Genomic DNA, 115,343 nt, shown 5'->3' with positions numbered 1-115,343 from the left:
ACACGACCACGGCGTTCCCGGCAGGCAAGGGCTTTGGGTGGCTGAGCCAGGATCAGGCTGCCAGCACCGTGGCGACTACCGTGACGAATCCTGCGCCAGAGACCGACACGACCATGGCGTTCCCGGGAGGCAAGGGCTTTGCGTGGCTGAACCAGGACCAGGCTGTCAGCAGCGTGGCGACCACCGAGCCGCAGGCGATCGCTGCGACGATGGGGTCCCTGGCAAACCACGGCTTTGCGCTGCTGCAGCAGCAGCTGGACGGGGTCACCGGCGCCGCGCCTATCTCCGTGCCGCAGACGAGCTTCGTGACGGATTCTGCGCCTGCGACCGGCAAGGCCATGGCGTCCCTGGCAAGCCAAAGCTTTGCGCTGCTGAACCAGTATATGGCCGGTAACACCGGCCGGGTGGATCCCGGTCAGATCGTGGCGGCGGTGTCGCAAGGAGCCGGCTGGGGGCAGGACTCGATCCTGACCAGACCGCAACATTGATACGCCTCCGCACCCAGGTGCTCCATGCCGTCGATCGACGGCATGGAGCGTTCGGCGGCTTCGGCAAGGGTGCGACACCATCACGTTGGGAATGCATGAGAAGGAACTTCGAACGCGGCCGGTAGCCGCGAAGGGTTGATGAGCTAAAAAATGGCGATCCAGAATGGAAATGCCCACGCCGCAGATCTCGGGCTTCGAGCCCTGGCTCTGTTCCTGCGCCTTCATGGCGTGATCGCCGAGCCCGACCAGCTCCGCGATCGCTGCGGGGGCGAAACGATCGGCATCCGCGCGATGCTTCGCTGTGCCCGCGAACTCGGGCTCAAGGTCCGTTCGCGTACAACACATTGGAAGCGACTGGCGAGCATCCAGCTACCCGGAATCGCATCGCTGCGTGATGGCGGATTTCTGCTTCTCGGAAAGGTCGACGATCAGGCGGCGCTTGTGCTTTATCCCACCTCGTCGCATCCGAAGCTGATGACGCGCGCGGAATTCGATGCGGTCTGGGATGGCCGTTTGATCCTGGCCGGATCACGGAGCCCCGTACGGCCGGCGCTTCAGGCACTTGTCGGCATGAGCGGACGGGTGCTTCAGGCACTTTCCGGCATCAGCGGACATGGCCTGGTGCGGCGCGGCTGCGATGTCTTGATGCGTGCCAGGGATACCGTGCGTGCGCGTTTTGCCGATCACCGCGATAGTGCCGCCCCGGCGGCGAGCATCGAATCCGAGGCGAGCCCCGAATCTGGCAGCGGCGATGAATCCGGGCTTCTGGCCCTGGCGATCTTGCTGCGTTGCCACGGCATCGCGGCGGACCCGGACCAGATCAGGCACCGGGTGGGTGCGGCGCGAGTAGGCGTTACCGAAATCCTGCGCTGTGCCAAGGATTTCGCGCTCAAGGCTCGGGTACAGAGGACGAGCTGGAACCGGCTTTCGGTCACTCCGCTGCCGGGGATCGCCGTGCTGCGGGACGGCGGATTTCTGATCCTCGGCAAGGTCATCGACGACAATCTCCTTGTCCAGCGCCCATTGTCTCCCCGACCCGAAGCAATGACGCAGGCCGAACTCGAGGCCATCTGGGACGGCGACATCATCCTGATGACCCGGCGCGCGGCGCTGACGGATCTCTCACGGCGGTTCGACATCGGCTGGTTCCTTGGCGCAGTCCGCAAATACCGCGGTCTTCTGGGCGAGGTGCTGCTGGCGTCGTTCTTCCTTCAGGTCTTTGCCGTCATCTCGCCGCTGTTCTTCCAGGTGGTCATCGACAAGGTGCTCGTGCATCGAAGCATGAGCACGCTCGACGTTCTGGTCACGGGCCTTGTCGCGCTGACCGTCTTCGAGGCCATTCTCGGCACGCTGCGGGTCTATCTGTTCGCGCACACGACGAACCGCATCGACGTTGAGCTCGGTGCCCGGCTGTTTCGTCACCTGATGGCATTGCCGATCGCATATTTCCAGACCCGTCGCGTCGGCGATTCGGTCGCACGTGTCCGCGAGCTGGAAAATATCCGCCAGTTTCTGACGAGCTCGGCGCTTACGCTCGTGATCGATCTCCTGTTCACCGTCGTATTCCTTGTGGTGATGTTCTATTATTCGACGACGTTGACGTTGATCGTTCTGGCGTCATTCCCATTCTATATCGGCATCTCTGCGGGAGCTGCGCCGCTGTTTCGCCGGCGCCTCGACGAGAAGTTCAATCGCGGCTCCGAGAATCAGGCCTTCCTGGTTGAGAGCGTCACCGGCGTCGAGACACTGAAGGCCATGGCGGTCGAGCCGCAAATGCAGATCCGCTGGGAGGAGCAGCTCGCGGGCTATGTGGCGGCAAGTTTCCGTGTGCTCAGCCTGAACAATACGGCGAGCCAAGCGGTCCAGATGATCAACAAGCTGGTCGTCGCCGCGACCCTTTACTTCGGCGCCAGGCTCGTGATCGGCGGCGAACTGAGCGTCGGCGAGCTCGTCGCGTTCAACATGCTGGCCGCGCGCGTGAGCATGCCGGTGCTGCGGCTCGCGCAGATGTGGCAGGATTTCCATCAGGCCCGTCTGTCGATCGATCGTCTTGGCGACATCCTCAACACCATTCCCGAACCAAGCTTCAATCCCGGCCGCGCCGCGCTGCCGCCGATCCGCGGGCAGGTCACATTCGAGCATGCGACTTTCCGCTACCGCATCGATGGTCCGGAGGTGCTGCACGACGTATCGTTCAGCGTCGAGTCGGGTCAGATCATCGGCATCGTGGGCTCCTCGGGTTCGGGCAAGAGTACCATCGCCAAATTGATACAGCGTCTCTACGTGCCGGAGAGCGGACGCGTGCTGGTCGACGGCGTCGACCTGGCGATGGTCGACCTCGCCTGGCTTCGGCGCCAGATCGGCGTCGTCTTGCAGGAAAACGTGCTCTTCAACCGCTCCATTCGTGAGAACATCGCGCTCGCCGATCCGGCGATGCCCATGGAGCGTGTCATCGCGGCGGCATCGCTCGCCGGTGCTCACGATTTCATCCTGGAGCTGCCTGAGGCCTATGACACGATCGTGGGCGAACGCGGCAGCAGTCTTTCCGGCGGGCAGCGCCAGCGAGTCGCGATCGCCCGCGCGCTCATTACCGATCCGCGCATCCTCATCCTCGACGAGGCGACCAGCGCACTGGACTACGAAAGCGAGCGCGCCATCCAGCAAAACATGAAACGAATTTCCGCCGGCCGGACCGTCTTCGTCATCGCACACCGGCTCTCGACCGTGCGCCACGCGAACCGGATCATCACGATCGAGCATGGCCGCATCGTCGAGGACGGTACCCACGATGAGCTGATCCGCTCGAACGGGCGTTACGCAAACCTTCACTATCTGCAGGCTGGCATCCATGACGTCCGCTAGCCGAAACATCGTTCCATTTCCGAGAGCCGAAGTTCGCCGTCGCGAGCAGGAAATTGCGTTCCTGCCGGCGGCGCTCGAAATCACTGAATCGCCGCCGTCGCCGATCGGGCGCGCGATCGGGGCGAGCATCATCGCGGTCTTCTGCGTTGCGCTGCTGTGGGCGTCATTCGGCAGCGTCGACATCGTCGCTACCGCGACGGGCAAGATCGTGCCGGGCGGACGCACCAAGCTGATCCAGCCATTCGAGACAGGCGTTGTCCGCGCCATCCACGTACGCGACGGACAGAGCGTCAAGGCCGGCGACGTCCTGATCGAGCTCGACCCGACGATGACGGATGCCGACCAGGAGCGCCAGAGGAGCGATATGGTTGCGGCCGAACTCGACGTCGCGCGGCTGCGCGCGGCGCTCGCTGAGGATCCGCTTGCCGCCTTCCGGCCGCCGCAGAGCGCGAGCGCTGCCGAAATCGAGATGCATCGTCAGTTCCTTATCAGCCAGCGGGCCGAGCAGAACGCCAAGCTCTCCGAGATCGAGCGCCAGCAAGGCCAGAAGGAGGCGGAACGGGCGACCACGTCGGCGAGCGTCGCGAAGCTGCAGGCGACGATACCGGTGCTGCAGGAGCGGGTCGACATTCGCAAGAGTCTCCTCGAAAAGGCACTGGTTTCGAAGGTCACCTATCTCACCGAGTATCAGGATCTGGTCGGCCTTCAGCAGGATCTCGTCGTGCAGCAGAGCCGGCTGCGCGAAGCCGATGCGGCCATCGCTTTGCTAAAGGAAACGAGGGAAAGGACCGCCGCGGAGTATCGGCGCACGACCTTTGACGCACTCGCGAAAGCCGAGCAGAAGGTTGCGAGTGCTGCACAGGACGTGATCAAGGCGGAGCGCCGCACGAAGCTCCAGCATTTGACCGCGCCGGTCGATGGCGTCGTGCAACAGCTCGCCGTTCATACGGTGGGAGGCGTGGTGACGCCTGCTCAGGCGCTCGCCGTGGTGGTTCCGAGCGACAGCCATCTCGAGATCGAGGCCATGCTCTCCAACCGCGATATCGGATTCGTCCATCCGGGACAGACGACGGAGATCAAGGTCGACACGTTCAACTTCACGCGCTACGGGCTCCTTCATGGAGACGTGCTCAGCGTGTCGACGGACGCCATTACGCGCGATCGGCCACAGGGCGGGTCGAATGACCGGACGCCGGGCGCAGCGCAGAGCAGCAGTGAGCCGAAAGGTCAGGAGCTGGAATATGCGGCGCGCATTTCACTCGACCGCACGCACATGCAGGTGGAGGACAAGCGCGTCAACCTCGGTCCCGGCATGGCGGTGACGGTCGAGATCAAGACCGGCACGCGCAGGATCATCAGCTACCTTCTCTCGCCGCTGGCGAGATACAAGCAGGAGTCGCTGCGAGAGCGATGAAGCCGGCGTTCATCCGGCAAACCCGCGCGCTTCACGTCGTCAACGCGAGAGCGCCGCGATCTTGTACGACTCATGCAAGAGCGGCAGGAGAGCATCGTGCTTGGCGCCTGGATGCCGGAGAATTGGAACCGCTACTCCTATGTCGGTCGCAGTAGAGGTAGTCCCAATGAGGTAGCCGCACGAATACCGGCAATTAAGTAGATCGCGCCCGCATTTGTTGAACGATTCTTGACCCGCATATTCGCGCGTGACTACCTTGTGGCGCAGACTTGAGTCGGAATTCCCTGCACACTCAAGGAAACAACATGAACAGATCATTCGCCGTATTCACCGGCGTGGCCGCTGTTGGGCTCACCTTGATGCTGAGCACTCAAACCAGCGGTTCTGCGCAAACCGGTACTCTCGGCAAAATCAATGCAAACGCCAGGATGACCGCCGGCGCTCACCGAGCGCAGCCGCATCGGCTCGCCATACAGGTTGACGTCAATGACCCCGCGACCATGAATCTCGCTCTCAATAATGTGAGCAATACCGTGCAGCACTACAACGAGATCGGCCAGAAGGTTGAAATCGAAGTGGTCGCCTTTGGCCCCGGACTGCATATGCTGCGCGAAGACACCTCTCCCGTCAAAGCGCGCATCAGGTCCATGAGCGAAACCATGCCCGAGCTCAGCTTCTCGGCATGCGGGAACACCCGCGAGAACATGACAAGAGCCGAGGACAAGGAGATCCCGCTCATCTCGCAGGCAAAGGTCACCAAATCCGGAGTGGTCCGGCTCATGGAGCTGCAGGAGCGAGGCTGGAGTTACCTGCGACCGTGATCCGGTCGGCGCACTTCTGCGATCCGCGCCGTCTCGTTCCAATCTGTCGGATCTAACTTGCGTCGCGTGGACCGCGCGTGAACGCGGCCAGGATGGCGATGACCGTCAAATGACGGTGTGCGCAATCAGCCAGGTTGCATCAATCCCTGTTGCATCTGACGGCCTGGGCCCGTCGGTCGCGTGAATGACATCCCTAATGCTGTGTCAGTCATCGGCTGAAGTAGCGGATTTAAGTCGCGGCGGCGCCCGGCGTTGCCGACGCCCCATAGCCTTGCGTTGCCGGTGTGCCCGGCAAGAGCGCGGGTAGAGCCCACAGCAATCCGGCTATCGTTAACAGCAGCGGCGTGGTCGCCTTCAAATCGCCGCCGCCGGCGCGTCGAAGTCGCCTGCCTGTCGAGCCGTGCTGTTCAGAGGGCTCTTCGGTTGATGCCCTTGCGGGTCAGGCCGTCAATGCGAGGCACCCCAACGTGATTAACCACCTTTAGTGAATCCGGAGCCGCGATTTGCTTGATCTCGGAGATCACCTCGATGGGCTTTGGAAGCCGTGGGCTCATATCGACGGTTGAGGGCAGCGCGCAGCCGTTTTGCGATTTTGCCAGGGTCGCATTGTTCATCCCCCAGATCGCCGCCTGGGTCCGGTTCTGGACCCGGATCTTGCGCAGGATCGCCTTGACGTGAACCTTCACCGTCGCCTCGGCGATATCGATCTTTCGGGCTATGCATTTGTTGGAGTCGCCTTCGATCAGGCATTGCAGAATTGATTGCTCCCGCGGGGAAAGCTGCGGCGCGATCCTGTCCTTTGTCCTGAACAGCATCGCCTGTGCGTTTTCGTCGCGCAGCACCGCCTTGCCGACGCGATCGTTTTCGGGATCGAGAGCGAATGACAAAAATGCCGGCGGAAAGATCGTCTCGCCCATTGCCACCAGTTCAACGGACTTGATGAACAAATCGCACGTCATGACGTCGACGAAATAGCCGTTCGCGCCTGCTCGAAATGCGGAAACCAGGTCGTCCAGCCGATGGTGATCGGCCACGATCGCAATGCGTCCTTTCGGATGGCTGTCCCGCAAGAGTTCGATTTGTTCAAGGACGACGCCGAAATCATCGCCGGTATGGACAATGAGAAACAGCAGTTGGTGCGGTTGGAGTTTATTCGGCGCCAGATCGTCACCGCATGATACCGAGGCGGCGATGCGAAGATTTGCCGCCCGGAGAATTTTCGCAATTCCTTCTCTGATTAAGACGCTTCTTCCAATGAGTATCGTTGCAAATGAATGTTGTCTGTACATTTTACTCTCCCAGCCCTTACGCTACATTTGGTTTTGACCATTTGGTTTCTTCGGTCGGCGCTCCTTCGTTCACAGGATATTTTTCGTTCACAGGATTTTTCGTTGGCAGATTTCGAGGGCTCCGTATCGTTAACCCTTTATGAATGTTAGATTCGAATTCACGATATCCCTATATACCATTCGTTATAGGTGCTCGCGTGTGTCCGGATGAATGTCGTTCATAATAACAAACGGCTGTCGACGTCCGAGAGGCAACAACGTACCGCGGAATCCTAGTCCGGTAGGTGACATTTGTTCAGGTCAACGACATTCTCTGCGCGAGTGAGGAGTGCGACGTTTATCAAACGTTGTGAAAATGTTCTGCTGAGGCACCCAAATTGGGAAGCGCCTAGAACAGATCTGCACAGGCAGCGGCACTCCGTCGCGCCTAAACCAATCCGCAGTTCTACGGATATCCGTTGGGAGTTTTGCCGGTAGCTTTTCTCTGGACGAGCGCAGGCAAGCGGACAGACCCAAATTCCCGTTAACCTCGTTTTTGCGCTGCGGAATTCCACACGTGTCGGATTCTTGAAAATTTGTTATGATCTCGTTTAGGCTAAAGTGGAAACAAGTAGGGCGTGAAGGGTTTAGGTTATTGGGGCGACAGGCTGAGGACCGCGCAATGCGTTGTACCAGCGTCGTGATCGCAGACCGCCATCCCGTGGTTCTGCACGGTTTGAGCCACCTGCTCGACGCGCACCGGGGCTTCAATGTTGTTGCGTGTTGCGGCGATGGTGCGAGCTGCATCGAAGCGCTTCGGAATTTAACACCTGACATCGCCATTCTCGACGCCTCAATGTCCGGCGTGAGCTGGCTGGAAATTCTCGCCATCGTCAATTCCGAAGGTCTTTCCACGCGCCTGGTCTTTTTCACCGCATCTGATGAAGAGAGCGAACTGGTCCTGGCAGCGGCGGCCGACGGCTACAGCATCATTCCGAAGGACGTCACGGCCGAGGTTCTGGTGCAGTCCTTGCACCAGGTTGTCGAAGGCCAGCTGCTGTTGCCGCTGCCTTCATCCGTGCAGGCTGTGTCTCCGGAGCAAAATGCGATCAGGGAGAAGGCGCTCACAACGCTGACGGAGCGCGAGCGCCAGATCATGCGTTTGGTGTCCGAAGGGTTGTCGAACAAGGAAATTGGGCGACGGCTGAATATTACCGACGGCACCATCAAGGTGCATCTGCACCACATCTTTCAGAAGCTCGAAATCAGCAACCGGACAGAGCTCGCGACGTTCGCGATTTCACGCAGCGATCGCGCGGGTCCTCCTGAGGACAGGCCGCCTCTGCCGTCCTGGTCGGACTGAGTGCAAAAGGGGCGGGCGGGCTCCATGGAATGCCGCCGCCTGTTCGACGCGGAAACAGCGGCTGCCGTCGCAAGCGCCGGGCATTGGCCGACCTGGATGCGGAAGCAAGTGATCGCTCATCTCACAAACCGACAGCTGAAGAAAGGATGCAAGCCAGTCGACGCGGTGCGGGCTGCGTTGCCGCCTCTGGAAGGAGCGTTTGCACTCGCGTTCCTGTTTGAAGGTTACGACGACCTGATCATCGGGGCGCGCAAAGGGTCGTCGCTTGCGGTTGGGTATAGCCGAGGCGAGATGTATCTCGGGTCGGACGCGACCGCTCTTGCGGCTTACCGACATGATCAATTACCTGGAAGATGGTGACGTCGCACTGAGCACGCGGCAGGGAATCGTAATTGGACTTTCGCGATATCAATCGCGTGTCGATCACGGCCTGTGGCACCTCGCTTTATGCCGGGCTCAGCGCGGCGCCGCCGTGCTGTCTCGCGTTGTGTCCAGGCCCGGCAGCAACACTTCGACGTATTCACGATGAATTGTGGTCCGTGTTCGATTTCCATCGAACAGGACGCTGACGCTGTTGGCGTACACGCTTCCTCCGACAATCGTGCCCGTCTTGTTGGCGAGGCGCGCACAGCGCGACGCACCGAGTGCGCTCATTCGAACGCGAACGCCAACCGCAAGATTGGACTTCATCGGGCCAGTCCAGGCTGCAATCAATTCAATCAAAAGCTAGCCTAGCACATCATCCTATTCGGCAGGATGCAGCGCACCCGGAGTACCTCTTTTGGGGTATTCGCGCGCGGGCCCGAATCGGGTAGATGCGAACGAACGTTGTTCCGATATTGTCATCCGCGTCGGCTTCGCTCGTTCGAACAGGGGGGCAAATGCGCGTCGCTCTCCCATACACAGCTATCGTCTGGTGCATTGCTCTTGCGGTCTGGATCGCCTTGGGCGTGGCGCTATAGCAGGCGCCTCCGGATCTGGAGGTGATGTCGCTGTCCAAGCCCCCTCGGGGCGCTGGAGAGCGTGCCAGTGAAGCCTCGGCCACATCGCTAAACCGAGACCGGCGGTTTCACGGTATTCTCGGATATGCCCAGTTCAGGACACGACTGGCGCCCGGACATGAATCGCGCGGTTTGATCGAAAAAAGCAAACGCGGATTGAGGGCGCAGCCGCCGATGCCGGAGGCGATTGCTGCTGAGTCCTGTAGAAACAATAGAGATAGCCTTCCCGCGCCAGGCACCACGGATGTTCCTGGGCATGAGCCGTCCGAGGCGAAGACGAGGCGGCAATAACGATCGCCAGCCCCGCCGCTGCATATCGAACAAGGCGTGCGATTCGAAATCCGCCGGCGGACCGGCGAAACGAGTTGACGGTCCGTGAATGAATCCGATCTCGGCGCATAGCGTTCCTCTCAAGTGCTGCGGTGCCGGACACCGGGTTGTCAGAACGCATTTCGGTATGCGGCAATTGCCTCAGGGGTGCCGTAGATCCACATTGGCTCGCCGCACTCGCTTGGGCCGTGGTCGGTCATGCAGGCGGCGCTCCATGGCGGTGCCGCGACCTCGCGGCCCTCGATTGCCTGTGTCTGGGCTCGCAGGCTATGCTTGTGGACTCGCTCCTGGGCCGTCGCCGGCGCCGCGAGCGACGCCACGAGCAACAGCGCGGTCAAAATTTGCGGGATCTTCATTGTCAGGCTCCTTTGCTGGTGGATAGCAACGTCAATCCACGGCGATCAGCAGCCTCGGCAAACGTTGCTGATCTTGCGGTCGACATACGCGTCTTCCTGATCGAGGCTCTGCTGAGATGGCGAAGATGATGCGGGAATATCGGCGACGCGCGGCTGGCGGTGCCCCACGGGCGCTAACCACGGTTTGGTGGTCGTCTCGCGTCCAGCGGCGAGTACCGGCGTTGCGATCGCGGCTGACAGAATTGCGGCGACGCCAACAAGCGTGAATCTGGTCATCTTGCATCTCCGTATCGTTCGCGCCGTGCATCAGCGCTTTCACCAACCAGACTCATGCGCGTGTCCGGATATTCCGATCGCCGGCATTGAGGGCTGTTCAACCCGGCGTGAGATGCAGCGCTAGCGCGCATGCGGCGTGCAATGGCACGATCGGCGCGTTGAGGGTGGGAAGCGTCAGGCACCGGCGGTAGCGATGACGGATCAATCGATTGGGCGGGAATCTGCATCCGATCCGGATTCAATGGGCAATGGTGCCCCCCCGCCGCCTCATGCCATTTTGGTTGCTCGCTTCACGACGCCGTCATCGCGGCGATCGACGGTCGCAACATTCCTTGAAGAGATCGAGAGGATGCGAAGATTGGGGAATACCGGTAACCAGGCGTTGGTCTTGTCATCGGAGGCAACGTGGCCACGATCGCCGGATCAGATCATCCGGCGGAATCTCCAAAGCGTCTCAGCCGCCGCCCCGGCTGAGACGCTTTTTGCGTCCTGGCGGCTTTGCGGCTTTTGAATTATACATATAATATAATGGCCCCGCGGGATATTCCGATGCGGGGTCGAGGGGAGGACACATGACCGAAAAACCTGTTGCGATCGTAACCGGGGTGGGACCGGCGACCGGGTCGGCCATCGTCAGGCGGTTTTCAGCCGGCGGATTTCGCGTCGTGGCGTTGGCCCGTTCAGTGGAACGGATCAATGCGCTTGCGGAGGCGCTTCCCGACGTTCACGCCATCGCATGCGACGTGTCGGGCGAGAGCGCGGTGCGGGCCGCTGTCGCCGAGGTGCGACAACGCTTCGGTCCGCCCGATGTCCTCGTCCACAATGCGGTCGGCGGTGGCTGGGGAAACTTTCAGGAGATCGATCCGCAGATGCTGCGAAGCAATTTCGAGGTCAATGTGATGGGGTTGCTGTATCTGGCGCGGGAAGTGGCGGCGGATATGGTCAAGCGCGGCAAGGGCACCATCCTGGTGACCGGCAACACATCGTCGATCCGCGGCAAGGCCGATTTCGCCGGCTTTGCGCCAACCAAAGCCGCGCAGCGCATTCTCGCCGAATCGATCGCCCGCGAACTCGGGCCGGCCGGCGTGCACGTCGCCTATATCCTGATCGATGCGGTGATCGACACGCCGGGGATGCGCAAACGGATGAGCGGCAAGCCCGACGATTTTTTCATCAAGCCTGCAGCGATCGCCGACGAACTGTTTCATCTCCACGGCCAGGACCGCTCAGCCTGGTCGTTCCTGACCGAGCTCCGTCCGTTCAATGAAAAGTGGTGATCGGATCAAGCGATCATTCTCTCGTGCGTAATTTCGGTCGCGACCGGTCCAAAGACGATTTTCGCGTCGGCTTGGCCGAGGCTTTCGTCGCCTCTATTTCGGGCTCGATCGATCCCAGGCTTTCGTAGATTTCCCGAAGCACGATCCTACGAGACCAATGTGCGGGCAACGGCGGTCGGGATGGAATTGAGTGTCGGGCGCGTCGGTGCTATCCTCGGGCCGTTCGTGGCGGGCGCGCTGCAACAGAACTATCAGAGTTCGCTACCGATGTTCATCTCGATTGGCGTTGCGGCGCTGGCGGCGGGCGGGATCATCCTGCTCGCAGGCCGCACGCGGGTGGCCGTAGCCGCCGAGCGTCTGGCCGAACCGAGCGCGGCCTAGCCGATGCAGGGCTTCACCTACCAGACGGCTCCGATGCGGGTCATATTCGGAGCCGGCACGCTCAGCCAGCTGCCGGGCGAACTGGCGCGTCTCGGCATTTCGCGGGCGCTGGTGCTGGCCACGCCCAATCAGGCAGCGCAGGCCTCGCATATTGCCGCGATGCTCGGCGATCGCGCCGCCGGAATTTTCGCCGAGGCGGCGATGCATACGCCGTTGGACGTAACCGATCGCGCCATGGCGCACGTCCGCGAGCTGAAGGTCGATGGCATCGTTGCCATCGGCGGCGGCTCGACGACCGGGCTCGGCAAGGCGATTGCGCTGCGAACCGATCTGCCGCAGATCGTAGTGCCGACGAGCTATGCCGGCTCCGAGATGACGCCGATCCTCGGCGAGACCCGAGAGGGCCTGAAGACGACGCAGTCGAGCCCAAAGATCCTCCCCGAGACGGTGATCTACGATGTCGATCTGACCATGACGATGCCGCCGCAGCTGGCGGCGACCTCCGGGCTCAATGCCGTCGCGCATGCGGTGGAAGCGCTTTACGCGCGTGACCGCAACCCGATCATCTCGTTGATGGCGCAGGAAGGCATCAGGAATCTCGCCCGGGCACTGCCAAAAATCAAAAGCGACGCGCGCGATATCGAAGCCCGCTCTGAGGCGCTTTATGGCGCCTGGCTGTGCGGAAGCTGCCTCGGCGCGGTCGGGATGGCGCTTCACCACAAGCTCTGCCACACGCTCGGCGGAACCTTCAACCTGCCGCATGCCGAGACCCACGCGGTGATCCTGCCGCATGCGGTCGCCTATAACGCCTCGGCCGAGCCGCAGGCGATGGCCGAGATCGCGCAGGCGCTGGGTGCGGACGATGCGGCCGGCGGGCTGTTCGAACTCGCCGGCAAGCTCGGTATCCAGAGATCGCTCGGCGAAATTGGCATGCGGATGCAGGATATCGACCAGGCCGCCGATCTGGCGGTGAAGAATCCATACTGGAATCCGCGGCCGATCGAGCGCGATGCGATCCGTGAGTTGATCGCGCGGGCCTGGGCCGGCATGGCTCCGGTCGACGACGTCAAGGCGCAAGCTGGCGGCGTTTCCGCCTGAGCTCTGCGCTCACTCGTTGGCTTCGGGCGGCAGAAAATTCACTTCATGCTCGGCGGAGATGCGGACGATCTCGCCGACGTCGGTCAGATTGTGCAGCTGGTTGAACAGCGCCTCCAGCTTCTGCGTTGGCGAGACCCAGAACAAGGCGCGTGCCGGCTTGTCGGATTTGTTGAAATAACCGTGCGGGATGCCGCGCGGCAGCCGCACCAGATCGCCGGCCTTGGCCTGCACCCAGACGCCGTCGAGCTTCAGATCGAGCATGCCGTCCTGCACCAGGATGAATTCGTCCTGGGTCGGGTGAATGTGCACGGGCACGAACTGGCCGGGATCGCTGTTGGTCTCGAACGCGAAGGTCGAATCCGTCACCGCCTTCGGGAAATAGACCTGGCCAAGGATGTTCCAGGTCTTGCCGGAATAGCCCGTTCCGTTCCGCGTAATGCCTTTTTCGAGCGCTGCCATCGACCTCATCCCTGTGCTGGTTGGGGCGACGCTACCTGCGGCGGTCCCGCTGTCAAGCATGCCCGATCGCTTCGCCGGTCCCTTTCTTGCCAAAGCTTGAAGTTTAAAATATATGCGTTACCGGCTTCAGGCCGCACTTTGACGAATTCATTCGGGGAGGCCAATGCATGTCCGGACTGCCGCGTTTCTCGCATGCGCTCGTCACGGGCGGTGGACGGGGCATCGGCCGCGCGATCGCATCGGCGCTGGTGCAGGCGGGCGCGACCGTCACCGTGCTTGGCCGCAACCGCGAAACGCTGGATAACGCCGTAGCCCTGGGCGCCGCGCATTTCGCCGCCGTCGCCGATGTCGCGGATCAGGCCTCCGTCGGCGCGGCGATCGCGCAAGCCGCCGTGCGGCAGCCCATCGACATCCTGATCGCCAACGCGGGCGCGGCCGAATCCGCACCGTTCGGCAAATCCGATGCGGCGCTGTTTGCCCGCATGATGGATATCAATTTCATGGGCGTGGTGCATGCCGCGCAGGCGGTATTGCCTGGCATGGTCGAGCGCCGCCGCGGACGCATTGTCGCGGTCGCCTCCACCGCCGGCCTCAAGGGCTATGCCTATGTCAGCGCCTACGCTGCGGCCAAACATGCGGTGATCGGCCTGGTGCGCTCGCTGGCGCTGGAGACGGCCAAAAGCGGCGTCACCGTCAACGCGGTCTGTCCGGGCTTTACCGAAACCGATCTGCTCGAAGGCAGCATCGACAACATCATGCGCAAGACCGGCCGCAGCCGTGAGCAGGCCACGGCGGAACTGGCAAAGCACAATCCGCAGGGCCGCCTGGTGGCGCCGTCGGAAGTCGCCGACGCCGTGCTCTGGCTGTGCGGCGAGGGCGCAGGCTCAGTGACCGGCCAGGCCATCGCCGTCGCCGGCGGAGAAATATGACCGGGCGAAATGACGCGCCGTCCAGCCATCCAGCAAAGATGTAGTCGCAAGGAGATTCCATGAGCAAGCCGGCCAATCCCGTGACGCTGCCGCTGGCGGACTATACGCCAAAGCACTTCCTGCTGGCGGTGGTCGACAGCGTCGCCACCGTGACGCTGAACCGTCCCGAGCGAAAAAATCCGCTGACCTTCGACAGCTACCGCGAGCTGACGGATTTCTTCCGCGCCTGCGCGATGGACGACCAGGTCAAGACCATCGTCGTGTCAGGGGCCGGCGGAAACTTCTCCTCGGGCGGCGACGTGTTCGAGATCATCGGGCCGTTGGTGCAGATGGACACCAAGGGCCTCACCGCCTTCACCCGCATGACCGGCGATCTGGTCAAGGCGATGCGGGCCTGCCCGCAGCCGATTATCGCGGCCGTCGATGGCATCTGCGCCGGCGCCGGCGCGATCATCGCGATGGCCTCGGATATGCGGCTGGCCGCGGTCGGCGCCAAGGTCGCGTTCCTGTTCAACAAGGTCGGCCTTTCCGGCTGCGATATGGGCGCGTGCGCGATCCTGCCGCGCATCATCGGACAGTCGCGCGCCTCGGAACTGCTGTACACCGGCCGCTTCATGACCGCGGAGGAGGGCGAGCGCTGGGGCTTCTTCAGCCGCATCGTCGCCCCCGATCACGTGCTGGCGCAGGCCCAATTGCTGGCCAGGCAGGTATCCGAAGGCCCGACCTTCGCCAACACCATGACCAAGCGGATGCTGGCGATGGAATGGGCGATGTCGGTCGAAGAGGCGATCGAGGCCGAAGCCGTGGCGCAAGCCCTGTGCATGACCACCGAGGATTTCGCCCGGGCGTTCGAGGCATTTTCGCGCAAGCTGACGCCGGCGTTCCAGGGCAATTGAGCCGATCCCTCCCTCATGGTGAGGAGGCGCTCTTGCGCCGTCTCCGGACGATGCTTCGCATCGCCGGGCGAACCATGTGCCCGCGGCCCATCCTTCGAGACGCGGCCAAAATGGCCGCTCCTCAGGATGAGGACGGAGGCGGTGAAGGGGCTTGCCGGAAAATTGTTTTAGGGTTAAAACAATATCCGGATGGCCCATAACCTGCTTCGGAGCGGCGCATGAAGATCGCGATCATCGGTGGCGGACCGGCCGGTCTCTATGCCGCGATCCTGCTGAAAAAACAGCGGCCGCAGGCCGAGATCACGGTCTACGAGCGCAACCGCGCCGACGACACCTTTGGCTTCGGCGTGGTGTTCTCCGATGCGACGCTGGACAATTTCGAGAAATACGATTCCCCGAGCTACCGCCGCATCACCGAGGAGTTCGCCTATTGGGACGACATCGCCGTGCATTTCCGCGGCACGGTGCACCGCGTCGGCGGCAACGGCTTTTGCGGCTGCTCGCGCCGCATGTTGCTGTTGATCCTGCAGGAACGGGCGCGCGAACTCGGCGTCACGCTGTTGTTCGAAACCGACGTCGACGACGAGCGCCGGTTCGCCGATGCCGATTTGATCGTGCTGGCCGACGGCATCAACAGCCGCTTCCGCGACAAATACACCGATCATTTCAACCCCGAGGTCGACCTGCGCTCCAACAAATTCGCATGGATGGGCTCGACCCGGCCGCTCGATGCCTTCACCTTCATCTTCCAGGAGACCGAGTGGGGCCCGTTCATCGCCCACGCCTATCAATACGAGGCCGGCCGCTCGACCTGGATCTTCGAGACCGATGCCGAGACGTTCCAGCGTGCCGGGCTCGAGGGCCTGAGCGAACGGCAATCCGCCGATCGCATGGCGGAGATTTTTGGCTGGTTCCTCGAAGGCCATCCGCTGCTGACCAACCGCTCGATGTGGCGCAATTTCCCGATGATCCGCAGCGAGCGCTGGGTCAAGGACAACATGGTGCTGCTCGGCGACGCCAAGGCGACGGCGCATTTCTCGATCGGCTCCGGCACCAAGCTCGCGATGGAAGACGCCATTGCGCTGGCCGAGGCGATGGCGGGTTCACCGACGGTCGACGCCGCCTTGCAGAAATACGAGCACGGCCGGCGCGAGGAAGTCGAGAAGACCCAGCACGCCGCCGACGTCTCGCTGGTGTGGTTCGAGCATGTCGACCGGTTCTGGGATTTCGATCCCGTGCAATTCGCGTTCGGGGTCATGACCCGCGCCAAGGCGATTACCTACGACAATCTCACGCTCCGCGCGCCGGATTTTGTCATGCAAGTCGACAAGGCGTTTGCCCGCCAGGTCCGCTCCAAAGGCTTTGACGTCGATATCGACAAGCCGCTGGCGCCGATGTTCCAGCCGCTGAAGCTGCGCGAGATGGAAGTGGCCAACCGCGCCGTCGTGTCGCCGATGTGCATGTATTCGGCAAAGGAAGGCGTGCCCGGCGATTTCCATCTGGTGCATTACGGCTCGCGCGCCATCGGCGGCGCCGGGCTGATCTTCACCGAGATGACCTGCGTCGGCCGCGACGCCCGCATCACGCCCGGCTGCACCGGCCTCTGGAACGACGAGCAGCAGGCGGCGTGGACGCGGATTGTCGATTTCGTGCACGCTAATTCGGCGGCAAAAATCTGCCTGCAGCTTGGCCATGCCGGCCGCAAGGGCGCGACCAAATTGATGTGGGACGGCATGGACCGGCCGCTGGAGCAGGGCGGTTGGGATGTCGTGTCGGCTTCGCCGATTCCTTATTTCCCCGACAGCCAGGTGCCGCGCGAGATGGATCGCGCCGCCATGGATCGCGTCAAGGCCGAATTCGTCGCGGCCGCCGAGCGCGGCGAACGCTGCGGCTTTGACATGCTGGAGATGCATTGCGCCCACGGTTATCTCCTGGCGAGTTTCATCTCGCCGCTGACCAACCAGCGCAGCGACGAGTACGGCGGCACGCTGGCCAACCGGCTGCGCTATCCGCTCGAGATATTCGAGGCGATGCGCGCGGCGTGGCCGGCGCACAAGCCGATGTCGGTGCGCATCTCCGCCACCGACTGGGCCGAAGGCGGCATCACCGGCGACGACGCGGTGGCGATTGCGCGGGCGTTCGGCGAGGCCGGCGTCGATCTGGTCGACGTCTCCACCGGGCAGACCGTGCGCGATGCCCAGCCGGTGTACGGAAGGATGTTCCAGACGCCGTTTTCCGAGCAGGTCCGCAACGAGGCCAGGGTTGCGACCATGTGCGTCGGCAACATCACCACGTCAGATCAGGCCAACACCATCCTCGCCGCCGGCCGCGCCGATCTGGTGGCGCTCGGCCGGCCGCATCTGGTCGACCCGTTTTTCACAATGCGGGCGGCAGCCTGGTATGGCGCCTCGGAGATTGCCTGTCCGCTGCAATATCTGCCCGGCAAGGAGCAGATTTTCCGCAACAGCGTCCGCGACCGGCAGGATTTCGACGACCTCAAAATTAAGGGTAAGCCCAAGACGCGGGCCGAGCTGAAGGCGGAGGCAACAAAGCCGCTTGCGGCCGAATAACGGCCTGTGCGACGCTCTATCGCTCCCTCGCCCCGCTTTTGCGGGGAGAGGGTTGGGGTGAGGGGTTCTCTCCGCGAGTGAAGTCGCCGTGAGTGCGGTACCCCCTCACCCGGATCGCAAGGGCGATCCGACCTCTCCCCGCAGGCGGGGAGAGGTGAAAGAGCGACGGGTGGAGTGGAGTTGCGCTGATGAAAGCGATCATCGTCGGAGGCGGCATTGGCGGCCTCACCACTGCGCTGATGCTGCGCGCGCGCGGCCTCGATTGCGAGCTGTACGAGCAGTCGGACACGATCCGCGAACTCGGCGTCGGCATCAACACCCTGCCGCATGCGATGCGCGAACTCGCCGGCCTCGGGCTGCTGGACCGGCTCGATGCGGTCGCGATCCGCACCGATGAATTGTATTATCTCAATCGTCACGGCCAGGAAGTCTGGCGTGAGCCGCGCGGCCTTGGCGCCGGCCATGGCGTGCCGCAATTCTCGATCCATCGCGGCCGCCTGCAGGGCGTGATCCATGCCGCGGTCGAGGAGCGGCTCGGCAAGGACGCGATCCATACCGGTTGCCGGCTCGGCGCTTTCACCCAGGACGAGGGCGGAGTCACCGCGCATTTTTTCGATCGCGGCGGCGCGCACATCAAAACCACGCGCGGCGACATTCTGATCGGCGCCGACGGCATCCATTCCCGTGTGCGCGAGACGCTGTTTCCGGACGAGGGACCGCCGTGCTGGAACGGCCTGATGCTGTGGCGCGGCGCGCGTGACTGGCCGGCGTTCCTGACCGGACGTTCGATGATCGTGGCCGGAGGGCTTCATGCCAAGGTCGTGGTCTATCCGATCGCGGAAGGATCGAGCCCGGCGAGCCGCCTGACCAACTGGGCGGTGCTGGTGAAGGTCGGCGACGGCGCTTCGCCGCCGTCGCGCCGCGAGGACTGGTCGCGGCCAGGCAAGCGCGACGAGTTGATGCCGCATGTGGCACGGTTCTCGGTGCCCTATGTCGACGTGCGTTCGCTGATTTCGGCGACGCCGGAATTTTATGAATACCCCTGCTGCGATCGCGATCCGTTGCCATACTGGTCGTCGGGCCGCGTCACGCTGCTCGGCGACGCCGCGCATCCGATGTATCCGGTCGGATCGAACGGCGCCTCGCAGGCGATCCTCGATGCCCGCGCGCTGGCGGATGCGCTGGTGCGCTCCGAGCATCCGCGTCAGGCGCTTATGGCCTATGAGCAGAAGCGGCTGTCGATGACGGCGGAGATCGTGCGCTCGAACCGGCGCGGTGGCCCCGAAGGCGTGATCGACGCGGTCGAGCAACTGGCGCCCGACGGCTTTACCGATATCGACAAGGTGCTGAGCCACGCGCAGCGCGAAGCCATCGTGCGCGGCTACGCCACCAAGGCCGGTTTTGCGGCGCCGCCGCCGGGATTGACGGCGGTGCGGGCGTAGGCTAGCCGCAAGTCGGACGTCATCCTGAGGTGCGAGCTCTTGCGAGCCTCGAAGGATGGGCCGCGAGCGCACCCCTCTCATCCTTCGAGGCTCGCCCAAGCCGACGGGCTTCGCTCCGATCAACCTACGAACCGACGCAAAAACTTTGCCCGACGGGCAAATCACTCAAAACCTGTCCAGCCCCCTTGAAAAAAATTCTCCGCTTGTGCCGTCGGGCAAATCAGTGGCCTTTCTCCGCACGTCTCACCCGACAAGAGGGGCGGCTCGCGATCGTCACGAACGTGCGGTGGGATGCGGTGGACGCGGAAGCTACGACTGACGAGCGTGGCTGATGCGGACGGCGAAGTCGTGTGGTCCTGACGCCCCGACGCTGGCGTCACGTGTCGCGGATTTATTCGCGGCGCAACGGCGGCAAGAAAGCCGGTCGCCGGGGAGAGCGCGCTATAAGCCGTAAAACCATTGCGCAGGGAAGGCCGGATGTTCTCCGCTGAACCTGTATGCTCGTGTGCGTGTTCTTATGCACAAATTGCACGCGAGACCGCGGGTGCAGCGCGCACCCGGTCTTCCCTGCGCCCTCTGTTTTCAAAGGGCGAAAGATTCATGCAGGACTCGGGCGCATCGCGCCGCGGGACGAAAAAGTCATGTCTGAGATTAGAACACCGTCATTGCGAGGAGCGAAGCGACGAAGCAATCCATACTTTCTTTACGCGGTTAGATGGATTGCTTCGCTTCGCTCGCAATGACGGCCGCGGACATCGCACCTCGGGCCGCGCAACCTCACGCCCCCGGAGGCGGCGGCAGGAAGTGCACGTTGTGTTCGGCGGCCAGCGCCACCACCGCATCCGGGGTCTGCTCTTTCAGATTGTGAATCGCCCAGAACAGATCGTAGAGCCGGCGGCTCGGCGAAACCCAGAACAGGACTTTTGCGGTTTGACCGGATTTGTTGAAGATGCCGTGCGGTATGCCCATCGCCAGCCGGACCAGATCGCCCGGCGTGGCCTGGGTGTCGGCGCCGTCAAGCATGAAGTCGAGCTTGCCCTCCAGGATGTAGAGATACTCGTCCTGGTCGGGATGGATATGCGGCGGCACGAAAGTGCCGGGCGGGAAGGTGGCGTGCCAGGAGAACGAGTGCTCGGTGACGTTCTTCGGCACATAGGTCTGGCCGAGAATGTTCCAGGAGATACCCTGCAGGCCCTCGTTGGCCCGGGTGACGCCGGCGAGTTCGGTTTTCATGATGTTTCCTTCCCATTCTTATTTGCCGGGCGTGCAATCCCTGGCATAGCGGTCGCCGTAATTTTCGAACACTTTTTCGACGATCTCGGTCTGGAATTTTCCATCCGGGCGTTTTGCGACTTTGGTCAGATAAAAGTTCTGGATCGGATAGCCGTTGGTGTTGAATTTGAAATCGCCGCGCAGCGAGGTGAAGTCGGCCTTTTTCAGCGCCGCCGCCACCGCGTCCTTGTTGCCGAGATCGCCCTTCACCGCCTTGACGGCGCTGTCGATCAGCATCGCCGCGTCGTAGCCCTGCATGGCATAGGTGCCGGGCACGTTGTTGTAGGCGCCTTCGTAGCTAGTTACGAATTTCTTGCTTTGCGGATTGTCCAGGTTGGGCGCCCAGTTGGCGCCGCCGAACATGCCGACCGCGGCATCCTGCTGCGCCGGCAGCGTCGATTCATCGACCGTGAAGGCCGACAGCACCGGAATCTTGTCGGCGAGGCCGGCCTGCTTGTATTGCTTCACCAGGCCGACGCCCATGCCGCCCGGCATGAAGGTAAACACGGCGTCGGGCTTTGCGGACGCGATCTTGGTGAGTTCGACCTGGAAATCGAGCGTGCCCAGCGGCATGTAGCTTTCCTCGACGATCTCACCCTTGTAGTCGAGCTTGAACCCGGCCGCGGAATCCTTGCCGGCCTGATAGTGCGGAACCAGTACATAGACGCGCTTGTAGCCGCGATCCTGGGCGACCTTGCCGAGGATCTCGTGGACCTGGTCGTTCTGGTAGGAGGTCACATAGAAGAACGGGCTGCACTCCTTCCCGGCATAGCTCGACGGCCCTGCATTCGGACTGATCAGGAAGGTCCTGGAATCGGTGACCGGTTTGTGAATCGCCTGCAGGATGTTGGAGAAAATCGGCCCGACCACGAAATCGACCTTGTCGCGTTCGAGCAGGCCCTTCGCCTTGGTCACGGCGCCGTCCGGCTTGAGTTCGTCATCGGCGACGACGACTTCGACGTCCTTGCCGCCCATCTTGCCGCCGAGATCCTTGACGGCGAGGGCGAAGCCGTCGCGGACCTGGGCGCCGAGCGCGGCGGCCGGGCCGGACAGGGTCACGATCACGCCGATCTTGACTTTCTCCTGGGCTGCGGCCGGGCCGGCTGCGACACCCAGCAGGACTGCCAGCCCGGCCAATTTCAACTGCTGCTTCATGACTTCCCCCTCCGGTCGGTTGCTTCGCGCAGCCGAACCCCACGCCAACCAACACTTCGAAATCCAGCTTATTCGCATGACGGCTGCCGCTGCAAGCAGCAAGCGAACGAGCGCAAGCGCAGCATTTTTTGGTATGCAAGGCGCGGGCCAAATGCTTTAATCCTAAAGGAGTTGGATAAGAGCGCAAAGCGGCTCGCCGCGGCGTTTTGACTTGCGGCGGGTCCCGAATTATTTGAAGGTCAAAATGTCGGGTCGAGCCGGCAAGATCAGAAGAAGCCAAGATTGCATCATGATTCTGGATTCAGAGACCAAGGCCGTTGAGCTGCCGGAAGATCACGGCGACGAGATCAGGTTGTGGCTGCGCCTGCTGACCTGCACGACGTTGATCGAGGGCGAGGTGCGCAGCCGGCTGCGCGAGCGCTTCGACGTCACGCTGCCGCGCTTCGATCTGATGGCCCAGCTCGACAAGGCGCCGGAAGGCATGACGCTGTCGGACGTCTCGAAGCGGATGATGGTCTCGAACGGCAATGTCACCGGGCTGGTCGAGCGTCTGGTCGAGTCCGGTCACCTCGACCGGCGCACCTCGGATTCCGACCGCCGCGTCCAGGTGATCCGGCTGACGAAAGCCGGCCGCGCCGAGTTTCGCAAAATGGCCGCGGAGCACGAATTGTGGATCGCCGACATCTTCGGGGAACTGACCCCGAAGGACGTCCGCGAATTGATGCGGCTGTTGGCCAAGACCAAGGCTTCCGCGCAGAAATCCGCCAAGCAGCGGGCGATCTGACGAAGCGCTGTGACTGAAAGGCTGATCCGTTGCAAGCGGATGTCGACTACGAGGTCGAATACAACAACCGGGCCCGGGTTCCCGAAAACCCTTCGATCATGGCCGGCTGGGCGCGCGACGCGGCTGCCTATCGCGAGGCGCGGCAAGGCCGCTGGCGCGTGATCCCGTATGGCAGCGGCGCGCGCAACGGGATCGATTTCTTTCCCGGCGACGGCGCGGGGCCGATCGTCGTTTTCATCCATGGCGGCTACTGGCAGGCACTCGACGGCTCGTTCTTCAGCCATCTCGCCGGTGGCTTGAACGCCCACGGCATCGACGTCGCGATTCCCAGCTACGATCTTTGCCCCAACGTTTCCGTCGGCGAAATCATCCGGCAGATGCAGATGGCGTCACGCGAGCTGGCGAAGTTGGGGCGGCCTCTGGTGATCAGCGGTCACTCCGCTGGCGGCCATCTCGCCGCCTGCATGCTGGCAACGGACTGGCGCGCCGTCGATGCGTCGCTGCCGGAAGGGCTCGTGACCGCGGCCTACGCCATCTCGGGCCTGTTCGAGCTCGGTCCGCTGGTCAGGACATCCATCAACAACGCGCTGAAACTCGACGATACCGCGGCGGAAGCCGCGAGCCCGTTGTTCTGGAAGCCGCCGGCGCGCGGCTCGCTGGACGCCGTGGTCGGCGGCAACGAAAGCGTGGAATATTTCCGGCAGAGCCGGACCATCGTCGATGCCTGGGGCGCCGCCGGCGTCGCGACCCGGTTCGGTACCGTTCCCGACGCCAACCATTTTACCGCGATCGCGCCGCTGGCCGATCCGGGCTCGCCTGTCGTGGCGCGGTTAAGGGAACTGGCCGGGCGTTGAGGCCCGGCGGCCTCCGATAAAAAGCACAGGATCATCCCGGTTTGGGCTATTGCGCGAAATTACTTTAAGTATAAAATACTTCGGAAATGAGCCTTTCCTCCCGAAAACGAGGAGCGATGGAAATGTCAGGTGAAATTCCCAACCTTGGTCCGTCGGGTCACGTCGATGATTTTACCCGGCGAAATCTGCCGCCGCAGCAGCAATGGCCGGATTTGCGGCTCGACCGGCCGGAGTTCAGGTATCCCGAATATCTCAACGCCGCGGTCGAGCTGACCGATCGGATCGTCGAGAAGGGGCTTGGCGATAACATCGCGCTCATCGGCAATGGCCGCCAGCGCACCTACAAGGAACTGGCCGACTGGTCGAACCGCCTCGCGCATGCGCTGGTGGAGAATTACGGCGTCAAGCCCGGCAACCGGGTGCTGATACGCTCCGGTAACAATCCGGCGCTGGTTGCGGCCTGGCTTGCGGCAACGAAAGCGGGCGCCGTCGTCGTCAATACCATGCCGATGCTGCGTGCCGGTGAATTGACCAAGATCGTCGACAAGGCGGAGATCGCGCTGGCGCTGACCGACAGCCGGATCGCCGATGAACTGGTGGCGTGCGCGAAAACCAGCCGGTTTCTCAAGCAGGTGGTGAATTTCGACGGCACGTCGAACCACGATGCCGAGCTCGACCGGGTGGCGCTGAACAAGCCGGTGCGGTTCGATGCCGTCAAGACCGGCCGCGATGACGTCGCGCTTCTAGGGTTTACCTCGGGCACCACAGGCGAGCCGAAGGCGACGATGCATTTCCATCGCGATCTCCTGATCGTCGCGGATGGTTATGCCAGGGAAGTGCTCAACGTCACCCAGGATGACGTCTTCGTAGGCTCGCCGCCACTCGCCTTTACGTTCGGGCTCGGCGGGCTCGCGATCTTTCCGCTGCGGTTCGGCGCCACGGCGACGCTGCTGGAAAACGCATCGCCGCCCGAAATGGTCAAGATCATCGAAACCTACAAGGCCACGATTTGCTTCACCTCGCCGACCGCCTATCGAGCGATGATGGCGGCGATGGACAACGGCGCCGATCTCTCGTCGCTGCGCCTTGCGGTTTCGGCCGGCGAGACCTTGCCGGCGCCGGTGTTTGAAGCCTGGACCCGCAAGACCGGCAAGACGATTCTCGACGGCATCGGCAGCACGGAATTGCTGCATATCTTCATTACCAACCGGGTCGGCGACGCCGTGGCGGGAACGACGGGGCGTCCGGTTTCCGGCTACGAGGCGAAGGTCGTTGACGATGACATGAACGAGGTGCCGGCGGGCACCGTCGGCAAGCTTGCGGTCCGCGGGCCGACCGGATGCCGTTATCTGGCCGACGCACGGCAGTCGAACTATGTGCGCAATGGCTGGAATCTGACGGGCGATGCGTTCGTCAGCGATGCCAACGGCCGGCTGTCGTTCGTGGCCCGCTCCGACGATATGATCATCTCCTCCGGCTACAATATCGCCGGGCCCGACGTTGAGGCCGCATTGCTGGCGCACCCGGCGGTCGCCGAATGCGGCGTGGTCGGTGCGCCCGACGAGGCGCGCGGCATGATCGTCAAAGCCTATGTGGTGCTGACGTCTGGCACCGAAGGCAATGCGGCGCTGGCGACGGATCTGCAGGACCACGTCAAGCGCGTGATCGCGCCCTATAAATATCCGCGCGCGATCGAATTCGTCGCGCAACTGCCCAAGACCCAAACCGGCAAGTTGCAGCGATTTGCGCTCCGGCAGATGGCCGCGGCCGGGACTGCGCCGGGCTCGGCGCGCGACGCCGCCGAGTGAATGTTCCAAATTGGATTGCGAAGGAGACGAGCCGGTGACATCGCCAAAAGGCCCCGCATTGACCGTGGTGCCGATCCCCAAGACCTCCGGCCTTCAGGTGCTGCAGCCGAACGGCTGGCCGACACCGAAGGGCTATGCCAACGGCATGGCGGCCGATGGCCGCCTCGTCGTGACCGGCGGCGTGATCGGCTGGGATGCGCAGGGCCATCTGCCGGACGATTTTGTCGCCCAGGTTCGTCAGACGCTAAGCAATATTTCGGTGATTCTTGCCGAAGGCGGCGCAAGCCCTAAGCATCTCGTGCGCCTGACCTGGTATGTCGTCGACATCGAGGAATATCTGGCGAACCTCAAATCCCTCGGCCGGGTCTATCGCGAAATCTTCGGCGCGCATTATCCGGCGATGGCGCTGGTTCAGGTGGTGCGTCTGGTCGAAAAGGCCGCGCGCGTCGAGATCGAGGCCACGGCGGTGGTGCCGCGCTGAAAAGGTTACGCAGCGTGCGACGGTTCGGCTTCTTCACGTGGATGACAGGCGAGTTCGGATTGCGTGCTCGTCAAGATATTGATCTATTCCGGTGTTCCCGCGCTGATCCTCGAAGGATATTCAATTGAAAGCGGTCTACACCGAACGGCATCGCAGCCACGATCCGCAGTTCTTTCTGGTGCGCGGCGTCGTCCGGCGCACCACCGAGCAGCCCGAGCGCGCAGACCGGCTGCTCAAGGGCCTTGCCGCCGGGTCCCACGATCTGGTCGAACCGACCGTGTTTGGTCAGGGGCCGCGCGCTAGAATTCATAGTCCCGAATATCTGCGCTTTCTTGCGGAGGGCTGGGAGGAATGGTCGGCGCTCGGCGATGCCGGGCCTGAGATGATCGCCAACATCCATCCGGTGCGCCAGGCCGCGACCTATCCAACCAGCATCGTCGGCAGGCTCGGCTGGCACACCGCCGATACCGGCTGTCCGATCGGTCCGGGCACCTGGGCCGGGGCCTGCGCCGCAACCGACGTCGCGGTGACGGCGGCGCAGTTGGTCATGGACGGCGAGGATGCGAGCTACGCGCTCTGCCGTCCGCCCGGCCATCATGCCTATCATGACATGGCCGGCGGTTTCTGCTTCCTCAACAACTCGGCGATCGCTGCCGCGCATCTGCGGCTCAGGCACGAACGCGTCGCCATTCTCGATGTCGACGTGCACCACGGCAATGGCACGCAGGGCATTTTCTATTCACGCGCCGATGTGCTGACCGTCTCCATCCATGCCGACCCCAAATATTACTATCCGTTCGTGTGGGGCTATGCGCATGAACGGGGCGAGGGCGCCGGTCTCGGCGCCAACTTCAATATCCCGCTGCCGATCGGAACCGGCGACGACGCGTATCTGCTGGCGCTGGACTCGGCGCGAAAGACGATCGAGGCCTTTGCGCCCGGCGCGTTGGTCGTGGCGCTTGGGCTCGACGCCTCCGAGCACGATCCGCTCAAGGGCCTTTCCATTACCACGGACGGTTTCAGCCGGATTGGCGCCGCTATCGCGCGGATGGGACTGCCGACGGTATTCGTTCAGGAGGGTGGCTATCTGTCCGATGTGCTCGGCGATAATCTCACCGCCGTCCTCGGTGGATTTCAGGGAGCCCGTTAGATGACCAAGGTATCAAAGAGCCCGCAGCGCGTCGCGGTGGCCGGGCTCGGCGCGATCGGAATCAAGATCGTTGAAGCGCTGGATCAGGGCATCGACGGATTGGTCCTCGCAGCGGTGTCGGCGCAAAATCCGGCCAAGCACCAGGAATTCCTTTCCCGCTTGAAGAAACCGCCCGCCGTCCTGCCGATCGACGGACTCTCGGATGTCGCCGACATTGTCATCGAGTGCGCGCCCAGCAAGCTGGTGCGGTCGATCGTCGCGCCCTTTGTAAGCCGTGGGAAAACCGCGATCGTGCTCAGCGCCGGCGCGCTGCTCGAGAACGAAGATTTGATCGACCTTGCGAAACAGAACGGCGGCCAGATCGTGGTGCCGACGGGGGCGCTCATTGGCCTCGACGCGGTCACCGCGGCGGCAGAGGGAAAGATTCTGTCGGTCAAAATGGTGACCCGAAAGCCGGTGACGGGCCTGGCCGGCGCGCCTTATCTGGTCGAGAACAACATCGATATCGAACGCATCAAGGAGCCGCTCAGGATTTTTCAGGGCACGGCGCGCGAGGCGGCCAAAGGCTTTCCCGCCAATCTCAACGTAGCCGTGGCGCTGTCGCTGGCCGGCCTCGGGCCTGACCGCACCACGCTGGAAATCTGGGCGGATCCGACGCTGACCCGAAACGTGCATCGGATCGAGGTGGAATCCGATTCCGCCCGTTTCTCGATGTCGATCGAGAACATCCCGTCCGAGAATCCGAAGACGGGGCGCATCACCGCGCTTTCGGTCATTGCCTATCTGCGCAAGCAGCGCTCCGCGTTGCGCGTCGGCACCTGAGTATTTGAGCCCCGCGAGGCCCCGCCCATCCGGCGCATGTGCCAGCTTGAATATTTGCTGGGCAGTACGTTGCCTAAATCTTCTGGTCGCGGATTTCACCGGGCAACCAGAGCGTGGGCGCGCTAACATTTTGGTGGGGCTGCTTGTAGGGAATGTTGCGCATGGACAGCGAGCGAAGAATATTTCCGCGGCGATACTTCGAAAACTTCCGTCAGCCACCCACGCTCATCGGATTGACCGCCGACGAGACGCTGGAGTTCGAACGGCTCGATCGTCTGTCTCCCGTCGACCATCTCGGGAATTACACATGGGACTTCGAGCGCGATCCAAAATATCGAAAACATGAAACTGGCTGGCGCCTTTGGCTTGCGGCGGAGGGCGATTGGGCGGTTGCCGTTCCCGACCGGCGCTTCTTAACTGAAACCGGTTTGAGGCGTTGGGGACGGGTTAACGAGGCATCTGCGGCATAAAGGCCTGCGATCGGGTAGCTGCTTGCTTCCAAGGCGTCGCGCGAATTTGCCCGATAGATATTGGTTCCCCTCAATCGTTGGTCGAACGTTCAAAAATGCTTTACCTACCGGAAAAACTGTCTCTGCTGGCGAGAATGAAGGAGCGAGGTTTGTCCGGCGCATTTGTTGGGCTCGTACTGGTGGCAATGGCGGGATGGGTTTATCTAGTTGGTTCGATTTTTCTGAAATGTGTGTTTGGTGTTTTTCCTGAGCAAGGAATATTTCACGACGAAATCAGGTTGATGATTTAAGGGGCGGTGGGTTGCACAAAAATTTCAGCAGGTGAACAATCTTTCGACGTCGGGAATCATGATGTCGTCACAACTTCGGAATGAAGATAAGCGTGGGCGAAACGGGACTACCACCATGCTTCCTATCCTGATCTTGTCGTCGATATTCTTTGCTGGATATGCGGTGCATTCCTGGCGGTCGCACAAACGGCGCACGCACCACGCGCCCTACCAATCGAAATCGCAGTCTCGCATGCTGGGGCCAGCGCGCCGGGCATTCTAGATATGCGAAGAGCCTGACTCGATATGCTGTCTGGCGAGGCTCGTTGATAAATGATTGTGGGGACTAATCTTGAATAGCTTTCTGACTGCGATTCTGGTGGGCGCGATAGTCGTGATTCTAGGCAGACTCCACAGCTATTATCTTGATGAGAACGAGAGAATAGCCACGGGTATGCGTACTTTGGATGATTTATTGACCAGTGGCGGGCGTGCGGCATGGGCCGGAATTGTCTACGGGTCGATGGTTCCCAAACGAGATGTCGCGAAATGACTAACTCTCTGGGTCATTCACCGCGGCGATACTTTGTCGATGGCAGCGGGCGCCGCGTGCTTATCGGTTTGACGATCGAAGAAACGCTTGAATTTGAAACACTAGACAATCTTCCGGCTCTGGATGAGACAGGCGGGCATGTTGCCCGGGATGAAAACGGAGCCCCAACCACGACCCGTGAGAAGCGCTGGCGCGAACTCTATTGCAAGCACGATATCGCCTGGATGGAGTGGAAGACGCGAGCTCAGGCGGATCGCCGTGAAGCTTCAGGATTTGTTAAATATAATTGAGCGACCTTATGTCTTGTTCCCTGTCCTCTTAGTCTGAACCCGGAATACGACAATGTTTCAGCTGCTTTTGCGGGATCGAGTACACAACTTTATCAGGGGCCGCCTGGGTGACGACGGGTTTAGGGCACGTTCGGCCGAACGGGATGCTGAGACGGATTTGGCCCGTGTCGGCTCGATTGTGACCGCGATCGAAACCGCACTGCATGCAGCAGAGAGCGAACAATCAGGCTTGAGCCGCCGGGTGGACGATGTCCTGGCACGCGCTGCGGTGACTTTCGGAAATGGAACCGACGAATATCTGGAGCGCGATGCGCTGGATAACTATCACCAGGATCTATTTGGCGCCGAGATTTTAAATGGGCAGCGTAGGCTCAAGGAACTGGCTACGGAGATTTCCCATTTCAGATCTATGAAGGCCGCCGTGCTGAGCAGGTTCCCATACTACAAGACGCCGGAACCAGGCAGAGCGTCTGAAGATTGATCAGGCGGCTCCAAACCCTTGCTGCCTCAAGGCTGCTTCATTGATCCACAACTGCCGGTTTAGCGAACGACTCCGGGTGTGATAGTTCGTTTTAGTCCCCCAAGATCCTTGCCGTCCCAAGGTCTAGCGATGGACTCTTTAGCCACACGATCTACCTCGCGCGCTCGATCTGCTTTGATTTGCTCTCTGATCGTAAGCTCGGGGGCCGGGCTGCAATCCTTGCAAGGGTCGGATGCTGCCGACGCGGGGGCCGAGCAAACGGCGAAACCCAACAATAGTAGCGTCAGTGCTCTGGCCATGGTTTGTGCATAGCAGCATTACGCCGGCTAAGCCAGCCCACTGACGCTCGGTTCACTCGGGTGCTGCAATATGGGTATCGCAGGAGCTCGGGCCGCGCACCACGCTGCAAATCAGGGCCGATCCGGCGCTGACCCGCAACGTGCATCGATTCCGCCCGCCTCTCAATGTCGATCGAGAACATCTCGTCCGAGAACCCGAAGACCGGCCGCATCACCGCGCTTTCGGTCATTGCCTATCTGCGCAAGCAGGGGCCGGCCCTGCGCGTCGGCACTCCGCCTCGCGCGGAATTATACGGCCAACAAGCGGCTGCCCTGGATCGACAGCAAGGTAAGATTGCCGGTTGCGTAGGCTCCGGTGTCGATGTTGGCTCGATTCGGCAGGACTTCGGCACTGCGAACCGGCGTATGGCCATGCACGACGTACTTTCCGAAATTTTTCTGGCTGCGGAGAAATTCCTCGCGGATCCACAACAGATCGGCTTCCTGCTGCTCCGGCAGGGGGATGCCCGGCCGGACGCCGGCATGAACGAAGAAGAAGTCTCCGCAGGTGAACGTCAGGCGCAAGCGTTGCAGAAATTCGCGATGCTGTGGGGGCATTGCGGCGGCTAGCTCCCGCACCAATTCGCGTTGTTCCTCCTCATCCGCATCCGACGACGGCGAGAGGCCGTAGGACATCAGGGTTTGTATCCCGCCAAACTGGAACCAATCGGCAATGCGCGAGGGATCGCGAAAAACGGCGCCAAGGAACGCTTCGTGGTTGCCTTTCAGGAACACCATATTTCCGCGCCGGCTGCGTTTGATCAGCAGGTCGAGCGTCCCGCGCGAGTCCGGTCCGCGATCGATATAGTCGCCGAGATACACTTCGATCGCATGACGTGGCCTGCTGTGTGCAACGTCGGCGTCGATGACCCCCAACATCTGTTCGAGCAGATGCGCGCAGCCGTGAATATCGCTGATCGCGTAGATTCGAACCCCATCCGGCAACCTTGGCTTGGCCGTCGCCTTGGTAGATCGCAGCGCTGACAACATCTGGTGTCGGATATTCCTGAAACGGTTTTGGGGTTGAAATGACAGGCACGCTTACTCGCGTCCCGAGACGGCGAACCGGGGGACGGGCACATGTTAGCCATGAAGCCAGCCAATCACGAGCCAGAGTCCCTTGCAAATGTGTTGATTATCTGCCGGTTTTGTGGACGCAACGCGAAATGGTCCGATTTGGGCAGATCGGACCTCAGCGTGTACTTTATCGAAGCTTCGGGGTTCCCAGCGAGAGACGTCGCCCGCCGGCATGAGCCGGCGTCACGGCGTGCTTGAGCAGCGCGGTGCAGAGATATCCAAGCTGCAGCAGGGTCGCAAATATTACGATCGGCACTATTGTCTGCGACAATGTGGCGCCCTGCGCATTGGAAAGTGCTGCAAAGCAGACCGCGCCGAGAACAATGACCGGGGGCAGAACGAAAAATCTGAATCGAATTCCGAGTATCGATCCAATCAACGCGCTGCAAATCGCTAGCGTAATCACGCAACCGTACTCCACATATGAATTGGAAACCGTAACGGGCGCCGCCTAAAAAATGGCTTAATTTGGCCGGTCGAATTCAGGGAAATGTCTGGCATGGGTCCTGCTGGGAATGTCGCCTTGAGGGGAATTGGACGCCACCCGATCGCCTAACGATTGCTCAGCAAACGCCGGACCAGGCAGGAAACCGGCCAAAATTGCAGCAAAATAATTCTCCTGTTGCAGCTCATTCCAGCACGCACTTTGTTCGTGCGATTTTGATTCCGCGCTCCCCGGAATTGTTGTCGGTAAAATGACGTGAGCGGGATGTGATGACGAGAATCGTGGTCTGCCTGTCCTGCAGAAATACGATGCTCTAGTTTTTGACCCAACTGCGACATTAATCTAGATACGGCATCGGTGTGGATAACGAACTCATGCGGATAGTTGTCGTTGGAACAGGATATGTGGGGCTGGTTTCGGGTGCCTGTTTCGCCGACTTCGGACGTCACGTTACCCGCGTGGAGGCGGTGAATTCGGTCAACGATGCCCGCAAGCGCGCGATGGCGCGAAAGGTTGCCGCGCCGTTCGGCGGGAATCTTCGCGGTAAAACCATTGCGGTGCTTGGCTTGACATTCAAGCCGAACACCGACGACATACGCGAGGCGCCTTCGATCCTGCTGATCACCGCACTGCAAGATATGGGCGCAACGGTGCGGGCGTTTGATCCCGTGGGTATGGAGCTCGCACGCCTCGAAATGCCGGATATTCACTACTCGGAGGATCCGTACGAATGCGCCGCCGGCGCGGACACCTTGGTCATCGTCACCGAATGGGAGCAGTTTCGAGCGCTGGATCTCGATCGGCTGAAGCGCGAGATGGCGTGCCCGGTGGTGGTGGATCTCCGCAATATCTATGATCCCAATGAGCTGACCAAGCGCGGATTCCTGTATCAAAGCATCGGGCGTGCCGCAAAGTCTGCAGCGTAGCTCGCATTTGCTGCGCTCCCGGCGTCGGCCGGGCTCCAAAGGCTCTTTCATCTTCATCGTGACAGGAAATACATGTCCAAAAGCCCTGCGATTTTGGTAACCGGGGGAGCCGGTTACATCGGAGCTCACTGTTGCAAGGCGCTGTCGGAAGCAGGCTTTGTCCCCGTCTGCTTCGACAATCTTTCAACCGGCCACCGCGATTTCGTGAAGTGGGGCCCCTTCGTCGAGGGCGACGTTGGCGATACCCAGCGATTGACTGATGCGATTGCGGCCCATCAGGTCGTGGCGGTGATGCATTTCGCGGCCTTCAGTCAGGTCGGCGAGTCGGTCGGCGATCCCCAGAAATATTATCTGAACAATGTGTGCGGGACCTTGTCGCTGTTGAAGGCGATGCTCGAACGGGGATGCAATCGCCTGGTGTTCTCGAGCACCGGGGCGGTCTACGGGAACGCCGGGCGCGATCCGATCAGCGAGGGCGCGGCCGGCGCCGTCGTCAATCCCTATGGCGCTTCGAAATGGATGATCGAGCAGATCCTTGCGGATTATCGCAGAGCCTACGGGATGAATTCGTTTTGCCTGCGTTACTTCAACGCCTGCGGCGCTGAACCATCGGGATCGATCGGTGAATTTCGAAATCCGGAGACCCACCTCATCCCACGCGCGATGATGGCGCTGCAGGGGCACGTCGATGACTTCGCGATTTTCGGAGATGACTACGAGACCCCCGATGGGACGGCCATCCGCGATTACATTCACGTCGTCGATCTGGCCGCTGCGCATGTTCGGGCGCTCAACGCCTTGTTGGACGGTTCCCGGGGCGGTCACTACAATCTTGGCACGGGTTCCGGGTTCTCGGTGCTCGAAGTGCTGGCGGCCATTGAACGTGAAACAGGCCTTAAAGTTCCCTTCGTCACGAAGGCGCGCCGCGCCGGTGATCCCCCCATCTTGGTTGCCGATCCATCGGCAGCGCAAGCGGATCTCGGCTTTCTCCCAACGTGCTCCGATCTCTCGACAATCGTGAGATCTTCCTGGATGTGGCATCAATTTGCCCATCCGAAAAGTTGACACCGAACAACCAACCTCCCCACACAATTGCGGCGTCGCAAAGATTCGTGCTGTCGCTCGTGCTCGGAAAATTATCAAATTTGTGACGCAGTTCACGAAGCTGCCTTTTTTTGGAAATCGATTGCGCATGTCGCAATCGCGTTGAACGGTTCTGCAGCACGCGGTGATCGTTTCCACATCACAATACTGCAATGCAAAATTGGATTTGATTTTTTTGGTGCGGTGCCACACTCTCGCTTGGATTGGTTAGCAGGGTCTCGAAACCTAGCCGGGAGTTTTCGGCAAAGTTTGTTCGACGACGTTCGTTTCGAATGACGCCGTTCGCGCGAATGACGTTCGCTCGAATAGTGATAGCAAGTGTTGTCGGCAGTTGCAGCGATGAAGTGAAGAGGCCTGAGATGTCTGCAGCCACATATGGTACCGAGGACGTCAATGCGACGATTGCCAGCCGCGGAACTTCCCTACAAAGACCCTTCCAGATCTTCTTCATCAGCGGCGATTTCCTGCTGATCCTCCTGAGCTATCTGGCGGCAGGCATTCTGTATCGCAAATTCCTGGGATCTCCTGCTGACCAGGAGGTTCCAATCGGTGCGGGCCTGATTGTCGGCGTGGCTTTCGTCACGATCGCGTTCTTCCAGGGTGTCTACGACGGCCATCGTTTGCTCAATGGAATCTGGCAGGCACGCAAGGTTGTCTTCGCCTGGATGCTGGCGCTGACAATTCTGGCTGTCGCCGCCTTTCTCTTGAAGTCGACGGCCAATCTGTCGCGCGGCACGACGATCTTGTTTGCGGCCACAGGTCTCGCAGGTCTGGGCGCACACCGTGCGACCTGGCGCATCGGCTTGGCGTCGTCCTTCGCCAAGGGGCATTTCATCGACCGCAGGGTTGTGCTGCTCAGCCTGAAATCGCTCGATTTCACCTCGAATCGCTTTAAGGATTTGCGCAAGCACGGCTTCCACGTCGTACGCCACGTTGTCTTGAACGCGGCACAGGATGAGGTAGCGCTCGATCTCGAGATCATGAATGTCATCCGGCAGTCACGGACCACGAATGCCGAGGAGTTCCTGCTGGCGATCGACTGGAACGAACTGCCAATGCTGCAGAAGCTGAGTCAGCATCTGCGGATGGTTCCGCAGCCGATCCGTCTGTTGCCCGATTTCCCGATCGCCGATCTGGTGTCGCGGCCGTTCCTGCCGGTCAGCGGGACCGTCGCGATCGAGATCCAGCGGCCGCCGCTGACGGTGTTCGAACGGGTTCAGAAGCGTTGCCTCGACATCGGACTTGCGTCCTTTGCGTTGCTGATGCTGGCGCCGCTGATGATCACGGCGGCGATCCTGGTCAAGCTCGATACGCCAGGCCCGATCATCTTCCGGCAGTCGCGTCGGGGCTTCAACGGCAAGCCGTTCCAGATCTGGAAGTTCCGCAGCATGACCGTGACCGAGAACGGCACCACACTCACGCAGGCCACGAAGCAGGACAAGCGGGTGACCCGGGTCGGTCGCTTCCTGCGCCAGACCAGTATCGACGAGTTGCCGCAGCTCTGGAACGTGCTGCGCGGTGAGATGTCGCTGGTCGGGCCGCGCCCGCACGCGCTCGCCCATGACAATTACTACGACCAGGTGATCAGCAAATACGTCTACCGCCACCACATGAAGCCCGGCCTGACCGGCTGGGCCCAAGCCAACGGCTTCCGTGGCGAGACGCCGACCATCGACCTGATGGAGAAGCGCGTCGAGTGCGACGTCTGGTATGTGAGCAACTGGAGCATCTGGCTCGACATCCGGATCATTTTCCGGACCGCGGTCGCGCTGATGTATCAGGAAGCCTATTGAGGCCAATCGCGCGCCGCCCCGCGAGGGCGGCGCGGTCAGATGGCTTCAGACGGCGAGCATGCTGGTGCCTTGGATCGTCATCAAAGTGAGGTTGCCGGGCGCATAGGCACCGGTGTCGATATTGGCACGGTTTTTCAGCAATTCGGGACCCCCGGGCCGTCTGGCTTCAGTTTCCGTGAACCGTCAGACACGTGATGTGGCGCGAGGCGTGGGCACGGTGGCCGATCGCGCCCGCAGGCCCTCACCACTCGTTGTCCCGTTTAATCAGGCAGTAGTTGATCAGGACGCAGGACGTACCGCGCCAACAGCGCATCGGCGCGACGCAACTCGCGCAGCCGTGCGGACTATCGCAATGAAAGACGTCCGCCGACAGCTCTGATCGCGCCGGCCTCGGTGGCCGGTTCATACAATCGGGGCTGGCTCAGTATTGAAACACCAGGTCGGGATTACGGGGGTTCAAATACCTGACGTAAGTCCGGTTCGGACCATAGGAATAATGCGGTTCGTCGCTCCTGGTGCGCGGATCAATGGTGTAGGAATAGGCCGCCTCGAGTGAGCGATGCCGAACATAAACTGCGTCCGGGCAACCGCATCGCGGACCGCAATAAGGATTCGGCCCACGATCGATCTGCAGCACGCTTGCTGCGGGGCGGGCTTTTCGCGGATGGGCGGCATAGTCGGCGGCGTGCGCCGGCATGACCGAAATGATCGCAGTCGAGGCGAGCGCAAGAAGGCCGACATAGGATCGTGACATTGCTTTTTGTTCCCCTGATTGCGAGCAACCTTAGACGCTCGCGCCTGGACGAGCAACCGGCCGGATCTTGCCGTCGGAAAGTTGAATGAAGTGTGGCGGAGATGGATCAGTAAGTCCGTCTGCGCCTTGTGCTTGTGCTGAATTCGTGGCCGTTTCGTGCCCGAATTTTAGCCGCGCAGTGTCGGAGCGAATGACGGATCGATCGATTGAACCGCATCTAGGAAAAAAGACTTGCCGATGTCTGACGCCCGCCGATAAGCCGACACGATCGCGGGTTTCAACTCGGGCCGGCGGGTCATGATCAGCTGAACGTCGTTGCGTACGAGGTCCCTGACGTCCGGAATAGCGAGCGCATCGAAGCGGCCCGCGATGTCGAGCCGCACCGGCATCAATCGCGCGTCGTTCGGCGCGGTAAAATACGTCATCTTCAGCGCCTCGACCACAACGGGATCATGCGGGTCGCGCTGGGCCTGAAGCAGCGCTAGCGCCAGCCACAGTTCGGGATTGTAAGGCGAGATCGACAGCGTCTGCCTGACCCTGCCGAGGGCGTCGGCATGCTCTGCGGATCGTACGGTTGCCGACTTTTGCCGGCCTGACTCGATCGCCTGTAGCGCGGTGATCAAGGCATGATTGCTTTCCAGCTCCGATCTGAAGGGAGAGAGCGTTGCCAGCAAGGAGGGCACGTCTCCAGCCCAGGGCGAGCGGATCTTGGCTGCATCGGCCGGAAATGCGGTGCGCTGCAGCGCCGTCATCTCCGCTATGGCAGAGGCAGTCGCATAAAATCCGATGGTCAGCGCCAATGCCGTCAGAAGGATGCGAAATCTGCTCACAGAAGTCATTCCCGATGGATTAGTTCAATGCAAAGGCCACCTAACATAAGGCCGTCGTATGGCGAGCATGCCGTCGCCTAGCGTTTCACGCCGCCGGTCCGGCCTGCAGATTGTGCAAGTCCAAGTCCGACCATCACAGCCACGATGATCTGCACCGAGGGGCTCGAGAGGCTTGAATCGAGAAAGCTCTCGCAGAGTAAAACCAGAATGCCGGCGGCCGCAGCCGATGCGAAAAAGGAGTCTCGTCCCCGCTGTACGGCGCCGCGAAAGGTAGCGAAGAAAAGCTGGACGGCGAAGCCTGCCAGGATCACAAGCGCCAATCGTCCCGACTCGATCGCGATCAAGACCGCGGTGGAAGGGGGGGCTGCCAAAGTCGTGGCGCCAAGCTCCTGATAGGCTCTCGACGTCAGCCCGAATGTTCCGACGCCATTTCCCAACCACGATGCATCAGCGTATACGCGTTCCGCCAATGCGACTGCTTCCGGGGCGAAGCTGACAAATCCAAGCAGACCCGAACCGCCGGGCTGAACGCGCGGCAGGGCGATGGCGCCGGCCATCGCCACGACAACTGCAAACAACATCGCCGACGGCCAGGAGCGAAATCCCAGGCGGCGGACGGCGGCAATGAAAACGATCACGGTCAACCCCAGGCCAGTGACTACCAACAACGCGCCGCGGGAGAAGGTCGCCATTGCAGCGAACGCTACGGCAATTCCGGACAGGCCGGAAAGAATCCCAAGCCACAGCGGGACCGAGGCCAGATTGCGGATGTCCGGCTGGTGCAGGTGTCGTTCGATTGCACGGGCAATGAGCGCGCCGTTTGTCACTACGGCGAACGCGGTTGCTGCCGGAAACGGGCTTGTGGGCCCGTCTGCATCGGCAATCATGCCCGCGAACAAATCGAGTCGACCGAGCAGGACTTGCAGCGACATGAAGGTCGTTACTGCGCACAACACAAACAAGACCGTTTCGGCCCTGTGGCGATCCTTGGTGATGATGACGGTCGACACCACCAGCGACACGTCGACCAGATAAAGAAAGAGGCCGCGCAGCGTGGCGCCGGGATCAAGGCTGATGCGGCCCGGCAGCGATGGATCGTTCAGTGCGATCGAAGTCGTCGACCAAACCGGGTTTGCAAGCGATGGAAAAGGCAGCGGCAAGGTCTGCAGCACCATCCATACGAGCGGAAGCAGGATCGCGAGTGAAAATCGTTTCAGCAACTGCGCGGTTGATGCGAGTTCGGTCTCCGCTCCCTTTGCCGCCGTAGCCAGCATGATGGCGACGACGATCGCGACCGCATGCTGCGCGAAAGCGCCGTTAGCGATTGCCAGGATCGGAGTCGCGGCCAGCAATATGGTCAGAAGAGAAGAAGCGATCGACAAAATGGGAGACTTCGAAGCAGGATTGGGATCGAGGCCGGGATGGATCTCACCGCGACGAGTGGCCGGCTGCGACTATCGCATAAGCGGACAGGCGACGCCAACGCCGTCCGCCGATCACATCGTGGCGGCTGTCTATTTCCGCTCGCACGCTCGCACCCAATGGAAAAAGTTCCCGTCGCGGCTGAATTATCGGGCGGGACAGTTTTGCGACAGGTAACCGAGAGCCGTAGGCAGTCCGGCGATCGGCACCGCTCCACGGATCGCGGTCGGCTTGGTTGCAATTTCGACCGAAAGCTCGGTTGCGCCCTGCCAGTCGCCGGTCGCAAGCTTCGACGCGTCCGCGGGCAGCAGGAGCGCCGCCCCGCCCTGGATCACGGATGCTTCGAACTCCGCCCGCTTTCCTCCTGTCATCAGCACCACGGCCGGCCGCGTCGAGCGCGACAGGGGTTCGAGAACGATGAGCACGATTTCAATACCGTCCCTCCCGCATTGCAGGCTCAAGCCCGCCAGGCGCGCATCCGATTTCGCGCTGTTGGCAACATGCATCGCTGAAATGGCGTCGGCGCCGCCGTCAGGATTTCTGCTCTTCACCAATCGCCAGCCGCCCTCGAGCTGTGTCGATTGGCTGCCGGCCTCGACCTGCCTGAAGGCCTCCTCGTCGCATCGTTGCCGCTGCTCGGGGCTGACGCCGGACGCACAATTCAACATGCCCCGACGCGGCGGCTCGGCTTGGCAGGTGCCGTCGGCTACAACCAATAGGGCAATGCAGAGCAAGGCTACACGTATCATGACAAACGCTGACGGAACTCTCACTGGAACCAGACTCTTGACGTCTTGACCCACAACTGCATCAGAAACATGATCCATTGCACCGCGCAACTTTGCTGCACGCGCCAAGAATGGACGCAGATGAATGGCTCGCGCATGGAACAAATAAAGCAAAGAGTGGGTCTCCAAACGATCAACAACTGCTGAACTGCCTGGAACTTACGCGTCGACGCGATGCAAATTAGGCACGCCTCTGGCTAATTCATGATCGCGTGAGCGGCTGCCTGTAACTGCGCTGCAACAACATCCCCTTATTCCTGGCTGCGACAACATTTCCTTATTCTGACCATCTCCTGCGGCTTCGTTGACGCCACTTCGGATCTGGTCAGGTCTGAACTTGAATGTAGTGGGGAATTAGTCTTGAGGCGCAGCGTTTTACTATGGGGAGTCTTGCTCGGCATTCTGCTGTCTTCAGCGGGGTGCGCGATCGTGCCCATGTCCGGTCCCGAAGATCACGTCATCAAGAGTGAGGTGACGCGATCGGGGCCTGAATATGGTCTCGTTAAGCTTACGCCGACGGTGGTCGATATCCTGAAGGAATATGGCCCCGGCGCAATCGCGGGGTCATTTCCCGATCACCGGCCGCCAGCAGGCATCAGGTTTGGCATTGGGGACACGGTGGCAGTGTCGATCTTCGAAGCCGCCGCGGGAGGCTTGTTTATCCCGGCAGAGGCCGGCGTGCGGCCCGGTAACTTCGTGGCCTTGCCAAACCAAAACGTTGACTTGAACGGGTTCATTACGGTTCCCTACGCGGGCGAGGTGAAGGCCAACGGTCGCACCCCGGTCGAGATCCAGAAGGACATCGTGAAGGCGATCGGAAACCGCGCCATCGAGCCGCAGGTGGTGGTGTCCCTGATCACGCAAAACACCTCGCTTGTTAGCGTGCTGGGCGAAGTGAGATCGCCAGCCCGTCTGACGGCGAATGCGGCCGGCGAGCGGGTCCTTGACTTGATTGCGCGCGCCGGCGGCCTGACCGGGCCGGGCTGGGAGAGTTGGGTGACGCTGGAGCGCGCCGGCAAGCGTGCCACGGTTCCATTCGGAGCCTTGGTATATCAGCCGGCCAACAACATCTGGGTCCATCCCGGCGACACCATCTATGTCTACCGCGAACCGCAAGTCTTCCTCGCCTTTGGGGCGTTCACGATCGGAGGAAGTTTTGGAGGACAGGCTCAGTTCCCGTTCGATATGTGGAAGATCACCATGGCGCAGGCAATGGCCAAGGCTGGCGGCCTGATTGATGCACAGGCCGAACCCGCGGGCGTCTATGTCTATCGGCGCGAGCCGCGCGAGTTGGCGGAACGACTGGGCGTCGACTGCTCCAAATTCGTCGGGCCGCTGGTGCCCGTGGTCTATAACGCCGACTTCCGGGATCCGGCCGCCTTCTTCCTCGCAAGCAAGTTTGAAATGCGGGACAAGGACGTGCTGTTTGCCGCGAACGCCGCCATCGTCGACACGGCAAAGTTCCTGCAATTCGCCCGGCTGGTGATCGGCACCGCCAACGACACGATCGTCACCGCGAACAACGCGCAGATCCTGAGGATCAGCACGCGCCAGTGACGGATCCTAGGACCAGGACGCTTGGCACGCACCTTCGGCTCAGCGCCCTGGCCTGAATTCATGGGAGCCGACGCCGGGGATCGATACGATCGGGTCCTGGGTACGCCATGCCCGATCAAGCTGAAGGCGGGAATCCGGCCGCCTATTGCGGGTTCCGCCATGGACTGCTCGCGGATCGATCCCAGGATCGCCCAGGACTTTGGCGGCTTCTCGAAGTGTCGCTGATCGCGCCGCCCTGACGGATGGCGCTCCAATACGCGCCGAACCGCATCGGTCGGTCGGTCGGTGCACAGCCGAGCACCGCGCCGATCGAGGCATGTGACGCCTTCACACGCTGATCCCCTCCGCCCAAACGCGTTCGGCGTTTGGCGCGGAGGAGGGGCCGGCACGCCTTCGCCGGATCACGCCTTAGTCGATATATCCGTACCTCTTGTAGTACCGATTGCGGTAGTAGCCCGCGCTGTAGATATCGTAGCGGCTCATCACCGCCATGTTCACCTTGTTGAGGACGGCGCCAAGCAAGCGTTCGCGGACGACCGGGGTTTCGTTGAGCACGCGTTCCACGATATCGACCTTGGCCTTGGCCCATTCGATGACGAGAACGTACGAGTCCGCCAGCGCACCGGTGGCCCGAACATCGATCACCGGCGCGAGCGGGCTGAGGTCGAGAACGATGCGGTCATAGTGCTCGCGCAGATGCTGGAACAATCGTTCCATTTGGGGCGAGGCCAGCACGTCGCTGGAATTGGAAAAACGCGAGGTTACGACGCAGGGCAGGAAATGCAGATTAGTCTGCGGATCAATCCAGACCGCGTCCATCCAATCAAGCCTGCCAAGGACGACATCGACCAAGCCGGCCTGCGCCGAGGGCGCCAGCCTCGCCGTGAGGCTCGGATTGCGGATGTCGCCGTCGATCAGGAGGGTACGGGACCCGCCTTGGGCCACGGTTTGAGCCAGCGCCTCGCTGATTGTGGACTTCCCTTCATTGGGAAGTCCAGAGGTGATGCCGATGACCTTGTTGGACGATCCGTAATTGCTGAGGTCGCATGCGAGCTTGATCGAGCGAAAGCCCTCGGCAAAACGCGAGAAGGGCGAATTGATCGCGTATCTGCCGACGCTGTTGGCGGCAGTCAGCAGACGGTCGCGATGCGGCTGCGGGTGATTGCCACCGAGTTCGGAGTTTCGCAGCGGCAGACCCGGAGCCGTGGCGCCGATCGGCCTTGGTGCCACCGGTTGGGGTCTCTCCGGCCGCCTGTTGAACAACCTTCCCGCTTTGGATAGCAGAGGGTGCCCGGCTATTCCCACGCTCTGCTCGCTGCCGATTGCCGGAATCGAAGCGATACAGCTGGTGTGAAGAAGCTGCTCCACCTGGGACACCGTTCGGAACACGCGGTCCATCATGTCGAGCAGGACGGCGACGAGCCCGGCAAGGATTGCGCCGCCGATCAGCGTGGCCAGCAGAACGAGCGTCGTCTTGGGCGACGTCTTGTTGGGAGCGTTGGACGCCTGCGTGATCACACGCGCTTCAGTGATCGGAAACGATTGCTGCTGAACCGAGACCATGTAGAGCTGTAGGAAGTTGTCGGAGAGCGCGCGGGCGCTCTGCGCATTGCTATCCAGATCGCGCAAGGCGATCTGCGCCTGGTTGGTGCCGTTGGATAACGCGATCGTATCGTTCAGGCTCTTCTGACCGGATTCCTCGCGTGCTTTCGCAATCGCGAGGTCGCTCTTGTAGACCTCGGCCGTGCGCCGCAACTCCTCGGTGATCGAATGCCTGATTTCGCGCATCTGGTTGCGCAGATTGACGACCGCAAGGTGGGTCGGGCCGTATCGATTCGACCAGTCGGCCTGGCGCGCCGCATAATCGAGATAGGTCTGACGCAACTTGGTGATCACCGGATTGTTCATGGTGTCGGTCACGGTCGCCAGGTCGTTCAGGATGACCTTGGAGTCGTTGTCGTCCGCATTCAGAATGGACGTGATCCGTTCAAGCTTGGCCTGCGCCTCGGCGCGCTGAGCGCGGGCCTGCGTCAGCGAACTGTTGATCTCCGCCAGCTGTTGCTCGGTAAGGAGGCGCCCGCCGGCATCGACGATGTTGTTCTTGGCCTTGAAGTCGACGACCGCGCGTTCGGCGGTGGAAGCCTGCTCCCGCAGTTCCTTCAATCGATCCTGCAGCCAGACCGCGGCCCGCCGCGACGCCTGATATTTCGATTCCAGCGAATCGACGATGTACCCTTCGGCCACCGCATTGGCGACCCGCGCAGCCTGGTCAGGCGAAAGCGACTGATAGGAGATCTCGATGACATAGCTCAGGCCGACGCGCTTGATCGAGAGATTGCTTGTCAACTTGCCGATCGCGATCCGCATCAAAGCGGCTTCGGACGGATGCGATTCCGGAAACATCCAGGAAAACAGGTCGGAGACGCTGGAGAGCAGTCCACGTTCATTGCCGGTGAATTCAGGCGAATCAAGCAGATGCAGATCCTTGATGACGGATGCCGCAATGGTCTCCGACTTGAGGACTTCGACCTGGCTGTCGACCATCGCCGAATCGATCGGACTGTCGCCGCCTGCCGGCGCCTGGGTCTGCAGGCCCTGCATCTTGCGGCTGTCGATCAGGAGTACGGCGGTGCCGGTATATCGCTTCGGGGCCGTCAACAAATAGACGCCGGCCAGGCCAATGCACAGGCACATCACGAAGATCATCACGGGGTACTGGCGGCCAATAAGCGCGACCGCAGAAGAAATCGTCTGCTCCAGAGAAGCCGACTCTTGTGCGGGAGATTCGATCTCGCGAGGGGGTGTGATTCGAGTTTGGAGCATCCGGCTCGTCTACCTGACCTGGGTTCGTGGATTGTGCCGTGTCGGAGCAAGCTGAGACGCATCAGCCCTGAGCGCATCAGCGAACCGAACGTGCCAAATAAATGTGTCAGGAAGAGTGCGGTGCATCATATATCTCCGGAACCCGCCTGAGATCGCGAACCCGAGGAGGAATTGGCAACGTGTACCGGTTCAGGACGACAACGCTTGGTTAAGTGCGGTCCCGTCTAGATCCTGCCACAGCAATTCCCATGCCGGTCAGCGGCGATATCGCGAGCGATAAGCTGGACATCTGCAACAAGAAATCGACAAGACAATGGAAGGCGGCCAGCAAACCGATACGGAGCGATCGCGATCGGCAACGCTTGTTCCCATTTTCGCGCCATTTTGCCTCGACCGATGACAGATATGGCAGGCACCCTGCCCATAGTCACCAAGATTGCGAAGGGAGCGCCCATTTCGACGACAACCTCGAACACCCAATGTGCGCCCGTTCCCAAGTTCCAAAGGCGGGAATGGGAACTTTCAGCGGGGTCGTTTGGAAATATCCAGCGAAAGGTGCCGGCATCGGTGCCGAGCCAGGGATGTTCCTTCAGACACCCGCCCGAAGCCGACCCCGATCGTCAATCAAAGTCTTTCACACGGGACTCGTGCTTCCACTCGTCCAGCGAGCTTACCACGTCGTATTCGAACCTAAACCCGCTGGCGACCAGGCGCTTCGGCAGGATGTTCGTGGAGAACCATAATTTCCGGATGCGGTCGCGATTGATCCCGGTCTTGATGCCGACCTTGTGCAGCATCTCGAACGGAAGGACCGCGAGATTCATGAACCAGACCGGTATGGTCCGCGTCGGCTTCCTGTAGCCGGCTGCTTGAGAGAAGGCCGCGCAGATCTCGCTGATCGTGTAGCGGTGCTCGTAGCAGAAATTGTAGATCGATACGCCGTCGTTGCGAGCCGCCATGAAAAGCATCGACGAGACCAGGTCCTTCACATAGCCGCATGATTTGATCGTGTCGCTTCGGCCGGGATAGACGAAAGCCCGTCTTTCCAGCAGTCTCGACAGCCGCGTGAAATTCCCCTGCTCGTAAAGGCCGTAGATAACGGCGGGGCGAACGATCGTGAGCCGCCTCGCCGGGTCCTCCGATTGCCACAGCAGATGGATGGCTTCGGCCGAGAGCTTGGAACGCCCGTAGGCACTGACCGGCGCGGGCTGCGAATCCTCGTCGAGCGGCGCTTCGCTCGGACCGTAGATCGATATCGAACTGGTGAAGGTGATGTTCCGGCTGCCGGTTTCCTTGGCAAAGCGGCACACGTTCACCGCACCGAGGACGTTGGTGTAGTAATAATCGCCCTCCGGGTGGCCCGGCGTGGTGTGGATTGCCGCCAGATTGAAAATGTCGGCGGGCGCTCCTCGTGCGTGCTTTGGGTCGACGGGCTCGCGGATATCGTGATGGACATATTCGACGCCGGCAACCTGGGTCCTCGGCTTGCCGATATCGAGGGCGACGATCCGATGGTAGCTTCCGGACGCGAGGAGCCGGTTCATCAGATGTGTTCCGATGAAGCCGGCACCTCCGAATACGAAGGCCTGAGTGGGGCTGGACATGCGGCTCAAGGCTCGATTCGAGTGAAGGTGCTGAATTCGGTGCGGTAGATTTCCACCACGTGGGACCTCGCAAGGACTGCGGTTGGTGTTGCACGCGCCATCAATATAACTCGCGGTACTCGTAGCGGAATGAGGTCGAACCCGCAGAGATGCCGAGGATCCTTTGCAACTTCTGATAGCCGCTCAGCGCAACCGTGATGCAGTCCGAGCTGCCGACATAGCAGACCTGAACGTTGATGGATTGGCCGCAAGTGTTGTTCACGGTCACGATCTGATCGATGATCTTCGGATTGATGATTTGCGGACGCGTAGATGGATGGACCGATATGCAGGCCGTTCCGTCCGCCGACTTATGGCTGGGGGCATATGTACCCTTCATCGGTGGGAAAGGATTCGCTGGCGTCGGCGACACGCCGGTTCCTCCGTACATTGGCGCCGATGATCTTCCGTAGCCGACGACCTGAGCCTGCGCTCCCGATGCGAGAACCAGGGTGCCGAGCGCCAAGCTGCAAGTCATGCGGCTGACGTGGCCGAAATGGCGTGACGTGTAATCGTGGTTCATGCGATCTGCCAGGGCTAGCTGAATCGGCCTCTAGGGCTCGCTGCCGGTCTCGAGAATCTCGATCAGGCCGAAACCGGAAACGTGGTGAAACGAGACTTTCTGGCCGCCGAACAGGACCGCCGGCGCCGGCGCGCTGACCGGCACGATCTCGATCCCGGATGCGGCCAGCGCACCCAGCGCCTGTTCGGCGTCGGGGCATGCGTAGCACAGGTGATAGATCATGGTGCCGTTTCGCTTGATCAGCTTGTCGATCGGCGAAGGACCGTCGCCGGGCCAGATCACTTCGACGTCCGGCATCACGGGGTGATGCCGCATGGCGAGGTTAACCTGCTGTATCGGGTCGAAAACGGTGTTTCCCGCGGTGTAGCCGAGTGACGCAAGGTAACGAAAGGCTTCCTCCGGGGATGCGACCGCAAGCCCGAGGTGATGGAAAGCCAATGCCGCCGATGCCGGCGCGATGTCGTTCGCTGCGCGGTTCACGTCCTCTTACGCTTTCTTCTCGATCAGATCGGCGAACTCGCCGACATTTTTGAGACTTCCGATCTCGGACGCGGAAAATTTCACGCCGAAGGCCTTGGAGACAGCCAGCACAAGACGGATATGGGACAGGCTGTCCCAGCCGTCGACGTCGTCGGTGGTGGTCTGCGGCGAGAGGGCCAGATCGTCCTCGTCGAATACGTCCCGAAAAACACCGGTGAGCTTGCTGTAGACTTCGGCCTTTTCCATTGCGTCATCCTTTGTCGACTGTGTTGGCGGTGCCGGCGCGTGGATCGCAGGCCGGTCAGTTACCCGGAGCGGCTGTTGTCACCTGCGCCGACGAGCGCAAGGTGGTGACCTTTGGTGAAGATTTGTCAGGTTTCTCCAGGCAGACGAACGAATCCAGCTTTCTCGCCAACCTGGTCGACCAGACATCGGCCAGATGCCGCTTGGCATGCACCTCGTCCGAATAGTCCAGCTCGTTGTCGAGGTCGTCCATGTTCAGTGAGCTGAAGTTCGGCTGGTCGCCAAACTCCTGAAGCAGGTCTGTCAGCGCCCGCCGGTAGCTCGGCTGATAGGGGCTTGCTTTGCGATGCCATGCGGGGATCGGAAGGTCGACGAGCACGACCTTCTCCCCCGAGTCCAGCAGCGCTTGGATGGTCTGTTTCAAGACTTCGACCTGGGTAGGAGAAATATCGCTCGTGCGCCCCATGGTTTCCTTCCAGGATTCCAGCGCCTCTAGCTTTTCAGCGTCCGACATCACGACGCTTTCGCGCTCGTCATCGGTGCGTTGGGCGCTGGTGCGGCCGGTGAGCACGAGATTGACGCCGGCCCTGGCCTCGCGCGCGACCTTCTCGAGCAGCAGGAAAGGTCGGATCGTCATGACGCCCGCGTCCAGCCATTTCGCGGGCAACACCGCGACCGGACCGTCCGGCGTACGACGGTAGAAGCCATACCGGTAGCGTTCGATATCGACATCGGTCTCGCCGCGATGTCGGTCGCCTTCCGCATACTTCACATCCGAATCGATGAACATGCCGAACCAGACGCCGATCACGAAGGTGTTCAGCCGGCGTTCCTGATCGCTCTGCACCTCGTGGACCAGATTGACCACCTGCCTGACCTCGGAAATGTTGGCGCCCCCCATCGCGAGGTTGCTGACCTGGGCGCAGCCGAGGTTCGACTGCACGAGCTTCTGCCGGAATCCGACTCCGGTGTTCGATGCCCCCACCAAGATGATCTTCCTGTCCGGGTTGGCCAGCACGCTGCGGCCGAGGAAGACATATTTGGGAACCGTCATGTAAAGCGTTTGTTCCGCAGCCTGGAAATCCCGCGGACCGGCGCTCGATGGATCCGGAAAGACGACGAATGACGCGCCGGCGAGCAGCGCGTAAAGAAAGGCGAACGACAACAAGGTCAACGCCGACTGCCGAAGGATGTATTTCAATTTCAGAACGCCTTGTAGACGAAGTCCGGAGCCTTGTGCAGCAGGGTCGCGACGGCGATGATCGCCATCATCTTGCCTGCCAGGTGCAGATTTTTGGTGATCTCGCCGCCCTGGGTCATCGACAGAGTGAGCGGGATGCGGATCCGAGCCCGGACAAGATCCAGGCTCAACGCCGCCATCCCGAACGCCGCCGCCACCAGGACGAAGGTGCCCACGACGCCGGCGACGCCAAGCCGCGCCAACAGATAGGTGAATTGAGGCAGTTCGGGGACCCACAGGCAGGTCAGTGCGAGCACAAAATAGGCAACCGTGAGGCCCCGCGCAAAGTAGATATAGGCGGTCGATCCGGTAAGCGCGCGATAACGCTTCTTGCCCAGGCGTTCGGTGCAGGCCACTTGCCAGAGTTTGTTGATGCTTGCGCCGGCGCCCATCAGGAGGCCGTAAATGACGAAGACCGCCGTCGTACCGTGCCAGACGCCCATCACGCCGAACGTGATGAAGAACGCGAGCACACCCAGATAGGACGTGAGCGCAGGCGAGGGCAGCCAGGTCATCAGGAACATCAGAAGCGGGTTGAAGAGATACAACTTGAACCACTGCGACAGCGTCATGTGCCAGCGCTGCCAGAATTCGAGGAAGCTGCGCGCCGAGAACGGCTTGTCGAAATTCTCCGGCAATGTTTGCCCGAGCAGGGTTCCGATGCCGATTACGATGTCCATGTATCCTGAAAAATTGAAATACAGATAGATCGTGTAGAGCGATGCGACGGCCGCATAGACGGCGCACAGCTTGAGAAGCGGCAGGCCGGCCGGCTGCAGCAGGTGTGGACTGAGGAACGTAAAGGCGTAGTCGGCGGTCGCGGCAATGATGACAAATTTCACATAGCCGGTGGCGATTCGGGAAAACGCCGAATAGACCACCGACGAGTCGAGCTGAACTGCCGCCTTTCCATCCATCGCGCTGAAATCCTGGTAGCGCTGGATCGGACCTGAGACGAAGCACAGGAAGTTGCAAGTGAAGCGAAAAAACGCCAGCGGACCAATTCGCTCGGCCAGATCGCCCGACCGCACATCGACCATGATGTGCAGGATCCGGAACAGGATGTAGGAAAGCCCGATGGTGAGATAGGGGAACGGAAGCTGGCCCAACCCTTCGAAGAACGAGAAGCGCTTCAGGAATACATAGCAGCAAAGTATCGCGACGACGCCCGACGCCAGCACAAGGGACGACTGGCGGAGGTAAAGCGCGGATACGCAGACATAGCCGAGCGCCAAGAAGGCGATCAGCGGCAACACCTGCGTGACGTCGGTCAAGTAGCTTGCGATGAAGATGGTATTCGCGGCCCCGAGCACGAACCGTCGGTAGGCGACGGATTCGCTGACGTGGAAAGCGACCACCACCGCGGCAAGAAACGCAAAAAACAGGGGCGATGTCAGACTCATGGATGTGAGGCTCGAGGCTTTCCGAAATTCTTGTGCAAGTTTGTCGGCTATCTGGTCAGATCAGGCCGGCTCGAACTGCTTCAGCTCACGTTGAACCGCCATCGGCAGATCTTCCAGCTCAACGTCGGTACGGAGCTCCCAGCGGCTGCTTCCGTCGGCGCCATCTTCGAGGCGGGTGAAGCCCAGCTTGCCATAGTGTTCGCAAACCATCTCGTTTCTGTCGGTCGGAAGATAGATGCCCTCCAACGTCGTGATACCGGCGGCGCGCGCCTGCAATACGATCTCGGCCAGCACTGCCTGTTCGACGCATCGTCCGAGCACCCGGCAGCTCATCAGCCAGCTGTCGACCGTCCAGGTGTCGCGACGGGTCGCGCGGCAGATGATCACGCAGATGATGCCGTTGTCGCCGAATTTGTCGATCAGCCGCGCATGCAACGTCATGACACCGGGGTCGCCTTCCAGCTGCTCGACCTGGGATTCGGTGTAACGGCGCGTCGTCAGGTTGAACTGATTGCTCTTGTTGATGAGCTGGGTGACGCGGGCGCGCGTCGTCCGCTCGAAGGCGCCGAAGACGATGCGCATCTCCAGCGACTGCAGGTACGACTTCAGATCGGTCGCCTGGCCCTGTAGGCTGAGCCGGCGCGCATTGGCCTGATACATTTCGGCGCGCGCGCGATCTTCCTCGGAGAAATTGATCGCCTCGAAATAGCCGGCCGCGGCCAGCGTGCGGGCATAGCTCGCCGGATCCGTATCGAGCTCCGGCACCGCGACCTCCGGAATCTCCTGCCGGATCAGGCCGCGTTCGACCGGATTGTCATCCAGGAAGACGAAGGAATCGAGGCCCAGCGCGAGCTCTTTGGCGATGGCGCGAATGTTGGTCGCCTTGTCGTTCCAATTGGCCTGGAACACCGCGATATGCTCTTCCTTCAACAGCATGTCCGGATGTTCCTTGAACGGCCTGCGCGCGACGTTGTCGGTGTTCTTTGAGCTCACCGCGAGCACGATGCCGCGCGCGCGCAATGCCAGCGCGAGCTGCTGTACCGACAGATGGGCCTCGCCGGTCGCATCACCCTGCGCCATCTGGATGCCCTCCATGCCGTCGTCGCCAATCACACCGCCCCAGACGGTGTTGTCGAGATCGAGCACGAGAACACGGCGGCTCTTGCCGCGCAGCGCGCCGATGATGCGCGTGACATGCTCGGCGTAGAGCGGCACGAAGGCGTCCGCGAACGGCAGTTTCGCCAGATTCCACTGGGCGGGCGAGTGCCAGTCGGCAAGGCCGACCGTCTCGGCGATGCCGGCCACGTCAAGGACCATGTCGGTCGACTGCAGCGCCGCCTGGCAGATCTTCTGATTGATGCGATCGACCAGATTGCGGGCCGTGCCGGCCAGCGCGCGGTCGAAGGATCCGAATAGCCCCTCGGGCGGCGCGGCGAGCGTTTGCAGGATGCACAGTGCGCCGCTGTTGCGCGACAGGCCAGCACGGATCGAATCAAGAAGTCCGATTGCCGCGCCAACGGCTTCGGTGGCCAGTTGCTCGTTGCCGGGGCACGGCTGCAGGGACAGTCCGCGGTGATCGAGCGCAAGCAGCACCGCGTCGGGCCGCGCCTTGTTGAGGAGCGAATCCGGCTGCAGCGCATCCTGCAGGAACTGATCATAGGCGCCCGTGACGCATTCGAGCGCAAAACCGTGACGGGCAGCTGTTGCCACCAGCACGGGAACGATCAGATCGAGCGTGCCGTTGCCAATCAGGCCGAGGCGAAAGGGCACGAGCGGTGCAAGAGATGCACCGCTGAGTTGCAGCGATCGAATGGTCCGACCCAGCCGCGACAGCTGCCGCTCATCGAGCGCGTGCGTCGCCAGCGCTCTGATTTTCCTTCCGAGGGCCTCGCCGGAACCGGTTGCCAGTTCTTTGCACTGAGTCGAGAAATCGGCGGGAGGTTTCGGAAGCCAGGCGAGTTCTCGATATAGCTCTGCGGACACAGCCGTTTCCTTTTCATGGCAACACGGTCATTGCCCGACTTGCTTGCGATTCCCCTCTTTGTTGTTAGCCACAATCTTTATCCATAATTCGACAGTTTCATGGCGGTTGAAAGCGCAGCCACATTCAATGACACGGTTTCGGCGCTATTCAGATATGAAACGCGCGTGCCTGCTGAGATAATTCGTTGCCACATTGCGAGAATACGAAATAAGAAACTGGTCATGGATCATGGGTGAGGAACCCGAAGTGACGAATGAACTGGTTTTGTCGGTCGTAATCCCCAATCACAATTACGCCGATTATGTAGGCGCTGCGGTCAAGAGCGCACTCGACATTCGCTGGCCCAATGTCGAGGTGATCGTCGTCGATGATGGATCGACGGACAATTCGCTCGATGTCATCAATGCCTACGCCGACAGGATCAACATCATCAGCCAGCCCAATGCCGGCCAGATGCCGTCTTGCGTCAACGGCTTCCGCCGCTCCACCGGCGACGTGGTGATATTCCTCGATTCGGACGATGCCCTTCATCCGGACATAATGACTGAAATAGCGGCAGTCTGGTCCGATGCGGCGAGCAAGTTCCAGTTCCAGATGCGGGTTATCGACGCCAAGGGAAATCCGACGGGCGGCATCCTGCCGCAATATTTCTCACTTCCCACCCCTCATGACATCCGCACATGGGTCACGACGACCGGCGTCTATCCGACGCCTCCGGGGTCGGGCAGCGCGTATCCGCGCTCGGTAGTCGAGCGAATCTTCGGATTTGAATCTGATTTTGTAGACCGTGCACCCGACAGCTACCTGATCGCAGCGGCGCCCGTCTTTGGCGACGTCATCACGGTTCCAAAGCCGCTGGTGGATTATCGCGTTCACGGATTGAATCATGGCGCGCACCTGCATCTGGATGACAGCCGCTTTGCGCGGGAAGTTGACCTGACGCGCCGGCGTCACAAATTCTTCACGGATGTGGCAAGCAGCGCGGGGATGCGGGTGGATACGGGTGCGCTCAACCGGAATTTGCTGTTCCTGTGCCTGCGTGCGGCGTCATACTCCCTGCGGCCGGACATCCATCCGATCTCGGGCGACAGCGCGACGCAGATCGCGGCCGCCACTTTCAAGGCCTTGGCGTTTCCGCAAGGCTTTTCAAAGGCGCAGCGGGCGTCGCTGTTCTTGTGGATGATCTTTGCATTGTTCGGGCCGCGCGGCTTTCGCCGTTCCGTGGTGAGCTGGCGCTATGTGCCGACGGCGCGGCCGCAATGGATGAAGCGAGTGCTTAACCTGCTTCTGGTGGTGAAAAAAGCGCCGGCATAGCCGCGCATCGCCCGCTGTCTGGTGCGAACATAAATGGCAGTCACTCGGCCAAATGCGGCTGTTGAACGCTCGAACGCGGTTTCAGAAATTCAGCGAACGGACGCTCAAGCAATCGCCATGCCGAAACGCCTATCAAGCCCGAAAGAACCAGGCTCGCGACGAAGAACGACGCAGGAGTGAAATACGCCTTGAACTTCGCGATCGCGGAGATGGTGAGCGTATGCGTCAAGTAGATCGAATAAGAGGCATCGCCGAGCACTGCAAGTGCAGGAGCAAGCGGGACGTTCCGGTTTTTTTCGATGATGACGGCTCCGGCGACGAGCAGGAGCGCGGGTATTCCCCAGACCGCCGCACGGGGCGATTCGATCTCGAGCCGGCCTGAAACGAGAAATAGCAGCAGACCAGCCGCCAGCGAGATGTAACCCCAGCGGAGCTGCGGCAAGCGATCCTGCTCAAACATTCTGCCGAGCAGAATCCCCGCCAGAAACTCGAGCATAATCGGGTCGGTATAGAAAATCATCGGCGGGCTGTTGCCGGTGTAAAAGCGGCCCACCAGGGTCAGGGCGAGAAACGCCGCAGCCACGAACAGCAGCCGCTTTGTGTTCTCGAGAAAGAGTGCCAGGGCAAATATGGCATAGAAGAACGTCTCGTAGTTCAAAGTCCATCCCGGCACCACTACCGGCCAGATCTCGTGATTGCTCGGAGATCGCATCGGGATGAAAAAAAGCGAGGCGAGGGTGTGGCTGGCGCTTAGGACCAGCCGCGGAAACAGGGTCGGAAACAAGATCGCCGCGAAGATGAAGGAAAGCGTCACGAACCAGTACATCGGAACAATCCTGACGATGCGGTTCAGAAGGAAATCTGCCGGCGTCTGCGGGCGGTAGGCAGTCACGGTCCACATGACGAATCCGCTGACGACGAAAAAGACGTCCACGCCGGCGCTGCCGATGACGAGCGCCCGTCCGTACGTGAAGCCCTGCGCGTGAAATGCCACGACCCCGAAGGCCGAAAATGCTCTCAGATACTGCAGGGAGAGAAGCCTTGCCAACGCTGTCTCCAGTAGCCGTTGCGACAGCCACTGTCGGAAAGGCGCACGATGGTCCGTGCCGCGTCCTTGCATGCGCGGCGGTGGGTCCATCGCATGGGTGAACTCGGCCCGAATCGCGGCCGCCAGCTTCACGGCGTTCCGCGGAGCCTCCCATCTTCCCAACGGACTTCGTTGTTCGTGTGGACGCTATGCGTTCTTTTTGCGCCGCGGGTTCCGTCGTCAACCGGAACTACATATCAATTGAGCGGAAGTTGTGCGAAGAGCGCGCTCGATCCACTTCGCACGGCGCGGAGATGGATTATCGCGGCCTTGCGCGCTGATTTCGCCGGTGCGCCGGCTTTCCGACCAGTGTCAGCAACCAGACGGTGAGCGCGAAGCTTGGTTTCAGCACGACTCCGACGCTGATCCAGCTGAACAGCAGATAGTTGCATATCTCCACGCGCAGCCGGCTCGAATACAATCTTTGCAGCAGAATGGCGAAGATCAGGCCAAATCCGAGCAGGCCGTACTCATAGATCAGCTTTGCCCAGGTCGGGTCGTTGACCTCATAGTTCATGCGGTACAGCTTGACGTCCCTCAGATAGCTGCCTGCGCCGTTGCCAAACCAGGTCGTGAGGGGGCCGACGTCGAAGCTGTGTCCGATCATTTCCATCGGCGCGACGAAGCGCGCATAAGCGCTGGTATTCGGCGTTTGAAACTCGGAGAGGCGGTCGAACCACAGGTCCAGGCCCGGAATATCCAGACTGTAAAGCAGGTAGAGCGCCAGGATCAGGCCGACGAGATAGACGAAGAATAGCGGAATGCGAACGAGTGATCTCGGCAGCAACAATCCGGCGGTGATCGCGAGCAGGCCGGAGCCCGAAAGCGAGCAAATCAATCCGGCCGCGAGGATGCCCATGATGCGCAGCCGCGCCCGCGACCCGAACTCGATGACGAGGGCCAGGGCGACGATGATCGAAAGATCCGCCGACTCGCGGAGGAAAAAACCGTTTGCCTTGATGATTCCGCCGCCCTCGCGAACGAAGGTGTAGTTCCCGGCTCCGCGAATGGCTTCGGGCAGGTTGAAGTAGATGTTGGTCAGAAGCGACGACTTGGTGGCGTTGACCAGCACGATCTGCACGACCGCAATGGCGGCGATGATGGTTGCAGCCGAAACATAGGCGGACAGGATGTATTGGTGGACCGCCTCGGGCTCTTCCTTCAGCCGAATGGCGAACGGAGCATAGAGAACGAATAGCAGCAGCAGCGACGTCCACGACGTCGACGATGTCGCGGTCAATGTCCCGAAACAGGCCAGCACCAATGCGACGATGAACAGGGCCAGAGACGGGAACCCAATCGAAGCGAAACCGCTGGCCAACAGAAACGCCGTCACGGCCGCATAGCAGATGAGATCGGTCGATGCCGGGAAGGCGTTGATGTTGTAGGCAATCTGCGACAGAAACAGGACGGAGATGATCGATGCCCATATGGCAAATCTCCCCGACTTGCTGAGTTCGGTTTCCGACGACGGTGATTGCGGGTGCGCGGTCCCTACCGGCGCCGCCAGGGGAACCTGAAACTCAAGAGTCATTGCGGCCTTGACCTAGGTGGATCACGATCACGCTAGCACAATTGATCAGCTGGAATCGATCGATGTGCGGTTCCAATCAAGATGTCAGTCCTTCCGAAACAGGATATCACGAAGGCGCTCGGTTCCCTGCTCGAGCCCGAAGCGGTCTGACATCAGTTCAAACAGCCTGGTCTGGTTGCGGTTAAGGGCGGGGAGGTCGTCGATGCCGTCGATGATGGCATTTGCAAGGCCTTCCATGGTGTCGGCGAGATACATCGCCGACTGCTCATCGGCCGTGGTGCCATCGACCGCCATTCGAAGTCCGAATACGGGAAGCCTCGCGAAGGCGTAATCCAACAGTTTCAGCTTGAAACCCCCGCCGAGCGTCTCCGCAACCAGTCCGCCGCGCGACTTCGCAAGCACGCCCGCGAGATCGGCAACCGGGCCATGGAACACCAGATGCGGTCGTTCATGGGCATAGCGGGCCTTGATGTCCTCCGGAACGTTTCCGACGACGTCGAGGGTGACGTTCTTGCTCTTCAAAGCCGGAAGCAGCGTGCCGACGATGTGCTCGAGATTGCGCTGCTTTGCGACCCATTCGAACGAGCCGAGCAGCAGGATGGACCTCGGCCGGGCCGGCTCGATGCGATCGCTCGGCGCGATCGTTCCGAGATAGATCGGCGGTACCACGAAGGTGGTCTTGCCGGACGGCGCAAAGTAGGTCGCGTCCGCCTCGGTGATGCAGAGAATGCTGTCTGCGGCGTCGACGATGCGTCGCTCCAGTCGCCGGTACTTTTCGGCATCCCAGCGCATGATAGACCGGCGCAACGGGTTGGCGAAGTCTTTCGCGATTTCGGGCCTGATCTTTCCCTCGGCATTATGCGCCACGTAGCAGATCGAGGCCCGCTTCCGTTGCTGCAATACCGTCGGCAGGAACGCAGCGGAGCGCGCGTGATCGAACACGATCCAGTCCCAGTGTTGATCCAGCAGTTCGGCCAGGGCCGTCCCGATCGAAGGCGAGGCAAGACTGTAGGCATCTCGTGGCAACGATGTAAGCAGACTCAGGAGTCCGAACCGCCGTGGCCATGGCGCCTCCGTGAAGGCCGTGCGCGGCAAGCGGAGCAGGCGGTCCTCGATCGGCCGGTTCTCGCGTCGCGTGCCGATGACCGTTACGGTAGCCCGTTCGGTTCTTGACAGCGCCGTGAGCATTCCCGCGGAATAGAGCGCGTCGCCGCTAAAGAGCGGCGAGGGGACGCGGCCGGCGATCCAGAGAATCTTCTTCATCGCTCGATCTCGAAAGAGAAAGCTCAGAACAGAATGCCGACGCCGAAAGTGCGCATCGGCGACCTGGGATCAGGCGACGGTTGGAGATTTCGTTCCAAGCAAACGTCGCTTGACCAGGAGCTTTGCAACGTAGGCGATCCGCTTCGCGCCGCGACCGATGGAGGCAAGCCCCTGACGAAACCGCTCCGCGGGCTGCAACGGGGGGGCATCGAGGTTGCGCAACTCGATGCTGCTTTCATAGACTGCCTGACTAACGAGAAACGGTTGGGTCTCTGCGAAATCAATCCCGTGCCGATCGTAATAGACGAGCTTGTGGTCAAGTGGCCGGTCGGCGACCGATAGCGCCCTTATGAGTTCCATTGCGCCCTTTCGGGTGACGGCATAGGCAGCGGATCCCAGCGCAGGCTTCAGGGGAACGACGAGCTGGGCTGTTTCGCCCTTGACGAGCGAGATGCCCGACCTGGACGTGTGCGCATAGTGAATGCCTTCGAATTTCACGATATCGGTATTCGTCAGGAAGTGCGGCAGATCGCGCCGGTAGAAGTTCTGAAAACGTTCGCCGAACGCGGCGTCGTCCTCGAAGATGACCGCCATCGGCAGGTTTTGCCGCACGATGCGCTTCAGCGCGGCAATGTGCGACAGATAGCAGCCGATTTCCCCTGCCTTCATCGGGCGATTGGCGGGAGCGAAATGGAATTCGCGGCGGATCACCCGACGAATAAGCGTCATCCGTTTCTTGGCGTCGATTGCGGGAATTCTTTCATAGGGGACTCCGAGCCGCGTCAGCGCACTCGAAATGTCCTGCCATCGCGCAACGTCTCGATCAAGATTGATGACGAAGGCAGGTATTGTAGCGTCGGTTGCCACGAACTCTCTCACATTTTGATTTGCCGCTTGCACATGGCGAGGGGCGCTGCCGTAAATATCGTCATTCTCCGGACACAAATTCGGCAGCCCGACCACATCATCGCCAAGCTTGATGTGTTTTATCCGACGCCAATTCCTCGTCCTCGTCCATTTCGTCAACGTGAATGGCCGATCGTCGGGAAATCCCTAGAGTGCGGGGCCAACCTGTCCTACCGATGCGAGGCTGTCAACTTGACCGAGACTTGTTGGTGACGTCAGTAGTCCCTGTCATCCAAACTACACACGCTCAGAAGGCTCGCTGAATGATCCTCACGAAGATTTGCAAACGTGTTCTCCTGACACTGACGATTCTCACGGCCGCTTCGACGTCCGCGCGGTCGGCGGGATGGGAACTGGTGTTTTCTGACGAGTTCAACGGCGACAAGCTCGATCGAACCAAGTGGGCGACGCGTTATCTCTACCAGAACGAAACGATGGATCATTTCAACGACGAGAATCAGCGCTACCGCGACGGCCACGTCGTGGCGGACGGCGTGCTCAACCTGATCGCAAAGAAGATGCCCGGATCGGTCAGTCTGTACGAATCCGCGATGATCCGCAGCCATCGAACATTCTATTACGGATATTACGAAGCGCGCGTGTTCCTGCCCAACGCAAAGGGAGTCTGGCCGGCGTTCTGGCTCGAGGCCGACTACGATATCGACGGCAAGACCTGGCATCCGCCGGAGATCGACATCTTCGAGTTTGTCATCAACGGCGTTGAGGACAAGGCGAACTCGCTGCATTCGAATGTGGTGGGCCCCTGGAGTGCCCAGCAATACACCTATGTCGATCGCTCCTTCGAGCTCAAGTTCCAGAACATGTATGGAAGCGAGGACCTCAATCAGGGCTGGCACACTGTTGGCTTCGTGTGGGCGCCCGACAAGATTTCGCTGTTCTGGGATGGCAAGCTGATGTACACGCGCAATTACCAGTGGCTGCGCAGCGACGGAAAGCTCGGTCCGCCGGCGCATGTCGACCTCAACTTCGCCGTCGGCGGCAGCAAATGGGCAGGCCGCCATGGCATTGATGAAGCCGCGTTTCCGCAGACCTTCAAGATCGACTATCTCCGCGTTTGTCAGTACACGACCTCCGAACGCGGCGGCCGGCAGTGCGGCCCGAGCGAATTGACGCCGGATCCAAAGCAATTTGGCTATTCCGCGCCGCTCAACGACATGGCGAAGCCGGCATTCCTGGGCGTCAGCAAGGTGGTGGCGGGCAAGCGGCCCAACGCAGGCGTCCTCGCGTTAAGCACCAGCGACAAGCTTGACGTCGAAATTCCGCTCAAAATCCCGGAAGACTATCCGTCCGATCGGACGCTTCAGCTGACCGTTTACGACAAGGCGACGGGCGCCATTGTGGGGTCCGCCAATACCAAGCTGCAGGTCGAGGCCGGCAAGAAGCGAGCCGATGGCTCCACCGTCGCCGTGGCCTCCCTGCCTGCCGTGCAGCGTCCGGGAAATTACATTCTGTTCGGCAGGCTGACCGCTGACGTGCCCAACGGCAGCGGAGCAAGGCAGGTGCTGCCCAGTCCGGTGACGTGCAGTACGGATGTCGTTCAGCCGGCCAAAGCCACGGTGTGCAAGCTACTTTATCTGGACGTGCAGGCGCAGTCGCATTGAGGCAGCCCGGCGCGGCGGGGTTGATCGCGCTCTTATCCAGGCGAACCGATATTTCGGTGGCATGGCAGGTTCACTATGCGGGATCTGCTCCGAAAAACTCACGTCGCAGCTTCGGCGTAATGAGTCTCAGCGAAAGTGCGGTCTTGATGAAACGAAGCGGATTGGCGAGCGTCGCTTTCTTGAAGAAAGTTGCCATCAGCCCGGTCGAGTTGCTGTGGGCCCCCGGATGTCCGACGCGGTAGATCGCGCCGAAGAATGGGAGGGCCTTCAGCGGAGCTCCCGCTGCGGCCAGTTCCTGAGCGACGGCTATATGGCTGCCAAGCATGCGCTTCATGTAGTCGTCTGCATCGATTCTCCTGAGCCTCTCCAGATCGTAAAGCCGGGCATTGATAATGTGGGACGTGCCGCAAAGCATGAAGAACTTTGAGATGGCACCGAGCAGCAGGTTGCCTTCACTCCACATGTAGCCGCGGTCGATGTACCATCCATTTTCGTCGGGATGCCTGGCGACGTAGTCGGCGAGCCTGGAACTAACAAAATCGTCGTCATCGACGATCATGAAAAAGTTGGTGTTCCGTGCCGCCAGCATTCCTGCGCGCACGCGGCGTCCCTTATCGATGCGGAAGAAGTCCCGGAAATCCTCGACGTCGTCTGCGGCATTGCGTTCGTGCTTCGGGTTCGGCGCAAAATCGACACGTTCAACCGAAAAACCTTTCGGCAGGGCGGGCAAGTCCGCACCGCTATTCGCCACAATGATGGCTTGCCAACGGTCACTATTCTGACCCGAGATCGATGTTATGGTTTGCGCAAGCCGCGCCTTGAGGGCGTCCCAGTTCTTGGAATTTGCCGGATGGCGAACCGGTATGATGAAGGTCAACATGAATTGCCTCGCATGGACGTCGTGGGCTTTGATGCTGCGCATAGCGCGATGGCTCCCGCAAGACAGATGCGCGATTGGCCCGCCAGATGCATAGCACCAAGTCACGGCTGCCGCTCGGATTGTTCATCGTGGCGGCATGAACTCTCAGCGAAAAGTTTGTGGCAAAGCTATGAAGCGGAGTTCCACTTGCCCTTGCGACGGATCGTTGTGCAACCGTGACGATCTCCGGCCTGTTTCGGACCTATCCGGTTATTTGCTGACGGGTTCAGCGCGCTTTCTCTCTTCTTGAATGTGACAACAGATGACTCCTGGAACCGCGCCGGATCAAAAAACAGCTACGCAGCTCTTGACCATCCAGTACCTGCGCGGCATCGCGTCCGTGATGGTGGTCCTGCACCACATCAGAAATCCCTGGCCGAATCTGTACAACCCGCTCCAAACGTTCGACATGGGCGAGGCCGGGGTCGATATCTTTTTCATCATCAGTGGCGTGGTGATGTATGTTTCGTCACGGGTCGAGGCGCCTGCAGTTTTTGTCGGATTGCGGCTCATTCGGGTCGCGCCGCTGTACTGGATCCTGACGCTCTGCGCGGCCAGCCTCCTTCTGCTGTCCGGTGCAGCCAAGCCCGGCATCACGCTCCTGAACGACGTGATACTTTCCGCGCTGTTCATTCCCCACCACAGCTCGATTTTTGCAGGCACGATCTGGCCGGTGTTGAACCCGGCCTGGACCCTGTATTTCGAAATGTTCTTCTACCTGATCTTTGCGATTGGCCTTTTCTTTCGCAAACCGCTCCTAGTCTCGCTTTGTCTGATTCCCCTGCTCGTTGTGCTCGGACAGCTTGTCTCCACCGATGAATCGATCTTTCACACCTATACGCACCCGCTATTGATGTATACGCATCCCCTGATGCTGGAATTTGCCGCAGGCATCGTGTTGGGATGGTTGTTCCTGAACGGGAATATTCCCAACGTCTGGCTGCTTTTGCCGGCAGGCGTTTTGGCGTTGTTCGCGGCACATGTTCTGCGCTTTCCGAACCTGTTTCTGCAAAATGGATTGTGCGCGGCGTTGATCATGATCGGCGCGGTCGCCACCGAGCGATCATTCAAGATTCCCGAAATTCGCTCGCTGCGGTTGCTTGGGGATGCGAGCTATTCGATCTATCTGACGCACGCGTTGACGCTTTTCGTGTTTCGCCGGGTCTTTCTTCGGCTGCCATTGGAAGGCGCTCTGCAGTTTGCGTTGTTCGCGATTCTCGCCGCAACAGCCTCGTTGCTGGTTGGATTTTTCGTCTACTTCAAGATCGAGCGTCCAATGACGCGCTGGCTGCGCTCGCAATTCCTTGCGACCTTCGCGGCCAAGCGCGGAGTTGCAGGCCAGCGATTGAGGGAGACCGGTTCGTCTGTCGCCGTGGGCCCCGCCGCCGAGTGATCAATACGCGAGCGCTCATGTCTACTCCTTGAGCAAACTTGCACGGAGTCTGCGTCCCGCCTTTCAACCGACCGACCAGGTCATGCATGCGCGTGGCGCAGCGGCGCTCTGCAATCAAGCGGCCCTCAGGCCGCGGGGCTGCGGGATCCCCTTGGGCCTCGGGGCGTTAAGCAGTGCGCTGTCCTAAAGCGTGAGTGGTCTTTGAGCCGCTAGCTGTCTATTGCGTGACCAAGTTGTCGGAACCGGCAACTCTCATAACGATTTCCGGGCACCAACATTGTGACTTCGTTACTGAATCCAGCGCTCATCAGTGATAGTGTGGCTATACCGGGACGACCAGAAGATGATTGTTGCCTATCTCGTTCTCGCCCACAGGCATCCGGAGCTGCTTTCTCGGCTGATCCATCAGCTGCAGTCTCCGGCTGCGGACATGTTCGTGCATATCGATGCCCAGGCGGACATTGCTCCGTTCCTGCGGGCGACCGGTTCCGATGCCCATTTCACGGCGAGACGAATTCCGGTCTGTTGGGGCGACTATTCGCTGATCAGGGCGGCGTTTGTGCTCATGGAGGAGGCGTTGGCGGCGCCCCGCCGCTACGATTATCTGGTTTTGATCAGCGGCGCGGACTATCCGCTGCGTTCGGCGACTGAAATCGAAAATTTCTTCCGTGAGAACCAGGGAAGTGAATTCATCGATTCGGTGGCGATGCCCTCCACGGCCGCCGCGAAACCCCTGTCTCGCCTGACGATCTACAAGGGCCGTCCTGGGCCGCTTGGTTGGTGCATCGGTAAGAGCCGCCGGCTGCTTGGCGCACTGGGCCTGATGCCAAACGCGCGCGACTACAAGAAGTATTTCGGCGAACTGGTCCCTCACGCCGGCAACCAATGGTGGGCGCTGACGCGCGATGCTTGTATCTACATCCAGAAATTCGCAGCCGACAATCCGAGGATCATGAAATTTTATGAGAACACCCATATCCCGGATGAAATGGTGTTCCAGACCATCCTTGCGAACTCGCCGTTTCGTTCAAACATGCGGCGCAGTGTCACCTATTCGGATTGGAGCGGGGGCGGGGCAAACCCGGCGGAGATCGGCGAGCGCCACATCGCGATGTTTCGCGCCAATCCGCGCATGAAGATAGATGGCATCTACGGCTCCGGCGAATTGTTGTTTTGCCGCAAGGTCACGGACACCGCCATCGCGGACCGGCTTGCGGTCATGATCCAGCAGCGGAATTCCGGCAGATGACGCGCTGCTGTCGCATTGCCTGCGGCGGTTATGATCTTAGAGATCATGTCGCGTCTGGTGTCTTCGGCTACAATTTGGTCGCATTTCGGCGCTGGTTGAAACGCAGAAACTTGTTCCGGACCGGAGTAGCGAAGTGCAGGCGTGCCTCTTCATCTGCGACTGTGATAGCGTGCCAATTGTTGGTCCGGTTGGTTGGCAGTGGATGTATCGCGTGGTTCCATGCATTGAGATGACTGCCCGCTATGGCGCCGGGAACATGACGATCCGGGAAGAAATCTGCAAATGGTAGACAATGAACCCGGCAACCCTACACACGCTGTTCGCGCGATCAGGGGCGTGTTTTGGTCGGGCGTCAACTCGATCATACCGTCGCTCGTCGGCTTTCTCGTTTTCCTGGTGACCTCGCGCTACCTCGGTCCGGCCGAGTTCGGTGTCGTGGCCCTTGCCGGCAGTCTGGTGGCGCTGCTCGCAGTGCTGTTGCCGACCGGTTTCGCGGAGGCGATCGTTCAGAGGTCGTCCGTGGACGACATCCATCTCGACTCGACGTTCTGGGTGGCATCGATCTGCGCGCTCGTCGCGTACGCCTTGCTCGCCGTCTGCAGTGGATTGTTCAGCCGAATGCTCGGCTCCGAATGGATCGCCGTGTTGCTGCCCGTCGCCGGGCTCAGGCTGTTCGCAGACGCCGCCGGCATAGTTCCGCAGGCCATCATCACGCGAAGAATGTCCTTTAAGTTGATCGCCGGCCGGACATTGCTCGCCACGGTGGTATCGGCGGCGCTGACGGTGCTCCTTCTCGTCGCCGGCTATGGGGTTTGGGCTCTCCTCATCGCGCAACTGTCGTCATCGGTCACCGCGGCCGTGGCCGCCATGTGGGGAGCAGGGTGGCGGCCGAAATTGCGGATCAGCCTGGACGCGCTCACATCGCTCGCACGCTATGGCGCGTTTTCATCGGGCACTCGGGCCATGCAGGCCCTGACAACCCAGGCGGATCCCGCGATCGTGGGACTTTTCCTGGGACCGCATCAAGCGGGCATCTATGCTTTTTCGCGGAACCTGTTCCAGATGATCCTCAACGTCCTGGCGACGCCGATTGGCGCGGTAGCTCATCCGATGTTCTCGGCCATTCAGGAGAATGTGGATCGAGTCAAGAAAGGCTATTTGCTGGCGACGTTTCTTTCGTCGGCGTTATCGTTTCCGGTCTTCATCGGGTTTGCAATGGTGGCGGACCTTGCGGTCCCTGTCATATTCGGATCGCGCTGGGTCGATACGGTTGAGCCCATCCGGCTGTATTGTGGCCTTGGCACGATGGCCTGCATCGGCGTGATTCAGGGAAGCCTCATCAACAGCCGCGGTCATGCTCATTGGTGGTTTTATTACCAACTTGCCGCAGGAATAGTCACATTGGCGATCTTGCTGCTGATGTCGAGATTCGGCGTGACCGCGCTGCTGGCGGCCGTTCTGATCGCGACCATCGCCAGATGGCCGTTTGCGGTGATAAAGACGTCTCGGCTCTTGGCGGAACCGGTGTCGGAGTATTTGCAGGTCTTCGTCGGCCCGGTCGGCTCCTGCATTGTCATGGTCGTCTGCATCGTCGCCATCAGGCACCTTCTTCCGGAGCTTCCGCCCGTGATTGCGCTAGGTATCAACGTTGCGGTTGGAGCGGTGTCGTATCTCGGGGCGATGCTGGTGATCGCCAGGGAGCAGACGATGGACGTCGCGAAGCTGCTCGCGGGGTCGATCAGGTTCCAGCCGCCGGGCCAGCGCAGAGTTGTGTCGAAGCCTGGTTGAACAGTTTGGTTGCGTCCCCTGACGCAATCACCTTAATGTCATCCGACGTCCATTGCATCATGTGTCCGTCGGTTCTCGAACCTGATGAAGGCCCGAGCAAGTAGAATGCACGAAGTTGCGCTAACGTTGGTCCTGTGTTCCCGAAACGGAATGAGGACCGTCGAAAAATGCCTGGATCATATTCGCGCGATGGGCGGCGCGGATGCCATCGAGGTTGTGCTGGTCGACAACGGCTCGACGGATGGCACCTTCACCGCCATGCAGGAGTTCTGCCGGGCCAACCCAAATCTGTGGCGTGCCATGCAGGAAACGAAGCCGGGTAATTCGGCCGGTCGAAATACCGGGATCGCGGCGTCTTCCGGCGAAATCATCCTGTTCATCGACGACGATTGTTATCCAGACCGGGATTTTGCATCCGCCTGGAAAACGGTATTCGCGCAAGATCCCGGGCTGGGCTTTGGCTCCGGAAGGATCCTGCCGTACGACGCACGGCAGTCGCCGCTTGGTTGCAATACCAGCACCACGACACAAATTCTTGCCTCGTCCACCTTCGTCCAGCGAGGGTTTGTCCAAGGCTCCAACATGGCGTTCAGGCGCCGGTGCTTGATCGATGCCGGCATGTTTGATGACCGCTTTGGCGCCGGCACTCCGTTTGCCGGCGAGGAATGGGAAGTCGCCGTCAGGGCGTCATATGCCGGCTGGACGGGCGGGTATTTCCCGGAGCCAAGCGTGGCCCATGATCATGGCCGTTTTGACAACGAGGCGTTCGTTCGCGGGCACTACTACGACATCGGCGCGGGCGCCGTCTACGCCAAGCACCTTTTGACCGCGCACGCGCCTGCGACTGTCGTCGAGATCGCGCGGGACATCCGCAGACAGATCAGGAAGCGTGCCGCCGTGGGCCCGCTGTTCGGGGGCGCGGTGCAATATTACTCGACCATGCTGCGTCAGGCGCGATCATGAAACTCTACTACTATCGGAGCGCCGCACCCAACTTCGGTGACGATCTGAACAATGTGCTCATGCCGAAAGTTTTCCCGCACTTCTTTGATGAAGACGATCTGACCCTGTTTCTTGCGATTGGCTCAGTGCTCTTCGACCATCATCCGCAACGGGCGCTGAAAGTGGTCTTTGGGTCGGGATTTGGGCAGTACACCGCGGCTCCCCGGCTCGACGACCGTTGGAGGTTCTATTGCGTGCGTGGGCCGCTCACCGCGGAAGCGTTGGGACTGGACGCGCGCCTGGTCGCGGCCGATGCGGCCGTGCTGGTCAATCGTCACTTGAGGAAAGAAGTCCCGAAACGCTTCAAGGTCAGTTACATTCCGCATTGGCAGAGCCTCTTGAATGGCAACTGGCCCAAGGCCTGTGAATTGGCCGACGTCGAGCTGATCGATCCACGTTGGCCGGTTGATCGGGTCCTCGAAATGATCCAGGCCTCGCACACGGTCATTACCGAGGCGATGCACGGCGCCATTGTCGCGGATGCGCTGCGGGTGCCGTGGGTGCCGGTTCTTCCGTTCCACCGATCTCATCGATTCAAATGGTCGGATTGGGCCGGCGCTCTCGAGATCGATCTCAAGCCCTACGCCACCTTTCCTGCGACATTGCACGACCTCTGGGTTTCGAGGACGGGCAGAGATGGCAACTGGATGTCCAGCAACAACAGGCTGGTTCAACTGACCGTCGGAGCGGCCAATAACGCGCTGCCCTATATCGCCGCGCGCGGACTGCGGCGGCTGAGCGAAATGGAGCCCGTGCTCAGTTCAGATGTTGCACTCGCAAAGGCCGTCGCGAAGCTCGAGGAAGCAGCCGATCAGATCCGGCGGGATTTTCATCGTTGAACGAGACGCGCCGCGTCTCGAGAATCTCAGAACTGGATGACTTTGACGCCGGCGATGTACATTCTGGCGGGAAAAGCGCCGGGATCGCCCGGCTCGCCCGCCGGACCGCCGACGGCAACGTCCATCAGCATGTACCACGGCCCGGCGCCGACCAGGTTCGGCATGGCGCAATAAGGCTTGTCGTTGAGGTAGTAGACGATCTGCTGCCTACCGACGTGGCAGCCGAAGCGGTTGAACCGGGAAAAAAGGTCGACGCCTTTTTCAACCAGGCTGAGAGGCATCGCCGCGCCGCGGGCGTCGGGTCCCTTCTCGCCCTGCCAGTGAATGCTGGAGAATATGACGTCGTCCCGATACCGCGGCGATGTGATGATGTAGGCCTCGAGGACATCGATTTCCGGCGGCCAGCCGGGGCTGACGGGTAACAGCCACAGCGCTGGCCAGCTGCCTGGAATTTTCGTCAGCCTGACATTGAACTCAACGTAACTGTCGAGCGTAATGCGGTTGAACAAGGTACGTGATGTCACCATCGCAGCGGAAAATTTGAACGACGTCTCCTTCTGCCAGCCCGGCACCAGTTTGCCGCCTTGCCCATCCGACAGCCCGTCCTGGTGGTACTCGGCCTGAATGAAGCGGCAACCTGTTGCCGCGTCTATTCCCCACACCATCGTTTCCGGATTGAGCGAGGGGTCGGCATAGTAGCCCAATTCCTTGTTGCCATCCTGACGGCGTCCGCTGGCAAGACGGCTTTGCCAGCATGGCACGCCGCCGGCCGTAAATCCCTCGTCGCTGGCGAAATCGCGGTCGAGCAGTCGATCGGAGAATATCACCGAGCCGTGCGAAGGAAGCTGTGGCAGTAGCACTTCGTCACTGACATAGGAGGTCGCGATCGAGTGCCGGTCGCCCAGTCTCACCTCACCACCGGCGCGCGCAAGACCGAAAAGGGGATATCCAAAGTCCGATATCCGGAAGACGATTGACTTGCCCGCTTCAAGCGGCCGCACAAGGCGGATCTTCACCAATTTGACCTGCTCGCCGGGATGAAAGATCAGAAAACCTTTGGCGACGATGAAGTCGGCGCCGGCCGTCGCCTCGCCCGGCAAGACCCCGATCGTTCCGATTCCGTTGAGCGTTTCATACTCCAGCACGATCGTGCAGGCGGTGGTCGCGTTGAGCCTGACGGGCACTTCCGCCCAGAGCTCTGCGGGTCCGACCGTCGTATCCACGACGGCGATGGTGGCGTCGCCGATCGACAGCGCGCCGTCCGCCGCGGCCGGCGCGCCGAAGAGCGTTAGCGGGCCGACAGTCGTCACTGCAAGTCCGATCGACCCCTTGAGCAGTGTTCGTCGCGTTGCTCGCGTCATCTCGGCTTTCTTACGCCAGAACGAACAGGCCCGAGCGGCTCACGGCTATTTGCCCGCCACGCTGTCACCGGCTCCTTGTCTCCCGAAAGTGACGCCCGGAAGAGAAGCCAAATGACACGACAGATTGCACTGCGAGCGCAATGAGGCCCAGCGGGACAGCGAGGGCAAGCGCTCCAAATCTGCGTTTGGCGATCGCGTATTGCGCCGCTGTGCGCAGCTCGGTCCGCAGTGTACGAAGCCCTTGCCAGTCGCGCCGGCGCCAGGTCGAGCTGAGCCAGCGCAGGATGAAGGTCGCGCGGGTGTCGGGCCGCAGGATGTACTTGGCATAGAAGCTGCCGCGGCCGCGATCATAGGAATGGAGCAACGCCGGAACCTCCGCTGCGGAGCGGCCATGGTCGTGCTGCACGGTCGGACGGGGGTCGAAGCAGGCATCGAATCCCGCCCATAGCACCGCAGTCACCGCATCAATGTCCTCGCAGGGGAAGCGCGTGCCCGCGCCGAGCTCGGGATCGATGCCGCCGATGGCCTGCAGCGCCTCGCGCCGAAATGCGAGGTTTGCGCCCTGCAGCGTCCCAGCCCTGACAAAGGTCCGCTTTGGATAAACGCGCGTTGCTTCACTTTCCTCGATCGTGATCCTGGCGTGGTTCGGATTGTAGAGCAGAATACGGCCTCCGATCACCCCTGCGCCGGGATGATCGGCAAACGCCGCGAGGATGGCGTCAACATAGTCGGGCGAAGGATAGCAGTCGTCATCCGTGAAGGCGACGATCCTGCCGCGCGCGTTTTTCCAGCCAAGATTGCGGGCAGCGCCCAGTCCTATTCGCCGGCCGAGAATGTATCTCGAAACCGTGTCGTCGGCGAACGCACGCTGCAGCACGGCCGCCGTATCGTCGGTCGATGCATTGTCCACCCAGATCACCTCGTAGCCGTGACTGGTGCTCAGCGCCCGCAGCGCGCCCAGCGTTCCCGACAGGCGGCTCGCACGATTGCGCGTGCAGATTACGATCGATACCTCGATCTCGGTGGTTGGATCAGCATCCACAATCAGGTCCTGCGCATGTCAAAAGGCGGGGGAGAATGACAGCCGGTGTTCTCCTCCCGGCGGCGGCGATCTCGGAGCGCTGTCTACAGGCTGGCATGGGTATCGTACCATCCGGGCAGCGAGCCGCGTTGGCCCGTAAAGAGCTTATAGGCGGCCTTGAACGGCAAGGCCAAAACAGGAAACTTGGCCAGCAAGGAGTCGTCGCCGAAGAACCGATAGTCGCGGAATATCGATCGGTAGCGGCGGATGATGCCGTCAAAGTCCAGCCAATCACCGCCGAGATCCTCGCCAAACGGACCGGAGGCGCCGCCTTCGAAGACATGCGCGACCTTTGAGCCGTCAAGCGCCCTGGTCTCAACCCGCGATCCCGGAATTCGCTGCTGTTGCACGGCTTTGAACTTCCGGTAGCCAAGCTCGCGCAGCAGGCCGAGCTGCGCCTCAACCTCGTCAAAGTCGACCTTGTCGGACTCGACCGAGACATATTGAGGGCGGTTAGGCTGCTGCTTCAGTCCCTGCAATACCAGCTGGTCGGCTCCCTCGACGTCGACCTTGAGGAAATATGGCACGCCGCAGGAGCGATAGATTTCGACAACGTCAAGGCGCGGCAGCACGATGCATTCGCTCTTGTGGCCCAATTTCTCGGTGCGCTCGGCCCTGTTCCTGTTGATCGTGCTCAGCACGGAGTCCGAACTCTTGTAGAAGGTGATCGTGGGTCCCTCGGACTCCGGCGCGATTGCTCCCTCGATGATCCGCAATTGCCCGCTCGCGACTTCGTTGCGAAACCGCGCCTGGCAGTGCTGGACGAGCTCAGGGTTGGCCTCGATCCCGAGAACCCTGAACCCCTTCTTGAGATAGAACGCCGTGTCTTCGCCCTTGTGCAGTCCAACGTCGTAGATCAAGTCTGCAACCATTGAAGCACCTGCTTGTTACATCAAGGCCTCCAAATGATCGTGCCGGCCATCGTCTTGTGAACGTGGCCGGCTTTGGGCCGCCGCCTTAAGCGGCCGCCCTGGTATTGCTGCGAACTTGCCGTTCGATCCATTCATAGGTCTTCTCGAGACCGGAGCGGAGTGTCGCGGACGGCTTCCAGCCAAGCTTCTGGCCGATCAGGCGGTTGTCCGAATTGCGGCCGCGCACGCCGAGCGGACCGGGGATGTGCTTCTTGATCACCTTCTTGCCGGCGATGTCGGAGACGAGATCGACGAGCTGGTTGATCGTGACCATCTCCTCCGACCCGACGTTGACGGGACCTTCGAAGTCCGACCGCGTCAGGCGGATCGTGCCTTCCAGGCATTCATCGATATAGAGGAACGAGCGCGTCTGGGTGCCGTCGCCCCAAATCTCGACCTCGCCATGATTGGAGGCCTGGGCAACCTTGCGGCAGACCGCAGCGGGCGCCTTCTCCTTGCCGCCTTCCCAGGTGCCCTCGGGCCCGAAGATGTTATGATAGCGCGCGACGCGGTTTCGCATTCCATAGTTTCGGTTGTAGGCGAGATACAATCTCTCCGAAAACAGCTTCTCCCAGCCATATTCGCTGTCGGGCGCCGCCGGATAGGCCGAATCTTCCGCGCAGTTCGGATTGTCGGGATCCTTCTGGTTATGCTCCGGATACATGCAGGCCGACGACGAATAGAACATTCCACGCACGTTCCGCTTCTGGCAGGCGTCCAGCATGTTGAGATTGATGGTTGCCGAATTGTGCATCACGTCGGCATCATGTTCGCCAGTGAAGATGTAGCCGGCGCCGCCCATGTCGGCGGCGAGCTGATACACCTCGTCAAACTTTCGGTCGGTGATCTGTCGGCAAAAATTCTGATCACGAAGATCGCCGACCACGAAATCATCGGCCTCGGTCTCCGCGAATGGCGGAAATTTCAGGTCGACGCCACGCACCCAGAAGCCTTCACGCCTTAGCCGCTTGACGAGGTGCCCACCAATGAAACCACCTGCGCCGCAGACAAGAGCGGTGGGTATGTTCTTCGTCGCCATTAGATTTTCCTTTTCGCAGTTGTCGCATCGATAGCATAGTCAAATACTGTTTCGAATCGGTCCGTTACCGCTTTGATGTCGTAATTTTCGAGCGCAAATGACCTCGCCTTGGCCGCGGCATTTGCTCTCAAGGTTTCGTCATTGAGAAGCTGCAAGGCAGCCTTTACAAAGGCCGGCTGATCGACGGGATCAACGACCAATCCGGCGCCATTGCGGCGAACGAGATCGGAAGCAAGATTCTCCCTGGGTGCTGCAAGCAGGACTGGACGTCCGGCGCAGAAATAGGATTGAACCTTTGAAGGCACCGAGAATATTCCCGCTTCCGGTTCGATCGTCGCAACGGCGACGTCCGCGGTGGCGAGCACCAGGGGAAGATCCGCAAAAGGCTGCAGCGGCAGCAGGATGAGATTGTCGAGCCCGAGCTCGGCCTTGGCTTGCTCGAGATGTGCGACACCAACGCCCTGGCTGACGGTCACAACGTTGGCGCGTCCCTTCACCGCCCTGGCGAGCTGTACCAGGAGGTCCGGATTGTGCTTCAGCCCAAGCGTGCCCGAATAGAGAAAGTTGAACGAGTTGTACAGCCCGTATCGGCGTGCCCACTCGTTGTCCTTCGGATAAGGCGCGATATCGTTCAGCGCACCCCAATTCTCGATCACAAAGACGTTGGCTTCGGTGCCGGTCCATCTCGCAGCGAGAGGCGAGAAGGCGTTCGTGATGACGACGACCGCATCGGAGCTCTGGAACTGCCGCCGCTCAAGAAACCGATAGTAGGCTCCGATCATGGCGCCAGGTGGCCCCAGCTTCTTGCGCAACAGCTGCGATACGGCGACGCTGTAGAAATCCTGGACCCAGAACACGAACTTCGAGTCGGTCCGCTTGCACGCGTTGACGATGGCCGATTGCGCCTCCGTCGGCGTATTGCCGGAGATAACGATGTCCGGCTTGTCCGAATGCACCAGTTTTGCAACCGCCTTTCCGTAGGCGACATCGTCGAACCTGCGGCGCACGAAGGACGCTTTGTCGTAGGGGCGGGACAGCTTCACTCCGGTAAAGGACAGGCGATCGGGATCGACGGACGATCTCTCGAGCTTGCCCTTCGGGCCGAGGTCGCCGTGGAAATACGCGTGGCTGACTTCATGTCCGCGAACGGCCAGTTCGCGGCTGAGATCGACCTGGAACGGGTGCCCCGCGTAGTCGTGGACGAAGATCTTCATGATAGTCGCACCAATCTCGCAACCGAAACGTGGCCGTTATGAGAATGCTCGCGACGCGAGATCGCCAGCCATGTGTCGATGGATCGGAGTTGTTTGCCTTTGGTCTGCATTATCTTCAATTTCGAACCTTGTCGAACGCCGCATGGTTTGGCGTGCCTGCGGGCACACTGCTTGAATATTGGACATCAGCGGACTGCTTCATAGTTGCGGCTTCTATTCGACGAGTAAGAAATTCTTGTGTCGATTGTGAATTCAAATTCGGTGCCAAGTGGCGGGAGCGGCGAGCAACACCCAAGCAGCGCCACTGGCACGTGCCCAAAAGTCGTCGAGGCATGCGTTCTTGCCTCAAAGCGGCCACATAGGCAGGTCTACGAAGCGACTGCGCGCGCAGTGTGCCGTTGGAGCAGATCCAATTTTTTGGGGTCCCTATGTCATCTAGGTTCATTGCTGCCGCGCTGGTCGGATGGCTCGCAGCGTGCCAAGCGGCCTTTGCCGATCCGATGACGCTGGATTTTTCCTGGCGCGGGTCCACGGGCTGCGTCACGCTGTTCCCAAATCCGGAATTCCATCTTCGCAACATTCCCGAAGGCGCCAGAATTCTGTCAATTACGCTGACCCAAGGTGTAAGGGAAATGGGCGGGCAGGAATTGCCGATTCCGGTGGACGGCATTCTGCCGTCCGGGACATTCCGAACTTTCGGCCCATGCAATCCTGCCGTGTACCAATGGACGGCGCAGGTCAAATCGGCGACCGGACAGGTTCTTTCCGAGGCGCGTCAGGCGCGCTTCTATCCAACCGATGAGCTTGCGCAGGACAAACCTTGACCCCCGGCCTAGTCAGGTCCGGGAAAAATTTGCATATGACACGTCCTTGAACGTGCGCCGTATTGTCCCCGCGATTGCGAACGGGGCTTCAATGGCGTCGAACAAATCGTCGAATCGATCTCCCGAGTTCCACATCTCGCGACGTCCCCTTGTTGCGACATTTTCCTGCAGTCGTGCGGAGCGCAAATGCAAATCATGTCACTGTCATCGTCGCATGATCAATTCGGACCTGCTCGGGGGAACTCGCCGTATTCTTCCACCGCCGAAACGTCACCCCCTTACCGACGGAACGAGTCTGGGTTCCACGCAAGCTAGCTAAGCCACGCGAGCCTGACTTGCGGATTTTGCATGCTGCGGCTCATCCGCTCGCGCGGACGTGCTTGATTTTCAGGCGACCTCTGCAAAGGAACTCGGCGGACGCGTGCCGACATGCACAAGTTCCTTGCACGTTTGTTGCTCGCCCGAAGTGCGCGCGAGCGATAGCTGTTCGCTCCTTGCATCCGGGGCAGAGGAGCCGCAATTGCCGTCTGTTCCTGGATCGCGAAGAAGCCGTATTTTGAATCGATAGGTTGGTATTCCGCCCGGGGTCACCGCCGAGCTACTTTGAAAGAGAATATTGCGCGAGGAGTTGGGCCCATCGAATTTAGGCGGAAAATCCGAGTATCAAGTTCAGCCTGTTTCCATTTTTCGAAGGCCAGCCCGTCATGATGTATGTGCGCGAAAGCGTCTCGTGGTCGGCGTGCGCGCAGTTGCGTCAACGACTTGTAGGGTCGATCGCCTGTTTTGACAGCCTGCCCAGCCGCCATCGCGCCGGAGAGGCGGCATGACCAGGACGGTATTGGTCACCGGCGGTGCCGGATATGTGGGCTCCCACTGCTGCAAGGCGTTCGCCAAGGCTGGCTGGAATGTGGTGACGCTCGATAACCTCTCGCGCGGCTGGCGCGACGCGGTGCGTTGGGGCCCCCTCGTGGAATGCGATGTTCGCGATCCACTCGAGGTGCGTGGCGCGCTGGAAAAGTATGAGCCGGATCTGGTCGCGCATTTTGCGGCGTTCGCCTACGTTGGCGAGTCGGTAGAAAATCCGGCGATGTACTACGAGAACAACACCGCTGGCACGCTTGCGCTGCTGAATGGCATGCGTGCGGCGGGATGCCGCCATATCCTGTTCTCAAGCACTTGCGCCAGTTACGGCGTCCCCCAGCACATTCCCATCGATGAAAGCCATCCGCAGGCGCCGATCAACCCCTACGGTTGGTCGAAGATGATCATCGAGCGAATGTTGGAGGACTTTGGCAGGGCCTACGGCATCGGATCTGTTTCCTTGCGCTATTTCAACGCCGCTGGTGCTGATCCGGAGGGAGAAATTGGCGAGCGACACGAGCCCGAAACCCACGTCATCCCCCTCGCGATCGAGGCCGCGCGCCGAACCGATCGGCCATTTACAGTCCTGGGCACGAATTTTCCGACGCCCGACGGCAGCGCCATCAGGGATTATGTCCACGTCAACGATCTCGCGCGAGCCCACTTGCTCGCAGGCGAAATGCTGGTCGAGCGGGGCGGCACTCATGTGTTCAATCTGGGTACCGGCGTCGGCACCAGCGTGCTCGAATTGATCGAGGCGGTGAGGCGTGTCGCCAGGACCGAGCTGGTCGTGCGCCGCGGTCCGCGTCGTGAGGGCGATCCCCCCAAGCTCGTTGCATCGTTCGCAAAGGCCGAGCGAGAGCTCGGCTGGCGGCCGCAGCACTCCCATATCGAGTTCATCATCGAGACCGCCCTTGAGTGGCGGGACCGTCATCCGCCCGTTTGAAGCAGCAACGAAATGACCACGCTCGCTTCCATCGCATGCCTGCCGTTAGGGGAGGGCGTCACGCACGTGGCGGTGACGTTGCCCGCGGACATTGCCGAAACAACATTGCGCGAGGGCATGACCGTGTTTTGGCACGGTGACCGTCCGATCGGCCACGTGCTGGTGCACGAGGGGCAACGGACCGGCTCGAACATCGATCACGTCGACGCCGACTACCTGCTGGCAATCAAGGATGAACTGCAAAGGCAAGTCAGGCCGACTGTCTCGGCAAGTGTGGTGATCTGCACGCGGGACCGGCCGGATGAGCTGGCCGCATGCCTTGCGTCGTTGCCCAGGCAGAGCTGCCGGCCGCGTGAGATCATCGTGGTCGATAATGCGTCACGGGATCGGCGGACGCGGGATGTCGCGCTGGCCGAGGGAGTCATCTATATACGCGAAGACAGGCCAGGGCTCGATGTCGCCCGCAATACCGGCGTGCTTCGCGCAACCAGCGACATTGTGGCCTTTACCGACGACGACGTCCTGCTTCACCCCCACTGGCTGGAGCGGCTGGTGGCCGCATTCGATCAGCCACAGGTCGCCGCCGTGACCGGGCTCGTGCTTCCGGCAGAACTCGCAACCGAGGCGCAACGGCACTTCGAGACCTATTGGGGATTTGGCAAAGGCTATCGGGAGCAAGACTTCGATAGCTCATGCTTCAGCGGCGCTTTCCCCGCGTGGGATGTCGGTGCCGGAGCCAGCATGGCTTTCCGCCGCGACGTGTTTGAAAAGGTCGGTCTTTTCGACGAGCGTCTCGATGTAGGCCAAGCGGGCTGCTCTGGAGATTCGGAATATTGGTACCGACTGCTCGCAAGTGGCCATAAGTGCCGCTACGCACCTTCTGCTGTGGCCTTCCATTCTCACCGACGGACAATGGAGGCGCTCGCAAGCCAAATCTATTATTACATGCGAGGCCACGTTGCGGCCCTACTGGTCCAATATGAACGAACGGCGCTCGCAGAAAACCGGGTGCGTGCGTACCTGTATCTTCCGGCCTGGTATTCTTATCGGCTGCTTCGCAGAGCCATCGGTCGCAAGCGCATTGACGACCGTTTTCTCAACGAGGAGATAGCCGGCTGTGTGTCCGGCATTCGCTTCTATCACCACGAGGGGAAGCGGAAATGACGGCCGGTTCGCTCACGTCGATCGTAATCCCCGCTCGCGACGCCGAGAAAACCATCGCTCGTACCCTCGAAAGCCTGCTGGCCCAAACCGACCCGAGATGGGAAGCCCTGATCGTTGACGACGGCTCTGTCGATGCAACGCCCGCTATCGTTGACGGGTATGCGGTGCGAGATGCCCGCTTTGTTGCCCTCAAATCCGATGGGCGGGGTGTATCGACGGCCCGCAATGTCGGCCTTTCTAACGCAAACGGAGAACGGCTTCTGTTCCTCGATAGCGACGACTGGATTGACGAGCAATTTCTGGTCAAAATGAACGCGGCGCTGGATGAAAATCCTTCTGCGATCGCCGCGTGCTGCGATCATTGTCGAGTCACGCCTGACGGCGACCAAACGCCTCGCTACAGCAATGCACGAGTTGCTATCAATCCATTTGAAGCTTTCGCGCGCAGCTGCCCAGTTGCCGTTCACAGCGTCCTTGTCAAGAAAAGCGCCGTCCTGGGAGTTGGTGGTTTTGACGTCAAACTTCGCACCTGCGAGGAATGGGACCTGTGGCAGCGGGTTGCGCGAACCGGCGGCAGCTGGATCCATGTCGATGAGTTGCTGAGCTATTATTGGTCAAGCGAGCATTCCCTGTCCAGCGACCTCCGGCAAATGCTGGCTGATGGGAATGTTGTTATTGCTCGCGGATTTTCCATCGACGAACGGGTGGAGAACCCGGCGCCGGAGCATCAAAACGGAGCATCTGCCGCGCACGGAAGATCGCAGGCGGCAGCACATGCCTATTTTGCACTTTGGTGCCGCGGCATAAATTGCGTCCGCGGGACGGGGAGCCGTCCTTCAAGCGAAGTTTTTGCCGACATACCGCAATCAGAGACAGCGGCGGATCAGATCGCCTTTTGCCTGCTGGACGCAATCGCGGTGGGTGCCCGGGCAACGCCGGCGAAGTTGGCCAGTCGCTGGACGCTGTTTGGCGCGCATGTGACCGAACTGATCAGCGCAATCGGACGGGCCTGGAACGATCCGGCGGAAGCCCGAAAGGTCCAGTACCGATTTGAGCGCATGCTGCTCGACTACGACGACCTTTCGGCTCCGCGCGAACTTGCTCTGACACTCGGCCTCCGCGTCGATCTTCGGCAGCTTCCGGCGTTCTGCCCGCCCAATCATGTGGACCGGCTTTACGTCTACATTTGCGATGGACCGCAAATACTGGCTTTGCTCGACGTCGGGCTGCTCGGCGCGGTGGATGTCGAGTTCTGGACGAAGCTTGTTCACGAGCACCTCGCTCATTTGCATATTCAAGTCCGCAAGCGCCGGCGATCTCCGAGCCGACCAGCCAAGTTGATGAGACGTTTTCGGCAGCTTGCGCGCAGCAACCCGGATGGTCATCAGCATCGTCTGCAGGTGTTGCAGGACCGTGTGTCGAGCGAAGCCAAGTCAAGGCCCGCTTCAAGCGCCCCGATGTCTGGTGGCAGGGAGAGCCATGCCGTTGAAGAAGGCCCACGCGACGTTGGACGTGAGTTGTTCTGGGAAAGGTTCTTTCAAAAAGAAGACCCCTGGAACTACGGCTCGCCCTACGAGCAGGAGAAATATCGGCGGCAACTGGAATTGCTGCCGCCTGAACCGGCGGAACGCGCCATCGAGCTGGCATGCGCGGAAGGGCATTTTAGCCGGCCACTGGCGACGAAAGTCGGGCACCTACTGGCATCCGACATTTCACCAAAAGCGCTCGAGCGGGCTCGCCTGCGATGCAGCGGAATTTGCAATGTGGATTTTCTCAAGCTTGATCTGTCGGCCGACCCTCTCCCCGGCGAGATGGATCTCATCTGCTGCTCCGAGGTGCTTTACTACCTGAATGACCAAGCCGAATTGGCGCTTGTCGCACAAAGAATCGCGGCGGCTTTGCGTCCTGGCGGTCATCTCATAACGGCGCACAGTTTCGTCTTGAAGGACAACAGAGACCGGACCGGGTTCGATTGGGAGAATCCGTACGGGGCCGAGACGATTGCGCGGGTGATGGCACAGCTGCCCGATCTTGCGCTTGAAGCATCGATACAAACCGAGCTCTATCGCGTCGATCGCTACAGGCGACTGAAGCCGGGCGAGGTCGCGCCGGGTCCGCAGGTCACGATTGCGCGAATAGAGGCGCCGATTGAAAGCGAGGTTGCGCGATTCATCGTGTGGAATGGCGCTGTTAGGCTCCGATCGGAGGTCGTGCAATCGGAGCGGCGCACGCACGTTCCTATCTTGATGTACCATCGGATCGCGACCGATGGACCGGAAGAGCTCGCGCGCTATCGCGTCGATCCGGATGCGTTTGCGCAGCAGATGTTGTGGTTGCGCAGAAACGGCTACCATACGATCAACTCGGAGCAACTGGCATGGTTTGTCGCAAACGATTGCCCGTTTGAGGGCAGGCCGCTGCTGATCACCTTCGACGACGGATATGAGGATTTTGCCGAACAGGCGTGGCCTGTATTGAAAGCCAATGATCTGTCCGCCGAGGTGTTCATTGTCACTGATCTGGCGGGCCGGCGGGCGGAGTGGGATACATCGTTCGGAACGCCTGCGCCGCTGATGGATGCCGACAGGATTGTCGCGCTTGCCGGCGAAGGTGCAATGTTTGGCAGTCACCTTGCGCGCCATCCTCGAAGCGATCGGCTCTCAAGCTCGGAACTTGCGGAAGAACTGCTACGGTCTCGTATTCAGCTGGAGACGTGGCTGGGGCGGCCGACGACGTCGCTTGCGGCTCCGTTTGGATGCACCGATCAGCGGTTCAGAATTCTTGCGGCGGAGTGCGGCTATAAATCCGTATTCAACACGGCCGACCGGGCTGCCAGTTTGAAAGATGATCTGCTCGATTTGCCGCGTATCGAAGTCAGAGGAGATCGTAGTCTGGACGCGTTTGTGCACTGCCTGGAGCAGTATCAATGAGTACCGGTACGCACCTGGTCAGTGTAGTCATTCCGGCCTTCAACGCCGGCGCGACGATCGACGAAACGCTTCGCAGCGTCCGATCCCAGTCGCACGAACGGCTCGAAATCATCGTGGTGGACGACGGCTCGACCGATGACACGCTCGCCGTCGCCGAGCGGCATGCGGACCAGGATCCCCGTATCAAGATCATGAGGCAGGGCAACGCAGGCGTGGCGGCGGCTCGCAACGTCGGATGGCAGGCAGCTCGTGCGGAATTCATTGCGTTCATCGACGCCGATGATCTGTGGGCGCCGTCCAAGATCGAGCGACAGCTCCAGGTGATGATTGATGGAGGAGAGCGGACGGGCCTCGTCTACAGTTGGTACGCCTGGATTGATGCGAAGAGCCGCGTGAACGTCAAATCCGATCCGGTCTACCATGCGGGCGAGGTGCTGGACTATCTGTTCGAAGGCAATTTCATCGGCAACGGAAGTTCGGCAATGGTCCGCCGAGAAGCCCTGGTTGCTGCAAATGGGTTCGAGAGCGGCCTCCGGGCGTCGGGTGCGCAGGGGTGCGAAGATCTGCTGTTCTATTGCCGGGTTGCGGAAGCGTATCACTTCGCGGTGGTTCCTGAATATGAGATCGGCTACCGTTACCTGCCGAACAATATGTCCAGCGACATGACTCGGATGTTCCGCTCCTGGATGCTGGTTGCGGACGAGATGGCGGCTCGCCATCCCGATCGCGTTGCCCTGCTGGATCGGGGAATCAGCAACTACGCCCGATGGCTGCTTCGAAGAGCGCTGATCGGCGGCCGATTGGGGTACTTTGCATCGGTCCTCGCGCTGTTAGGCCGGCGGAACCCCTTGTTGGCCGTCAAGGTCGTCGCGCTCGGTCTGCCGCGGGATATTGCCTCTGCGGCGTGGTGGATGTCCCGCGGTCTGCGGCACAGAGAGCTCCGACGGCCGCCGCCGTCGTTTCTGATCGGCGACCCCAATCAATCTCGATGTTAGACGCTGGCGACATGAACAGGCCGAGAGCCGCGCGACGCGCGGCATTGGCCGAGCTGTGGCGGCTCCTCAAGGTGACTCCGCTGCCGCGTTGGGCAACGCCTCTGCTGATCATCCTTGGCCTGGCCTCGTCGCTGGCGGAAACGGTTGGCATCACGCTCGTGCTGCTTTTCTTCTATCTCGCCATGGGGCAGGTCGAGCTCGCCACGTCGACAAGCGGCGTCCTGGGCGATGCGCTGCGGCACGCGACCACCTGGTTTCACAGCTCGACCGAGACCGCTCTGGTGGTGCTTCTTCTGATCGTTGTGCGCGGCGCCCTGGCTTTCGCCAATACGCTGATCAGCGCGCGCGTTGGCGAGCAGATCAATGAGGTCGCGCGCAACCGCGTTCACCTGCAATATCTGTCGACCTCATATTCGTTCTTTCAGCGCCATGACGAGGCCTACCTCATGGAGGTCCTGGGGACCGAGACATGGTTGATCGCGGGGGCCTACAGCAGCCTTACCCGCATCATCGTCAGCTCCTGTTCGATCTTTCTCTTCGTGTCATTTCTCTTTGCGCTCTCGCTGAAGATCACGGTTATGGCTATCGCTGCATCGTTGGTCGTATCTGCCGGGCTGCGTCGCCTTTCGAGGCCGATGCAGGAGCTCGGCGGCGGGGTGAAGGTGGTCCATCAGAAACTGGGAGAGCATATGCTGATGACCCTTCAGGGCATGCGTACGATCCGTGCGTATGGCCAGGAGAAGGTGCATCAGGAGCGCTTCGAGGGTGCGTCAGCGGAGGCGCGCCGGGTCGCACTTGGACTTGCGCGCCTTTCCGCGCTGGTGTCTCCGCTTACGGAAGTTGGATATCTGGTGGTGCTTTGCCTCGTTATCGCTTCCGCCGACATGTGGGGAATCGGGTTTGCGACCAGCCTTACAGCGGTAGCCTTGCTCTATCGATTGCAGCCACACATGCGAGAGCTCGAGACCAGCCTGTTATATATGGCGCAAATCGAGCCACAGCTGCGTTCCATCCGCCTCATGCTGGCGAAGGACGACAAGGAATACCCGAAGCCGGGACACGTCGCGATCAGCGGGCTTAGCGGCAACATCTCGTTTCGCAATGTCTCCTTCCGCTACGACGCAGAATCGGATTCCGCGCTTCACGATGTCTCCTTTGACATTCCGGCAGGCAAGATCACCGCGCTCGTCGGCGCCAGCGGGGCGGGCAAGACCACGGTCGTGAACCTTCTGCTTGGACTTTATTCGGCGACCGAGGGAAGCATCAGGGTTGATGGTCGTCCCCTTGAAGATCTCCGCCGAACCGACTGGCTCGGTCTGCTCGCGATTGCCGGCCAGGACGTCGATCTTGTTGAAGGCACCGTGATCGACAATGTGCGGATGTCGAAGAACGACGCCTCGGAGGAGGAGATTTTGCACGCGTTGCGCGTAGCGGGTATTTCGGACATCGTTGAAGCCTTGCCCGACAAGTACGACACCTGGATCGGGCAGCGCGGCATGCGCTTTTCGGGCGGACAGCGTCAGCGTATTGGACTTGCCCGCGCGATTGTCCGTAATCCTGAGTTCCTGATCCTTGACGAGGCCATGAGCGCGCTCGATCGCTCGTTGGAGGAGAGTGTCAAGCGAGCAATCCAGCAGCAGTTCAAGGGCCGGACCTTGCTGCTCATTACCCACCGCCTGGAATCCGTGCTCGACGCGGATCACGTGGTGTGCCTCGAGGCCGGCCGGGTTTGCGCGCAGGGATCTCCGGCGAAGCTGCGGGCGGACTCCGGCAGCCCCTTTGCGCGGAACCTTCGGGTGGAAGCCCTCCGAACCGGACGTTGAACTTCCCTTGCGCGGCAACTCAGCGCAAACCAGGAATTCGAAAATTCCGCGACGACGTGCGTCGAGATCGCGCCGTCGTTTCCTGGGCCCGTAGTACTACGGATCAGGTCTGGAGCTGAAGGCGCGACCGTGAAGCCGGCGTTTCGCGAACGATCGGGATTCACGCTCTGATTTGGTCTAAACTGTTGTTGCACACGCTGTTCCTCTCCAGGAACTTGCCCGCAATGGATTGCGCGTGAGCGCGTGCACTTGGAAGAAACTTGAACGAGGCACCGCGCCTTCTTCCGCATGCTTCAATTTTTCCCGAAATTCATAAACCGGCTTGAACGCCTTTGTGATGGTTGTGGCGCAAAGGAGCACACAATCCATCATGACAACAAACCCAACCTACGCGAGCGTCATCGTCGGAACTTCTGGATCCGACATTCTCTTCGGCGGCACCGGAAATGACCTTCTCACCGGAGGAGCCGGCAGTGACATTTTCGCGATTTCGAAGGGCTACGGCTCGGACACCATCAGCGACTTCCAGGCCGGCGTCGGCGGTGACGTCCTGCGCGTCCAGAATTACGGGTTTGCGAACTTCGCAAAGTTCGTTGCAGCCGCCACGCAGGTGGGCTCCGATACGGTCGTCACCCTGTCGAGTACTGAAACGCTGACGTTGCAGAACATCGCGCTCTCCTCTCTCGTCGCGTCCAATGTCGTCCTCGACAATCCGCTTCAGGGCAGCGCCTCGCCGAACACGGCGGCGCTAACGGTCCAGGCCGGCGGCACGCTGACCGGAAGTGCGATGAATGACTCCCTGCAGGCGCTCGGAACCGGGGTCACCCTGATCGGGGGCGCGGGAGACGATACCTACTTCATGTACGACCACAACACCAAGGTCGTCGAGCAGGGCGGCCAGGGTATCGATACCATCAACGATGGGATGATCGACGGCTACAGCCTCGTCAACGCGCCGAACGTCGAAAACCTGATCCTGGGCGGCAGCTACGCATCGCCTGCGACCGGCAACGATCTCGACAACATCATCATCGGAAATGCCGGCAACAACGTCATCGACGGCGGCAAGGGCAATGACGTGCTCCACGGCGGCGGCGGCATCGACACCTTTGTCATCGCCGTGGGCAACGGCAACGATATCATTACCGACTTCACGACCGGCGCCGGCGGCGACATCCTGCAACTCAACGGCACCGGTTTCCGGACGCTGTCCGACGTCACCGCCGCCATGAAGCAGGTCGGGACCGACACCGTCCTTACGCTAATCAGCGGCGAAACCCTCAGGCTCAACAACACCAAAGTCGAGAACTTCACCGCGGCCAACGTCAATATCGTCACGCAGCCCACCGGGCTGGTGCAGACCTTCAACGACGATTTCAACGCGCTCTCCGCGGGCCAGGACCCGCATCTGACATGGCGCACAAGCTATGCCTGGAGCGGTGCGGCGAGTTACTCGCTGGCGGGCGAGCAGCAGATCTACGTCGACCCGAGCTTTTCGGGATTGCCGGGAACCCAAGCTTCGGCGCCGCTCGGCCTCAATCCGTTCTCGATCCAGAACGGCCATCTCGTCATTACCGCGCAGCCGCTGCCTGCGAGCGACGCGGCCTATGCCGGTGGCCACCAGTTCTCGTCGGGCATGATCTCGACCCAGAACAGCTTCGCTCAGACCTACGGGCATTTTCAGATGACGGCCACGCTGTCCGGCACGCCCGGCGCGTGGCCTGCCTTCTGGATGTTGCCCACCAACCCGCACGGTCTCTCGACCGAACTCGACGTGCTCGAAGCGCTCGGCACGCATCCCGACCAGTCGCATTGGGGCTTCCGATCCTCGACCACACCTGACCAGGGATATTGGTCGAATACCGCCAACCTGACCGCGGGCCAGCATACGTTCGCGGTGGAATGGACACCGTACACGCTGACCTTTTTGGTGGATGGCGCCGAAGTGGGGCAGGTGGCCACCCCCTCCGATATGAACACGGCGATGTACATGATCGCCAACCTTGCCATGGGCGGGAGCTGGGCCGGCAATGCCGCGCCCGACGCGACGGCGACGGTGAGCATCGATTCGATCACCGCGTATCAATTGCCGGAATACACGCTCGCGAATTATACGCTGCTCACCAGCGGAACTCCGACCAGCACGATCACCGGGACCGCGAGTGCCGACACGCTGACCGGCACATCGGGCAACGATCTGATCGACGGAGCAGGAGGCGCCGACACCATGACCGGCGGCGGCGGCGACGACACCTATATCGTCTCCGATTCGAACGCCAAGGTCGTCGAAGGCTATGGCGGCGGCGTCGACACGGTAAAGTCGTCCGTCACCTACAAGCTTCCCGACTATGTCGAGAACCTGACGCTCACGGGCTCGGCCGCCATCAACGCCACCGGCAACTCGCAGTCCAACATCATCATCGGCAATGATGCCGCGAACGTCATCACCGGCGGGCTCGGCAACGACATCCTGACCGGCGGCGGTGGCGCGGATACCTTTGTCATCAATGCCGGCGACGGTTCGGACATCATCACCGATTTCACGCCGGGTTCGGGGGCGGGGCACGACGTCGTTCAGCTCAACGGCTTTGCCTTCACTTCGTTCAGCGACGTCAGCGCGGCCATGACGCAGGTTGGGAACGACGTCTATCTGGCGCTGACAAATCAGGATACGCTGGTCTTTCGCAACACCACGATCTCGGCCTTTACCAGTGATGATTTCCAGCTGCCTGGATCTCTTCCGGTCGGCGGCACGATCACATCCTGGATCAACGGAAGCGCGAGCAGCCACACGGTCTACGGCACGTCGGCCAACGACAAGATCACCGCCGTGAATACCGATGACACGCTGGTCGGATGGACCGGCGACGATACCTACGTCATCAACAATGCGAACCAGAAAATAGTCGAGAATCCCGGCGGCGGCATAGATAGTGTCGAGGCCTGGACCTCCTATACCCTGCCCGCCAACGTCGAAAACCTGACCTTGATGATGGGCGGGCTCACCGGCACCGGCAACCAGCTGGCCAACCGCATCGTGGGCTCGAGCGGTGCCGACATCCTCAATGGCGGCGGCGGCAATGACTGGATTTACGGAGGCGCGGGCAACGACACGTTCATCTACAGCACGGGCAGCGGTAACGTTACGATCGCCGACTTCCACGTTCCGACAAGCACGAGTTCCGAGCATGACAAGCTGATACTGAAGGGTTACGACGCCGGCGCCTACCTGACCAATGTGAACGACGTATGGACCATTCACTACGCGGGAGGAGCGGATACCCTGCATATTGTGGGCACGACCCAGCTGACGGCTTCGGACTATTCGTTCGTCTCCGCGACGGGCGCGTCGATGACTATGACAGCCCTCTCCGCGCCAACAATTTCGTTCGGCGCTGGCAGCGGATCGACCGGGGCGGGCCTCACCAATGCAAATCATCTTACCCTGACCGGCTATGCGCAGGCAGGCGTCACCGTCATTGTATTCGACGGAGCAAGTCAGATCGGCACAGCGAGCGCCGACAACAATGGTACCTGGAGCTTTGCTACCGCAACGCTGGTCGATGGCAGCCACGCGTTTAAGGCGGTCGCGGCGGATGGTGGCGGCAATCTGAGCGCGCCCTCAGCCGAGCTCGACGTCACTGTCGACACCGTCGCCCCGGCCGCGCCCACAGTGGCGTCGTTCTCTCCCGACAGCAATGTCGTCGGCGATGGCATCACCAACGTCAATAATGTGACCCTAACCGGAACCGCATTGGCGGGGAGCATGGTACAGGTGCTTGACGGTGCTACCCAGATCGGCACGACGACCGTCAATGGCAGTGGCGTCTGGTCGTTTGCAACGGGAGCGCTGGTCAACGGTAGCCACACGTTCACCGGCAAAGCTGTGGATGCCGCAGGTAACGTGAGTGCGGCCTCGGCGGCATTGAATGTCACCGTAGATACTGTCGCGCCCAATGCACCTAGCCTTATCTCCGATACGCTCGTCTCTGCGAATGCAATGATTGTTTCCGGTACGGCGGAGGTGGGAAGCACCGTTAAATTATATGAAGGGACGACCTTGCTGGGCACGGGCTTGGCGGCGTCCAGCGGAGCCTGGAGTATCTATACCGGAGCGCTGACCGGAGGTCCGCATAATCTTACTGCGACCGCAACAGACGCAGCCGGCAATTCAAGCCAGCTCTCCGGTGTCCTGGACGCGGTTGTCGGCACGGTAATCGAGGCGGCTGGCACCACGACGCTTACTGAGGCTGGAAACAACTTTTATCTGTCGAAAGCCGGTGCCGCCGTCTTGCTGAAAAGTGGCGGCGCGAGCGTTGTGGCAGGGCAGTTTGGCACATGGGCGCCGGTGGGTGCAGAGGCGACGTCAGGCGGTTACGATCTGGCCTGGAAGGATCCGGCCACCGGCAAGTACGCGGTGTGGAGCACCGATAGCAACGGCAACTTCATATCCAAGATTCTGAACAACGTATCCGGAACGGACTCGACGCTTGAATCGATCGAGACCGTTTTCCACCAGGATCTCAATGGCGATGGCGTGATCGGCCTTCCCGCGCCTCTGACCACGACAATTGAGATATCTGGCTCGACTATACTGGTTCGGGCCGGCAGCAATTACTTGCTCGATCCGACTGCTGGCAGCAATGGACCCACGTTAAAGTATGGCGGCGCCGCGGTCGTCTCGGGGCAGTTTGGCACATGGGCGCCAGTGGGCGCAGAGGCAACGTCGAGCGGCTACGATGTGGCCTGGAAGGATCCGGCCACCGGCAATTACGCGGTGTGGGCCACAGACAGCAACGGCAATTTCATATCCAAAATTCTGAACAACGTGTCGGGAACAGACACGTCACTTAAATCGATCGAGGCTGTTTTCTACCAGGACCTCAATGGCGACGGCGTGATCAATACTTCGTCCACCGTCCTCGATATCTCCGGAAAAATCGTGTTGAACCTAAGCAACATGACGCAAGCGGCTACCATCGAGGCTGGCGCAACCCTCGAGTCGACCGGTGCCGTTTCCGGATCAATCACCTTCAACGCCTCGACCGGCAATCTAGTGCTCGACCACGCTTCCCAGTTCACTGGAACGTTGATCGGTCTGACCGGGGACGGTACCGCGTCCAACTCCAGCCACATCGATCTGAAGGATATCACTTACGCAACGGGAACGTCGGCTTCCTTTTCCGGGAACACGTCCGGCGGCGTGTTGACCGTGGTCGATGCCCAAAATCATGCGGCGCACCTTTCGCTTCTCGGAGACTACACCCACTCGACGTTTAATCTGTCCAACGATGGAAGCGGCGGCACGCTGGTGATTGATCCGCCCAAGGAGAGATTCGATTTTGCGCCCGTCGCGGCGCAGCAACCGGCACCGGCCGCGCAACCCGTTGCGCTCGCGGGTTTGGGAGGGGATGGCTTTGTCTTTGGCCATGCCGACGCCTTTGGAGGCCCGGATAGCCTCGCCATCGAAACCGTCAATGACGCAGGGACCAAATGGATGTCGATGGCGGATAGCCTCCGATCAGCGCTCGATGCTGGCAGCTATCATCTGGAACTAACTAACACCGCGACGCCGGCAGATGTCCACTTCGCGGAGTTCCACAATTTCATGCTTCACCAGTAGCGCTCGGATGCCGCGGCACCGAGCGGTCCGGACCGGTAGAAGCAAGCCGGCGCCGTCCGATCGCCGCCGGCAATTCAAATGAACGAAATGATCGCTCGCTCACCGAGGGACATTCGTCCTGTTACTGTTCAGGTTGGGGTTCGCGGAGACAGCCGGAGGAACACCCTGGCCGATCGGATTTTGGAACGGATTGTTGCTGGGGTGAGTGGCTACGGGCGTGCGCGAGCCGGTCGTGACATGTTGTGAGCGGTTCGTGGTACCTTGCTTTGTCCCTTGCGCAAGCGCGGGTGCGGCAAGGACGAGCGGAACGATCAGTAAAGTTCGCAGCGGCAACATTGAAGCCTCCATCTGCCCGAACCAGGGCGGTCAAAAGACAAGTTCGTGTTTCTCACTTAAGTTCCCGGTCCGGGTCCGGGAAGAGATCACGGCTTCTTGCAATCGGTATAAAAGGTGCCGTTAGTAGCGACGATCCGCTCGATGCATTGCTTGGGATCGACGGGTTTGCCCTCAACGGTGAAATCATGGGCCTGGTTTTCAGGACAAGCGCGTATGCGGGCGATGACGAGCGCGAACTGGACCTCGTTGGCGCCCGGCTCAACGTGGTCGTGATCGTTCGGTATCAAATCTCCCGAACTCATCGGTTTGGCTGCGTCCTTGCGCGCAGTTGCAGATTAATCCAACCCATGCGCCCTGAACACGGACTTTCGCCTGTACCAAATTCAGCGTTCTGACTACAATGACCCGTAATCGACGCGGAAGGCAGCGTGTCGTTTGCGGCAGGCAAGGAGAAGGATGACATGTTCGCCGGGTTGAAGTCTGGATGCGTATTGCTCGCATTGGTCTGCATCGCGCTCGGCTTGGTCACCGATTCTGCGTCGGCGATAACCGCCGAAATTGCCCGAAAGTGTAATGCACTGACCACCAAACAATTTCCGCCCCGAGAGCCCGGTAACCCGGCGGCGGGAAGCGCGAAAGGATCCGGCCGCGCACAGCACGACTTTTTCAACAAGTGCGTCGCGAATGGCGGCAAGGTAGACGATGATAACGCTAAGTGATCCGACGCAAGCAGGCAAGCCGACCGTCTTACCTGTAATCGGGGAAAGCTCCCTTAGATCTGGGCTGCCGTTTTTCCGTAACCGTAGCGCAACAGACGCTTTGCGAGCGCCCTTTTCGGTGCGAAGTACAGGATGGCAATGAGATATGAGGAGTAGGACAGGGCCAGCAGCGTCGCCAACCCGGTCAGAGAATTTTCGTCCAGCAACGAGGCAGCCTAGGTCTTTGTGATCGAGGGGCCAGACCGGCAGTTCTTCGGCGCGGACCGCATCATCCGCATCGCGCACGATCATCAGCAGGTGTCGAGCAGATGGGAATTTGAAGAAGTCGCAACGCAAGGTACTGCAATGCGACGAAATCCGCGGCATTCGCCTGCTTTCGCGGCAAACGATTTGGCTAAAACGCGGTTCGTGATTCAGGCAGCTGTGCGGATGCCTCCGACTGCACCCGGTCGATCACCGAAAGGCTTTCGATGAGCATATAGGTCACCACGATCGCGAAATAAAAAACTTGCATCACCATTGCGCTGACGACGAATGCCGTCACGCCGGTGGCGAAACCCTGCTCATAGCCCAGATATCCCGCTGGAACCATGATCAGAATTGTTGCTGGAACAACCGCGTATCCGCGAAAAAAACGTCCCAAAAGAACACCGGCTATGCCGCTTGCGATTATCAGTGAGACCAAGATCCACCCCCTCCCGCCTTTGCGTCAGCGACGCCCAAGGCACGGGCATCGTCGCATTTCAACCACAGAACTGCTGAAAAGATACCACTTTCCGGCTGCGCCGACTAGTCGATTGGTGCGCCTGTCACTTCGCTGGGGCGGACAGCGGAGCAGTTTCCTGGAACATCCTCAGCCATTTACTAACTTCATCCCGCAGGTCGTGGCCGCATTGGAGTATTTCTCTGCGCGAAGGCGCATGCCGGGACTATGCGGCCTGTTCGGTTTCGTTCTCGCCCTGCTGTGCGTCGGCCGTCACCCCCGGAACGCCACGCTGCATGTGTGGCTCTGATTTAGCCGGCGGGGTACGAAAATGACCCATGGGGCGGACTTATCTCGCGCGGTAAAACAAGCGACGCAATCGACCAGAAACGTCTCGCGTCCCAGGAAGCATTGTTCTGAAACATTGTTCTCAAGTATTTTTATCGTTCAAACAGTCGACCGGGACAAGTCCGCTTCCCGCATGAAGGCAAGTCCAGGGCGATCTCAAGTCGAGGTCCGCAAAGTGCGAACTCGCGTACAGGGCGAGAGAGACTTTCGATCAAACCGGAGTGCAGGCTTAGCCCTCATGCCTGCGTCGCTGCCAAAGTGCGACCAATTCCTCGAGGCTTTGCTCGATGCTTGCGGGCTGCAAAGGACCGACATCCGGCGCAGGTCGATGAGCCTGGACGAGGTGCAAGTTTGCGCCGGCGGGCTTCGCAGGCTTCAACCCGTGAATGGATACGTCCTGAAATGAGCGCGTGATGTCGTGGTTCGCTCGCCGTCTTTCCGTCATTGGCGGTTCTGACGCTGCATCTCGCGTCCTCGTGCCTTGATACGAAGATGGTTGCCGGGGTCTGAGCGTGGGCGAAATGTAGGCGTGGAATTTCAGGTATTCCGCGTGCCGCTTGCGGGAGATCAGTCCGCGCGTGCCATAGCCGGCGGCGAAACCAATCGCGAGCAGAACAATTATGATAAGCAGCCCTACCATCAAACTATACGTGTGCTCTCACCATTCTGCCCCAAAGCCCGCCTGCTGCTGTCTATATCCCGTAGTTGACTATTTGAAGGCACGGTTGTTCGCCTTCATGTGCATCTTAAGCTGCGCTGGTTTGAGGATCATGATCTGACGCGGCTTGATTTGTCGGCGACTGCCAATGGAATGAACGAAGCCCGGTTGCAGATCATATAGCTCAATCAAAAATTTCAGCAGGCCTGTTCTGGGTAAAATATGGGCTATATGAGTTGATCGCATATCTACCCGTCATTTTGCGGACAATATCGGAGGTCATGGCACCATTTTTGCGTATCCAATCTTGTCATCGGCAGTTCGTAAGCCGCGTGCAGATTGAGTTCGAGTGGTGGGAGAATCCTTCGTGCAAGAGACGGGCGTGCATAACGGTGCCTTTGGCGCCGACAAATTCGGCTTAAAAAATCTTGGGGGCGTGAACTGGAACTTTGGCGCGCCCCAGCTGTACGAGCACGCGCTGCGTGCGGGCGAAGCCGTGGTCTCGGCCGATGGCGCGCTCTGCGCCGATACCGGCGTGTTCACCGGCCGCAGCCCGAAGGACAAGTTCACGGTTCGGGACGCCACCACCGACAAGAACATGTGGTGGGCCGGCAACCAGTCGATCACCTCGGACCAGTTCGCCACGCTTTACGCCGACTTCCTCAAGCACGCCGAAGGCATGACGCTGTTCGCGCAGGATCTCTATGGCGGCGCCGACCCGAGCCACCGCATCAAGACCCGCGTCTTTACCGAACTCGCCTGGCACTCGCTGTTCATCCGCACGCTGCTGATCCGCCCCGAGGCGTCGGAACTTGAAAGCTTCGTGCCGGAACTGACCATCATCGACCTGCCGAGCTTCCGCGCCGATCCCAAACGTCACGGCTGCAAATCCGAGAACGTCGTCGCGATCGATTTCGCCCGCAAGATCGTCCTGATCGGCGGGTCTTATTATGCCGGCGAGATGAAGAAGAGCGTGTTCACGACGCTGAACTATTATCTGCCCGAAAAGGGCGTGATGCCGATGCACTGCTCGGCCAATGTCGGCCCCGATGGCGACAGCGCGATCTTCTTTGGCCTGTCCGGCACCGGCAAGACCACGCTCTCGGCCGATCCCAAGCGCACGCTGATCGGCGACGACGAGCATGGCTGGGGCGAGGACGGCATCTTCAATTTCGAAGGCGGCTGCTACGCCAAATGCATCAAGCTGTCGAAGGAAGCCGAGCCCGAGATCTACGCCGCCAGCAAGCGCTTTGGCGCGGTGCTGGAAAACGTGGTGCTCGACCAGAACACCCGCGTGCCTGACTTCGACGACGGTTCGAAGACCGAGAACACCCGTTCGGCCTATCCGCTCGACTTCATCCCGAACGCCTCGCGGACCGGCCGCGCCGGTCACCCGAAGAACGTGGTGATGCTGGCGGCCGACGCCTTTGGCGTGATGCCGCCGATCGCGAAATTGACGCCGGCGCAGGCGATGTATCACTTCCTGTCCGGCTACACCGCAAAGGTCGCCGGCACCGAACGCGGCTTGGGCTCCGAGCCGCAGCCGGAATTCTCGACCTGCTTCGGCTCGCCGTTCCTGCCGCGCGACCCTTCCGTCTACGGCAACCTGCTGCGCGAATTGATCGCCAAACACAATGTCGACTGCTGGCTGGTCAACACCGGCTGGACCGGCGGCAAATACGGCACCGGCCGCCGCATGCCGATCAAGGCGACGCGGGCGCTGTTGACCGCAGCGCTCGACGGCTCGCTGCGATCAGCCGATTTCCGCACCGACAAGTACTTTGGCTTTGCGGTGCCGACCTCGCTGCCCGGCGTCGAGCCGCACATCCTCGATCCCATCAAGACCTGGGCCGACAAGGCCGAGTTCGACAAGACCGCCCGCGCGCTGGTCGGCATGTTCCAGAAGAACTTTGCCAAGTTCGAATCCCAGGTCGACGCCGAAGTCCGCGCCGCCGCACCCGAAGTGAAACTCGCGGCGGAGTGAGGCTTTCGTGTCGTTCTTGGCACGCGCGAAAATGTTTGCTGGCTGCCAATGCAATGTGTTGGGCTGGAATTCGAGTGACTCTAGAATATCGGAAGGTAAACAATGGCTCAGATCCCCTCGTCAATGGTTACGTCAACAGCCGGTCATCGAATTTTTCCCCTGATCATGTGCGGCGGCGCCGGGACGCGGCTGTGGCCGGCTTCGCGCGAGGTCCATCCCAAGCAGTTCCTGCCGTTGTTCGGGACACGCTCGACCTTTCAGGAGACGTTGCTCAGGGTTTCGGATGCCGCGCTGTTCGAGCGGCCGATCGTCATCACCAACAATGCCTATCGTTTCATGGTGCTGGAGCAATTGGCCGAGATCGGGCTCGAGGCCGATGTGCTGCTGGAGCCGATGCGGCGCGACTCCGGGCCTGCGATCGCAGCGGGGGCGGCCTTTGCGCAGACCCGCGACAAGGACGCGATCGTCCTGGCCCTGGCCGCCGATCACGTCGTCCGCGATGTCGCCGCGTTCGTCGCCGCCTGCCGCGAGGGGCTTGCCGCCGCGGAAGCCGGCCGTATCGTGACCTTTGGCGTGCAGCCCGAACGCGCCGCCACCGAATACGGTTACATCAGCCCCGGCGAGACGATTTCCGGCGCGGTTCGCGCGGTGGCAAAGTTCGTCGAGAAGCCGGATCCCGCGACCGCCGCCACCTACATCGAGTCCGGTTATCTCTGGAACAGCGGCAACTTCATGTTCCGCGCCGCGGTGCTATCGGATGAATATCGCAATGTCGATCCGGCAAGCGTGCAGGCGATCACCGATGCCGTGAGCAACGCCGGAACCGATCTCGGCTTCGTCAAGCTCGATGAAAAAGCCTTCGGATCGGCCAAGGCGATCTCGATCGATTACGCGGTGATGGAGAAAACCGCGCGCGCCGCCGTGGTGCCGGTGGCGTGCGGCTGGTCCGATGTCGGCTCCTGGCATGCGGTGTGGGAATTGTCCGACAAGGACGGCCAGGGCAACGCGGCGCGGGGCGCTGCCGTGTTCGAGGATTCCCGCAATTGCAACGTCTCGACCGACCGCGCGCTGGTCGCGCTCGAAGGCGTCGACGACCTCGTGGTGGTGGCAACGCAGGACGCGGTGCTGGTGTCGCGGCAGAAGGACGCCAACGGGCTGAAGCGGCTGGTCGCAAAACTGAAGGCCAGCGCACCCGAAGTGACCGAGAGCCACATCAAGGTGCACCGGCCCTGGGGCTCGTATCAATCGGTCGACAATGGCGACCGTCACCAGGTCAAGCGCATCATCGTCAAGCCCGGCGGCCGGCTATCGCTGCAGAAGCACCACCACCGTTCCGAGCACTGGATCGTGGTCCGTGGCGCCGCGCGCGTCACCGTCAATGAGCTGGTCAAGACCGTGCACGAGAACGAATCGATCTACATCCCGATCGGCGCGGTGCACCGGCTGGAAAACCCCGGCAAGATCCAGCTGGAGCTGATCGAGGTGCAGACCGGGAGCTATCTCGGCGAGGACGATATCATCCGCATCGAGGACGATTATCAGCGGGCCTGAACCGGGCGCTCAGCCGCGCCGTCGTCCAATGTTGACCCGTTTCCGCGACAAGGCGGACCAATTTCGATCGCGAGATCGGCTCGACGTTGAACCTGACGACCCCTGCGACTGACCACAGGGGATGCGCACCATTTCCAGGCTAGCTGCCTTCCTTGGCTCCATCTTGATGCTTTCGAACGCCTGCGCCGCGCCGCCGGCGGCTTCGCCGGAGGATCGTTACATTGCGGCGCGCGATGCGGCGATTGAAAAATCTTCGAAGCTCTATGACGCCGGCAAATTCGATGAAGGCGCGCAGAAGGCCGAGGACGCGACGCGCGGAGAACTTCAGGCGCAGATGAGTGAGATCGTGGGCGACTCAGCCCGCAAGGGATTTGCTCCGCCCAAGCTCAATCTCGATACCTTCTATAAAGGTGACGAGGGTTTCGGCATGCTCGATGGCCTGCGCTTCGATGCCGAGACCGGGATAACCGGAGAGAAGGCGGGCAGCAACGGCGCCGATGGCAAATATGTCGAGCCCAAGGCTCACATCATCGTCACGACGGAGCGGCTGTTCGCGCGTTGGCTGCGCGCCCACAAGGACTGGTGGGACAAGGGCCTCAAGAATGTGCCGCAGCAGATCGACGCGGCGTTGAAATTCGAAGGCTTCTATACCCAGGCGATTTCGACCGACTCGGCGGTGATCAACTTCAATGCTTTGCCGATTGCCAGACCGGCCTCCGCCACCTTTGCCCACGCCTTCCTGGCGGGCCGCACCCAATCCGACATCCCCAATGAGGCGGACGAGGTTTTCGTTTCGGCCGAGATAAACGGGAAGGTGTATGTCGCCTACGGTTCGATCGAACCTCCAGTCCAGGTTCCGGCATGCTCGTCCGACCGGGCCGGCTTCAACAAACGGGCGGAAGAAGCGGACGACAAGCTTCGCTTTAACCAGATCGACAGGAAGGCATACGACAAGCTCGGCGACTTTCGTCAGCAGGGCGAAGACGCCTTCCGGCGCTGTTTCACCCAGCGCGCTCCGCAGCAGGCCTCGTTCGCCCAGGCCACAAAACAGGCGCAGGCACTGCTTGAGGCGGCGATCGGAAAATAGCGTCAGTTGTGCAAGGACCCAGGTCCGGGCCGGCGCTGGCACAAAAATTCCTCAAGCCTGAGCGTTTGACCTTCACCAGATTGCGGTCGGCGATCATCACGCCGATCGTCGCTCTGGGCATGGCTTCGAAGCATTACGCCGGTATTGAGAGGCTGACGCTCGTTGTGGGATTGGGTATGATTTCACGCGCCATCGCCGGGTATCGAAGGAAATTTTCCATGAGTGCTGAGATCAAGCCGTTTCGTATCGCGGTCGGCGACGATGTGCTCGACGATCTCAAATCGAGATTGCGCAGGACACGCTGGCCGGAAGCCGAACTGGTCGATGACTGGAGCCAGGGCGCGCCGCTGAAATGGATCCAGGAGGTCTGCGGTTATTGGGCTGAACAGTACGATTGGCGCCGCCGTGAAGCACTGCTCAATCGCTTCGCACAGTTTACGACGGAGATTGACGGGCTCGACATTCACTTTCTGCACGTCCGTTCGCCACATCCGGAAGCAATGCCGCTGATCATCACCCATGGCTGGCCGGGTTCGGTGGTCGAATTCCAGAAGGTGATCGAGCCGTTGACCAATCCGAGCGCCCACGGCGGCAACGCGGCCGATGCGTTCCACGTTGTCTGCCCGTCGCTGCCCGGCTTCGGCTTTTCGGCCAAACCGCTCGCCACCGGCTGGGGCGTCGATCGCATTGCTTCAAGCTGGGCCGTGCTGATGGATCGCCTCGGCTATGTCAGGTACGGCGCGCAAGGCGGCGACTGGGGCTCGGCGGTGACCACCGCGCTCGGCGCGCAGGACGGCGAGCACTGTGCCGGCATCCACATTACGCTAGCGATGAGTGCGCGACCCAACGTCGATGGCCAGCCGACGCCGGAGGAGGCGCGGGCGTTGCAGGGAATCCAGTATTACGCCGACTGGGATTCCGGCTATTCCAAGCAGCAATCGACCCGGCCGCAAACTGTTGCCTATGGGCTGACGGACTCGCCGAGCGGGCAGGCGGCCTGGATTTTGGAAAAATTCTGGGCCTGGACCGACTGTGACGGCCACCCCGAGAACATCCTCGGCCGGGACGAACTGCTCGATAACGTCATGCTGTATTGGGTGACCGCGACCGCCGCCTCGTCCGCCCGTCTCTATTGGGAGAGTTTTGGGCCAAAACGCCGGACCGCCCACAAGGTCACGATACCCAGCGGCGTCGCGGTTTTTCCCAAGGAGATCGTGGCACCGGTGCGGCGCTGGATGGAAGCGAGCTATACCGACATCCGACACTGGAACGAAATGCCGAAGGGCGGTCACTTCGCGGCCTTCGAGCAGCCCGACCTGTTTGTCCGGGAGGTGCGGGACTTCTTTCGGCTGTTGCGCCGGCCCTCCGCATAAAGTCGGCTATCGGGGCACCGGGTTCGCGGCTAGATTCCGGAAATCAAGGCTCGCCCGAGGGGAAGAAGAAGCCACGCCACTTGAGGAGTGGATAGCCATGCTCGCTTTAGTCGAGGGACACCCGAACATCGACGTCATCATCTTCTACATTCTCGCGTCGACGATCCTTGCAACGATCCTCTATCGCCATCATCGAAAGACGAGTTAACCGGGAACACGCATCGATATCCCCGGCAGGGCCCAAAAAGCGTCATTTGAGGCCACGACCACGAGCGAATCTCGCCCGAAACACCGTCACTCGGCACGTTTGTTGCATTTATTTGAGGCAACAAGGGAGTGTGCCGATGCCATCCAGGATCCGCCGTCGTGAATTCATTGCTGGTCTTGGGGCCGGGCTTATCGCGGCGCCTGCGATCGTGCGTGCCGAAGGCCAGCCGGTCGTCATCCGGGCCGGCGCGCTCAAGTTGATCCACTCCATCGCGCCCTATTTCTACGAGCAGTTCGTGCCCGCCGGCTACAAGGTCGAGGTGCTGCCGTTCGAGACGCCGACCGAATGCAAGAACGTGGTCGTGACCAAGTCGGTCGATTTCGGCGCGTTCGGCATCGCCGCAGCGCTGCTCGGCGCCGCGGCCGGCGAGCCGGTCGTGGTGATCGCCTCGACCTGCAACCGCGGCATGGCGATCATCGCCAGGAGGGACTCCGGGATCGCCTCGATCAAGGACCTCAAGGGCAAGCGCGTCGCGGTGTTTCCGGGCACCACGCAGGAAGTCTTCTTCCTGGAGCGGTTGCGCATGGAGGGCATGACCATCAGGGATGTCGAGCCGGTTCGCGTCTCCTTCAGCGAAATGCATATCGCTCTGTCGCGCGGCGACATCGATGCCTATGTAGGCGCCGAGCCGGGGCCCGGCGTGTCCTTGTCCAGTGGTGTCGGTTCGCTGGTCGAATATCCCTATTCGACCACGATGGGATCCCTCAACATGGTGTTCGGCACCCACCGCGACGTGATCGCCGAAAAGCCGGACCTGGTCCGCGTCATGATCGGCATCCACCAGCGGGCGACCGACTACGCCGCCACCAACAAGGACGCCATGGTCGCGATGGCGTCCAGCAAGCTCGGGCAGAAGAAGGAAGCGATCGAAGCCTCGGTCCCCAATGTCGAGCTGACGTGGCGACTGGGGCCGAAGGAAATCGAGGAATCGAAGATTTACGCCGATCACATGCTGGCGCTGAAGCAGATCAAGCGCATCCCCGATTTCGCAACCTTCATCGACACCAGCTTCGTCGATGCTGTGAAACCGACCTGATCGTGACCACGCTCACGTCCGATACCGGGGATGAGACTTCCTCCGCACGCGAGAGGTCGTGGGTGACGGTATGGTGGCCGCGCCTGCGGCCTTTGCTGCTCGCGGTCACGTTCCCGCTCATCCTGCTGGCGATTTGGCATTTTTCCACGGTGGGACGGCCGGCCAGCCTGATCCCGCCGCCTTACGAGGTCTGGCTCGAGCTGAAGGATCTCGCCTTTGGCGGCATCAATGACGATGCCTACAGCAAAACCCTGCACATCCATTTGCTCGCCTCGATCAGCCGGGTCTATGGCGGCTTCGCGCTGGCCCTGATCGTGGCACTCCCGCTCGGGATGCTGATCGGGCGCGTGCCGCTGGTTCGGCAATTGATCGATCCGACCATCCAGATTCTCCGCCCCGTGCCGGTCACGGCGTGGCTGCCGCTGGCGATGATCATCTTCGGGCTCGGGCCGCGCTCGGCGTTCTTTCTGGTGTTTCTCGGCGCGTTCTACCCGATTCTGGTGAATACCATCTTCGGCGTGCGTTCGGTCGAGCCAAGGTTGTTCGAGGCGGCTTCGATGCTCGGCTGCACCGGGTCGGCGCAGTTCTTCCGCGTCGTGCTGCCCGCCGCACTGCCGTCGATCTTCACCGGCATGCGGCTCGGACTGGGTTTTGCGTGGGTCGTGATTGTCGTCGGTGAAATGACCGGCGTACAAACCGGCCTCGGCGCCATCATCATGGAAGCGCGCCAGCTCTCGCGCACCGAGATCGTGATTTCCGGCATGATCGTGATCGGCGCGTTCGGTTTTCTCTCCGACCAACTGGTGATGCTGATCGGGCGTCAGCTTTTGGCCTGGAGTCCGTCACATGGCTGAAGCCACGGTCCCGATCCTGGAAATGAAGAATGTCGGAAAGATCTATTCGCAGAATGGACGCTCGATCGAGGCGTTGCGCGGCGCCAATCTGCGCGTCAAAAAAGGCGAATTCATCTGCCTGATCGGCGCATCCGGGTGCGGCAAGTCCACGCTGCTGCGCATGGCCGCGGGCTTTGAGGCCGCAACCCATGGCGATACCTTGATGTGGGGCATGCCGATATCGGGACCGGGCCCGAGCCGCGGCATGGTGTTTCAGGATTACGGATTGTTTCCCTGGCTCAATGTCCGCGACAACATTGGCTTCGGCCCGAAATCGCGGGGGCGCACCAAGGCTGAAATCCGGGAAACATCGGATCATTTCATCGAGCTCGTCGGTTTGCAGAATTTCGCCGATGTCTACCCGCACCAGCTTTCCGGCGGCATGAAGCAGCGCGTCGCCATCGCCCGCGTGCTGGCCAATGATGCCGAAATCGTGCTGATGGATGAGCCGTTCGGCGCGCTGGATGCGATGACGCGCGAGCGGCTGCAGGACGAGCTGGTCGAGATCTGGTCGCGAACCGGTCTCACCGTTCTCTTCGTCACCCACGCGATCGATGAGGCGATCTTCCTGGCCGACCGGGTCGTGGTCATGTCGCCCGGACCCGGCCGGATCGATAATGAGTACAGCATCGATCTTGCGCGGCCGCGCGATACTGCAAGCAACGAGTTCAACGCGTGGCGGCGCATGCTGTCATCGCAACTGCACAGCCACCACGGACGCAAGGCGGGCTGATCGCAGTCGCTTGGATGCGTGCGCTGCACTCCGCACGCGAGCCTCGCGGAAATCTCCGCTGACAATCCTGCCGTAAATGTGCAGGGTACGCCAACCCGTAGGGCGGATTGGAGCCCAGGGCGTATGCGGCCTTGGTGTTGACGGTCGGCACGGCCGACATGCCCGGGCGCAGCAGGCCGTTCAGGCTCTGGCCGTCGAGCACGATCTTCACCGGCAAGCGCTGCACGATCTTGGTGAAGTTGCCGGTGGCGTTGTCCGGCGGCAGCAGCGCGAATTCCAGGCCACTCGCCGGCGACAAGCTGTCGACATGGCCCTTCAGTCTGGTCGAATCGAAGCTATCGACGTACAGCTCGACCGGCTGACCGTTGCGCACATGGGTGAGCTGGGTCTCCTTGAAATTGGCGACCACATAGACCGCATCCAGCGGCACCACCGCCATGAGTTGCGTGCCAGCCTGCACATATTGGCCGACCCGCAGCGAGCGCGCACCGACTGTGCCGTCGACCGGTGCGGTAATCTGCGTATAGGACAGGTTGAGCGCCACATGGCGCAGACAGCCCAATTCGGTCGAGAATGAGCCCGACTCGGAAGTCAAATTCGCCATGGCCGCACGTGATAACGGTCATTTCAGGAATGCCGAGTCCTAAGCCAAGGGTTGCAGGCAGTCTGCCACATTGCCGGTCCGGTTTTCACATCCATTCGGGCGCTAGTTCATCCCATTGCGCCGCAGCAACCCGCATGCTGTTCACACGCCGGTGGTATAACCTCGGTCAACGCCTTATTGTCGTTCATGGGTGAGCGGAGGTCGTCATGGCCGAGATTCCCAGCTGGCACATCATCGGAGACTGGTTCGACAATTGCAGCTGCGCTGTCGCGTGCCCCTGCACCTTCGCCCAGGCCCCGGACAACGGCTTCTGCGAGTCGGTGCTGTTCTGGCACATCGGACATGGCCATTACGGCGATATCAATCTCGACGGTCTGAGCTTCGTCCGGGTGGGAAGATGGGAAGGCGATCTCTGGGCGGGGAAGGCCAAGGGGACGGCCGGCATCTTCATTGACGACCGCGCCGACGAGCGCCAAGCGGAAGCGCTTCCCCGCATTTTCGGCGGCCAAGTCGGAGGATTTCCGGCTCTCGTCGCTGCGCTGTTCGCCGAAGGCCGGCAGGTGCGGGGCGTGGAACGCGCACAGATCACCTTCGAGATCGCGCCCGACCGCGCCAAGTGGGGAACGGAGATCGCCGGCAAAGTGAAGGCCTGGGCCACGGCCCTGACCGGCCCGACGAGCCTGCCGGGAAAATATCCGCAGCTCATGAACCCGCCTGGCTCCGAGACCGGACCCGGACAGCTCGTGACTTGGGGCAAATCGACGATCTGTTCCGTCGATGCGTTCGGCTACAAGTTTCAGTGGACGACAAATTCGAGCAAACACATCTCGTTCGACTGGGCCGGCCCATGATGGCTCACGCCGCTTCTCGCACATCGGCGACGCGGCGACTCGGTAATGCCTTGCGCGATCGTGCTCGCACCTCGCGGAGTCCGCTATTGGCACCTTTGAGACATGCCGGGCGGTCTGACGATGTCCGTTGATCGGGGTAGAGCAGAAGTCTCGTTTCGGGGCCGTCAGGACCGTTGTTGATCCTGACCGGACATGCCCCCGCGGGGACTGCAATAAGTCGGTGCATCGTGGTAGACTTCCTGTCGGTCCAAACCGGCTTAGCGTTAAGTCCGTAGGGGGCCGCAATGCAGCAAATTTCCGACTGGCTCGAAAAGCTCGGCATGTCCGAGTACGCTCAGCGTTTTGCTGACAACCACATTGATTTCTCGGTCCTTCGCGAACTGACCGATCAGGACCTAAAAGATCTTGCTGTCGTCCTCGGTGATCGCCGAAAAATGTTGCGCGCGATTGCCGACATTGATGGAATCGAGAAGAACGCACCAGCCGTGCCCGTCAAGGCAACTGCGGCGCCGCGTCACACAACTGTCGCGTCAGCGCCAGTCCCGACCGCAACGCCACGGCCGATCTCCGCCGCAGCCGGCGTCAGCGGTGAGCGCCGCTATGTCACGGTGATGTTCTGTGATCTCGTCGGCTCGACCAGCATTGCCGCGCAGCTCGATGCCGAGGAGTGGCGCGACCTCCTCTGCGCTTATCTCGATGCCGCCTGCGCCGCTGTGACCGAGATGGGCGGCCATATCGCCAGAAAGTTGGGCGACGGGCTAATGGTGCTGTTCGGTTATCCGGTGGCGCAGGAGAACGACGCCGAACGCGCGGCGCGGGCTGCGCTCTCGATCCAACGGGCGCTCGCTGAGGTGAACCGCAAGAATACTGATGCTGGCAAGCCAGCGCTTAGCGCGCGCATCGGGATTGAAAGCGGCGAGGTCGTGGTGGATGCGGCGGGCGAGATCTACGGTGACGCGCCTAACATTGCGGCGCGGGTGCAGGCGGTAGCGGAGCCAGCTACGATCGTGATGACGGCGCGGGTGCAGCACCAGATCGCCGGTCTGTTCGTCGTTGAGGAACGTGGCAGCCACGAACTTAAGGGCGTGCCGGAGCCGGTGACGCTATACCGGCTCGTACGGGCGAGCGGCGGCGGGCGCCGCGCGAGACAGCGCCATCTCACGCCGCTGGTGGGTCGCGAGGAAGAGATCGCGATGTTGATGCGACGATGGGAGCGGGCGCGGCAGGGCGACGGTCAATTGGCGATGATCGTGGGCGAGCCGGGATTGGGAAAATCCCGCTTGATCGAAGAATTCCATCCTCGGTTGCGCGAGGTGCCGCACACTTGGGTGGAATGGAGCTGCTCGCAGCTTCTGCAAAACTCGCCACTGCACCCGATCGCCGATTGGGGCCGCCAGCGCTTCGGCGGCGCCGACATACCCGCCGAGCAGCGTCTGGCGGACCTGGAGCATACGCTGGAACTGGTCAAGCTCGATCCGGCGGAAAATGCCCCGTTACTGGCGCCGCTATTGGACATCCCCTTGCCACAGGACCGTGCACCGACTTTAGAGCCCGAGGTGTTGCGGCGCCGGCAGCTGACGGCGCTAACCAATTGGCTGATGGCCGGCGCGCGGACTCAACCGGTGGTGCTGGCATTTGAAGATTTGCATTGGGCTGATCCGACCACACTCAATGTCTTGCACGGTATCGCCGAGCGCGGCGCGCTGGTGCCCTTGTTCGTTCTGATCACAGCCCGGCCCGAGTTCCGGCCTCCCTGGAGCATGCGCTCGCATCACAGCACAATCTCCCTGGCGCCGCTTGATCACTTGCAGGTGCGTCAGATGGTCGGCGAGCTTGCCGCTCGCCATGCGCTGCCAAAGGAAGTGGTTGACGGCGTGACCAAGCGCAGCGGCGGTGTGCCGCTGTTCATCGAGGAAGTGACACGGCTTCTATTAGAGCGCGGCGAGCACGGTGGCATCCATGCGATCCCGCCGACACTGCAACAATCGTTGGCGGCGAGGCTCGACCGACTTGGCCCAGCGCGCGACGTGGCGCAGATCGGTGCCGTTATCGGGCGCGACTTTTCCTATCCGCTCCTTCGCACCGTGGCAGGGACAGACGACGTGCCGCTTCAGAGGGCGCTGGAACGGCTCGCCGAGGCAGACATTCTGCTTGTACGCGGCCTGCCGCCGGAAGCTGAATATCGCTTCAAGCATGGGCTCATCCAGGATGCGGCCTACGAGAATTTGCTCAAGAGCCGGCGCCGGGTTTTGCACCGCCGCGTCGGCGAAGCGTTGCGCGATGAATTTGCCGCGCCGGAGCTGTTGGCGCATCACTTCACACAGGCAGGGCTCACCGAAGCGGCCATCGAATGGTGGGCAAAGGCAGGACAGCAGTCGCTGGAGCGCTCGGCGCTAGTCGAGGCCATAGAGCAGTTTACGCGTGCTCTCGACCAGATCGCCAGTTTACCCGGCACGCCCGCGCAGCGCCGTGAGCAAATCAGACTTCAGGTGGCGCTAATTACGCCGCTTATTCATGTGAAGGGGTACGCCGCGCCAGAGACCAAGGCTGCGGCGGAACAGGCGTACACGCTAATCCAGCAAGCTGAAATGCTCGGAGAGCACCCTGAAGACCCCCTCTTGTTGTTCTCGGTACTCTATAGCTTCTGGGTCCATAACTACGCGGCCTTCAATGGCAAGGCGATGCGCGAGCTTGCTCGTCAGTTCCTGGCGCTGGCTGACAAAAGCCCCTCCCCGGCTCCACTGATGATAGGGAGCCGTCTCACGGGTGTCTCCCTCATGACGACGGGAGACATCGCCGGAAGTTTACCACACTACAATCGGGCGCTTGCGCTCTATAACCCGGCCGAGCACCGTTCTCTGGCGACGCACTTTGCTATCGATGCGGCGGTATCCGGTCTGGGCTTTCGATCTTGGAGTTTTTGGTTGCTTGGCTATCCGGATGCGGCGCTCGCAAATGCGGAGGACGGTTTAAAGAATGCACGCGAGTTTGGCCAAGCCGCCACTTTGATGTGGGCCCTATTTTACGGATTCCTTCCCCACATTTGGTGCGGAAAGTACGCGATAGCAAAGATGCGGGCGGACGAACTCGTCGTCTTGGCGAACGAGAAGGGCACGCCCTTTTGGAAGGCAAATGGCATTCGAGCGCAAGGGTACCTCTTGGCTGAAGCCGGCGGCGCAGTCGACGCTATCAGCATGATCCGTTCTAGCCTCGACGCTTGGCGGTCAACAGGTTCAACCTTACGGGTGCCGACCGATCTGTCCTATCTCGCCAGCGCCTATCTGAAAGTCGGTCAGTTCGAGGATGCCGAACGCTGTATCCGCGAAGCCATGATGGCGGTCGAAAGTACCGATGAACGCTGGTACGAGGCTGAGGTCAATCGCATAGCAGGCGAACTCGCGCTCAACTCCGCCGATAGCGATACCGCGAAGTCAGAACGCTATTTCGAGCGCGCCCTCGCGGTAGCCCGCGAACAACAGGCCAAATCCTGGGAGCTCCGCTCCGCAATGAGCCTAGCCCGTCTTTGGCGCTCCCAGGGCAAGCCGCGGCAAGCTCGTGAATTGCTTGCTCCGGTCTACGGCGGGTTCACTGAAGGGTTCGACACGCTCGATCTAAGAGACGCCAGGGCGCTGCTCAATGCGCTGGCGTCATAAGCTAATCGAAGAGTTCGGCAACTTCTGGGTTTGGCACGAAACGGACCCGCCGACTGCGGTGGGGCTGCCGAAGTCGTCGTGCGAGGGAACGGGCGGCGATTTTGCCGTCGGCGGGCATTACACTCTCAGACGTGTTTTGACCGCAGCGACGGCTTTGCCCACAAGTAAGGCTTCGGAACACTCGGTCTCACGTGCGGAAGAAGCCTTCGACCTCGCTCTCGGCCCAGGCGAGAGTCCTTTCCATGGGCTCGCCCTGCATGTGGCGCACGGTCATCTTGGTCATAACGCCCTGCGTAAAGATCTGCGCTGCGATCTCGGGCGGCGCGGGTGCACCCGCAATCGACAAGATCTGGTGGTGGTACGGGTGCGGATAGTGGTAAAGGGTGCCCTTCGGTGGTCCTTCCTCGGCCCAGATCTTCAGCGTCGAGAATTTAGTAAAGGGCGGCAGGTCAAAGCCGCCGCTTGCCGTAACAAGCTGCTCGATGGCCGATGGTTGCGACAGGTGCACCAGCAGGCTCTTGGCGGCCGCCTTGTTCTTGCTGAAGTTCCAGATGCCCCAGAAGAACGGCAAGCACGGCGCAAAGCGCCCTTCGGGCCCAGCAGGCATGCCGTGGGTCCAGCACTGCTCGGCGACTTGTGGTGCGTCGCGCTTCGCGACTGCCCAGGCGCTCGGCGGGTTCAAAATTAGCGTGCCGCGGCCCGAGATCAGCCACTTGTTGTTGGAGGCGTTGTCCCACGCCGGGGCCTCCTGCGGGAAGAACCGGGCAAGCCTTGTGTAATAGTCGAGCGCCTTGCGTACAGCGTCGCTCTTGACCGTGATCTTCCCCTCGGCATCGACGAGCGCGGCGCCAAGGCACTGGAAGAACGCACCCGCGGCACAAACCGAATCCTCCGTCGTGCCGAGCCCAATGCCGAAGGGGAATCCGGCCTTGTGACATGCTTCTGCGGCGTTGACGAACGTTTCGAGCGTCCAAGCGTCAGCCTTGGGCGGCCGTCCGGCTGGGTACATGGCCTGGACGTCGATACCGGCGTATTGCTTCATCAGGTCAATGCGCGAGCAAGGCCCCTGGATCTGATTGCCGATCGTCGCCGGCGCCGCAAGCCAATGGCTTTGCGCTCGACCGAGATAGGTCGCGATTTCGTTCACAGGGCCGTTCTGCTTGATCAACTCGGTCATCACATCGTCGACCGGTTCGAGGCTCATCGCGTAGTCGTGCGGGGACCAAGTCGTCATGTACAAGATGTCGTGGCCCGACTTGGCTTGCGCCTCTGCGGCAAGGGTGACCAGTAGCTTGTTGCCTAAGTTGGTCAAACGGTCGATCTGCACCTCGACCTTTTCCTGGGCCGCCCATTTCTCGATCAGTGACGTGCTCGCGGCGTTCGCGCCCGGCACCCAATGGTCCCAGATGCCGACCGTTAGTCTGCCGGCCGCATATGAAACGATATGGTCCCTCACGTCGCCGCGCGTAAAGCGCATCAGCGGCTGTAGAAATTTTCCTTCGCCACCCCGAAAAGACTTTTGCAACAATATCGGCACCTCTGAGACATGCCGACCGATGCTGCGGATGTCTGTTCATAGGGGAAGAGTGGAAGTGATCGGCGCACCGTCAAGCTGACGCGATTGACCCTGGCTGTGTGAAAACGTGAAATCGTGCGGAATGCTTTTCTCCGCAATTTGCGCGCCGTCGCGTTTTCACACAGCCAAGACCCTTGGCGGACGTCGGGTTGTCGCTAAATGACCGGTAAGTGAAGCCCCCAGGCTCTTCCAATGTGTTAATTTGAGCCGGCACGATCCACTGTCTTCAGCCCGGAACCGTTGCACCATGACCGATTATCATAATCCGGCATGGACCAAGGAAAGCCGCTTCCGCGGTAGCCTCGACGATGTGATTATCATCCCACTCGTTGTTGTCGCGCTCGCCGCCAACAAAATCCTGCGTTTCATCCTTTCGATCCTGATGCGGCTGCTCGACTACGCCTTCCCTTTGGCAATGCAGATCGTCTGGCTTCCGCTCTTCGCGGCCAGGGTTCTTGGCAATGTCATCGTTACTGCCATAAGCGGCGCGTTACGTCTTGTTCCCCTTTCCGAGACGAATCGTCGGCGCTGGAGCATTTCGATCCGCCGGAACTGGTCGTGGCTTCGGCGGAAGATTAGCTATCAGGCGTTCGAACGAGCTGTGCATACCGCCTTTGAGAGCGGCATGGCATGCGTGTTCCGGAAATGCCGGCATCTCACGCCGAACACCGCACTGCTCGTGATCCTGGGCGCGGTACTTTGGCTCCCGATCTCTTTCGGGGCAGCAACGGCGATGCACGCGATATTGTTTGCGAAGGTCACGTCCTGGCCGGCGTGGATGCAACTCTTGCATCCGCTGGCAACGGTCATCGCGAAGAGCAAGCTCTTGGTGCTGCCGGTGTACCCGGCAGCCTGGCCACAGGCTAAAAGACACCCCCTCGTTCAGCTCGTATTCAAGGGCTATGAAACCCTCAAGCGCATGTATGTGATCAAAAAGGTCGGCTTTCGCTATCGGCAGGCAGAGGTCGTCGGCATCGCAGTGGTTGAGAGGCTCGAGCGTACCGTCGGCATCGCATCGGCGGTGAGGTGGCTGCGCAACGCGCACGTTGTCGAACATTTCGGCGTCGAGAAGCCCACTCAGAAATTGCAATCGTTCTTCTCGCGATGGTCAATCAAGTTCTCGGCCGAATACTACGAGGCGAAAGAACAGCAAGCCTCAGATGTCCTATCGTTAAGCAGCAGCTCGCTGCGAACGCTGAGGTGATTGTCAATCTCAAAACCGTATGCGGCCGTAGTCGCTATGGCGTAAACCTTTGAAACGCCAGCGTCATCACACCAACCAGCAAACTGCGCTTTCGCCTTGTGAGAGGTCCAGCGATGCCCGCAGATCATGATACGCGCCCCCTGGGTCGAACCGGCATCCATGTGCGGCCCTTGGGGATCGGCACGAACAAGTGGCGGCGTGCCGATCGTGAGGCCGTGTTGGAAACGTACAGGACCATTTATAATGCCGGCCCACTCAGCAATGATGTCACCGATGTTGATGCCGACACGGAAGCAAAGGCGCCTGTCCTCAGCGTCGCCAATTGTAAGTTCACGAATACGGGTCTGGAATAGCATCGCAGCCCGCACCGCTTCGACCGCACTCGGAAACTCCGCCAAGAACCCGTCCCCGGTGTTCTTAACGATGCGGCCCCCGTGTTCGGCGATTGCGGGGTTGACGGCCTCCGTTAGGAGCGCGGTCAGTTTGGCATGCGTAAGCTCTTCGCTGCTATGCATGAGCCGTGAGTAGCCAGCCACGTCGGCGGCCAATATTGCCGACAACCTGCGCTCCACCCGGACTGGCCGCTCTTGCACCATGGCATGCAGACCTTTCGACCTGCACGTTGTACGATAAATCCGGCTGCCGCCCCACGACCCGCTCAAAGCGGGACGATTAAGTGGGCATGGACTGACCGAAGGTCACAAGGGTGGCGACGCTACTAATTGAGGTGATGTCGCTGTTGGCACTTAGCGGACCTGACGGGTTCGGTCGGACCATGTCGGCTCTTGGGGGCAAAGCTGACTAGGCGCTTGCGCGCCCGGACTTCTGAGTTTGACCCATAGCGGTCTTGGTTGCGCCGCAGCGGTTCGCGCCTAGCATCCAACATTCTGGATGCGAGACCTAACTGACACTCTCGCGCTCTGACCCCCGAGGTTGCCCTCTCGCAAACCGGCATTGCTGCGGTTCCTTTCGGTTCCACTCGCAGAGCCTGGAGTTGAGAGCCTTGCTGGCAGACTTGCCACTCGTCGCGCCGGATCGTCCATCCGTTAAGACGCAGGCCCACGCCGATGGCTCAGAACGAACCTGCCACAGAGCCAAGCCCGATGACGGCGGCAAGGGCTACAAGGGCCCCGATGATGCCGACCACAACGATGTCGCGATAGCTGTCTCGGTGCGTCGATCCGCAGACCGCGAGCAATGTGACCACCGCTCCATTGTGCGGCAGGCTATCGAGCGTGCCCGAGCCGATCACCGCCACGCGGTGCAGCAGCGCGGGATTGAGGCCGATTTCCGCCGCGCGGGTCATGTAGGTGGCCCCAAGTGCGTCGAGCGCGATGGTCAGCCCGCCTGACGCCGAACCGGTGAGGGCGGCGAGCACGTTGGTCGCGACCGCGAGCGACACCAACGGTCCGCCGCCGACGCCGAGCACGGCGTCGCGCACGACCGCGAAGGCCGGCATCGCCGCCACAACGGCGCCGAAGCCGACCAGGCTTGCCACGCTCACCGCCGGCAGCACTGAGGCGTTGGCGCCGGCATCGATGGTCGCGCGCAACGCCGGCAATCGTCGATAGCTTGCCGCAAGCACCGTAACGATGGCGCAAGCGAGCGCGCTGATCACTGCCCACACGCCGCCGACCGCGGCAAGCGAAGTCTCGCCGAAACGCGTCTCGGCCAGATAATGCGTGTCTAGTGCCGGTATGATGACAAGCGACATCGCGAGATTGACGATGATCACGACCACAAGCGGCAGCGCGGCGCGCGTGACCTTTGGGGCGATGTCCGTCATGGCACCATGCGCGATCTCGGCCGGATCGAATTCGCGCGCGGTGGTGGCGCGCTCACGCAGCACCTCATCGGCGGTCAGCCGCTCGGTCGGCATCGGTGTGCCGTCGCCGAAGCCTTCGCCGCTTGCTCTTGCTTTTGCCTCCTCGCGATTGAGCCACCATAGCCCGAAGCCGAGCATGATCAGCGACGCCAGAAGGCCGAGGCCGGGTGCGGCGAACGGCGTGGTGCCGAAGAACGGCATCGGGATCGCGTTCTGAATCGACGGCGTGCCCGGCAGTGCCGACATAGTGAATGTCGAGGTACCGAGCACGATCGCCGCCGGCATCAGCCGCCGCGGAATGCCGGCCGCGCGAAACAGCTCGTGCGCCATCGGCGCCAGCACGAAGAAGGCGACGAACAGGCTGACGCCGCCATAGGTGACGAGCGCGCCGGCGAGCACCACCGCCAGCACCGCGCGCCGCGTGCCGAGCTTTTGCGTCACGAAGGCTGCAATCGCACTAACTGAGCCTGAGTCCTCCATCAGCTTTCCGAACAGCGCGCCGAGCAGGAACAACGGAAAGAACTGCGCCAGAAACCCGGCCGCGCCGACCATGAAGGTCTGCGTCCAGTGTGCGAGCAGCGGCTCACCGGCCATGAGGGCTGCAATCAGCGCGGCGAGCGGCGCGAGCACCAGCACGCTCCAGCCGCGGAAGGCAAGCCAGATCAGAAGGCCAAGCCCGAGCAGGATGCCAGCGAGGCCCACAAGCGTCATCGCTCAGCACTCCGCCAGCAGCACGTCGAGGTCGGCGGTGGAGCGCTGGCCCAGATCCTCGCCATGCGTGGCGAGGAATGCGTCGGCGCAGCGGCGCCCTTCCTCCTTCAACATGCCCACGAAACTCCACTCGGCATTGAGTTTCGAAGAGGCGCCGAAGTCGGCGAGCTTGTCAGTCCAGATGCTGTGGGTGCGCATGCCGGCCCAGCGCGCGCCCTCGCCGTGTCCGGGATCCACCACCTGACGCAGCAGCGCGATCATGCGCAATTCCTTCATCAACGGTGAGTTGAAGGAAATCTCGTTGAGCCGGTTGAGGATCTCGTTTGCCGTGCGCAGCGGCTCCCGCCGTTCGCGCGGATTGATCTGCACCAGGATGGTGTCGTGCGCGTCGCTTTCGCGCACCAGCGGTGTGAGGGTCGGATTGCCGGCATAACCGCCATCCCAATAGGGCTCGCCGTCGATCTCGATCGCCTGGAACATGGTCGGCAGACAAGCCGAGGCAAGAAGGACGTCGGCCGTGATTTCAGCGTTGCGGAAGACACGGCCGCGGCCGGTCCGCACGTTGGTCGCGGTGATGAACAGCAAGATCGGCGCCCGCGCAAGCCGGTCGAAATCGATGATTTCACCAAGGATGGTGCGTAACGGATTGAGCCCGAACGGATTGAGATCGTAGGGCGAGAGCACGCGCGTCATCAGGTCCATGGCGACATAGGCGGGGGAGGTGTCGAGCGTCCAGCGGCCCATCAGCCGATCGAGCGGCGAGCGCTGCAGCGGGCTGAACGCCGCAGCCTGCGACACACGCCGCCAATACGTCTCGAGAGCTGCGCGGGCGCCTTCCGCCCCGCCTTGTGTCCATCCATCGGCCACCAAGGCCGCATTCATCGCGCCTGCCGACGTGCCGGAGATCGCCTCGATCCGCAGCCATGGCTCCTCGATCAGTCGATCGAGGACGCCCCAAGTGAACGCACCGTGCGAGCCACCGCCCTGCAAAGCGAGGTCCACCGGAACCGGTTGACGCACTGTTTCGTCCATCGTTACCCTCTTTGATTGGAGATCAAACGACGCTGATTCAGGTCGAGCCCATTACGCCTCTTTTCAACCCTTCGTAAGATTCACCAGCAGCGCAAACAGGCTGCAGCCCGTCCCCGCCCCAGGAGGTAGGTGACGCCAACCAGCCGCTCGAGGGACACGTGGACGTTGGGGCCCGGGAAAGAGATGGCGACGATCTCGAAGCGGTGCGAAAACGGTCATGGCAGCGGCAAACAGAATGATGACAGCGAGGCAGATCCAGCGCATGCGGCACCTCTTTGTCGTTGATCAAGACGACCGCATCGCGCGCATTCCGCCAGCTCAATCTTCAACGAGCGCGGCGCAGGCCGAAGCCCAATCCGATCCAGCCTGCGCCGGCCATGATCAGATCGATGCCAAGGAACAGGCCGAGAATATAGAGACTCGAGACCGGCCAGTGCGCCAAGATCAAGAGGCCGAGCAGCAGCGTAATCACGGCGGACACCAGCACCAGGATCCAGGGCGTTTCCCGCTTCATGCTGAAGGCAAGGATGATCCGCATGATGCCCGAGGCTACAAGTGAGGCGCCGAGAATGAGGGTGAGCAGCGCAGCGGCAAGAAGCGGATTCTCGAACGTGACGAAGCCGGCAATGATGTAGAGCATACCGAGCAGAGCCCAGAGCAAGAATTTGCCCCAGCTCTTGATCTGGAAGGCGCTGAATACTTCGGCAACGCCGGCGATGATCATCATCACGCCGACGACGAGGACGCTCGCGACAGTGGCCATCACAACGCTGCCCAGCGCGATAAACCCGACGACGAGATAGACGACGCCGAGTGCGACGATCCAGCCCCACTTGGCGCGTAGAGGCGCCGTATCTGAGCCGGCTTGAAGATTTATCAGAGTGTCTGTCATGATGGTCCTCCAATTTGAAAACCTATCTGGACGTGCGTCTGCAAAAGACGGTAGGTGAGCGAAGCTAGAATATCGAAAAAGTAGGACCGCCAACAGTCGCTAATTCTGCTATTTCGACTTTTTCTGTCTTCGATGTGGGTTCGCAATGCTGACGATTCTAATGAAATGACGTGGGCTCTCCCCAGGGTTGTCATGCATTGCCGGGCTGTTGTCGAAGCCCTAAGCTGGTCTCCGGCAGAAGCCGGTATTTTTCTGAAAGCGCCAAGAGAATGGTGGCTGGCCTTGCATTGAAGATCGCTGTGGCGATCATTGCGGCAGTGCTGCTCGCGGCCGCCGCGGCGCAGGCGAGCATCGTATTTGCGCCGCTTGCGCTGGCAATTTTCATCATCGCAATTGTTTGGCCGTTGCAGCACTGGTTGCAGGGGCGGATGCCGAAGCTGCTGGCGCTTGCTATCACGATCGTCGTCACGGTCGCGGTGTGTCTCACCTTCGCCTCACTGGTCGCTTGGGGCTTCGGCCGGGTGGCACGATCGCTCGTCGCGGACGCGCCGCGCTACCAGGCGCTGTATGATGCCATGGTGACATGGCTCGACAGTCACGGCGTCTCCGTCGCTGGGCTATGGGCCGAACATTTCAACGTCGCCTGGCTATTGCGTGCGACGCAGCATATCGCGGGCCGCGTCCATACCACCCTCAGTTTCTGGCTGATCGCGCTGATCTACCTCATCCTGGGACTGCTGGAAGTCGACGATATGCGGCGCAAGATCGAGGCGCTCGACAACCGGGAGGCTGCGCGCATGCTTCTGGACGGCAGCGTTGCGACCGCGGAGAAGTTCAGAAAGTACATGCTGGTGCGCACGCAGATGAGCGCCTTGACCGGCCTGCTCGTCGGCGTTTTCGCCTGGATCACCGGGTTGCCGTTCGCGATTGAATGGGGCGTAATCGCCTTCGCGCTGAACTATATCCCGTTCATCGGCCCTTTCATCGCAACCCTGTTTCCGACCCTGCTGGCCATGACCCAGTTCGACAGCTGGCAGACGGTTCTGGGCGTCTTCGTCTGCCTCAATATCATCCAGTTCGTAGTCGGTAGCTATATCGAGCCGCGCGTGTCTGGCAGCATTCTTTCGATCTCCCCATTGGTCGTGCTGTTCGCGGTCTTCTTCTGGACGTTCCTGTGGGGCCTGTTCGGTAGCTTCATCGGTGTGCCCATCGCCCTCGCCATACTGAGTTTCTCCCGCCAGCATCCGTCGAGCCGCTGGCTCGCCGATCTGCTCGGCGGACCGGAACAGACTAAAACCCGTAAAATCTAACCTGCGGATCGAGCTTCGACGCCAGCAATCTCGATGCACTCGGGCGGAAGCAAATAAAGCCGCCCGTCGGGGGCTGCCGCGAGCGTGTGGATATGAAAGTGCGTGGGTGCGTCGTCTGTGGCGCCCATCACCGGCGACGGGGCGGACACGATTTTTATCGCGCCGCAGGCGCCGATCCAATCGATATGGCGGTGGCCGTGCATGACCACGATGCGGGCCGCCAACGGCCTGAGCTTGCGTACGAACCAGGTGCCGTTGACGAGCGCAGTGCCGAGCCGCTCGGAAAATGCCGTCATCGGCATCGGATATTCCAACAAGTGGTGATGCAGCGCGACGACCCAGCTGGCCTTTGAAAATTTGTTGAGCGCAGCCGCGAGACGATACGTTTGTTCGACGGAGACAAATCCGAGCGCGTTGGTGAAGGAGAAATGGGTTTCGGCGTTGGAGTTGAGGATAGCGACACCGAGACCGTCCTCCGAATCGGGCGGCATGATCATCGGAAATTGATCGTCGAAGAGACGCCCGAGCCCGGCGGCGCGGCGCAGGCCGCCGCGATCCACGAAGGCCGCGATCCGTAGGCGATGCGGTGCCAGCGCCTCATTGAGCGTCGACGCGCGTTGCTTGGCGCCGTCTACGACGTGCACGCGATCGCCCTGCACTGCCGCGATCGCCGACAGTGTCCGCATCTGCCGTAACCGCTTGCCTGGGCTGAATGGCAAGTCGAGCCGCGCTGGATTAGCGCGGTCGACGATGTTCACGTCGTGATTGCCTGGCAGCACGATCATGCGTACCGCGAGGGCGGGGTGCCGCGCCACTGTGTCAAGGAATTCGGCCCATTCCGTCGCGCGGCCGGCATCGGTCATGTCGCCGCTGACAAGAACGAGATCGAGCGGATGTGCGGTATGGATGGCCGCGAGCCGAGCCATGACGCGGTCGAGGCGTTCGTTGCCGCGTGGGCCGCCGCGTCCGCTTTCGATACGAAAACCATATCGCTCACCGACTGTGTGAAGGTCCGAAAGATGCGCGACGCGCCAGGTGCGGCCACCGGGCGGCGCGTCATCGAATGCAGCGAGATCGAACGGCTGATCCATGCTGGCATCCGCGAAGCCCCAGACGAGCGCCGCGATCGCGAAATAACTGGACACCAGCACGACGGCGTTGGCAAGCGTCGGCAAGACCAAGCGATGCAGTGCCGCGAGATCGGTCACGGTGCCCATCCAGCGCGAGCCCGGCCAGATGAAAATGGCAATCAATGCCGCGCATCCGCACAGGACGATGCCGGCGCCGGCGGAACTCGCCGCGCGCAACCGCGCCCGCCCGGCGGCGTTGGAGTGCCGGGCGAACATCCGCTCCGCCAGTTGGCGCAGCGCCTCACGGCAAAATGCATAGCCCGGCTGGACGGCAAGCGCGTTGAGCGACCAGAAGTTGACCTCGGCGATCCGCAACAGAGGCCGCCATCCGATCCATCCCAACGCGACCAGGACAACCAGTACCAGTGCGGCGCCAATTTCCGTTACCGCCAGAATATGCCCCGACACCGTGGCAAGCCACGCCGTGGCCACCAGCGGCGTGAGGCCGAGCAGCACCGCCGGCAGCAGCAGCGAGACCGTCCAAGCGAACAGTAGTTTCGGCAGGCTGATTTCGACTAACAGATTCCCGGCGATCGCGAGCAGCGACCTTTGTCCGGGGCTCGCGGCGTCGTCCTCGACATCGCCCTGACGCGGATCAACGAGCGGAAACGCACCGTCTTTAGCATTCCAGTCACGTCCCGCAGTAGACTTGGTCATGACGGGAGCCCACATCTTGCATCGGTAGCGGGATGGGTTTTTCCCGCGGAACCCATGCTATCGGCCTCTTGCTGTAATATCAGCCAGAGAGCACTGCGGGGAACCCTACCCCACCATTGGTCACCAGTGCAGATCTCAGAGCATCTGACGTCTGTCGGCCAACCCGTAGCAGCGCGAGTACCCAGCCTTTTGGCACAGGCCTTTCAACCTGCGGACTGTCTGTCGTCGGCCTGATACGCTTATGCACATGCGCGCGACTGATGTCCATTTCGAAGGGCAAAGCGACTGTCGGGTGGGGTGAGGGTAGGCAAAAGTCTAGGCTACTCTTCCCGTCCGACCGGTCTCCCCCGGTTCGTACGCAAAATTTCAAAAAAATGGGAGAATCCACTTAATGTGAGATTCATGACTGGTGCGCGCCCAATGTCTGAGTTCGGAGGTAAAGCGGAAAAACACTTGCTCGGTTCAAGCGCTTCGCATTCTGACCTATTTGGGACAGCAGCCCTGCCTCATTGAGCCGTCCTGCTTGGCTAGTTATGCTCGACGAGAGGTTGTGAAGGCTTCGTAAACGTCTGCCAGGAGGGCGAGCTAAATGAACGCGATCTCCCGAAGGATTTTCGTCGCCGCGCTTCCGCTTATGGCCGTCAGCCTTGCGTCCGCCGTTCGCGCGCAAGGCAATTCGCCGGTGAGTGCTGGCGTGACACTTTTTCAGAATGTGCGGATTTTCGACGGTAAGAGCGGCTCGCTCTCTGCGCCGTCCAGCGTCCTCATCAAGGGCAACGTCTTTGAACGCATCTCGACGGCGCCTATCGATGCCGAGCCCGGCATGACCGTGATCGCAGGCGGCGGGCGAACGCTGATGCCCGGCCTGATCGACGCGCACTGGCATGCGATGTTGATCCGGCCGAATCCTGCCCAGGCGATCGTCGGTGATGTCGGATACAACAATATTGCGGCCAGCGTTGAGGCAACCGACACGCTGATGCGCGGCTTTACCACCGTCCGCGACGTTGGTGGTCCGGTATTCGGACTAAAGACCGCCATCGACACAGGGTTGATCGCGGGGCCTCGTATCTATCCCTCGGGGGCATTTATCACGGTGACGAGCGGACACGGGGATTTCCGCCAGTTGTCGGAACTGCCGCGCACGATAGGCGGGATGCTCAGCCGCATGGAGCAGATTGGCGGCAGTATGGTCGCCGACAGCCCTGACGAGGTCCGCGTCCGCGTCCGCGAGCAGCTCATGCAGGGCGCCTCCCAGATCAAATTGACGGCCGGCGGCGGTGTTTCCTCGCCGTTCAGCCCGATCGACGTGTCGACTTTCACGGAGGCGGAACTGCGGGCGGCTGTCGAAGCGGCCGAGAATTGGGGCACTTACGTCACCGTACACGCCTTTACGCCGGCGGCTATTCAGCGGGCCATTGCCGCTGGTGTGAAGTGTATCGAACATGGCTTCCTGATGGACGAGACAACTGCCAAGCTGATTGCCGAGAAGGGCGTGTGGTTGAGTCTGCAGCCCCTCCCCGAGGAG

90 protein-coding genes and 6 pseudogenes (2 of these 96 cut by a window edge) are annotated in these 115,343 nt (G+C 60.9%); 54 read left to right on the top strand and 42 right to left on the bottom strand.

The features are described 5' to 3' along the window. The 4 genes from NL528_RS34025 to NL528_RS34010 form a co-directional block, all read left to right on the top strand. Nucleotides 1–488: the end of a hypothetical protein gene (locus NL528_RS34025; RefSeq protein WP_309178738.1), read on the top strand. Its footprint begins 2,341 nt before the window's first position; only the last 488 of its 2,829 coding nucleotides appear in the window; the start codon falls outside the window, past its left edge; it ends in the stop codon at nt 486–488. Nucleotides 489–638: 150 nt separating this feature from the next. Further along, the gene (locus NL528_RS34020) at nt 639–3,350 is read left to right on the top strand and encodes a type I secretion system permease/ATPase (protein WP_309178737.1); all 2,712 of its coding nucleotides are present in this window, start codon (nt 639–641) and stop codon (nt 3,348–3,350) included. After that, nucleotides 3,337–4,764, top strand: a complete 1,428-nt coding sequence (locus NL528_RS34015; protein ID WP_309178736.1) for an HlyD family type I secretion periplasmic adaptor subunit — start codon at nt 3,337–3,339, stop codon at nt 4,762–4,764. Before NL528_RS34020 ends, NL528_RS34015 begins: the two co-directional genes overlap by 14 nt. 269 nt (nt 4,765–5,033) lie before the next feature. After that, nucleotides 5,034–5,585, top strand: coding sequence for a DsrE family protein (locus NL528_RS34010; protein ID WP_309178735.1), 552 nt, complete (start codon nt 5,034–5,036; stop codon nt 5,583–5,585). Nucleotides 5,586–5,992: 407 nt separating this feature from the next. Here the strand turns inward: NL528_RS34010 and NL528_RS34005 are convergent, their stop codons facing one another. Beyond that, on the bottom strand, nt 5,993–6,619 hold the full coding sequence (locus NL528_RS34005; protein ID WP_309178734.1) for a LuxR C-terminal-related transcriptional regulator: 627 nt from the start codon (nt 6,617–6,619) through the stop codon (nt 5,993–5,995). Here NL528_RS34005 and NL528_RS34000 point away from each other — a divergent pair. From NL528_RS34000 to NL528_RS33990, 3 genes and pseudogenes are all read left to right on the top strand, one after another. Beyond that, nucleotides 6,605–6,763, top strand: a complete 159-nt coding sequence (locus NL528_RS34000; protein WP_309178733.1) for a hypothetical protein — start codon at nt 6,605–6,607, stop codon at nt 6,761–6,763. The two genes, NL528_RS34005 and NL528_RS34000, sit on opposite strands and share 15 nt — an antisense overlap. 790 nt (nt 6,764–7,553) lie before the next feature. Next, nucleotides 7,554–8,216, top strand: a complete 663-nt coding sequence (locus NL528_RS33995) for a response regulator transcription factor (RefSeq protein ID WP_309178732.1) — start codon at nt 7,554–7,556, stop codon at nt 8,214–8,216. A 111-nt stretch (nt 8,217–8,327) separates the two neighbouring features. Further along, a pseudogene (locus NL528_RS33990) lies at nt 8,328–8,610 on the top strand (glutamine--fructose-6-phosphate aminotransferase); the annotation flags it as partial. A gap of 62 nt (nt 8,611–8,672) precedes the next feature. Here NL528_RS33990 and NL528_RS33985 read toward each other — a convergent pair. From NL528_RS33985 to NL528_RS33975, 3 genes are all read right to left on the bottom strand, one after another. After that, the gene (locus NL528_RS33985) at nt 8,673–8,939 is read right to left on the bottom strand and encodes a hypothetical protein (RefSeq protein WP_309185347.1); all 267 of its coding nucleotides are present in this window, start codon (nt 8,937–8,939) and stop codon (nt 8,673–8,675) included. Nucleotides 8,940–9,657: 718 nt separating this feature from the next. Next, on the bottom strand, nt 9,658–9,903 hold the full coding sequence (locus tag NL528_RS33980) for a hypothetical protein (RefSeq protein WP_309178731.1): 246 nt from the start codon (nt 9,901–9,903) through the stop codon (nt 9,658–9,660). Between the two features lie 45 nt (nt 9,904–9,948). After that, nucleotides 9,949–10,179, bottom strand: a complete 231-nt coding sequence (locus tag NL528_RS33975) for a hypothetical protein (RefSeq protein ID WP_309178730.1) — start codon at nt 10,177–10,179, stop codon at nt 9,949–9,951. 572 nt (nt 10,180–10,751) lie between these two features. Between NL528_RS33975 and NL528_RS33970 the strand changes: the two genes are divergently transcribed. The 3 genes from NL528_RS33970 to NL528_RS33960 all read left to right on the top strand — a co-directional run bounded on the left by NL528_RS33970 (nt 10,752) and on the right by NL528_RS33960 (nt 12,935). Then, the gene (locus NL528_RS33970) at nt 10,752–11,456 is read left to right on the top strand and encodes an SDR family NAD(P)-dependent oxidoreductase (RefSeq protein WP_309178729.1); all 705 of its coding nucleotides are present in this window, start codon (nt 10,752–10,754) and stop codon (nt 11,454–11,456) included. A gap of 180 nt (nt 11,457–11,636) precedes the next feature. Continuing rightward, nucleotides 11,637–11,837 (top strand): hypothetical protein, encoded by a 201-nt coding sequence (locus tag NL528_RS33965; protein ID WP_309178727.1) that lies wholly within the window; start codon nt 11,637–11,639, stop codon nt 11,835–11,837. Nucleotides 11,838–11,840: 3 nt separating this feature from the next. Further along, nucleotides 11,841–12,935 carry a maleylacetate reductase gene (locus NL528_RS33960; RefSeq protein WP_309178726.1) on the top strand — a complete coding sequence of 365 codons (1,095 nt, stop codon included), beginning with the start codon at nt 11,841–11,843 and terminating at the stop codon, nt 12,933–12,935. A gap of 9 nt (nt 12,936–12,944) precedes the next feature. Here NL528_RS33960 and NL528_RS33955 read toward each other — a convergent pair whose 3' ends face one another. Next, a complete protein-coding gene (locus NL528_RS33955; RefSeq protein ID WP_309178725.1) occupies nt 12,945–13,394 on the bottom strand; it encodes a cupin domain-containing protein in 450 nt (149 codons plus the stop codon). Between the two features lie 167 nt (nt 13,395–13,561). On the opposite strand from NL528_RS33955, the gene NL528_RS33950 reads away from it, so the two are divergent. The 4 genes from NL528_RS33950 to NL528_RS33935 all read left to right on the top strand — a co-directional run bounded on the left by NL528_RS33950 (nt 13,562) and on the right by NL528_RS33935 (nt 19,231). After that, the gene (locus NL528_RS33950) at nt 13,562–14,323 is read left to right on the top strand and encodes an SDR family oxidoreductase (RefSeq protein ID WP_309178724.1); all 762 of its coding nucleotides are present in this window, start codon (nt 13,562–13,564) and stop codon (nt 14,321–14,323) included. 59 nt (nt 14,324–14,382) lie between these two features. Further along, nucleotides 14,383–15,219: an enoyl-CoA hydratase family protein gene (locus tag NL528_RS33945; RefSeq protein WP_309178723.1), complete on the top strand. Its 837-nt coding sequence runs from the start codon at nt 14,383–14,385 to the stop codon at nt 15,217–15,219. A 218-nt stretch (nt 15,220–15,437) separates the two neighbouring features. After that, complete coding sequence (locus tag NL528_RS33940; protein ID WP_309178722.1) at nt 15,438–17,789, top strand: bifunctional salicylyl-CoA 5-hydroxylase/oxidoreductase; 2,352 nt, start codon at nt 15,438–15,440, stop codon at nt 17,787–17,789. A 188-nt stretch (nt 17,790–17,977) separates the two neighbouring features. Further along, the gene (locus NL528_RS33935; RefSeq protein ID WP_309178721.1) at nt 17,978–19,231 is read left to right on the top strand and encodes a flavin-dependent oxidoreductase; all 1,254 of its coding nucleotides are present in this window, start codon (nt 17,978–17,980) and stop codon (nt 19,229–19,231) included. Between the two features lie 777 nt (nt 19,232–20,008). Here NL528_RS33935 and NL528_RS33930 read toward each other — a convergent pair. Together NL528_RS33930 and NL528_RS33925 are read right to left on the bottom strand one after the other, a co-directional pair. Further along, nucleotides 20,009–20,464, bottom strand: a complete 456-nt coding sequence (locus tag NL528_RS33930; protein WP_309178720.1) for a cupin domain-containing protein — start codon at nt 20,462–20,464, stop codon at nt 20,009–20,011. Nucleotides 20,465–20,482: 18 nt separating this feature from the next. Next, a complete protein-coding gene (locus tag NL528_RS33925) occupies nt 20,483–21,658 on the bottom strand; it encodes an ABC transporter substrate-binding protein (RefSeq protein ID WP_309178719.1) in 1,176 nt (391 codons plus the stop codon). A 289-nt stretch (nt 21,659–21,947) separates the two neighbouring features. Here NL528_RS33925 and NL528_RS33920 point away from each other — a divergent pair, with 289 nt between their 5' ends. The 10 genes and pseudogenes from NL528_RS33920 to NL528_RS33875 all read left to right on the top strand — a co-directional run. Continuing rightward, the gene (locus NL528_RS33920; RefSeq protein ID WP_309178718.1) at nt 21,948–22,442 is read left to right on the top strand and encodes a MarR family transcriptional regulator; all 495 of its coding nucleotides are present in this window, start codon (nt 21,948–21,950) and stop codon (nt 22,440–22,442) included. A 29-nt stretch (nt 22,443–22,471) separates the two neighbouring features. Further along, entirely contained in the window at nt 22,472–23,296 is an 825-nt protein-coding gene (locus NL528_RS33915) for an alpha/beta hydrolase (RefSeq protein ID WP_309178717.1), read from the top strand. A 122-nt stretch (nt 23,297–23,418) separates the two neighbouring features. Further along, nucleotides 23,419–25,104, top strand: a complete 1,686-nt coding sequence (locus NL528_RS33910; RefSeq protein WP_309178716.1) for a benzoate-CoA ligase family protein — start codon at nt 23,419–23,421, stop codon at nt 25,102–25,104. Nucleotides 25,105–25,138: 34 nt separating this feature from the next. Next, nucleotides 25,139–25,585, top strand: coding sequence for a RidA family protein (locus NL528_RS33905; protein ID WP_309178715.1), 447 nt, complete (start codon nt 25,139–25,141; stop codon nt 25,583–25,585). Nucleotides 25,586–25,709: 124 nt separating this feature from the next. Continuing rightward, nucleotides 25,710–26,735 (top strand): histone deacetylase family protein, encoded by a 1,026-nt coding sequence (locus NL528_RS33900; protein WP_309178714.1) that lies wholly within the window; start codon nt 25,710–25,712, stop codon nt 26,733–26,735. Then, on the top strand, nt 26,736–27,557 hold the full coding sequence (locus NL528_RS33895) for an aspartate dehydrogenase (RefSeq protein ID WP_309178713.1): 822 nt from the start codon (nt 26,736–26,738) through the stop codon (nt 27,555–27,557). A 161-nt stretch (nt 27,558–27,718) separates the two neighbouring features. Next, nucleotides 27,719–28,027 (top strand): hypothetical protein, encoded by a 309-nt coding sequence (locus NL528_RS33890; protein WP_309178712.1) that lies wholly within the window; start codon nt 27,719–27,721, stop codon nt 28,025–28,027. Nucleotides 28,028–28,845: 818 nt separating this feature from the next. Then, on the top strand, nt 28,846–29,139 hold the full coding sequence (locus NL528_RS33885) for a hypothetical protein (RefSeq protein WP_309178710.1): 294 nt from the start codon (nt 28,846–28,848) through the stop codon (nt 29,137–29,139). A gap of 52 nt (nt 29,140–29,191) precedes the next feature. Then, nucleotides 29,192–29,620 carry a hypothetical protein gene (locus tag NL528_RS33880; RefSeq protein WP_309178709.1) on the top strand — a complete coding sequence of 143 codons (429 nt, stop codon included), beginning with the start codon at nt 29,192–29,194 and terminating at the stop codon, nt 29,618–29,620. Nucleotides 29,621–30,005: 385 nt separating this feature from the next. Further along, nucleotides 30,006–30,192, top strand: a pseudogene (locus NL528_RS33875) (aspartate dehydrogenase); the annotation flags it as partial. 15 nt (nt 30,193–30,207) lie between these two features. On the opposite strand, the gene NL528_RS33870 reads toward NL528_RS33875, so the two are convergent. Both NL528_RS33870 and NL528_RS33865 read right to left on the bottom strand, forming a co-directional pair. Further along, nucleotides 30,208–30,948, bottom strand: a complete 741-nt coding sequence (locus NL528_RS33870) for a metallophosphoesterase family protein (RefSeq protein WP_309178708.1) — start codon at nt 30,946–30,948, stop codon at nt 30,208–30,210. 214 nt (nt 30,949–31,162) lie between these two features. Beyond that, nucleotides 31,163–31,291, bottom strand: coding sequence for a hypothetical protein (locus NL528_RS33865; protein ID WP_309178707.1), 129 nt, complete (start codon nt 31,289–31,291; stop codon nt 31,163–31,165). A 539-nt stretch (nt 31,292–31,830) separates the two neighbouring features. On the opposite strand from NL528_RS33865, the pseudogene NL528_RS33860 reads away from it, so the two are divergent. The 3 genes and pseudogenes from NL528_RS33860 to NL528_RS33850 form a co-directional block, all read left to right on the top strand. After that, nucleotides 31,831–32,406, top strand: a pseudogene (locus tag NL528_RS33860) (UDP binding domain-containing protein); the annotation flags it as partial. A 72-nt stretch (nt 32,407–32,478) separates the two neighbouring features. Next, nucleotides 32,479–33,471: a UDP-glucose 4-epimerase GalE gene (gene galE, locus NL528_RS33855; RefSeq protein WP_309178705.1), complete on the top strand. Its 993-nt coding sequence runs from the start codon at nt 32,479–32,481 to the stop codon at nt 33,469–33,471. A 398-nt stretch (nt 33,472–33,869) separates the two neighbouring features. Further along, entirely contained in the window at nt 33,870–35,303 is a 1,434-nt protein-coding gene (locus NL528_RS33850; RefSeq protein ID WP_309178704.1) for an undecaprenyl-phosphate glucose phosphotransferase, read from the top strand. A gap of 45 nt (nt 35,304–35,348) precedes the next feature. Here NL528_RS33850 and NL528_RS33845 read toward each other — a convergent pair. The 5 genes and pseudogenes from NL528_RS33845 to NL528_RS33825 all read right to left on the bottom strand — a co-directional run. Then, nucleotides 35,349–35,447: pseudogene (locus NL528_RS33845) on the bottom strand (serine/threonine protein phosphatase); the annotation flags it as partial. A gap of 277 nt (nt 35,448–35,724) precedes the next feature. Continuing rightward, nucleotides 35,725–36,057, bottom strand: a complete 333-nt coding sequence (locus NL528_RS33840; protein WP_309178703.1) for a hypothetical protein — start codon at nt 36,055–36,057, stop codon at nt 35,725–35,727. A 167-nt stretch (nt 36,058–36,224) separates the two neighbouring features. Further along, nucleotides 36,225–36,887, bottom strand: a complete 663-nt coding sequence (locus NL528_RS33835; RefSeq protein WP_309178702.1) for a hypothetical protein — start codon at nt 36,885–36,887, stop codon at nt 36,225–36,227. A gap of 77 nt (nt 36,888–36,964) precedes the next feature. Next, entirely contained in the window at nt 36,965–38,269 is a 1,305-nt protein-coding gene (locus NL528_RS33830; protein ID WP_309178701.1) for a hypothetical protein, read from the bottom strand. A 186-nt stretch (nt 38,270–38,455) separates the two neighbouring features. After that, nucleotides 38,456–38,977: a hypothetical protein gene (locus tag NL528_RS33825; protein ID WP_309178700.1), complete on the bottom strand. Its 522-nt coding sequence runs from the start codon at nt 38,975–38,977 to the stop codon at nt 38,456–38,458. A gap of 639 nt (nt 38,978–39,616) precedes the next feature. Between NL528_RS33825 and NL528_RS33820 the strand changes: the two genes are divergently transcribed. Then, nucleotides 39,617–40,654 (top strand): polysaccharide biosynthesis/export family protein, encoded by a 1,038-nt coding sequence (locus tag NL528_RS33820; RefSeq protein WP_309178699.1) that lies wholly within the window; start codon nt 39,617–39,619, stop codon nt 40,652–40,654. Between the two features lie 408 nt (nt 40,655–41,062). Here the strand turns inward: NL528_RS33820 and NL528_RS33815 are convergent, their stop codons facing one another. From NL528_RS33815 to NL528_RS33780, 8 genes are all read right to left on the bottom strand, one after another. Then, nucleotides 41,063–43,360 (bottom strand): polysaccharide biosynthesis tyrosine autokinase, encoded by a 2,298-nt coding sequence (locus NL528_RS33815; RefSeq protein WP_309185113.1) that lies wholly within the window; start codon nt 43,358–43,360, stop codon nt 41,063–41,065. Nucleotides 43,361–44,097: 737 nt separating this feature from the next. Next, entirely contained in the window at nt 44,098–45,021 is a 924-nt protein-coding gene (locus NL528_RS33810) for an NAD(P)-dependent oxidoreductase (RefSeq protein ID WP_309178698.1), read from the bottom strand. 160 nt (nt 45,022–45,181) lie between these two features. Then, a complete protein-coding gene (locus tag NL528_RS33805; protein ID WP_309178696.1) occupies nt 45,182–45,586 on the bottom strand; it encodes a hypothetical protein in 405 nt (134 codons plus the stop codon). 87 nt (nt 45,587–45,673) lie between these two features. Then, nucleotides 45,674–46,123: a VOC family protein gene (locus NL528_RS33800; RefSeq protein WP_309178694.1), complete on the bottom strand. Its 450-nt coding sequence runs from the start codon at nt 46,121–46,123 to the stop codon at nt 45,674–45,676. Between the two features lie 6 nt (nt 46,124–46,129). After that, nucleotides 46,130–46,369, bottom strand: a complete 240-nt coding sequence (locus NL528_RS33795; RefSeq protein ID WP_309178692.1) for an acyl carrier protein — start codon at nt 46,367–46,369, stop codon at nt 46,130–46,132. Nucleotides 46,370–46,424: 55 nt separating this feature from the next. Then, complete coding sequence (locus NL528_RS33790) at nt 46,425–47,567, bottom strand: hypothetical protein (protein WP_309178691.1); 1,143 nt, start codon at nt 47,565–47,567, stop codon at nt 46,425–46,427. Between the two features lie 2 nt (nt 47,568–47,569). Next, complete coding sequence (locus NL528_RS33785) at nt 47,570–49,009, bottom strand: MBOAT family O-acyltransferase (protein WP_309178690.1); 1,440 nt, start codon at nt 49,007–49,009, stop codon at nt 47,570–47,572. A 60-nt stretch (nt 49,010–49,069) separates the two neighbouring features. Then, nucleotides 49,070–50,992, bottom strand: coding sequence for an HAD-IIIC family phosphatase (locus NL528_RS33780; protein ID WP_309178689.1), 1,923 nt, complete (start codon nt 50,990–50,992; stop codon nt 49,070–49,072). Between the two features lie 229 nt (nt 50,993–51,221). On the opposite strand from NL528_RS33780, the gene NL528_RS33775 reads away from it, so the two are divergent. Next, a complete protein-coding gene (locus NL528_RS33775; protein WP_309178688.1) occupies nt 51,222–52,307 on the top strand; it encodes a glycosyltransferase family 2 protein in 1,086 nt (361 codons plus the stop codon). Nucleotides 52,308–52,347: 40 nt separating this feature from the next. Here NL528_RS33775 and NL528_RS33770 read toward each other — a convergent pair whose 3' ends face one another. From NL528_RS33770 to NL528_RS33755, 4 genes are all read right to left on the bottom strand, one after another. Beyond that, nucleotides 52,348–53,487: an acyltransferase gene (locus tag NL528_RS33770; RefSeq protein ID WP_309178687.1), complete on the bottom strand. Its 1,140-nt coding sequence runs from the start codon at nt 53,485–53,487 to the stop codon at nt 52,348–52,350. Between the two features lie 166 nt (nt 53,488–53,653). Further along, nucleotides 53,654–54,928, bottom strand: a complete 1,275-nt coding sequence (locus NL528_RS33765; protein WP_309178686.1) for a hypothetical protein — start codon at nt 54,926–54,928, stop codon at nt 53,654–53,656. An 84-nt stretch (nt 54,929–55,012) separates the two neighbouring features. After that, on the bottom strand, nt 55,013–56,191 hold the full coding sequence (locus NL528_RS33760; RefSeq protein WP_309178685.1) for a glycosyltransferase: 1,179 nt from the start codon (nt 56,189–56,191) through the stop codon (nt 55,013–55,015). 69 nt (nt 56,192–56,260) lie between these two features. After that, on the bottom strand, nt 56,261–57,058 hold the full coding sequence (locus NL528_RS33755) for a glycosyltransferase family 25 protein (protein ID WP_309178684.1): 798 nt from the start codon (nt 57,056–57,058) through the stop codon (nt 56,261–56,263). Between the two features lie 302 nt (nt 57,059–57,360). Here NL528_RS33755 and NL528_RS33750 point away from each other — a divergent pair, with 302 nt between their 5' ends. Beyond that, nucleotides 57,361–58,719 carry a glycoside hydrolase family 16 protein gene (locus NL528_RS33750; protein WP_309178683.1) on the top strand — a complete coding sequence of 453 codons (1,359 nt, stop codon included), beginning with the start codon at nt 57,361–57,363 and terminating at the stop codon, nt 58,717–58,719. A gap of 73 nt (nt 58,720–58,792) precedes the next feature. On the opposite strand, the gene NL528_RS33745 is transcribed toward NL528_RS33750, so the two are convergent. Continuing rightward, the gene (locus NL528_RS33745) at nt 58,793–59,599 is read right to left on the bottom strand and encodes a galactosyl transferase (protein WP_309178682.1); all 807 of its coding nucleotides are present in this window, start codon (nt 59,597–59,599) and stop codon (nt 58,793–58,795) included. A gap of 301 nt (nt 59,600–59,900) precedes the next feature. Between NL528_RS33745 and NL528_RS33740 the strand changes: the two genes are divergently transcribed. The 5 genes from NL528_RS33740 to NL528_RS33720 all read left to right on the top strand — a co-directional run bounded on the left by NL528_RS33740 (nt 59,901) and on the right by NL528_RS33720 (nt 65,909). Beyond that, nucleotides 59,901–61,031 (top strand): acyltransferase, encoded by a 1,131-nt coding sequence (locus NL528_RS33740; protein ID WP_309178681.1) that lies wholly within the window; start codon nt 59,901–59,903, stop codon nt 61,029–61,031. A 343-nt stretch (nt 61,032–61,374) separates the two neighbouring features. Next, the gene (locus NL528_RS33735; protein ID WP_309178680.1) at nt 61,375–62,280 is read left to right on the top strand and encodes a beta-1,6-N-acetylglucosaminyltransferase; all 906 of its coding nucleotides are present in this window, start codon (nt 61,375–61,377) and stop codon (nt 62,278–62,280) included. Nucleotides 62,281–62,562: 282 nt separating this feature from the next. Beyond that, nucleotides 62,563–64,068: a lipopolysaccharide biosynthesis protein gene (locus NL528_RS33730; protein ID WP_309178679.1), complete on the top strand. Its 1,506-nt coding sequence runs from the start codon at nt 62,563–62,565 to the stop codon at nt 64,066–64,068. 150 nt (nt 64,069–64,218) lie between these two features. Then, complete coding sequence (locus tag NL528_RS33725; protein WP_309178678.1) at nt 64,219–65,031, top strand: glycosyltransferase; 813 nt, start codon at nt 64,219–64,221, stop codon at nt 65,029–65,031. Further along, nucleotides 65,028–65,909 (top strand): polysaccharide pyruvyl transferase family protein, encoded by an 882-nt coding sequence (locus NL528_RS33720; RefSeq protein ID WP_309178677.1) that lies wholly within the window; start codon nt 65,028–65,030, stop codon nt 65,907–65,909. Before NL528_RS33725 ends, NL528_RS33720 begins: the two co-directional genes overlap by 4 nt. 26 nt (nt 65,910–65,935) lie before the next feature. Here the strand turns inward: NL528_RS33720 and NL528_RS33715 are convergent, their stop codons facing one another. The 5 genes from NL528_RS33715 to NL528_RS33695 all read right to left on the bottom strand — a co-directional run bounded on the left by NL528_RS33715 (nt 65,936) and on the right by NL528_RS33695 (nt 71,515). Beyond that, nucleotides 65,936–67,270, bottom strand: coding sequence for a family 16 glycosylhydrolase (locus NL528_RS33715; RefSeq protein WP_309178676.1), 1,335 nt, complete (start codon nt 67,268–67,270; stop codon nt 65,936–65,938). Nucleotides 67,271–67,334: 64 nt separating this feature from the next. After that, nucleotides 67,335–68,312: a glycosyltransferase gene (locus NL528_RS33710; RefSeq protein ID WP_309178675.1), complete on the bottom strand. Its 978-nt coding sequence runs from the start codon at nt 68,310–68,312 to the stop codon at nt 67,335–67,337. 83 nt (nt 68,313–68,395) lie between these two features. After that, the gene (locus tag NL528_RS33705) at nt 68,396–69,223 is read right to left on the bottom strand and encodes an FkbM family methyltransferase (protein ID WP_309178674.1); all 828 of its coding nucleotides are present in this window, start codon (nt 69,221–69,223) and stop codon (nt 68,396–68,398) included. An 85-nt stretch (nt 69,224–69,308) separates the two neighbouring features. Then, a complete protein-coding gene (locus tag NL528_RS33700) occupies nt 69,309–70,301 on the bottom strand; it encodes an NAD-dependent epimerase/dehydratase family protein (protein ID WP_309178673.1) in 993 nt (330 codons plus the stop codon). After that, the gene (locus tag NL528_RS33695; RefSeq protein ID WP_309178672.1) at nt 70,301–71,515 is read right to left on the bottom strand and encodes a glycosyltransferase family 4 protein; all 1,215 of its coding nucleotides are present in this window, start codon (nt 71,513–71,515) and stop codon (nt 70,301–70,303) included. Before NL528_RS33695 ends, NL528_RS33700 begins: the two co-directional genes overlap by 1 nt. Nucleotides 71,516–71,913: 398 nt before the next feature. Here NL528_RS33695 and NL528_RS33690 point away from each other — a divergent pair, with 398 nt between their 5' ends. The 7 genes from NL528_RS33690 to NL528_RS33660 all read left to right on the top strand — a co-directional run bounded on the left by NL528_RS33690 (nt 71,914) and on the right by NL528_RS33660 (nt 86,681). After that, nucleotides 71,914–72,339: a hypothetical protein gene (locus NL528_RS33690; RefSeq protein WP_309178671.1), complete on the top strand. Its 426-nt coding sequence runs from the start codon at nt 71,914–71,916 to the stop codon at nt 72,337–72,339. Nucleotides 72,340–73,162: 823 nt separating this feature from the next. Continuing rightward, on the top strand, nt 73,163–74,146 hold the full coding sequence (gene galE, locus NL528_RS33685) for a UDP-glucose 4-epimerase GalE (RefSeq protein ID WP_309178670.1): 984 nt from the start codon (nt 73,163–73,165) through the stop codon (nt 74,144–74,146). 12 nt (nt 74,147–74,158) lie between these two features. After that, nucleotides 74,159–75,310: a glycosyltransferase gene (locus tag NL528_RS33680; protein WP_309178669.1), complete on the top strand. Its 1,152-nt coding sequence runs from the start codon at nt 74,159–74,161 to the stop codon at nt 75,308–75,310. Then, nucleotides 75,307–78,240 (top strand): glycosyltransferase, encoded by a 2,934-nt coding sequence (locus NL528_RS33675; protein ID WP_309178668.1) that lies wholly within the window; start codon nt 75,307–75,309, stop codon nt 78,238–78,240. The genes NL528_RS33680 and NL528_RS33675 overlap by 4 nt, the downstream gene beginning before the upstream one ends. Then, nucleotides 78,237–79,235: a glycosyltransferase family 2 protein gene (locus NL528_RS33670; RefSeq protein WP_309178667.1), complete on the top strand. Its 999-nt coding sequence runs from the start codon at nt 78,237–78,239 to the stop codon at nt 79,233–79,235. Before NL528_RS33675 ends, NL528_RS33670 begins: the two co-directional genes overlap by 4 nt. Before the next feature lie 44 nt (nt 79,236–79,279). Then, complete coding sequence (locus NL528_RS33665; RefSeq protein ID WP_309178666.1) at nt 79,280–81,058, top strand: ABC transporter ATP-binding protein; 1,779 nt, start codon at nt 79,280–79,282, stop codon at nt 81,056–81,058. 370 nt (nt 81,059–81,428) lie between these two features. Beyond that, nucleotides 81,429–86,681, top strand: a complete 5,253-nt coding sequence (locus NL528_RS33660) for an Ig-like domain-containing protein (RefSeq protein WP_309178665.1) — start codon at nt 81,429–81,431, stop codon at nt 86,679–86,681. Nucleotides 86,682–87,103: 422 nt separating this feature from the next. On the opposite strand, the gene NL528_RS33655 is transcribed toward NL528_RS33660, so the two are convergent. The 3 genes from NL528_RS33655 to NL528_RS33645 form a co-directional block, all read right to left on the bottom strand. Further along, entirely contained in the window at nt 87,104–87,319 is a 216-nt protein-coding gene (locus tag NL528_RS33655) for a hypothetical protein (RefSeq protein WP_309178663.1), read from the bottom strand. Nucleotides 87,320–87,412: 93 nt separating this feature from the next. After that, complete coding sequence (locus tag NL528_RS33650) at nt 87,413–88,102, bottom strand: hypothetical protein (RefSeq protein WP_309178662.1); 690 nt, start codon at nt 88,100–88,102, stop codon at nt 87,413–87,415. Nucleotides 88,103–88,130: 28 nt separating this feature from the next. After that, nucleotides 88,131–88,421, bottom strand: coding sequence for a hypothetical protein (locus NL528_RS33645; RefSeq protein WP_309178661.1), 291 nt, complete (start codon nt 88,419–88,421; stop codon nt 88,131–88,133). A gap of 1,391 nt (nt 88,422–89,812) precedes the next feature. On the opposite strand from NL528_RS33645, the gene NL528_RS33640 reads away from it, so the two are divergent. From NL528_RS33640 to NL528_RS33610, 7 genes are all read left to right on the top strand, one after another. Then, nucleotides 89,813–91,429 carry a phosphoenolpyruvate carboxykinase gene (locus tag NL528_RS33640; protein ID WP_309178660.1) on the top strand — a complete coding sequence of 539 codons (1,617 nt, stop codon included), beginning with the start codon at nt 89,813–89,815 and terminating at the stop codon, nt 91,427–91,429. A gap of 123 nt (nt 91,430–91,552) precedes the next feature. Next, entirely contained in the window at nt 91,553–92,980 is a 1,428-nt protein-coding gene (locus NL528_RS33635; RefSeq protein ID WP_309185111.1) for a mannose-1-phosphate guanylyltransferase/mannose-6-phosphate isomerase, read from the top strand. 166 nt (nt 92,981–93,146) lie between these two features. Beyond that, nucleotides 93,147–94,067, top strand: coding sequence for a hypothetical protein (locus NL528_RS33630; RefSeq protein ID WP_309178659.1), 921 nt, complete (start codon nt 93,147–93,149; stop codon nt 94,065–94,067). 218 nt (nt 94,068–94,285) lie between these two features. Further along, the gene (locus tag NL528_RS33625; RefSeq protein WP_309178658.1) at nt 94,286–95,440 is read left to right on the top strand and encodes an epoxide hydrolase; all 1,155 of its coding nucleotides are present in this window, start codon (nt 94,286–94,288) and stop codon (nt 95,438–95,440) included. Nucleotides 95,441–95,784: 344 nt separating this feature from the next. Next, entirely contained in the window at nt 95,785–96,744 is a 960-nt protein-coding gene (locus NL528_RS33620) for an NrtA/SsuA/CpmA family ABC transporter substrate-binding protein (protein WP_309178657.1), read from the top strand. 62 nt (nt 96,745–96,806) lie between these two features. Further along, a complete protein-coding gene (locus tag NL528_RS33615) occupies nt 96,807–97,598 on the top strand; it encodes an ABC transporter permease (RefSeq protein ID WP_309185109.1) in 792 nt (263 codons plus the stop codon). Beyond that, on the top strand, nt 97,591–98,370 hold the full coding sequence (locus NL528_RS33610) for an ABC transporter ATP-binding protein (RefSeq protein WP_309178656.1): 780 nt from the start codon (nt 97,591–97,593) through the stop codon (nt 98,368–98,370). The genes NL528_RS33615 and NL528_RS33610 overlap by 8 nt, the downstream gene beginning before the upstream one ends. Here NL528_RS33610 and NL528_RS33605 read toward each other — a convergent pair. Further along, a pseudogene (locus NL528_RS33605) lies at nt 98,306–98,911 on the bottom strand (HlyD family secretion protein); the annotation flags it as partial. The gene NL528_RS33610 and the pseudogene NL528_RS33605 overlap by 65 nt on opposite strands. A 269-nt stretch (nt 98,912–99,180) precedes the next feature. Here NL528_RS33605 and NL528_RS33600 point away from each other — a divergent pair. Both NL528_RS33600 and NL528_RS33595 read left to right on the top strand, forming a co-directional pair. After that, nucleotides 99,181–99,825: a DUF1326 domain-containing protein gene (locus NL528_RS33600; RefSeq protein ID WP_309178655.1), complete on the top strand. Its 645-nt coding sequence runs from the start codon at nt 99,181–99,183 to the stop codon at nt 99,823–99,825. Nucleotides 99,826–100,109: 284 nt separating this feature from the next. Next, nucleotides 100,110–103,478 carry an AAA family ATPase gene (locus tag NL528_RS33595; RefSeq protein WP_309178654.1) on the top strand — a complete coding sequence of 1,123 codons (3,369 nt, stop codon included), beginning with the start codon at nt 100,110–100,112 and terminating at the stop codon, nt 103,476–103,478. A 187-nt stretch (nt 103,479–103,665) separates the two neighbouring features. On the opposite strand, the gene NL528_RS33590 is transcribed toward NL528_RS33595, so the two are convergent. Then, nucleotides 103,666–104,955 (bottom strand): ABC transporter substrate-binding protein, encoded by a 1,290-nt coding sequence (locus NL528_RS33590; RefSeq protein WP_309178653.1) that lies wholly within the window; start codon nt 104,953–104,955, stop codon nt 103,666–103,668. Between the two features lie 346 nt (nt 104,956–105,301). Between NL528_RS33590 and NL528_RS33585 the strand changes: the two genes are divergently transcribed. Beyond that, a complete protein-coding gene (locus NL528_RS33585) occupies nt 105,302–106,258 on the top strand; it encodes a hypothetical protein (RefSeq protein WP_309178651.1) in 957 nt (318 codons plus the stop codon). A gap of 254 nt (nt 106,259–106,512) precedes the next feature. On the opposite strand, the pseudogene NL528_RS33580 reads toward NL528_RS33585, so the two are convergent. The 4 genes and pseudogenes from NL528_RS33580 to NL528_RS33565 form a co-directional block, all read right to left on the bottom strand. Next, nucleotides 106,513–106,854 (bottom strand): annotated as a pseudogene (locus tag NL528_RS33580) (adenylate/guanylate cyclase domain-containing protein); the annotation flags it as partial. A 476-nt stretch (nt 106,855–107,330) separates the two neighbouring features. Next, the gene (locus NL528_RS33575) at nt 107,331–108,785 is read right to left on the bottom strand and encodes a GntP family permease (RefSeq protein WP_309185108.1); all 1,455 of its coding nucleotides are present in this window, start codon (nt 108,783–108,785) and stop codon (nt 107,331–107,333) included. Between the two features lie 12 nt (nt 108,786–108,797). Beyond that, nucleotides 108,798–109,826: a patatin-like phospholipase family protein gene (locus NL528_RS33570; RefSeq protein WP_309178650.1), complete on the bottom strand. Its 1,029-nt coding sequence runs from the start codon at nt 109,824–109,826 to the stop codon at nt 108,798–108,800. Between the two features lie 325 nt (nt 109,827–110,151). Next, nucleotides 110,152–110,718 (bottom strand): HdeD family acid-resistance protein, encoded by a 567-nt coding sequence (locus NL528_RS33565; RefSeq protein ID WP_309178649.1) that lies wholly within the window; start codon nt 110,716–110,718, stop codon nt 110,152–110,154. 269 nt (nt 110,719–110,987) lie between these two features. Here NL528_RS33565 and NL528_RS33560 point away from each other — a divergent pair, with 269 nt between their 5' ends. Then, nucleotides 110,988–112,028 (top strand): AI-2E family transporter, encoded by a 1,041-nt coding sequence (locus tag NL528_RS33560; protein ID WP_309178647.1) that lies wholly within the window; start codon nt 110,988–110,990, stop codon nt 112,026–112,028. On the opposite strand, the gene NL528_RS33555 is transcribed toward NL528_RS33560, so the two are convergent. Next, nucleotides 112,025–113,815, bottom strand: coding sequence for a metallophosphoesterase (locus NL528_RS33555; protein ID WP_309178646.1), 1,791 nt, complete (start codon nt 113,813–113,815; stop codon nt 112,025–112,027). The two genes, NL528_RS33560 and NL528_RS33555, sit on opposite strands and share 4 nt — an antisense overlap. Before the next feature lie 634 nt (nt 113,816–114,449). On the opposite strand from NL528_RS33555, the gene NL528_RS33550 reads away from it, so the two are divergent. Next, nucleotides 114,450–115,343 carry the 5' portion of an amidohydrolase family protein gene (locus NL528_RS33550; protein WP_375144089.1) on the top strand. The gene runs 420 nt beyond the window's last position, so only the first 894 of its 1,314 coding nucleotides appear in the window; the start codon lies at nt 114,450–114,452; its stop codon lies off the right edge, out of view.

Source organism: Bradyrhizobium sp. Ash2021, assembly GCF_031202265.1.
Classification (GTDB): Bacteria; Pseudomonadota; Alphaproteobacteria; order Rhizobiales; family Xanthobacteraceae; genus Bradyrhizobium.
This window is presented reverse-complemented; position numbering and strand designations above follow the sequence as displayed.

Coding starts and splice junctions, on each gene's coding strand:
- NL528_RS34020 (WP_309178737.1), top strand. CDS start 639: ATGGCGATCCAGAATGGAAATGCCCACGCCGCAGATCTCGGGCTTCGA.
- NL528_RS34015 (WP_309178736.1), top strand. CDS start 3,337: ATGACGTCCGCTAGCCGAAACATCGTTCCATTTCCGAGAGCCGAAGTT.
- NL528_RS34000 (WP_309178733.1), top strand. CDS start 6,605: ATGGTGATCGGCCACGATCGCAATGCGTCCTTTCGGATGGCTGTCCCG.
- NL528_RS33980 (WP_309178731.1), bottom strand. CDS start 9,903: ATGAAGATCCCGCAAATTTTGACCGCGCTGTTGCTCGTGGCGTCGCTC.
- NL528_RS33975 (WP_309178730.1), bottom strand. CDS start 10,179: ATGACCAGATTCACGCTTGTTGGCGTCGCCGCAATTCTGTCAGCCGCG.
- NL528_RS33970 (WP_309178729.1), top strand. CDS start 10,752: ATGACCGAAAAACCTGTTGCGATCGTAACCGGGGTGGGACCGGCGACC.
- NL528_RS33965 (WP_309178727.1), top strand. CDS start 11,637: ATGGAATTGAGTGTCGGGCGCGTCGGTGCTATCCTCGGGCCGTTCGTG.
- NL528_RS33960 (WP_309178726.1), top strand. CDS start 11,841: ATGCAGGGCTTCACCTACCAGACGGCTCCGATGCGGGTCATATTCGGA.
- NL528_RS33955 (WP_309178725.1), bottom strand. CDS start 13,394: ATGGCAGCGCTCGAAAAAGGCATTACGCGGAACGGAACGGGCTATTCC.
- NL528_RS33950 (WP_309178724.1), top strand. CDS start 13,562: ATGTCCGGACTGCCGCGTTTCTCGCATGCGCTCGTCACGGGCGGTGGA.
- NL528_RS33945 (WP_309178723.1), top strand. CDS start 14,383: ATGAGCAAGCCGGCCAATCCCGTGACGCTGCCGCTGGCGGACTATACG.
- NL528_RS33940 (WP_309178722.1), top strand. CDS start 15,438: ATGAAGATCGCGATCATCGGTGGCGGACCGGCCGGTCTCTATGCCGCG.
- NL528_RS33935 (WP_309178721.1), top strand. CDS start 17,978: ATGAAAGCGATCATCGTCGGAGGCGGCATTGGCGGCCTCACCACTGCG.
- NL528_RS33930 (WP_309178720.1), bottom strand. CDS start 20,464: ATGAAAACCGAACTCGCCGGCGTCACCCGGGCCAACGAGGGCCTGCAG.
- NL528_RS33925 (WP_309178719.1), bottom strand. CDS start 21,658: ATGAAGCAGCAGTTGAAATTGGCCGGGCTGGCAGTCCTGCTGGGTGTC.
- NL528_RS33920 (WP_309178718.1), top strand. CDS start 21,948: ATGATTCTGGATTCAGAGACCAAGGCCGTTGAGCTGCCGGAAGATCAC.
- NL528_RS33910 (WP_309178716.1), top strand. CDS start 23,419: ATGTCAGGTGAAATTCCCAACCTTGGTCCGTCGGGTCACGTCGATGAT.
- NL528_RS33895 (WP_309178713.1), top strand. CDS start 26,736: ATGACCAAGGTATCAAAGAGCCCGCAGCGCGTCGCGGTGGCCGGGCTC.
- NL528_RS33890 (WP_309178712.1), top strand. CDS start 27,719: ATGGACAGCGAGCGAAGAATATTTCCGCGGCGATACTTCGAAAACTTC.
- NL528_RS33885 (WP_309178710.1), top strand. CDS start 28,846: ATGACTAACTCTCTGGGTCATTCACCGCGGCGATACTTTGTCGATGGC.
- NL528_RS33880 (WP_309178709.1), top strand. CDS start 29,192: ATGTTTCAGCTGCTTTTGCGGGATCGAGTACACAACTTTATCAGGGGC.
- NL528_RS33870 (WP_309178708.1), bottom strand. CDS start 30,948: ATGTTGTCAGCGCTGCGATCTACCAAGGCGACGGCCAAGCCAAGGTTG.
- galE (WP_309178705.1), top strand. CDS start 32,479: ATGTCCAAAAGCCCTGCGATTTTGGTAACCGGGGGAGCCGGTTACATC.
- NL528_RS33850 (WP_309178704.1), top strand. CDS start 33,870: ATGTCTGCAGCCACATATGGTACCGAGGACGTCAATGCGACGATTGCC.
- NL528_RS33840 (WP_309178703.1), bottom strand. CDS start 36,057: ATGTCACGATCCTATGTCGGCCTTCTTGCGCTCGCCTCGACTGCGATC.
- NL528_RS33825 (WP_309178700.1), bottom strand. CDS start 38,977: ATGTTGAATTGTGCGTCCGGCGTCAGCCCCGAGCAGCGGCAACGATGC.
- NL528_RS33815 (WP_309185113.1), bottom strand. CDS start 43,360: ATGATCTTCGTGATGTGCCTGTGCATTGGCCTGGCCGGCGTCTATTTG.
- NL528_RS33810 (WP_309178698.1), bottom strand. CDS start 45,021: ATGAACCGGCTCCTCGCGTCCGGAAGCTACCATCGGATCGTCGCCCTC.
- NL528_RS33795 (WP_309178692.1), bottom strand. CDS start 46,369: ATGGAAAAGGCCGAAGTCTACAGCAAGCTCACCGGTGTTTTTCGGGAC.
- NL528_RS33785 (WP_309178690.1), bottom strand. CDS start 49,009: ATGAGTCTGACATCGCCCCTGTTTTTTGCGTTTCTTGCCGCGGTGGTG.
- NL528_RS33775 (WP_309178688.1), top strand. CDS start 51,222: ATGGGTGAGGAACCCGAAGTGACGAATGAACTGGTTTTGTCGGTCGTA.
- NL528_RS33765 (WP_309178686.1), bottom strand. CDS start 54,928: ATGACTCTTGAGTTTCAGGTTCCCCTGGCGGCGCCGGTAGGGACCGCG.
- NL528_RS33760 (WP_309178685.1), bottom strand. CDS start 56,191: ATGAAGAAGATTCTCTGGATCGCCGGCCGCGTCCCCTCGCCGCTCTTT.
- NL528_RS33750 (WP_309178683.1), top strand. CDS start 57,361: ATGATCCTCACGAAGATTTGCAAACGTGTTCTCCTGACACTGACGATT.
- NL528_RS33745 (WP_309178682.1), bottom strand. CDS start 59,599: ATGTTGACCTTCATCATACCGGTTCGCCATCCGGCAAATTCCAAGAAC.
- NL528_RS33740 (WP_309178681.1), top strand. CDS start 59,901: ATGACTCCTGGAACCGCGCCGGATCAAAAAACAGCTACGCAGCTCTTG.
- NL528_RS33735 (WP_309178680.1), top strand. CDS start 61,375: ATGATTGTTGCCTATCTCGTTCTCGCCCACAGGCATCCGGAGCTGCTT.
- NL528_RS33730 (WP_309178679.1), top strand. CDS start 62,563: ATGGTAGACAATGAACCCGGCAACCCTACACACGCTGTTCGCGCGATC.
- NL528_RS33725 (WP_309178678.1), top strand. CDS start 64,219: ATGAGGACCGTCGAAAAATGCCTGGATCATATTCGCGCGATGGGCGGC.
- NL528_RS33720 (WP_309178677.1), top strand. CDS start 65,028: ATGAAACTCTACTACTATCGGAGCGCCGCACCCAACTTCGGTGACGAT.
- NL528_RS33715 (WP_309178676.1), bottom strand. CDS start 67,270: ATGACGCGAGCAACGCGACGAACACTGCTCAAGGGGTCGATCGGACTT.
- NL528_RS33705 (WP_309178674.1), bottom strand. CDS start 69,223: ATGGTTGCAGACTTGATCTACGACGTTGGACTGCACAAGGGCGAAGAC.
- NL528_RS33700 (WP_309178673.1), bottom strand. CDS start 70,301: ATGGCGACGAAGAACATACCCACCGCTCTTGTCTGCGGCGCAGGTGGT.
- NL528_RS33695 (WP_309178672.1), bottom strand. CDS start 71,515: ATGAAGATCTTCGTCCACGACTACGCGGGGCACCCGTTCCAGGTCGAT.
- galE (WP_309178670.1), top strand. CDS start 73,163: ATGACCAGGACGGTATTGGTCACCGGCGGTGCCGGATATGTGGGCTCC.
- NL528_RS33680 (WP_309178669.1), top strand. CDS start 74,159: ATGACCACGCTCGCTTCCATCGCATGCCTGCCGTTAGGGGAGGGCGTC.
- NL528_RS33675 (WP_309178668.1), top strand. CDS start 75,307: ATGACGGCCGGTTCGCTCACGTCGATCGTAATCCCCGCTCGCGACGCC.
- NL528_RS33670 (WP_309178667.1), top strand. CDS start 78,237: ATGAGTACCGGTACGCACCTGGTCAGTGTAGTCATTCCGGCCTTCAAC.
- NL528_RS33660 (WP_309178665.1), top strand. CDS start 81,429: ATGACAACAAACCCAACCTACGCGAGCGTCATCGTCGGAACTTCTGGA.
- NL528_RS33655 (WP_309178663.1), bottom strand. CDS start 87,319: ATGAGTTCGGGAGATTTGATACCGAACGATCACGACCACGTTGAGCCG.
- NL528_RS33650 (WP_309178662.1), bottom strand. CDS start 88,102: ATGCCGCGGATTTCGTCGCATTGCAGTACCTTGCGTTGCGACTTCTTC.
- NL528_RS33635 (WP_309185111.1), top strand. CDS start 91,553: ATGGTTACGTCAACAGCCGGTCATCGAATTTTTCCCCTGATCATGTGC.
- NL528_RS33630 (WP_309178659.1), top strand. CDS start 93,147: ATGCTTTCGAACGCCTGCGCCGCGCCGCCGGCGGCTTCGCCGGAGGAT.
- NL528_RS33625 (WP_309178658.1), top strand. CDS start 94,286: ATGAGTGCTGAGATCAAGCCGTTTCGTATCGCGGTCGGCGACGATGTG.
- NL528_RS33620 (WP_309178657.1), top strand. CDS start 95,785: ATGCCATCCAGGATCCGCCGTCGTGAATTCATTGCTGGTCTTGGGGCC.
- NL528_RS33610 (WP_309178656.1), top strand. CDS start 97,591: ATGGCTGAAGCCACGGTCCCGATCCTGGAAATGAAGAATGTCGGAAAG.
- NL528_RS33600 (WP_309178655.1), top strand. CDS start 99,181: ATGGCCGAGATTCCCAGCTGGCACATCATCGGAGACTGGTTCGACAAT.
- NL528_RS33595 (WP_309178654.1), top strand. CDS start 100,110: ATGCAGCAAATTTCCGACTGGCTCGAAAAGCTCGGCATGTCCGAGTAC.
- NL528_RS33590 (WP_309178653.1), bottom strand. CDS start 104,955: ATGCGCTTTACGCGCGGCGACGTGAGGGACCATATCGTTTCATATGCG.
- NL528_RS33585 (WP_309178651.1), top strand. CDS start 105,302: ATGACCGATTATCATAATCCGGCATGGACCAAGGAAAGCCGCTTCCGC.
- NL528_RS33570 (WP_309178650.1), bottom strand. CDS start 109,826: ATGGACGAAACAGTGCGTCAACCGGTTCCGGTGGACCTCGCTTTGCAG.
- NL528_RS33565 (WP_309178649.1), bottom strand. CDS start 110,718: ATGACAGACACTCTGATAAATCTTCAAGCCGGCTCAGATACGGCGCCT.
- NL528_RS33560 (WP_309178647.1), top strand. CDS start 110,988: ATGGTGGCTGGCCTTGCATTGAAGATCGCTGTGGCGATCATTGCGGCA.
- NL528_RS33555 (WP_309178646.1), bottom strand. CDS start 113,815: ATGACCAAGTCTACTGCGGGACGTGACTGGAATGCTAAAGACGGTGCG.